The organism is Pantoea sp. Mb-10 (assembly GCF_021272205.1).
In the GTDB taxonomy this organism is placed as follows: domain Bacteria; phylum Pseudomonadota; class Gammaproteobacteria; order Enterobacterales; family Enterobacteriaceae; genus Pantoea.
Genome location: NZ_JAJSDX010000002.1, coordinates 1 through 115343 on the forward strand (window position 1 = coordinate 1; position 115343 = coordinate 115343).

At 56.1% G+C, this 115343-nt stretch carries 103 protein-coding genes, 1 rRNA gene, 1 other RNA gene and 2 pseudogenes; 62 read left to right on the top strand and 45 right to left on the bottom strand.

The features are described from left to right. The first annotated feature begins 5 nt into the window (after positions 1-5). Positions 6-121, top strand: a 5S ribosomal RNA gene (gene rrf, locus LU196_RS03330). 364 nt (positions 122-485) lie between these two features. Then, positions 486-1790: an MFS family transporter gene (locus tag LU196_RS03335; RefSeq protein WP_232760962.1), complete on the top strand. Its 1305-nt coding sequence runs from the start codon at positions 486-488 to the stop codon at positions 1788-1790. On the opposite strand, the gene LU196_RS03340 is transcribed toward LU196_RS03335, so the two are convergent. The 5 genes from LU196_RS03340 to trxC form a co-directional block, all read right to left on the bottom strand. Next, positions 1791-2111 (bottom strand): YfiM family lipoprotein, encoded by a 321-nt coding sequence (locus LU196_RS03340; protein ID WP_232760961.1) that lies wholly within the window; start codon positions 2109-2111, stop codon positions 1791-1793. Between the two features lie 3 nt (positions 2112-2114). Continuing rightward, positions 2115-3470, bottom strand: a complete 1356-nt coding sequence (pssA, locus tag LU196_RS03345; RefSeq protein WP_232760960.1) for a CDP-diacylglycerol--serine O-phosphatidyltransferase — start codon at positions 3468-3470, stop codon at positions 2115-2117. Between the two features lie 128 nt (positions 3471-3598). Then, positions 3599-6244 (bottom strand): bifunctional acetate--CoA ligase family protein/GNAT family N-acetyltransferase, encoded by a 2646-nt coding sequence (locus LU196_RS03350; protein WP_232760959.1) that lies wholly within the window; start codon positions 6242-6244, stop codon positions 3599-3601. An 86-nt stretch (positions 6245-6330) separates the two neighbouring features. Beyond that, positions 6331-7035 (bottom strand): tRNA-uridine aminocarboxypropyltransferase, encoded by a 705-nt coding sequence (locus LU196_RS03355; protein ID WP_232760958.1) that lies wholly within the window; start codon positions 7033-7035, stop codon positions 6331-6333. Positions 7036-7111: 76 nt separating this feature from the next. Next, positions 7112-7531, bottom strand: a complete 420-nt coding sequence (gene trxC, locus LU196_RS03360; RefSeq protein ID WP_232760957.1) for a thioredoxin TrxC — start codon at positions 7529-7531, stop codon at positions 7112-7114. A 155-nt stretch (positions 7532-7686) separates the two neighbouring features. Here trxC and LU196_RS03365 point away from each other — a divergent pair, with 155 nt between their 5' ends. Beyond that, the gene (locus LU196_RS03365) at positions 7687-8790 is read left to right on the top strand and encodes a tRNA/rRNA methyltransferase (RefSeq protein WP_232760956.1); all 1104 of its coding nucleotides are present in this window, start codon (positions 7687-7689) and stop codon (positions 8788-8790) included. 37 nt (positions 8791-8827) lie between these two features. On the opposite strand, the gene emrB is transcribed toward LU196_RS03365, so the two are convergent. The 9 genes from emrB to LU196_RS03410 form a co-directional block, all read right to left on the bottom strand. Then, complete coding sequence (gene emrB, locus LU196_RS03370) at positions 8828-10363, bottom strand: multidrug efflux MFS transporter permease subunit EmrB (protein ID WP_232760955.1); 1536 nt, start codon at positions 10361-10363, stop codon at positions 8828-8830. 17 nt (positions 10364-10380) lie between these two features. After that, positions 10381-11553, bottom strand: coding sequence for a multidrug efflux MFS transporter periplasmic adaptor subunit EmrA (emrA, locus tag LU196_RS03375; RefSeq protein WP_232760954.1), 1173 nt, complete (start codon positions 11551-11553; stop codon positions 10381-10383). Between the two features lie 149 nt (positions 11554-11702). Beyond that, positions 11703-12233 (bottom strand): transcriptional repressor MprA, encoded by a 531-nt coding sequence (gene mprA, locus LU196_RS03380; protein ID WP_232760953.1) that lies wholly within the window; start codon positions 12231-12233, stop codon positions 11703-11705. Positions 12234-12541: 308 nt separating this feature from the next. Then, positions 12542-13732, bottom strand: a complete 1191-nt coding sequence (locus LU196_RS03385) for an MFS transporter (protein ID WP_232760952.1) — start codon at positions 13730-13732, stop codon at positions 12542-12544. 177 nt (positions 13733-13909) lie between these two features. Next, positions 13910-14869 (bottom strand): class 1b ribonucleoside-diphosphate reductase subunit beta, encoded by a 960-nt coding sequence (gene nrdF / locus LU196_RS03390; protein ID WP_232760971.1) that lies wholly within the window; start codon positions 14867-14869, stop codon positions 13910-13912. Between the two features lie 11 nt (positions 14870-14880). Then, the gene (nrdE, locus tag LU196_RS03395) at positions 14881-17016 is read right to left on the bottom strand and encodes a class 1b ribonucleoside-diphosphate reductase subunit alpha (RefSeq protein ID WP_255697898.1); all 2136 of its coding nucleotides are present in this window, start codon (positions 17014-17016) and stop codon (positions 14881-14883) included. Continuing rightward, complete coding sequence (gene nrdI, locus LU196_RS03400; protein ID WP_232760951.1) at positions 16995-17399, bottom strand: class Ib ribonucleoside-diphosphate reductase assembly flavoprotein NrdI; 405 nt, start codon at positions 17397-17399, stop codon at positions 16995-16997. Before nrdI ends, nrdE begins: the two co-directional genes overlap by 22 nt. 3 nt (positions 17400-17402) lie before the next feature. Further along, positions 17403-17645 (bottom strand): glutaredoxin-like protein NrdH, encoded by a 243-nt coding sequence (gene nrdH, locus LU196_RS03405; RefSeq protein WP_232760950.1) that lies wholly within the window; start codon positions 17643-17645, stop codon positions 17403-17405. A 271-nt stretch (positions 17646-17916) separates the two neighbouring features. Further along, positions 17917-18234, bottom strand: a complete 318-nt coding sequence (locus LU196_RS03410) for a DUF883 family protein (protein ID WP_232760949.1) — start codon at positions 18232-18234, stop codon at positions 17917-17919. Positions 18235-18384: 150 nt separating this feature from the next. Between LU196_RS03410 and LU196_RS03415 the strand changes: the two genes are divergently transcribed. The 4 genes from LU196_RS03415 to LU196_RS03430 all read left to right on the top strand — a co-directional run bounded on the left by LU196_RS03415 (position 18385) and on the right by LU196_RS03430 (position 21714). Further along, the gene (locus tag LU196_RS03415; RefSeq protein ID WP_232760948.1) at positions 18385-18723 is read left to right on the top strand and encodes a DUF2002 family protein; all 339 of its coding nucleotides are present in this window, start codon (positions 18385-18387) and stop codon (positions 18721-18723) included. A gap of 134 nt (positions 18724-18857) precedes the next feature. Then, entirely contained in the window at positions 18858-20270 is a 1413-nt protein-coding gene (gene mmuP / locus LU196_RS03420; RefSeq protein ID WP_232760947.1) for an S-methylmethionine permease, read from the top strand. Continuing rightward, complete coding sequence (gene mmuM / locus LU196_RS03425; RefSeq protein ID WP_232760946.1) at positions 20260-21195, top strand: homocysteine S-methyltransferase; 936 nt, start codon at positions 20260-20262, stop codon at positions 21193-21195. Before mmuP ends, mmuM begins: the two co-directional genes overlap by 11 nt. Before the next feature lie 96 nt (positions 21196-21291). Further along, positions 21292-21714 (top strand): hypothetical protein, encoded by a 423-nt coding sequence (locus tag LU196_RS03430; protein WP_232760945.1) that lies wholly within the window; start codon positions 21292-21294, stop codon positions 21712-21714. A gap of 53 nt (positions 21715-21767) precedes the next feature. Here LU196_RS03430 and LU196_RS03435 read toward each other — a convergent pair whose 3' ends face one another. Genes LU196_RS03435 through LU196_RS03455 form a run of 5 tightly spaced genes read right to left on the bottom strand, consistent with a single transcriptional unit; the run spans position 21768 to position 26735 of the window. Further along, positions 21768-22445 (bottom strand): ABC transporter ATP-binding protein, encoded by a 678-nt coding sequence (locus tag LU196_RS03435; RefSeq protein ID WP_232760944.1) that lies wholly within the window; start codon positions 22443-22445, stop codon positions 21768-21770. Further along, on the bottom strand, positions 22438-23271 hold the full coding sequence (locus tag LU196_RS03440; RefSeq protein WP_232760943.1) for an ABC transporter ATP-binding protein: 834 nt from the start codon (positions 23269-23271) through the stop codon (positions 22438-22440). Before LU196_RS03440 ends, LU196_RS03435 begins: the two co-directional genes overlap by 8 nt. Continuing rightward, positions 23261-24118, bottom strand: coding sequence for an ABC transporter permease (locus LU196_RS03445; RefSeq protein ID WP_232760941.1), 858 nt, complete (start codon positions 24116-24118; stop codon positions 23261-23263). The genes LU196_RS03440 and LU196_RS03445 overlap by 11 nt, the downstream gene beginning before the upstream one ends. Further along, on the bottom strand, positions 24115-25167 hold the full coding sequence (locus tag LU196_RS03450; protein WP_232760939.1) for an ABC transporter permease: 1053 nt from the start codon (positions 25165-25167) through the stop codon (positions 24115-24117). Before LU196_RS03450 ends, LU196_RS03445 begins: the two co-directional genes overlap by 4 nt. Further along, the gene (locus LU196_RS03455; protein WP_232760938.1) at positions 25167-26735 is read right to left on the bottom strand and encodes an ABC transporter substrate-binding protein; all 1569 of its coding nucleotides are present in this window, start codon (positions 26733-26735) and stop codon (positions 25167-25169) included. Before LU196_RS03455 ends, LU196_RS03450 begins: the two co-directional genes overlap by 1 nt. An 805-nt stretch (positions 26736-27540) precedes the next feature. Here LU196_RS03455 and mgtA point away from each other — a divergent pair. Together mgtA and LU196_RS03465 are read left to right on the top strand one after the other, a co-directional pair. Next, positions 27541-30264 carry a magnesium-translocating P-type ATPase gene (gene mgtA / locus LU196_RS03460; protein ID WP_232760936.1) on the top strand — a complete coding sequence of 908 codons (2724 nt, stop codon included), beginning with the start codon at positions 27541-27543 and terminating at the stop codon, positions 30262-30264. Positions 30265-30404: 140 nt separating this feature from the next. After that, complete coding sequence (locus LU196_RS03465; RefSeq protein ID WP_232760935.1) at positions 30405-31082, top strand: SDR family oxidoreductase; 678 nt, start codon at positions 30405-30407, stop codon at positions 31080-31082. 4 nt (positions 31083-31086) lie between these two features. On the opposite strand, the gene LU196_RS03470 is transcribed toward LU196_RS03465, so the two are convergent. The 3 genes from LU196_RS03470 to LU196_RS03480 all read right to left on the bottom strand — a co-directional run bounded on the left by LU196_RS03470 (position 31087) and on the right by LU196_RS03480 (position 33252). Continuing rightward, positions 31087-31746: an epoxyqueuosine reductase QueH gene (locus LU196_RS03470; RefSeq protein WP_232760933.1), complete on the bottom strand. Its 660-nt coding sequence runs from the start codon at positions 31744-31746 to the stop codon at positions 31087-31089. Between the two features lie 124 nt (positions 31747-31870). Continuing rightward, a complete protein-coding gene (locus LU196_RS03475) occupies positions 31871-32227 on the bottom strand; it encodes a hypothetical protein (RefSeq protein WP_232760932.1) in 357 nt (118 codons plus the stop codon). A 170-nt stretch (positions 32228-32397) separates the two neighbouring features. Beyond that, positions 32398-33252: a PA4780 family RIO1-like protein kinase gene (locus LU196_RS03480; protein ID WP_232760930.1), complete on the bottom strand. Its 855-nt coding sequence runs from the start codon at positions 33250-33252 to the stop codon at positions 32398-32400. Between the two features lie 319 nt (positions 33253-33571). Here LU196_RS03480 and hemH point away from each other — a divergent pair, with 319 nt between their 5' ends. Continuing rightward, positions 33572-34534, top strand: a complete 963-nt coding sequence (gene hemH / locus LU196_RS03485) for a ferrochelatase (protein ID WP_232760928.1) — start codon at positions 33572-33574, stop codon at positions 34532-34534. Positions 34535-35021: 487 nt separating this feature from the next. Here hemH and LU196_RS03490 read toward each other — a convergent pair whose 3' ends face one another. Then, positions 35022-35240: a hypothetical protein gene (locus LU196_RS03490; protein WP_010434242.1), complete on the bottom strand. Its 219-nt coding sequence runs from the start codon at positions 35238-35240 to the stop codon at positions 35022-35024. Positions 35241-35540: 300 nt separating this feature from the next. Beyond that, positions 35541-36239, bottom strand: coding sequence for an arsenical resistance protein ArsH (gene arsH, locus LU196_RS03495; protein ID WP_232760927.1), 699 nt, complete (start codon positions 36237-36239; stop codon positions 35541-35543). A gap of 85 nt (positions 36240-36324) precedes the next feature. Here arsH and LU196_RS03500 point away from each other — a divergent pair, with 85 nt between their 5' ends. Genes LU196_RS03500 through arsC form a run of 3 tightly spaced genes read left to right on the top strand, consistent with a single transcriptional unit; the run spans position 36325 to position 38417 of the window. Then, positions 36325-36645 carry a transcriptional regulator gene (locus LU196_RS03500; protein ID WP_232760925.1) on the top strand — a complete coding sequence of 107 codons (321 nt, stop codon included), beginning with the start codon at positions 36325-36327 and terminating at the stop codon, positions 36643-36645. A 44-nt stretch (positions 36646-36689) separates the two neighbouring features. Next, entirely contained in the window at positions 36690-37979 is a 1290-nt protein-coding gene (locus LU196_RS03505) for an arsenic transporter (RefSeq protein WP_232760969.1), read from the top strand. Between the two features lie 12 nt (positions 37980-37991). Beyond that, positions 37992-38417, top strand: coding sequence for a glutaredoxin-dependent arsenate reductase (gene arsC / locus LU196_RS03510; protein WP_024274588.1), 426 nt, complete (start codon positions 37992-37994; stop codon positions 38415-38417). A 303-nt stretch (positions 38418-38720) separates the two neighbouring features. Here the strand turns inward: arsC and LU196_RS03515 are convergent, their stop codons facing one another. From LU196_RS03515 to LU196_RS03525, 3 genes are all read right to left on the bottom strand, one after another. Further along, positions 38721-39125, bottom strand: coding sequence for an H-NS family nucleoid-associated regulatory protein (locus LU196_RS03515; protein ID WP_024274587.1), 405 nt, complete (start codon positions 39123-39125; stop codon positions 38721-38723). A gap of 562 nt (positions 39126-39687) precedes the next feature. Next, entirely contained in the window at positions 39688-39915 is a 228-nt protein-coding gene (locus tag LU196_RS03520; protein ID WP_010434226.1) for a hypothetical protein, read from the bottom strand. Positions 39916-40183: 268 nt separating this feature from the next. Beyond that, entirely contained in the window at positions 40184-40402 is a 219-nt protein-coding gene (locus LU196_RS03525; RefSeq protein ID WP_142471944.1) for a cold shock domain-containing protein, read from the bottom strand. A 278-nt stretch (positions 40403-40680) separates the two neighbouring features. On the opposite strand from LU196_RS03525, the pseudogene cspF reads away from it, so the two are divergent. The 3 genes and pseudogenes from cspF (at position 40681) to LU196_RS03540 (ending at position 49877) form a co-directional block, all read left to right on the top strand. Then, a pseudogene (cspF, locus tag LU196_RS03530) lies at positions 40681-40893 on the top strand (cold shock-like protein CspF). An 81-nt stretch (positions 40894-40974) separates the two neighbouring features. Beyond that, entirely contained in the window at positions 40975-41139 is a 165-nt protein-coding gene (locus LU196_RS03535) for a YnfU family zinc-binding protein (RefSeq protein WP_255697897.1), read from the top strand. Positions 41140-41294: 155 nt separating this feature from the next. Next, positions 41295-49877 (top strand): GH36-type glycosyl hydrolase domain-containing protein, encoded by an 8583-nt coding sequence (locus LU196_RS03540; protein ID WP_232760923.1) that lies wholly within the window; start codon positions 41295-41297, stop codon positions 49875-49877. Positions 49878-49896: 19 nt separating this feature from the next. Here LU196_RS03540 and LU196_RS03545 read toward each other — a convergent pair whose 3' ends face one another. Beyond that, positions 49897-50130, bottom strand: a complete 234-nt coding sequence (locus tag LU196_RS03545) for a hypothetical protein (protein ID WP_004132711.1) — start codon at positions 50128-50130, stop codon at positions 49897-49899. A 153-nt stretch (positions 50131-50283) separates the two neighbouring features. Between LU196_RS03545 and LU196_RS20375 the strand changes: the two genes are divergently transcribed. From LU196_RS20375 to lpxP, 3 genes are all read left to right on the top strand, one after another. Then, positions 50284-50460, top strand: a complete 177-nt coding sequence (locus tag LU196_RS20375) for a YnfU family zinc-binding protein (protein ID WP_370640959.1) — start codon at positions 50284-50286, stop codon at positions 50458-50460. A 79-nt stretch (positions 50461-50539) separates the two neighbouring features. After that, a complete protein-coding gene (locus LU196_RS03550; RefSeq protein ID WP_016247220.1) occupies positions 50540-50812 on the top strand; it encodes a hypothetical protein in 273 nt (90 codons plus the stop codon). A 202-nt stretch (positions 50813-51014) separates the two neighbouring features. Beyond that, entirely contained in the window at positions 51015-51923 is a 909-nt protein-coding gene (gene lpxP, locus LU196_RS03555; protein WP_232760922.1) for a kdo(2)-lipid IV(A) palmitoleoyltransferase, read from the top strand. Between the two features lie 264 nt (positions 51924-52187). On the opposite strand, the pseudogene LU196_RS03560 reads toward lpxP, so the two are convergent. The 3 genes and pseudogenes from LU196_RS03560 to smpB all read right to left on the bottom strand — a co-directional run bounded on the left by LU196_RS03560 (position 52188) and on the right by smpB (position 54539). Next, positions 52188-53429: pseudogene (locus tag LU196_RS03560) on the bottom strand (integrase domain-containing protein). Between the two features lie 203 nt (positions 53430-53632). Continuing rightward, positions 53633-54013: a transfer-messenger RNA gene (gene ssrA / locus LU196_RS03565) on the bottom strand. A gap of 43 nt (positions 54014-54056) precedes the next feature. Continuing rightward, entirely contained in the window at positions 54057-54539 is a 483-nt protein-coding gene (smpB, locus tag LU196_RS03570; protein WP_232760921.1) for an SsrA-binding protein SmpB, read from the bottom strand. 158 nt (positions 54540-54697) lie between these two features. Between smpB and LU196_RS03575 the strand changes: the two genes are divergently transcribed. Continuing rightward, positions 54698-55132, top strand: coding sequence for a type II toxin-antitoxin system RatA family toxin (locus tag LU196_RS03575; RefSeq protein WP_232760919.1), 435 nt, complete (start codon positions 54698-54700; stop codon positions 55130-55132). Further along, on the top strand, positions 55125-55418 hold the full coding sequence (locus tag LU196_RS03580) for an RnfH family protein (RefSeq protein WP_232760917.1): 294 nt from the start codon (positions 55125-55127) through the stop codon (positions 55416-55418). Before LU196_RS03575 ends, LU196_RS03580 begins: the two co-directional genes overlap by 8 nt. Before the next feature lie 47 nt (positions 55419-55465). Here the strand turns inward: LU196_RS03580 and bamE are convergent, their stop codons facing one another. The 3 genes from bamE to nadK form a co-directional block, all read right to left on the bottom strand. Next, positions 55466-55813: an outer membrane protein assembly factor BamE gene (gene bamE / locus LU196_RS03585; protein WP_232760916.1), complete on the bottom strand. Its 348-nt coding sequence runs from the start codon at positions 55811-55813 to the stop codon at positions 55466-55468. A gap of 293 nt (positions 55814-56106) precedes the next feature. Next, the gene (gene recN, locus LU196_RS03590) at positions 56107-57768 is read right to left on the bottom strand and encodes a DNA repair protein RecN (RefSeq protein ID WP_232760915.1); all 1662 of its coding nucleotides are present in this window, start codon (positions 57766-57768) and stop codon (positions 56107-56109) included. Between the two features lie 84 nt (positions 57769-57852). After that, positions 57853-58731, bottom strand: a complete 879-nt coding sequence (nadK, locus tag LU196_RS03595) for an NAD(+) kinase (RefSeq protein ID WP_232760914.1) — start codon at positions 58729-58731, stop codon at positions 57853-57855. A gap of 122 nt (positions 58732-58853) precedes the next feature. Between nadK and grpE the strand changes: the two genes are divergently transcribed. Beyond that, complete coding sequence (gene grpE / locus LU196_RS03600) at positions 58854-59438, top strand: nucleotide exchange factor GrpE (RefSeq protein ID WP_232760913.1); 585 nt, start codon at positions 58854-58856, stop codon at positions 59436-59438. 49 nt (positions 59439-59487) lie between these two features. Here grpE and ung read toward each other — a convergent pair whose 3' ends face one another. Continuing rightward, on the bottom strand, positions 59488-60165 hold the full coding sequence (ung, locus tag LU196_RS03605) for a uracil-DNA glycosylase (protein ID WP_232760911.1): 678 nt from the start codon (positions 60163-60165) through the stop codon (positions 59488-59490). Positions 60166-60387: 222 nt separating this feature from the next. Here ung and grcA point away from each other — a divergent pair, with 222 nt between their 5' ends. Then, complete coding sequence (gene grcA, locus LU196_RS03610) at positions 60388-60771, top strand: autonomous glycyl radical cofactor GrcA (protein WP_232760909.1); 384 nt, start codon at positions 60388-60390, stop codon at positions 60769-60771. Between the two features lie 185 nt (positions 60772-60956). On the opposite strand, the gene srmB is transcribed toward grcA, so the two are convergent. Further along, on the bottom strand, positions 60957-62285 hold the full coding sequence (gene srmB / locus LU196_RS03615) for an ATP-dependent RNA helicase SrmB (RefSeq protein WP_232760908.1): 1329 nt from the start codon (positions 62283-62285) through the stop codon (positions 60957-60959). A 137-nt stretch (positions 62286-62422) separates the two neighbouring features. On the opposite strand from srmB, the gene LU196_RS03620 reads away from it, so the two are divergent. Next, complete coding sequence (locus LU196_RS03620; protein ID WP_232760906.1) at positions 62423-63172, top strand: tRNA(1)(Val) (adenine(37)-N(6))-methyltransferase TrmN; 750 nt, start codon at positions 62423-62425, stop codon at positions 63170-63172. On the opposite strand, the gene nadB is transcribed toward LU196_RS03620, so the two are convergent. Next, entirely contained in the window at positions 63157-64776 is a 1620-nt protein-coding gene (nadB, locus tag LU196_RS03625; RefSeq protein ID WP_232760905.1) for an L-aspartate oxidase, read from the bottom strand. The genes LU196_RS03620 and nadB overlap by 16 nt on opposite strands. 409 nt (positions 64777-65185) lie before the next feature. Here nadB and rpoE point away from each other — a divergent pair, with 409 nt between their 5' ends. The 11 genes from rpoE (at position 65186) to acpS (ending at position 74525) form a co-directional block, all read left to right on the top strand. Then, positions 65186-65764, top strand: a complete 579-nt coding sequence (gene rpoE, locus LU196_RS03630) for an RNA polymerase sigma factor RpoE (protein WP_010617748.1) — start codon at positions 65186-65188, stop codon at positions 65762-65764. A gap of 27 nt (positions 65765-65791) precedes the next feature. Then, positions 65792-66445 (top strand): anti-sigma-E factor RseA, encoded by a 654-nt coding sequence (rseA, locus tag LU196_RS03635; RefSeq protein WP_232760904.1) that lies wholly within the window; start codon positions 65792-65794, stop codon positions 66443-66445. Next, complete coding sequence (gene rseB, locus LU196_RS03640; protein ID WP_232760903.1) at positions 66445-67401, top strand: sigma-E factor regulatory protein RseB; 957 nt, start codon at positions 66445-66447, stop codon at positions 67399-67401. Before rseA ends, rseB begins: the two co-directional genes overlap by 1 nt. Continuing rightward, the gene (rseC, locus tag LU196_RS03645; protein WP_232760901.1) at positions 67398-67862 is read left to right on the top strand and encodes a SoxR-reducing system protein RseC; all 465 of its coding nucleotides are present in this window, start codon (positions 67398-67400) and stop codon (positions 67860-67862) included. Before rseB ends, rseC begins: the two co-directional genes overlap by 4 nt. Positions 67863-68081: 219 nt before the next feature. After that, a complete protein-coding gene (gene lepA / locus LU196_RS03650) occupies positions 68082-69881 on the top strand; it encodes a translation elongation factor 4 (RefSeq protein WP_232760900.1) in 1800 nt (599 codons plus the stop codon). 9 nt (positions 69882-69890) lie between these two features. Further along, the gene (lepB, locus tag LU196_RS03655) at positions 69891-70862 is read left to right on the top strand and encodes a signal peptidase I (RefSeq protein ID WP_232760898.1); all 972 of its coding nucleotides are present in this window, start codon (positions 69891-69893) and stop codon (positions 70860-70862) included. A gap of 113 nt (positions 70863-70975) precedes the next feature. Continuing rightward, entirely contained in the window at positions 70976-71656 is a 681-nt protein-coding gene (gene rnc / locus LU196_RS03660; protein ID WP_021506523.1) for a ribonuclease III, read from the top strand. A gap of 47 nt (positions 71657-71703) precedes the next feature. Continuing rightward, on the top strand, positions 71704-72609 hold the full coding sequence (era, locus tag LU196_RS03665; RefSeq protein ID WP_232760896.1) for a GTPase Era: 906 nt from the start codon (positions 71704-71706) through the stop codon (positions 72607-72609). A 4-nt stretch (positions 72610-72613) separates the two neighbouring features. Continuing rightward, a complete protein-coding gene (recO, locus tag LU196_RS03670) occupies positions 72614-73342 on the top strand; it encodes a DNA repair protein RecO (protein ID WP_232760895.1) in 729 nt (242 codons plus the stop codon). Between the two features lie 71 nt (positions 73343-73413). Next, positions 73414-74145, top strand: coding sequence for a pyridoxine 5'-phosphate synthase (pdxJ, locus tag LU196_RS03675; RefSeq protein ID WP_232760894.1), 732 nt, complete (start codon positions 73414-73416; stop codon positions 74143-74145). Beyond that, complete coding sequence (gene acpS, locus LU196_RS03680) at positions 74145-74525, top strand: holo-ACP synthase (RefSeq protein WP_232760892.1); 381 nt, start codon at positions 74145-74147, stop codon at positions 74523-74525. Before pdxJ ends, acpS begins: the two co-directional genes overlap by 1 nt. Here the strand turns inward: acpS and LU196_RS03685 are convergent. Together LU196_RS03685 and LU196_RS03690 are read right to left on the bottom strand one after the other, a co-directional pair. Next, positions 74522-74779: a YfhL family 4Fe-4S dicluster ferredoxin gene (locus tag LU196_RS03685; RefSeq protein ID WP_232760890.1), complete on the bottom strand. Its 258-nt coding sequence runs from the start codon at positions 74777-74779 to the stop codon at positions 74522-74524. The two genes, acpS and LU196_RS03685, sit on opposite strands and share 4 nt — an antisense overlap. Positions 74780-74924: 145 nt before the next feature. Further along, positions 74925-75764: a MurR/RpiR family transcriptional regulator gene (locus LU196_RS03690; RefSeq protein ID WP_232760889.1), complete on the bottom strand. Its 840-nt coding sequence runs from the start codon at positions 75762-75764 to the stop codon at positions 74925-74927. Between the two features lie 200 nt (positions 75765-75964). On the opposite strand from LU196_RS03690, the gene yfhb reads away from it, so the two are divergent. Then, positions 75965-76603, top strand: a complete 639-nt coding sequence (gene yfhb / locus LU196_RS03695) for a phosphatidylglycerophosphatase C (protein ID WP_232760888.1) — start codon at positions 75965-75967, stop codon at positions 76601-76603. Positions 76604-76626: 23 nt separating this feature from the next. Continuing rightward, positions 76627-77154, top strand: a complete 528-nt coding sequence (gene tadA / locus LU196_RS03700; RefSeq protein WP_370640960.1) for a tRNA adenosine(34) deaminase TadA — start codon at positions 76627-76629, stop codon at positions 77152-77154. Here tadA and mltF read toward each other — a convergent pair. Then, positions 77151-78608, bottom strand: a complete 1458-nt coding sequence (gene mltF, locus LU196_RS03705; RefSeq protein WP_232760886.1) for a membrane-bound lytic murein transglycosylase MltF — start codon at positions 78606-78608, stop codon at positions 77151-77153. The two genes, tadA and mltF, sit on opposite strands and share 4 nt — an antisense overlap. A 269-nt stretch (positions 78609-78877) precedes the next feature. Between mltF and purL the strand changes: the two genes are divergently transcribed. The 5 genes from purL to glnB all read left to right on the top strand — a co-directional run bounded on the left by purL (position 78878) and on the right by glnB (position 87196). Further along, positions 78878-82768 (top strand): phosphoribosylformylglycinamidine synthase, encoded by a 3891-nt coding sequence (gene purL / locus LU196_RS03710; RefSeq protein WP_232760883.1) that lies wholly within the window; start codon positions 78878-78880, stop codon positions 82766-82768. Positions 82769-83398: 630 nt separating this feature from the next. Beyond that, complete coding sequence (locus tag LU196_RS03715) at positions 83399-84784, top strand: HAMP domain-containing sensor histidine kinase (protein WP_232760967.1); 1386 nt, start codon at positions 83399-83401, stop codon at positions 84782-84784. Then, the gene (qseG, locus tag LU196_RS03720) at positions 84781-85449 is read left to right on the top strand and encodes a two-component system QseEF-associated lipoprotein QseG (RefSeq protein ID WP_232760882.1); all 669 of its coding nucleotides are present in this window, start codon (positions 84781-84783) and stop codon (positions 85447-85449) included. The genes LU196_RS03715 and qseG overlap by 4 nt, the downstream gene beginning before the upstream one ends. Position 85450: 1 nt before the next feature. Beyond that, positions 85451-86782 (top strand): two-component system response regulator GlrR, encoded by a 1332-nt coding sequence (gene glrR, locus LU196_RS03725; RefSeq protein ID WP_232760880.1) that lies wholly within the window; start codon positions 85451-85453, stop codon positions 86780-86782. A gap of 75 nt (positions 86783-86857) precedes the next feature. Next, a complete protein-coding gene (gene glnB / locus LU196_RS03730; protein ID WP_007886217.1) occupies positions 86858-87196 on the top strand; it encodes a nitrogen regulatory protein P-II in 339 nt (112 codons plus the stop codon). 50 nt (positions 87197-87246) lie between these two features. Here the strand turns inward: glnB and hmpA are convergent, their stop codons facing one another. After that, positions 87247-88431: an NO-inducible flavohemoprotein gene (gene hmpA / locus LU196_RS03735; protein WP_232760878.1), complete on the bottom strand. Its 1185-nt coding sequence runs from the start codon at positions 88429-88431 to the stop codon at positions 87247-87249. 323 nt (positions 88432-88754) lie between these two features. On the opposite strand from hmpA, the gene glyA reads away from it, so the two are divergent. Then, a complete protein-coding gene (gene glyA / locus LU196_RS03740) occupies positions 88755-90008 on the top strand; it encodes a serine hydroxymethyltransferase (RefSeq protein WP_232760877.1) in 1254 nt (417 codons plus the stop codon). A gap of 179 nt (positions 90009-90187) precedes the next feature. Then, a complete protein-coding gene (locus tag LU196_RS03745; RefSeq protein ID WP_232760875.1) occupies positions 90188-91324 on the top strand; it encodes a 3-phenylpropionate MFS transporter in 1137 nt (378 codons plus the stop codon). Here the strand turns inward: LU196_RS03745 and csiE are convergent. Then, on the bottom strand, positions 91321-92589 hold the full coding sequence (gene csiE / locus LU196_RS03750; protein ID WP_232760966.1) for a stationary phase inducible protein CsiE: 1269 nt from the start codon (positions 92587-92589) through the stop codon (positions 91321-91323). The two genes, LU196_RS03745 and csiE, sit on opposite strands and share 4 nt — an antisense overlap. Before the next feature lie 154 nt (positions 92590-92743). Here csiE and LU196_RS03755 point away from each other — a divergent pair, with 154 nt between their 5' ends. The 3 genes from LU196_RS03755 to LU196_RS03765 all read left to right on the top strand — a co-directional run bounded on the left by LU196_RS03755 (position 92744) and on the right by LU196_RS03765 (position 95536). Continuing rightward, a complete protein-coding gene (locus LU196_RS03755; protein WP_232760874.1) occupies positions 92744-93370 on the top strand; it encodes a DUF1007 family protein in 627 nt (208 codons plus the stop codon). Further along, the gene (locus tag LU196_RS03760) at positions 93361-94347 is read left to right on the top strand and encodes a nickel/cobalt transporter (RefSeq protein ID WP_232760873.1); all 987 of its coding nucleotides are present in this window, start codon (positions 93361-93363) and stop codon (positions 94345-94347) included. Before LU196_RS03755 ends, LU196_RS03760 begins: the two co-directional genes overlap by 10 nt. A 175-nt stretch (positions 94348-94522) precedes the next feature. Next, positions 94523-95536, top strand: a complete 1014-nt coding sequence (locus LU196_RS03765; protein WP_232760871.1) for a TIGR04086 family membrane protein — start codon at positions 94523-94525, stop codon at positions 95534-95536. Positions 95537-95587: 51 nt separating this feature from the next. On the opposite strand, the gene suhB is transcribed toward LU196_RS03765, so the two are convergent. Then, positions 95588-96391, bottom strand: a complete 804-nt coding sequence (suhB, locus tag LU196_RS03770) for an inositol-1-monophosphatase (RefSeq protein WP_232760870.1) — start codon at positions 96389-96391, stop codon at positions 95588-95590. 122 nt (positions 96392-96513) lie between these two features. Here suhB and trmJ point away from each other — a divergent pair, with 122 nt between their 5' ends. From trmJ to sseB, 5 genes are all read left to right on the top strand, one after another. After that, positions 96514-97257: a tRNA (cytosine(32)/uridine(32)-2'-O)-methyltransferase TrmJ gene (trmJ, locus tag LU196_RS03775; protein WP_232760869.1), complete on the top strand. Its 744-nt coding sequence runs from the start codon at positions 96514-96516 to the stop codon at positions 97255-97257. 133 nt (positions 97258-97390) lie between these two features. Continuing rightward, complete coding sequence (gene iscR, locus LU196_RS03780) at positions 97391-97888, top strand: Fe-S cluster assembly transcriptional regulator IscR (RefSeq protein ID WP_232760867.1); 498 nt, start codon at positions 97391-97393, stop codon at positions 97886-97888. Between the two features lie 89 nt (positions 97889-97977). Continuing rightward, entirely contained in the window at positions 97978-99147 is a 1170-nt protein-coding gene (locus LU196_RS03785) for an IscS subfamily cysteine desulfurase (RefSeq protein WP_232760866.1), read from the top strand. Between the two features lie 63 nt (positions 99148-99210). Further along, complete coding sequence (gene pepB, locus LU196_RS03790) at positions 99211-100497, top strand: aminopeptidase PepB (RefSeq protein ID WP_232760864.1); 1287 nt, start codon at positions 99211-99213, stop codon at positions 100495-100497. A gap of 111 nt (positions 100498-100608) precedes the next feature. Beyond that, positions 100609-101376, top strand: coding sequence for an enhanced serine sensitivity protein SseB (gene sseB, locus LU196_RS03795; protein WP_232760862.1), 768 nt, complete (start codon positions 100609-100611; stop codon positions 101374-101376). A 44-nt stretch (positions 101377-101420) separates the two neighbouring features. Here the strand turns inward: sseB and sseA are convergent, their stop codons facing one another. Next, on the bottom strand, positions 101421-102263 hold the full coding sequence (gene sseA / locus LU196_RS03800; RefSeq protein ID WP_232760861.1) for a 3-mercaptopyruvate sulfurtransferase: 843 nt from the start codon (positions 102261-102263) through the stop codon (positions 101421-101423). A gap of 290 nt (positions 102264-102553) precedes the next feature. Here sseA and ndk point away from each other — a divergent pair, with 290 nt between their 5' ends. From ndk to LU196_RS03850, 10 genes are all read left to right on the top strand, one after another. Next, on the top strand, positions 102554-102985 hold the full coding sequence (ndk, locus tag LU196_RS03805; RefSeq protein ID WP_021506555.1) for a nucleoside-diphosphate kinase: 432 nt from the start codon (positions 102554-102556) through the stop codon (positions 102983-102985). Positions 102986-103166: 181 nt separating this feature from the next. Further along, on the top strand, positions 103167-104336 hold the full coding sequence (locus LU196_RS03810) for a bifunctional tRNA (adenosine(37)-C2)-methyltransferase TrmG/ribosomal RNA large subunit methyltransferase RlmN (protein ID WP_232760860.1): 1170 nt from the start codon (positions 103167-103169) through the stop codon (positions 104334-104336). Between the two features lie 76 nt (positions 104337-104412). Beyond that, complete coding sequence (gene pilW / locus LU196_RS03815) at positions 104413-105141, top strand: type IV pilus biogenesis/stability protein PilW (protein ID WP_232760858.1); 729 nt, start codon at positions 104413-104415, stop codon at positions 105139-105141. Then, the gene (gene rodZ, locus LU196_RS03820; RefSeq protein ID WP_232760856.1) at positions 105131-106165 is read left to right on the top strand and encodes a cytoskeleton protein RodZ; all 1035 of its coding nucleotides are present in this window, start codon (positions 105131-105133) and stop codon (positions 106163-106165) included. Before pilW ends, rodZ begins: the two co-directional genes overlap by 11 nt. A 38-nt stretch (positions 106166-106203) precedes the next feature. Then, positions 106204-107325 (top strand): flavodoxin-dependent (E)-4-hydroxy-3-methylbut-2-enyl-diphosphate synthase, encoded by a 1122-nt coding sequence (ispG, locus tag LU196_RS03825; protein WP_232760854.1) that lies wholly within the window; start codon positions 106204-106206, stop codon positions 107323-107325. 106 nt (positions 107326-107431) lie between these two features. Further along, on the top strand, positions 107432-108706 hold the full coding sequence (gene hisS, locus LU196_RS03830; RefSeq protein ID WP_232760853.1) for a histidine--tRNA ligase: 1275 nt from the start codon (positions 107432-107434) through the stop codon (positions 108704-108706). Between the two features lie 31 nt (positions 108707-108737). Next, complete coding sequence (locus LU196_RS03835; protein ID WP_232760851.1) at positions 108738-109355, top strand: YfgM family protein; 618 nt, start codon at positions 108738-108740, stop codon at positions 109353-109355. Between the two features lie 19 nt (positions 109356-109374). Continuing rightward, entirely contained in the window at positions 109375-110556 is a 1182-nt protein-coding gene (gene bamB / locus LU196_RS03840; RefSeq protein ID WP_232760849.1) for an outer membrane protein assembly factor BamB, read from the top strand. 176 nt (positions 110557-110732) lie between these two features. Beyond that, entirely contained in the window at positions 110733-112226 is a 1494-nt protein-coding gene (der, locus tag LU196_RS03845; RefSeq protein WP_232760848.1) for a ribosome biogenesis GTPase Der, read from the top strand. Positions 112227-112552: 326 nt separating this feature from the next. Continuing rightward, positions 112553-114994 carry a glucose/quinate/shikimate family membrane-bound PQQ-dependent dehydrogenase gene (locus LU196_RS03850; protein ID WP_232760847.1) on the top strand — a complete coding sequence of 814 codons (2442 nt, stop codon included), beginning with the start codon at positions 112553-112555 and terminating at the stop codon, positions 114992-114994. A 101-nt stretch (positions 114995-115095) separates the two neighbouring features. On the opposite strand, the gene LU196_RS03855 is transcribed toward LU196_RS03850, so the two are convergent. After that, positions 115096-115278 (bottom strand): general stress protein, encoded by a 183-nt coding sequence (locus LU196_RS03855; protein WP_232760845.1) that lies wholly within the window; start codon positions 115276-115278, stop codon positions 115096-115098. Positions 115279-115343 lie beyond the last annotated feature (65 nt).

Sequence of the window (115343 nt, forward strand, 5' to 3'; positions counted from 1 at the left end):
ATTTGCCTGGCGGCTGTAGCGCGGTGGTCCCACCTGACCCCATGCCGAACTCAGAAGTGAAACGCCGTAGCGCCGATGGTAGTGTGGGGTCTCCCCATGCGAGAGTAGGGAACTGCCAGGCATCAAACAGAAGAGCCCTGAACGACCGTTCAGGGCTTTTTTACGTCTGCAGAACATGACGTGCATGCGAAAATCGCCCGCCTGCCCGGCCGATCCGATCGCTGCCGCGCCCGCACAGGCGAATGACTTCACCCGCTGTGATCTCTGCGACCGCTTAACGCCGTCTTTTCCTTCGCACAATCCTGCCGCTGTGCCTGTCCTCCTGCGCTTGTCCCAAGCTCGCTGACGTTGAGCGTGAGGTCCATACGCAGAAAGTCCTCATCAGTCACATTTTGCAAACTCAACGCAAAGAGAGGTAACGAAACTGGTCTACAACTGCTTTACTGAACCCTCACGCGTCTACTTTATCGCAAGGAATCAGTGAAATGGCATCTCCATTACCTCACAACGCTGCGTCAGCACATGCTGCAGTAAGCAATAAACAACGCATCTGGGCAATCGTAGGAGCTTCTTCAGGCAACCTGGTCGAATGGTTTGATTTCTACGTCTACTCGTTTTTCTCCCTCTATTTTGCACATGTGTTTTTCCCTAGCGGTGACACGACAACGCAGCTGCTGCAAACGGCAGGGGTTTTTGCCGCCGGATTTTTGATGCGGCCCATTGGCGGCTGGCTGTTTGGCTATATTGCCGATCGCTACGGACGCAAACGATCCATGTTGATATCGGTATGCATGATGTGCTTGGGATCTTTGGTGATCGCCTGCTTACCTGGCTATGCGACAATTGGCATTGCCGCACCCGTTATTCTGCTATTGGCGAGAATGTTCCAGGGATTGTCCGTGGGAGGGGAGTACGGCACCAGTGCCACTTATATGAGTGAAGTCGCGCTGGAAGGGCGTAAGGGTTTCTATGCCTCTTTCCAGTACGTCACGCTCATTGGTGGACAATTAATGGCGGTGCTCACCGTCGTGGTCTTGCAGCAGATCCTCAATGACGATGAACTGCGGAGTTGGGGATGGCGCATACCTTTTTTCATTGGCGCCGCGCTGGCCGTGGTTGCGCTGTGGTTACGCCGTTCACTGAATGAAACGTCCGACAAAAAGCACCGCGAGCATCGCGACGCCGGCAGCATCTTTGGATTGCTACGCAACCATTCTCGCGCTTTTTTAATGGTGCTGGGATTTACCGCTGGCGGCTCGCTGAGCTTTTATACCTTTACGACGTATATGCAAAAATATCTCGTGAATACCGCGGGTATGGATGCCCGCACAGCCAGTGCTGTGATGACCGGCGCGCTACTGGTGTTTATGGTTATTCAGCCCATCATTGGCGCCCTGTCAGATAAAATCGGCCGACGTGCCTCAATGATGATCTTTGGTGCCGGTGCGGCAATCTGTACCGTACCGGTGCTGATGCTGCTGCAAAACGTGCAAAGCAGCGGCTTAGCGTTTGTATTGGTGATGCTGTCGCTGATCATCACCAGTTTTTATACGGCCATCAGCGGCATTCTGAAAGCTGAGATGTTTCCGCCGGAAGTGCGTGCGCTCGGCGTGGGGCTGTCTTATGCGGTGGCCAACGCCATCTTCGGTGGATCGGCGGAATACGTGGCACTGTGGATGAAAAAAGAGGGCATGGAAAGCAGCTTCTTCTGGTACGTGTCGGCAATGGGCGCGTTAGCGTTTCTGGTGTCGCTCATGCTGCACCGTAAAGGGAAGGGTATTGCACTGTGATCAGTGACTCAGGTTCCATAAGGCGATTCCGCTGGCGGCACCTGCAATGTCCCAGCTAAGATCTTTCCAGCTCCAGCCGCTTCCTGCGGAGCGGCTGTCATACAACTCTTTTCCCGCGCCAAAACTCAGCGAAAAAAGAAAGCCAAAGCGCAGGTTCTGCGCGCGAGACTGATGCTGATGTTGAGATATTTCACTGCCCGCTGCGGCGAGCAGTGCGGAAGAGAAGTAGTGTTCGGCTTTGTCTCTGCCGGTCCAGTTATCCTGAGCCACATGCGCGCATCCGCTGCAGCACAAACACACGCAGAGGATGAGCGCACGCATGCACTAAAGCAGACGGCTGATCAGCCGATCGATGCGGATACGACGCAACCGGCGGATAAGTTTACGGATTTTGGCGGGATAGTCAGAAATGCTCTCCAGGTCATGGAAATGCGTGACAACGGTGGTGTGTTCACGAATTAACGCCAGCTCTTTTTCGCGCTGCTGTGCCAGTTCGTTATGAGGATCATGAATCAGCACCGCATTTTCGAGATCCAGCCGCCACGCGCGCGGATTCAAGTTATTGCCGGTGATCAACATCCACTCTTCATCCACCCACATGCCCTTGAGGTGATAGCTGTTCTCGCCATCCTTCCACAAGCGCACCGTAAGCTGGCCATTATCAACGTAATACTGCAGGCGACTCAGAAAACGGCGTAGGTTGATCTCATACAGATACGGCAGTGCCCCGATGATTTTAAACGGCTGCTCAGGTGGGATATAAAAGTCGTTAGCGGTTTTGTCGCCCACGATAATTTCCACCTCTTTGCCCTGACGCAACAGCTGAATAAGATTGCGCACCAGGATGGCAGGCAAATTGAAATAAGGCGTACACAGCACCAGCTTGCGTTCTGCACAGGGCATCAAATGAAAAATGGTCTTGTTCAGCAGGCTGCGTTTACCCAAGCCGACCAGCGGCGTGACCGCTAATGCGTCATTATCCGCATTGCCAGTGAACTGGTAATGAAAACTCCGCAGCTCCTGGCGGAACTGGCGCGTCTCATTTTTGATTTCAGGGCTGGAAGGGCGCTCTGTTTTGTCGAGGCGATTAACCGCATCGGACTGCTTGAGGTTTTCGCCTATCCAGTCGTACATGGTGTCCGCCAACTGCGGATTGCGAATCAGCTGATAGCGATCATAGCGATACTTATCATGTTGATGCAGGTAAACATCATTCAGACTTGCGCCGCTGTAGAGCAGCGTATCATCAATGATGAAACCTTTTAGATGCAGCACGCCCAGTGCTTCACGTGTGTTAACGGGAATACCGTAAACCGGGATCGCGATATCAGGATGGGCGGACGCCATTTCGCAATACCAGTCCGCATTTGTCACGCCACGCGCAGCGCCAATACGCCCACGCTGAGCGCGATGCCAGTCCACCAAAATGCTGATATCCAACTCAGGGCGTGCCTGCCGTGCGGCATACAACGCCTGCATAATCGTGCGACCGCCGTCATCATTCTCAAGATAAAGCGCGGTGATGCAGATGCGCTTTTCTGCGGCGGCGATTTTCGTTAACAGGGTTTCACGAAACTCAGCGGGCGAATAGAGCGTGGTCACATCCAGCGCGGACTGTGCCAGTTTAGGTAGCTGTGCGAGGTGTTGTTGGTGTTTATTACGTTTAAGTTTAGACAACATCACAGTGCACTTCTTCTCTGTTTGTTATGTGGCCTTTAGCCATCAAATCATGGCCCTAACGTTAAATAATAACATCAACCGGCCGTCTAAGGAGGATTTTTACTGTTCTCTACAGGCCAACATCAACGTCACGCCAAAGGCAAATGTAAACTGACAATGCCGTCGTCCAACTGTACATCCACATGGAAATGAAGCTTTCGCGCCAGGGTAATCATGCCAGTATTGTGTGGCATGGTAATGCCGTTGAGCTGTTGCAGCCCGTGATCGCGGGTGTAACGAATCATTTTTTCCAGTAGACGGCGGCCCATCCCCAGGCCTTTAAGGTCGGAGCGCACCAGCACCGAGAACTCCGCATCGGTGTTATCTGCATCGGAGATGGCCCGCGTGACGCCAATGATCTCCTCGTGGCCCTGCTGCTGGCGTACCGCCACGATGGCCATTTCGCGGTCGTAGTCAATCTGCGTCATGTTCGCCAGGTCATCATGGGTAAACTCGTTGATCTCACTAAAATAACGGTAGTAGAGATCTTCTTTAGTGACCCGGGCAATGAACGCCCGCAGCAGCGGTTCATCTTCCGGCAGAATCGGGCGGAACAAACAGTGCTGGCCATCTTTGAGCGTAACCTGCTCCTCAAGATGATGCGGATAAGGGCGAATAGCCAGCCGCGCCTCGCTGTCGCCTGAAAAAGGCGCCAGCTGCAGCGTAACATCCAGCAGCGTAAATTCGTTAGCCGAGGCCAGCAGAGGATGGATATCCAGACGCTGTATTTCCGGACAATCAATCACGAGATTAGAAACCTGCACCAGCAGCTGGCTCAATCCAGTAATATCTAAGGGATGGAGCGCGCTACGGCTGCGGATTTTGCCGCTTTTCATGGCCTGAATGACCAAATAGCGCGCCAGCGTCATGTTCAACGGCGGCAGTGCGACCGCCGCTTGTTTATCAGGCTGCCACTCCACACCGCCTTCACCCAGCATAATGATCGGGCCAAACAGCGGATCGATTTCAACCACCACGCGCAGCTCTTGCGCTCCAGCACGATTAGCCATGCTTTGCACCAGCAAGCCAGCAATATGCGCCTGAGGGTGCGTGTCGCGTACGCGCTCAAGCATCGCGTCGGCCGCTTGCGCCACTTCCGCAGCGCTGCGTAAATAGAGCATCACGCCCTGCACTTCGGATTTATGCGGGATGTCGGGCGAGCGCAGCTTAAGCGCCACCGGATAGCCGATACGGTCAGCGATAGCGACGGCTGTGCTGCTGTCGCTGGCAATCCAGGTCGGCAGCGTGGCTAACCCGTAAGCCTGCAATACCGGCTGCACTTCGTGCGTATCCAGCGTGGTCACGCCTTCATTCACGGCCTGTTGCAGGCGTTGATGCGCCTGCGCGCTATTTTGCGCAATATGCGGCGGCAACGAGGGCGTCTCACGCAGCTGCTTTTGGTTACGACGATACTCAACCTGGTGCATGAACGCGGTCACGGTGCCTTCCGGCGTGCGCCAGGTGGGAATGCCGGCTTGGGTAAAGGCCCGACGTGCAGCTTGGGAGGAATATTCCCCACACCAATTGGTCAGCAGCGTAACGTGTTTGCCGCGCGGGTGAGCGTGAAGGGCGGCGATAATGCGCTCGGCGGTTTCGCTCGGCGGCGACACCGCGCTGGGCGCATGAATGATCATCAGCGCATCCAGCGCGTGGCTATCAAGCAGAATATTGATGCAGGCGACATAGCGCTCAGGCGTAGCGTCATCTTTCAAATCAAGAGGATTACCGCGACCGATCCCTTCTGGCAGCTGTGACGCCAGCGCCTGCAGCGTGTCGTCATCCAATGTCGCCAGCTTGCCGCTGCGCGCGTAGAGCTCATCGAGCGCGAGCGCGGCGGGTGCCGCACCGTTACTGATAATCATCAGCCGTTCGCCGCGCAGTGGGCGCATGTGGCTGAGCGACTCTACAGCAGAAAACAGCTCGTGGGTATCCTGCACGCGCAGCAGGCCCGCGCGCTGGATGGCCGCATCCCACGCGGCATCAAGGCCGCTGTGGCTGCCGAGCATCGCCTGCGCTTGATGACTGCGTCCGCTTTTGATCACCAAAATCGGTTTATTGCGTGACGCGCTGCGCGAAGCGGAAACAAAGCGTCGCGCATCGCTGAGGTGTTCAAGGTAGAGCAGGATAGCGCTGGTTTTACCGTCGCGGGCGAGAAAATCCAGCAAATCGTCCACGTCGATATCCAGGCTATCTCCCAGCGCAATAAACCAAGAAAAGCCGAGATTGCGCTGCTGTGCCCAGTCAAGAATGGTATTAGAGACCGCGGCAGATTGCGAAATAAACGCAATGCGTCCCTTGGCGATCGGCACGGGTGAAAAGCTGGCATTTAAGCCCTGCCACGGTGCCAGTAAGCCTAAGCTGTTAGGGCCAAGGAGACGAATACCCCAGCGGCTGGCGCAGGTTTTAAGCGCCACCCACTGGCTGGAGGGCGCCGACAGGATAATACATGATTTACACCCCTTTTCGCCGAGCTGTTCAAGCAGGACGAGGTTGCGTTTGGCGTGTGTGCAGATAATGGCGAGATCGGGGGCAAAAGGCAGGCTGGCAATATCGGGCCAGGCGAGTACGCCGCTGACGGCTTTATACTTTGGCGTGACCGGCAGCACCGGTCCGCTGAATCCTCCCGCCAGCAGATTGCGCATCATAAAGTACCCGGCGCGCCCCTCTTTGATTGACGCCCCGATAACCGCAATCGATTTAGGCCGTAACAGCGCTTCCAGACCGCGTTGGCTCATTTTGCACTCCTGAAATCCAGACTGACGTGAGTGTAAACGGTTTTGCGTGCCTTGCCGATGCGTGGCCTTTAAGTTGCGATCCCGCTTCAGAAATCGTCAGGGCAGGGGGCGCCTTTGCGGTGGACAGCATGGTGAGGTTTACCGGCCAGGTAAGCCTGACGGAAGCGTTCAAAGTGCTGCTGCAAGGCACTGCCAGCAGCCTGGTCACCCGCCTGTTTCAGCAGCGCGGCCGCGACTTCGGCAGTACAGTGCTGGCCCTCGCCGTGTGCTTCTCGCAGGGTGTAACGCGACGGCGTAGCAACCGTCAGTGACATCACCGGGAACGTATCAAGCCACGGGCTTTTACGAAACATCTTGCGCGCTTCGGTCCAGGTGCCATCCAGCATGATAAACAGCGGCGGTTTTCCCTCCCGCGGCGGCGCAGTCATGATTTCGCGCCCGCTATCGGCATAAGAACCGGGGAAAACGACCAGCGGTTGAACCTCCTGAGATCGCACGGCTGCCAGCATGGCGGCATCCGGTTCGGTGCGCGACCAGCCAAAGGCAAGCGTGTCCGGCAAAATATCCGCGATAAGGCGGCCGGTGTTGCTGGGTTTCATCGGTTCGGTATCGAACATCACCAGACAGAAACGACTGCGTGCGGGGGTGGGCTGCAGCGAGGCGCAGAGGCAGTTTGTTTGCGGGAGCAGACAGCGCTGACAGCGTAAAACGCGATTGCCGCGCGCCAAAAACGGACGGGTAGCACGGGCTAAACGTTGCGCACGCAGGCGCAGAACGGCATTTTCTAACATAGCTTCACAGGTAGGAAAAACGCCAGTGTAATAGATGAAGGAAAGCAAGGCCAGCGGGGGGCTGGCCTGGATGGGATCACAGGGATTCGTCAAGCCATTCATTGAACGGCGCTTTGGGCATTGCGCCGTTAAGCATGTCGACGATTTCGCCGTTTTTGAACAGCATGATGGTTGGAATGCTGCGAATGCGAAACCGCGAGCTGAGCGCCGATTCGGCTTCTGTATTCACTTTTACAAAGCGCACTTGGCCACGGCGATCCTCGGCAACCTCTTTAAACACCGGCGCGAAGTTCACGCACGGGCCGCACCAGGGCGCCCAAAAATCCACTACCACCGGCAGATCATCCTGCAAAAGCTTGTCGAACGTTTCCGCTGTGGCGTTGACAATCTCGCCATCAAAGAGCGCGTCGCCGCAGCGTCCGCACTTGGCACCTTCGAGCACGCGCGCTTCAGGCACGCGGTTTGTTGCCTGACAGGAGGCACATACAGTATTCATCGTCACCTCAGACCGGACCTATAAAATTGTGATTACGGGCCATTATGAAAAGGTTGGCTGCTATCCTCAATTTGGATTACCCAATAGGTTCAATAGTTGATAGCTTAGCGCCGATACATCATGTAATCTTCGCGCTCTGAAAGCTGGAGGAACAGATGAACGACGAATTGAAAGGCAAAAGCGGCAAGGTAAAAGTGATGTATGTACGTGACGAGGAGACGGGTCAAAAAGCCAATCCTCGCACCGGCAAAGGCGGCCGTCCTGCTGCGCGCCAGGAAGAGAGTCGTCGTTCTGGTGGTTCCCGCAGCGCACGGAATAATGAAGAGAGCGGTCGCGGTCGCTCAGCGCGTGACGAGGCAGACCGTTCGCGCGGTTCACGTAATAATGAAGGGCGCGAACGCCGTCAGGACGATCGCGAATTCAGCGATAACCCCTGGCGCACCGTTTCTCGCCCGCCGGTTGTGAATGACGCGCCTGCCGAAGAAGGGACCACCGGCAAGCCGGTTATCGATCCTGAGCAGATCCGCCGTCAGCGACAGGAAGAGACGCGCGTTTATGGCGAAAATGCCTGTCAGGCGCTGTTCCTGAGCCGTCCAGAAAGTATTGTTCGCGCCTGGTTTGTGCAGAGCGTCACGCCACGCTTCCGCGAAACCCTGCGCTGGCTGGCGGCGAATCGCAAAGCCTATCACGTGGTTGACGATGCGGAACTGACAAAAGCTTCGGGTACTGAACACCACGGCGGCGTCTGCTTCATTATCAAAAAACGCATGGGTATGCCGGTATCAGCGTGGCTGAAACAGGCAAAAGCCAAAGATTGCGTACTGGCGCTGGAAGACGTCAGCAATCCGCACAATCTTGGTGGGATCATGCGCAGCTGCGCGCACTTTGGTGTGAAAGGTTTGCTGGTGAATGATGCGTCTCTGCTGGAGTCTGGCGCGGCCGTGCGCACTGCCGAAGGCGGTGCCGAGCACGTTCAGGCGATCAGCGGCGAAAGCTTCGCTGACGGGCTGGAAGCCTTCCGCAAAGCGGGCTACACCATTGTGACCACCTCCAGCCATGCGGGGACGCCGCTGGCGCAAGCCGAGCTGCCAGCAAAAATGGTGCTGGTGCTGGGCCAGGAGCGCGAAGGGCTGTCTGACAGCGCCTTCCAGCAGGGCGATATCAGCCTGTCGATTGGCGGCACGGGGCACGTTGAGAGCCTGAATGTCTCGGTGGCAACCGGGATCTTGCTTGCCGAGTGGTGGCGACAGAACGCATAAAAAAACGGGCCGAAAGGCCCGTTTTTTTTGCTCAGTATCAGTGCGCGCCACCGGCGCCACCCCCCGCGCCAAACGGCGGCCTGGCAAACCATACCAGCACCAGCAAAATCACAAATACTCCAGCGGACGCCCAGAAAATCTCGTTCGCCGAAATGATCAGACCTTGATTAGTGATCTGCTGCGCAATGTAGGCGGAAGCCTGCTGCTGACTCATTCCCAAACTCTGCAACTGATCGTACATCTGCTGTGAATTGGGATTGTAAGGATTCACTGACTCCGTCAAATAGCTGTGGTGCATGGATTCGCGATCGGTCCACAGGGTGGTGGTAATGGACGTCCCGATCGATCCGGCCAGCGTACGCACAAAGTTCGACAGGCTGGACGCCGCCGCCAGACGCTCCGGCGGCAGCCCCGAGAGTGTAATGGTGGTCAGCGGCATAAAGAAACACGCCACCGCGAAGCCCTGAATAAACTGCGGCCACGCGGAAGCACCAAAATCCATGCCCGGCTCAAAGGTGTAAGCACGCCAGTAGAAACAGACCGCATACATAATAAAGCTGAACGTCACCAGGCGACGCATATCCAGCTTGTGCGCGAAGCGGCCAATGATCGGCGACAGGATCACCGGAATAATCCCCACTGGCGCGGACGCCAGCCCGGCCCAGGTGGCCGTGTAGCCGTACACCTCCTGCAGCAGCTGAGGCAGCAGCACAATCGAACCGAAGTAGAGCATATAGGCGAGGCTGATTGACAGACAGCCGATGGTGAAGTTGCGCTTTTTAAACAGCGACAGATCCACAATCGGGTCATCGTCCGTCAGCTCCCACACCAGCAGCACGGTGAGCGCGATCACCGCCACCACGGCGAGCACGATAATCTCAGTGGAGCTGAACCAATCCAGCTCTTTACCGCGATCCAGCATCACCTGCAGCGCGCCCACGCCGACCACCAGCAAGACCAGACCGACAATGTCGATCGGACGGATGGCGGTAGGGGTTTCGCGTCCGCGCAGGGTTTGCAGCGTGAGCAGCACCACCACGGCACCAATCGGTACGTTGATAAAGAAGATCCAACCCCAGTGATAGTTATCGCTGATCCAGCCGCCCAAAATCGGGCCGCAGATCGGCGCCACAATCACCGTCATTGCCCACAGCGAGAGCGCGATGCTGCGCTTTGCCGGAGGGTAGTTGTTGAGCAGCAGGCTTTGCGACAGCGGGATCAGCGGCCCGGCCACCACGCCCTGAATGATGCGGAAGAAAATCAGCATCTCCAGGCTTTCGGACATGCCGCACGCCCAGGACGCCAGCACGAACAGCACCGTTGCCCAGGTAAACAGCTTTACTTCACCGATGCGCTTTGCCAGCCAGCCGGTAATCGGGATGGAGATGGCATTCGCCACCCCAAACGAGGTGATCACCCACGTGCCCTGTGAGTTCGACGCACCAAGATTACCGGCAATGGTGGGGATCGCCACGTTCGCGATGGTGGAGTCCAGGACCTGCATAAACGTCGCCAGTGACAGGGCGATGGTCATCAGGACTAACGGCGCACCTTCAAGCGGTTTTTGTGCCATTACACTCTCCCGCGCCGTCAATCGGCGTTAGCACGGACGATGTCAGCGATCAGTTGATTGACCGGCGCGAGATCGATAGCCAACGCGTTGCTTTCATAGGCGGCCTGCGTGCGCACACTGCTTGCCAGCGCGGCGCCGTCTTTATTTTGCGTGTCGATTTTCACCAGCGTGGAAAGACCAATACGCAGCGGATGCTCGGCCACCTCTTTTGGGTCCAGCTCAATACGCACCGGCAGACGCTGAACCACTTTGATCCAGTTGCCGGTGGCGTTCTGCGCAGGCAGCAGCGAGAAGGCGCTGCCGGTGCCCATATCCAGGCCGACGACCTTGCCGTGATACTCAATGTCATCGCCGTAGATATCGCTCACCACCGTGGCAGCCTGACCAATGCGCACGCCGGAGAGCTGCGTCTCTTTGAAATTGGCATCCACCCACAGATTGGTGGCGGGCACCACGGCCAGCAGCGGCGTGCTGGTGGAAATCTGTGACCCCACCTGGACGCTACGACGTGAAACATAGCCATCCATCGGGCTGCGAATATCGGTGCGCTGCAGCGCCAGCCAGGCGTCGCGCAGTTCGGCCGCGCTCTGTTTCACCGCCGGCTGGTTTTCCAGGGAGGTATTGAGGATCATCGCCTGGTTGGCGTTGTACTGTTGTACCGCCACATCCAGCTGCGCTTTGGCCGTGGCGACGGCGTCGCGCGCGTGCTGCAGCTCTTCGCGACCAATCAGATTAGAGGCGCCCAGCGGTTCACGCCGCTTGAGATCTGACTCCGCCTGATCGAGCGCGGTTTGCTGCAGTGTTATCGTGGCCTGATACTGCTTGCTGTTGATCATCATTTGATGCGTTTGACGTACGCTGGTGGCCAGCGCCGTTTGCGCTTTTTCAAACGCTTGTTCCGCATCGGTCTTATCCAGCGACACCAACACGTCGCCTTTCTTCACGCGATCGGTATCGTCAAACCACACTTTGTTCACGCTGCCGGACACCTGGGCCATCACCTGCACCTGGTTACCCGCCACGTAAGCATCATCCGTTTCCTGATAATGGCGCAGCACTAAATACCAGTAGGCCAACCAAGCCAGACCCGCGATGACAAACACCACCGCCAGCACGATCAGGATACCTTTGCGCTTTCTCTTTTTATTGCCTGGCTGTTGCGGGCTTTGCGCCTCTGCTGTCGCACTCATTTTGTTCTCCACGTTTGCCATTAAGTCAGGAGGAGTCGGTCCATCGACACGATTTCCCGAGCAGAAAAAACCAGCGCTTAAGGCGCTGGCTGGGTAAAGGTGGATTAAAATAGCGATTTCGAAAGGTGATTGTGTCGCACTTCTTGCTATTAACGCGACAGGGAGGCGATAACCTGATCTTCATCCATTTTATCAAGGCGGTTTAGCAATTTACGTGTGATGGCTTCCAGCTGATCCTGCTCGGTGCTGGTGAGTGACGACCACAGATACTGCAGGCTCTGATGCTGAGGTGGCAGCAGCTGACGTAAAAATTCATTACCTTTTTCTGTCAGGTGCAGATGCAGGCAGCGACGGTCATTGTGGCTTTCACGACGCTCAATCCAGCCGCGTTTTTCCAGCTCATCGGCAATGCGCGTGGCATTGGTGCGCGATGAACCTAGCGCAGAGCTGAGTTCGGAGGGCTGAATACTCTGGTTTTCCTGCGCGTCGAGCGTAATCAGCGCCATGAATAAGGTCTCGTTAATTCCCTGCGCCTTCAACATCTTGTTGCGATTGTCCAGCAGCTTTCCCTGCATATGCATGCAAAGACGAGTCAAAATAATTTCCTGCAGCGGAAAATCTTTATGGCGGTTAGCACGGATGTTTAGCATCTGTTCAATGGGAGTAAACGAACTTTCCATTCAAAAAAACCTCTTAGTTGCATCAAATATAATCATGATAGTAACAGATAAATCACGGTCATGTTTTCAGTGAGTGATTATTCATCAGTCATCCGCTAATCGTCAGACCAGACAGATTTATGTAACCTGTCCTACGCTGTGCCACGCCGCGCTTTCAGGTAAAGTTCGCGGCGGTATAAATCAGAAAAGCGAAACATTTTATAGAGAAATTATTTCGCTAGTTAAAATAACGATGGTTGATAAGTATACAGCTAACCTTATCAAACTCACGTCGTCTTGAACAGAGTGGAACGCAATTTGCGCGAAAATTAACTGTGTTTATGCACAGGCTCTGCGTGCGCGTTGCGCCACCATATCAGCAGATTAAGGCTGGTGGCCAACGCGCCTGCGGCGCAAACGCCGTACCAGCCAAAATGGTTGAAGGCATTCGCAGAGAGCAGTGACCCCAGCGCGCCGCCAATAAAGTAGCTGGTCATGTATCCCGCCGTCAGGCGATTACGCGCTTCGGGTTGATTGCGATAAATCACGCTCTGATTGGTGATGTGGACGCCTTGTACGGCGAGATCCAGCAGCAGAATGCCGGCAATCAGCGCCAGCAGATGCTGTGCGCCATACGCCGTTAATCCCCACGAACCAAGCATGATCAACAGGCCCAGGCTGGTGGTGAGCTTTGCTTTACCGCGATCGGCTAAGCCCCCGGCCTGACGCGCCGCCAGCGCACCGGCTGCCCCCACCAGACCGAGCAGGCCAATCTCACCCTCATTAAAGTTATACGGCGGCGCAGCCAGCAAAAACGCCATCGATGTCCAAAGCATGCTGAAGTTCGCGAAACTCAGGCAGCCGGTCAGCGCGCGCGTTTGCAATACGCGGTTGGCTGCGTACAGGCTGAAAATGGAGCGAAGCAGCTGCGGATAGTTCAGCGGCACCGCCTGCTTATAGCGGGGCAGATAGCGCCACAGCGCCAGCGCCATCAGGATCATCAGCGCACTGGCCGTCCAATACACCCTGCGCCAGCCGCCCAGCTGGGCCAGCGCTCCGGCGGCAGTTCGCGCCAGCAAAATCCCCAGCAGCAGACCGCTCATGACGGTGCCCACCACTTTGCCGCGCTTCTCTGGTGCGGCCAGCGTAGCCGCCAGCGGCACCAAAATCTGCGCCACCACGGAGAAGAGCCCGGTCACTACCGTCCCCAGTAGCATCAGCGGCAGCGAGGTGGAGAGGGCGGTGATTGCCAGGCCGCCGGCAGCCAGGAGACTCATCGAAACAATCAGGCCACGCCGCTCAAGCATGTCGCCCAGCGGCACCAGCAGGAGCAGCCCGCAGGCATACCCCAGCTGCGCCGTGGTGACAATAAATCCCGCCAGGCTAACGGAGAGGTGAAATTGCTGCGCGATGGTGTCCAGCAGTGGCTGAACGTAATAATTGCAGGCAACGGCCAGCCCGGTTGCCACGGACATCAGGGCAACCAGCGCAGGGCTCAATCCCTGTTGCGGTGTCGTCATAGCGAGAAGGGCACGGAAATAATCATATGTGGGTAATAGTAACCCAAAAAATTATTTCAATGGTGTGTTAATTAACAGGACGTACCAGTGCGCTATAGCGCACGTTCCGCTTATTGCGCAGGTGTCGTAAGCCGTGGAGAACAGCCGAACGACGAGAAACCCTCGCCGCTCGCGTGCTTAAAATTGCCAATCTTCGTCTTCGGTTTCCACCGCTTTTCCCATCACGTAGGACGAGCCTGAACCGGAAAAGAAATCGTGGTTTTCATCCGCATTAGGCGAAAGCGCGGCGAGAATCGCCGGATTAACGGCGGTCAGTTCCGCAGGAAACAGCGCCTCATAGCCGAGGTTCATTAATGCTTTATTGGCGTTGTAGTGCAGAAACGCCTTCACGTCTTCTGCCCAGCCGCTCCCGGCATACAGCGTGTCGGTATAGGCGACTTCGTTGTCATACAATGTCAGCAGCAGATCGCGGGCAAACTGCTTAAGCTCCTCGCGCCGCGCCGCATCCACGTGTTCCAGCGCTTTTTGATACTTATAACCAATGTAGTAACCGTGCACTGCTTCGTCGCGAATGATCAGGCGGATTAAATCTGCGGTGTTAGTAAGTTTACCCCGGCTTGACCAGTACATCGGCAGCCAGAAGCCGGAGTAAAACAGAAAGGACTCCAGAAAGACGCTGGCGATCTTCTTTTTAAACGGGTCGTCGGCGCGATAGTGATCCAGCACGATGCGCGCTTTGTTTTGCAGCGCGCGGTTCTCCTCGCTCCAGCGATACGCCGCGTCCACGTCAGCGCTGTTGCACAGCGTGGAGAAAATCGAGCTGTAGGAACGGGCGTGCACCGCTTCCATAAAGCTGATGTTGGAGAGCACCGCCTCTTCGTGTGGCGTGCTGGCATCAGCCATCAAACCCGGCGCGCCCACGGCGTTTTGCAGCGTGTCCAGCAGCGTCAAACCGGTAAATACCCGGATGGTCAGCTGCTGCTGCGCCGCATCCAGCGACTGCCACGCCGATAAGTCGTTTGAGAGCGGCACTTTTTCCGGTAGCCAGAAATTGCTGGTCAGGCGGTTCCACACCTCAAGATCTTTCTCATCGTGGAGGCGATTCCAGTTGATCGCCTGAATGGGTTTCGATTGCATCATTCTCATCCTTACAGGGCGCAGGAGACGCAGCCCTGAACCTCCGTGCCGTGCAGCGCCATCTGGCGCAGGCGAATGTAATAGAGCGTTTTAATGCCTTTTTTCCACGCGTAGATCTGCGCTTTATTGATGTCACGCGTCGTCACGTCGTCGCGGAAAAACAGCGTCAGCGACAGCCCTTGGTCAACGTGCTGCGTCGCTTCGGCGTAGGTATCAATGATCGCCTCGGGGCCAATCTGATAGGCATCCTGATACAGCGCCAGGTTGTCGTTGGTCATAAACGGGGCCGGGTAATAAACGCGCCCGGTTTTGCCCTCTTTACGGATCTCAATCGGCGACACGATCGGGTGAATGCTGGACGTCGCGTGATTGATATACGAGATCGATCCGGTTGGCGGGATCGCCTGCAGGTTTTGGTTGTATAAACCGTGCTCCATGACCGCTGCGCGCAGCGTACCCCAGTCCTCCTGAGTTGGCAGCGCGATGCCCGCGTCGGCGAACAGCTGGGCAGCCCGCGCGGTACGCGGTTGCCATTCACGCTCGATGTATTTATCAAAGTAGCGTCCGCTGGCGTAATCCGAGTCGGCAAAGCCGGCAAACCGCTGCTGACGCGTCTGCGCCAGCAAACAGGAGGTACGCACGGCATGATAGGTCACGCAGTAGAAGTAGAGATTGGTGAAGTCGAGCGCCTCTGGCGAACCGTAGGCGATACCTTCGCGTGCCAGATAGCCGTGCAGATTCATCTGGCCCAGGCCAATCGCATGCGAGCGACGATTGCCGGCCGCCACCGACGGCACCGACCCGATATCGCTCATGTCCGACACGGCCGTGAGCGCATATACCGCTCTTTCTACCGTTTGCGCCAGATTACCTGCGTCCATGGCGTGCGCGATGTTGAGCGATCCCAGGTTGCAGGAGATATCGTGGCCCACGTGGCGATAGCTGAGATCGTCCTCATAGGTGCTGGCGCTGTTGACCTGCAAAATTTCTGAGCAGAGGTTGCTCATATTGATGCGACCGGCAATTGGATTGCTGCGGTTCACGCTGTCCTCAAACAGAATGTAAGGATAGCCCGACTCAAACTGGATCTCCGCCAGCGTCTGAAACAGATGGCGTGGGTTAATCCAGGTTTTGCGAATGCCATCGTCGGCCACCATCTCCGCGTAGTGTTCGCTGATGCTGATATCACCAAACGCCTTGCCGTAGCGGCGCGCGACATCGTAGGGCGAGAACAGCGCCATCTCGCGGTTCTCTTTAGCCAGCTGGAACGTAATGTCCGGGATCACCACGCCAAGCGACAGGGTTTTGATGCGGATCTTTTCATCGGCGTTTTCGCGCTTGGTATCAAGAAAGCGCAGGATATCGGGGTGGTGCACGCTGAGCCAGACCGCGCCGGCGCCCTGGCGCGCGCCCAGCTGATTCGCGTAGGAGAAGGCATCTTCCAGCATTTTCATCACCGGAATCACGCCGGACGACTGATTTTCAATGCGCTTGATCGGCGCCCCGGCTTCGCGCAGGTTAGACAGCAAAAACGCCACGCCGCCGCCGCGCTTGGAGAGCTGCAGCGCGGAATTTACCGCGCGGCCAATCGACTCCATATTGTCTTCAATGCGCAGCAGGAAACAGGAGACCAACTCGCCGCGCTGCTGCTTGCCGCAGTTGAGGAACGTCGGCGTGGCGGGCTGAAAGCGGCCGCTTAACATTTCGGCCAGCAGATCGCGAGCCATCGCCTCGTCACCGGCGGCCAGCGTGAGCGCCACCATGCAGGCGCGCTGCTCGAAGGTCTCCAGATAACGTTTGCCGTCAAAGGTTTTCAGCGTATAGCTGGTGTAAAACTTCCATGCGCCGAGGAAGGTCTGGAAGCGAAAGCCCCAGGCTTGCGCCTCATCATGCAGCTGGCAGAGAAACGTAAAGTCATACTGGTTCAGCACGGCGGCGTCGTAGTAGCCCTCGTCAACCAGAAAGCGCAAGCGTTCGCCCGTCGAGGCAAAAGCGTGCGTATTCGGCAGCACGTGCTGCAGGAAAAACTGCCGCGTGGCCTCACGATCCTGGTCGAACTGAATGCGGCCCTGCGCATCGTAGAGGTTAAGCATCGCGTTCAATGCATGATAATCCGTGATGCTGCTTAAGGTGTCTGCTGTAGCCAAAATTGGGTTACTCCCGCTTTTACGTTTGCGATATCGTCCGGCGTGCCCATCAGCTCAAAACGGTAGAGATAGGGCACCTGGCATTTGCGCGCGATAATGTCGCCCGCCAGGCAAAAGCCGTCCCCGAAGTTGCGGTTACCGGCGGCGATCACGCCGCGTATGCCGTCTCGGTTAGCCTGATCGTTCAGAAAGTGCACCACCGGTTTGGGCACCGCACCGCGTGTGCCGCCGCCGCCGTAGCTCGGCACCACCAAAATATAAGGATGAGCAACGTGCAGAGGCTGCGCGGTATCCAGCGGAATGCGCCGCGCCGGCAACCCCAGCCGCTCGATAAAGCGGTGCGTGTTCTCCGACTGGCTGGAGAAGTAGACCAGCGGAAACATCGGTCAGGCGCCCGTCGATGCCGTGTGGCGCAGCGCGGCAATTTTATCCGGGCGAAAGCCGCTCCAGCTCTCGTCGCCTGCGCGCACCACCGGCAGCTGGCGATGGCCCAGCGCTTTCAGCGCAGCGATCTCCTCAGGATGAGCATCAAGGTTGATGAGCTGGTAAGCCAGCCCGTCGCGATCCATGGCGCTTTTTGTGGCATTGCACTGGACACAGTTATCTCGAGTGTAAATAATAATGCGCATGATTCGTATTTCCCTTTTATGAGTATGCAGCGGGCGCGCCGTGAAACGTATTACGACAAGAGCGCTGCGCCAGTAGATAAATACAGATACTATATGTGGTGTTATATTAGATCAATATCACTATATGTAGGGTTTTGGCGCAAAAACCAGGCGGGTGCCGGACGAGGGCGCGTGCCGCAAGGCGGCCGGGGAAATGTAAAGGGGTTGAGCGGGGCAAAAAAAAAGCCCCGCACAGGCGGGGCGATGATAAAGCTTAAGGCGCGAGGGCAGATCAGCGGCGTGACACCAGCAGCGCACCCAGTACCAAGCCGACAGCGGCACCTAAGCCCACGCCGTGCCACGGTTTTTCGTGCACATAGGCGTCAACCTGATAGCCCGCATCGCGTGCCGCCTGGGAAACGCGGTTGCCGCCACCGTTGAGTTTCGCGCGGGTTTGCTTGAGCAACGCCTGCGCATTGCTGCGCGCGCTCTCCACCTCATCTTTGGCTTCACTGCCGTAGGATTTCAGCAGCGCTTCCAGTGAATCAGCCAGTTCGTTTACATCCTGATTGACATCAATGTCATCGTTTTTACTCATTCGATTAAACATTTTTCACTCCCTTTGCGTTAAAAACGTAATACTCAGTGTAGACGATACGCGACTAAACGTAGCCGTATGCCAGGCTTTAGGGAAAATCCGAATGTCCTGAGCCGGTGGCCTGAGGTAAGGTTGCGGGGCTGTGAGAAGAGAGGAGCAAGCATGTATTTACGTCCGGATGAAGTTGCGCGCGTTCTGGAAAAAGAGGGGTTCGAAATGGATGCCCTGACGCCGAAAATTTATGGATACCGCCGCGGTGACAACTACGTCTATGTAAACCGTGAAGCCCGCATGGGGCGGACGGCATTGATCATTCACCCCACGTTGAAAGAGAAAAGTCAGCATTTTGCGGAACCGGCTTCTGAGATGAAAACCTGCGATCACTACACGCAGTTCCCGCTCTACCTGATGGGCGATTCGCAAGAGCATTACGGCATTCCGCACGGTTTTAGCTCGCGCATTGCGCTGGAGCGCTACCTGCAGGCGGTGTTTGGTTCCTGATGATGCGCCCCGCGCCACGCGGGGCGATCTCCCTTTCTGATAAATCGTCTTTACCGCCGCGTTGCATAATGGCGCGCAGACGCGTATAAATCTGTGTCCATATAGATGTTCAGACGTCCATACGGATAAAGATAATGCAAACGCAGGATTCCCCTTCGCAGGAAAATTTCAAACGCACCATGAAAGTGCGCCATCTGGTGATGCTGTCGCTGGGCGGCGTGATTGGCACCGGTCTGTTTTTTAATACTGGCTATATCATCTCCACCACCGGGGCAGCCGGTACGCTGCTGGCGTATCTGATTGGCGCGCTGGTGGTGTGGCTGGTGATGGTATGCCTGGGTGAATTGGCCGTTGCCATGCCCGAAACCGGTGCCTTTCACGTCTACGCGGCACGTTACCTGAGCCCGGCCACCGGCTACACGGTGGCGTGGCTGTACTGGCTCACCTGGACCGTGGCGCTGGGCTCCAGCCTCACGGCGGCGGGCTTCTGCATGCAGTACTGGTTTCCCACGGTGCCGGTCTGGCTCTGGTGTCTGGTGTTCTGCGTCACGATCTATTTGCTGAACATCGTCTCCACGCGCTTTTTTGCCGAAGGGGAGTTCTGGTTCTCGCTGATCAAAGTGGTCACCATTATTGCGTTTATTGTGTTGGGCGGCGCGGCGATGTTTGGCTGGATCCCGATGAAGGATGGCAGCCCCGCGCCGGGTCTGCATAATCTCACGGCGGGTGGCTTGCTGCCGCACGGGACGCTGCCGATTTTAATGACCATGGTGGCGGTCAACTTTGCCTTTTCCGGCACGGAACTGATCGGCATTGCCGCCGGTGAAACCGCGCAGCCGCAGAAAGCGCTGCCGCTGGCGATCCGCACCACCGTGGCGCGCCTGATCCTGTTCTTTATCGGCACGGTGTTTGTGCTGGCGGCGCTGATTCCCATGGATCAGGCGGGCATTGTCAAAAGTCCGTTTGTGCTGGTGTTTGAAAAAATCGGTATCCCCTATGCGGCGGATATCTTCAACTTCGTCATTCTGACGGCGATCCTCTCGGCGGCGAACTCCGGCCTGTACGCGTCGGGCCGCATGCTGTGGTCGCTGGCGAATGAACATACCCTGCCGCAGTGCTTTGCGCGCGTGAATCAACGCGGCATTCCGGTGCTGGCGATCACCTTGAGCATGCTGGGCGGCCTGCTGGCGCTGTTCTCCAGCGTGGTGGCCCCGGACACGGTATTTGTGGCGCTGTCGGCGATTTCCGGCTTTGCCGTGGTGGCGGTGTGGTTGAGTATCTGCGCCGCGCACTTTATGTTCCGCCGTCGCCATATTCAGGCGGGCGGCACCCTCGCGCAGCTAACCTATCGGGCGCCGCTGTATCCGCTGACGCCGCTGCTGGGTTTTCTGCTGTGCCTGCTGGCATGTATTGGTCTGGCGTTTGACCCCTCGCAGCGTATTGCGCTGTGGTGCGGCGTTCCGTTTGTGCTGTTCTGCTACGCCGCCTACCATGTGACGCAACGACGTAAATCTCACAAGGCTCAGGAGGCCAACGATGTCGCTTAACCCGATTGCTCAGGCGCTTAACCACGTCAACACGCTGATTCTCGACGGGGCGCTGGCCACCGAGCTTGAGGCGCGCGGGTGCAATCTCGCGGATGCGCTCTGGTCGGCAAAGGTGCTGATGGAGAATCCCGAGCTCATTTATCAGGTGCACTATGACTACTTTGCCGCCGGTGCGAACGTTGCCATCACCGCTAGCTACCAGGCCACGCCGCAGGGATTTGCCACGCGCGGGCTGAGTGCGGAGCAGGCGCACGCGCTGATCGGCCTGAGCGTGTCGTTGGCGCAGCGCGCACGGGATGATTACCGTGCGGCCTCGGGGTCCACTGCACCGCTGCTGGTGGCAGGGTCGGTGGGGCCTTACGGCGCGTATCTGGCCAATGGCGCAGAGTATCGCGGCGATTACGCGCTGCCGGAAGCGGAGATGAAAGCGTTCCATCGCCCGCGCGTGGCTGCGCTGTTGGACGCGGGCGTCGATCTGCTGGCCTGCGAAACGCTGCCTTCGTTTGCGGAGGCGCAGGCGCTGGTCAGTCTGCTCGCTGACTACCCGGATGCCAGCGCGTGGTTCTCGTTTACCCTGCGCGATGCGCAGCACATCAGTGACGGCACGCCGCTGCACGCGGTGGCGGCGCTGGTGAACAGCGCCAAGCAGGTGGCGGCGGTGGGGATCAACTGCGTGGCGCTCACCGACGTGACCGCGGCGCTGCATACGCTGCAGGCGGTAACCGACAAGCCGCTGCTGGTCTACCCGAACTCCGGCGAACAGTACGATGCGGTGAGCAAAACCTGGCACTCCGCGCCGTCGGGCTGCACGCTGCACGACCATTTTGCCGCCTGGCAGCAGGCTGGCGCGCGCCTGGTGGGCGGCTGCTGTCGCACCACGCCGCAGGACATCGCGGCCATTGCCGCCTGTTGTCAACCGCAATAAAGCGCAGAAAAGCGTCAGTGATAGCGCGATTGTCAGACGTGTAAAGGCGGAGAGGGCGGTTTAGACTGAGCGCTCTGATCTTAACGCGGACCTGCTATGAACCTGCGACCTCTTATTCCCGCCGCTGCGCTGCTGCTCAGCGGCTGTGCCACTATCGTCGGCACGGAAACGCAACCGGTTAACATTGACTCTGTGCCGCGCGGCGCGCGTTTCGTCGTGCAGGATGAAACCGGCCGCGCGGTGGCGCAGGGCTACACGCCGCAAACCGTGCAGCTGGCGAAATCCACCGGTAACTATTTCGGTAAGAAACACTATCAGGTGATGCTGGAAAGTCCCGGTTATGTGCCCGTGACCTTGCCCATCGAAGCGAATGCCAATCTGTGGTATTTGCTGGGCAACATCCCGCTGCTGGGCTTCCCCGGCTGGCTGCTGGTGGATCCCTTCTATGGCGGCATGTATGACCTGAAACCAGCGCATCCGCAGCCGCGTCTCAACGTGGTCGGCGCGCGCGGCGGCTAATTTCAGGAAGTGGTGCGGGGAGAAAACGGGCCGGCGTAACCGGCCCGGCGCGCTTATGCGCGACGCGCTTCCACGATGCGGCCCTGCGCCATGCGCACGGCGCGGTCGCACATGTGATCAATCACATCAGGATCGTGACTCACCAGCACCATGGTGAGGCCGCTGTTCTGCTTGAGATCGTTAAGCAGGTTGAGGATTTCCGCCTGTACCGACATATCCAGCGCGGAGGTGGGTTCATCCAGCAGCAAAATTTTCGGCTGTAGCAGCAATGCGCGCACAATGGCGACGCGCTGGCGCTGGCCGCCGGAAAGCTGATGCGGATAGCGATCCGCCAGCGCGCTATCCAAGCCGACGCGGCGGAATCCCTCGTTAATGCGATCGTCCACATTATCCTGCTTGAGCATCTTCAGTGGCTCGGCCAGCGTGCGGCGCAGGCGATGACGCGGGTGCAGCGACGCATAGGGATCCTGAAACACCATTTGCACGTCGCGGCGCAGTTGACCGGTAAAGGGTTTGCCTGGCGTCACCGAGACGCCCGCCAGCGCCATATGGCCCTGCCAGTGCGGGTTCAGGCCCGCCATCACCCACAGCAGTGAAGACTTACCGCAGCCCGACGGCCCCACCAAGCCAAAACACTCGCCCGGCGCCACCTGTAACGCGATGTCATGCACCACCGTGCGCAGCTCGTAGCCGTGCTTATGGGACACGCTGAGGTTATTGAGTTCAATCATGGTGTGCCTCCAGCGCGGCGCGATCCAGCACCGGCAGCGGCTTGCCGTGCGTGGCTTTGCTGGGACGACAGGCCCACAGCGTGCGCGTATAAGGATGGGTCGCGTGGGCGAGCTGCGCCGCAGGCAGCGTATCCAGCAGGCGGCCTTTGTACATCACCATCACCCGCTCGCAGTGTTCCGCGACCTGCTGCAAATCGTGGCTGATCAGCAGCAGGCCCATATTGCGCTGCTCCACCAGCTGGCGAATCAGCGCCAACACCTGATCGCGCATGGCGTGATCGAGCGCTGACGTGGGTTCATCGGCAATCAGCAGATCGGGATCGGTGATCAGCGCGATGGCCAGCATGACGCGCTGGCCCATGCCGCCAGACAGCTGATGCGGATAGCGCGTCATCAGCTGGCGCGGTTCAGGCAGGCCGACCGCGTTAAGCATCTCGCACACTTTCTCACGCCGCTCAGCGCGGCTGAGTTTGCGGTGCAGTACCAGCGGCTCTTCAACCTGCCAGCCGATGGTGCGCGTTGGGTTGAGCGCATATTTCGGATCTTGCATCACCATGGCGACGCGGCTGCCGCGCAGCGTGATCCAGTCGCGCTCCTGCAGCGTCAGCGCATTGTGGCCTGCCACCTCAAGGCGATCGGCGTGCAGGTGCAAAGCGGGGGAAAGCAGCCCCATCAGCGCGCGTGCGGTAAGCGATTTTCCCGAGCCGGATTCGCCCACCAGCGCCACGCGCTCGCGGCCGATTTGCACGTTAATGCCGTCCACCAGCAGCGCATCATCGCTGCGGATCGTAAGGCCTTGGGCATCAATTAACAGATTATTTGGCATGACGGGTATCCAGTCGGTCGCGCAGGCCGTCGCCTGTCAGGTTAAACGCCAGGCTGGCGAAAAGAATGGCGGCGCCAGGCGCGGCGGCGACCCACCACTGATCGAAAATCACTTTACTGCCCTCGGCCACCATCGACCCCCATTCTGCGGTCGGCGGCTGCACGCCCATGCCGAGGAAGCCCAGCCCGGCGGCAGAGAGAATAATCCCGCCGAGGCTCAGCGCGGCGCGCACTACGGCGGTGGGCAGGCAGAGCGGTAAAATATGGCCGAACATCAGGCGTAAGCCGCTGATGCCCTGCATCCGTGCGGCAGCGAGGTAGTCGCTGCGGCGCAGCGCCAGCGTTTCCGCGCGCGCTTGGCGGGCAAACGGCGGCCAGCTGGTTAACGCCAGCGCCAGCGCACCGTTCATCAGGCCGGGGCCGAGCATCGCCACCAGCGCCAGCGCAATCACCAGGTTCGGCAGCGACAGAAAGATATCGGTGATGCGCATCAACACGCGCTCTGTCCAACCGCCCACGTAGCCCGCGGTGATGCCCACCAGCAGGCCAACCGGAATGGTCAACACTAAAATCAGCGACACCAGCAGCAGGGTGGGGCGCGCGCCGTAAATCACGCGCGACAGCAGATCGCGACCAAAGCCGTCGGTGCCGAACCAGTGCAGAGACGAGGGCGGCATCAGGCGCTGGCCGATGGTCTGCACGTTGGGATCAAAAGGCGCCAGTACCGGCGCCAGCAGCGCCATCGCCACCAGAATCACCACCAGCGTCAGGCCAATGGTCAGGGAGGTGACGCGCGCCCGGCGACGACGCGGGCGCAGCGTTTCAAGTTCTTGCAGTTGTTGAGTCATCGGGTTCTCGGATCGGTTAGCCAGGTCAGCGCATCGGCCACGGCGTTAAGCAGAATAAAGCAGCTGCCGATCAACAGCGTGGCGCCGAGGATCGCCGGCACATCTGAGGAGAACAGCGCGTTGGTCATGTAACGACCCACGCCCGGCCAGGCGAACACGGTTTCGGTCAGTACCGAACCTTCCAGCAGGGTGGCATAAGAGAGGGCGATCACCGTGATCAGCGTGCCCAGCACGTTAGGGAAAATGTGACGCAGCAGGATACGCGTACGGCCGGCGCCTTTGGCGCGCGCCAGAACCACGTACTCTTTGCTGCTCTCTTCCAGCAGCGCGGCGCGCAGCAGGCGCGTGATGCCGGCCATCGCCAGCAGGCCGAGGATCACCACTGGCAGCCACAGATGGGCCAGCGCGTTGCGAAACATCTCCGGGTCGCCGGACAGCCAGCTGTCGATCAGGACGAAACCGGTTTTGGGTTCCAGCGTGTAGACCCAGATATCATCCAACTGCCCCGGTCCAGCAGACCAGTGCAGCACGGCATAAAACAGCAGCAGGCCCAGCAGCCCCAGCCAGAACACCGGCACCGAGTAGCCCAGCAGCGAAATAAAGCGCGCCACGTTATCCATCACGCTACCCGGTTTCCAGGCAGCCAGCAGCGCCAGCGTCACGCCAAACACCGCAGCGAAGATCATGGCGCAGGTGGCCAGCTCCAGCGTGGCGGGGAAGGTGCGCATCAGATCGGCACTCACCGGCTGGTTGGTGAGGTGGGAAAGCCCCAAGTCGCCGCGCGCCAAGTGGCTGATATAGCGCCAGAACTGCACCAGCACCGGCTGATCAAGGCCGAGATCGTGGCGCACCTGCGCGTAGGTCGCCTCACTGGCGTGGTCGCCCGCGATCTGCTGCACCGGATCCACCGGCGACAGGTGCGACAGCATAAAGGTAAACGCCAGCAGCCCCACCAGCGTCACCACCAGCGACAGCAGGCTGGTGATGAGGCGGCTTAGGCGCTGCCAGAGTGGCCGGGCGAACCCGGCCTGTGATGCAGATACCGCCATTACTTCGTAACCTGCGCGTAGTAAACCATGTCCGGGTTGATGCCCTGCACGTACCCTTTCAGATTGTCGCGCATCGCCACCAGGTTACGCGCCTGCAGGCCGATGACATACGGCGAGTTTTTCAGCACGTCGCGCTGCATCGCCTGATAGAGTTCAACGCGTTTCTTCGGATCGGCTTCCGCCGTGGCGGCCAGCGTTTGTTTGCTCAGCTCGGGAATGTGCCAGTCTGAGCGGTAGGCGATGGTTTTGCTGCCATCTTCCGGGTTGTAGGCAAAGGAGGCGGCGTTGGTATTGGGATCGAAATAGTCGGCGCCCCAGGCATTCAGGGTCGCTTCGTACTGGTGCGCTTTCACGCGCGTCGACACTTCCGAACTCAGCCCCGGCTGCACCTCCACCTTCACGCCCCCTTTGGCGAAGCTGCCCTGCAGCGCCTGCGCGATATCCAGGTACGGCGGCTGGTTGCTGGTGGAGAGTTTAAAGCTGACATTGGTCAGACCCGCTTTTTTCAGAATCGCTTTGGCCTTTTCCGGATCGTAGCTGTACGGGTTTTCGTTGAGCGCACCGAGGAAACCTTTAGGCAGGAAGGTCTGATGCACCTCGAACTGGCCTTTCAACAGATCGTTGGCAATGCCTTTGTAGTCAAACAGATAGCGTGCCGCTTCCCACAGGGCCGGATTCTTGAGCACCGGGTTTTCGCCAACGTTGAACTGAATGTAGTACAGCGAGGCCATGGGGATCGCGTCGGTTTTCACGCCAGGTTTGCCTTTCAACGAGGCAATCTGGTCGGCGCCGAGGTTACGCGCAATGTCCACGTCGCCCTGTTCCAGCAGCAGACGGCGCGCCGCTGGCTCGGGTACGTTCTTAATCAGGATATTTTTCAGCTTTGGCGCGCCCGCAGGCGAAGTCGGGTTGGCGCTGAGCAGCACCGCTTCATGCAGCACCACTTTACGGATCTGGAACGGGCCGCTGCCAGCGGAGTGCGTGCCTAACCAGGCGTGGCCGAAATCGCCGTTTTTGGCGTTGGCCTGCGCGGTTTTCTCATCGATGATCGATGACACGGGCGCCGAGAGCAGGCTCAGAACATAGGTTGGGCTGACGTTGGCGTTCCAGCTGATTTGTACGTGGTTGTCATCGACCTTTTTCAGGAAGCTATCCACATTGTCTTTGTTCCAGCCGAGTTGGGTAAGAATAAAGGAAGGATCAAGGTTGAGCTTGACCACGCGGCTCAGCGAAAAGATGACATCTTCCGGACGCAGCGGATTACCGCTGGCAAATTTCGCGTCTTTTTTCAGGGTAAAGGTCAGGCTGCGGTTGTCGCTGCCGGCTTGCCATTCGCTAGCCAGCGTGGGCTGCAAGTCCGTGGGGTTTTGCGGATTAGATTGCACCAGGCGCTGATAGATGTTGGTGAAAGCCTGCACGGTGGTGAGTTCAAAACCCTGCGCCGGATCGAAGCTGTCCGCGTCGTCCGTAGACTGCGCGATCACCAGCGTATCTTTGGGGGTCGCAGCCTGAGCAGAGAAGGCGGCTGCCAGCGACAGCGCCAGCAGGGAGGGAATAATTTTTTTCATGTTGTTTCCTTGCCTTAAAAAAGTAACGCGAGTGTACGAGAGCGCCGTAATGAAGAATAGTCAATTTAAGGCTATGCATATGCCTTCTGGTTCTAAGGGTGCCGTTATCGTTATAAGCGTGCGGGCGCAGCGTTCTGTAAAGCGTAGTCGCCGCGGCTTTATTTGTTTTCAGACGCGCGCTGAATTAATCGATACGCCACGGAAACATATTGTCATTTATCAACGAAATTACAACGGAAATTAAACTCGCCCGAACGGCAAGATAATTACCTTTACTTCACTTTACCCGGGAATATAATGGCGGCAATTTCAAAGCAGGAGAATTCAGTTGGACAGTCACCCTTTAACGATACAATTTAAGGCAAGCTGACGCGCGAATTTTTTTGCCGCTGCTTGCCGACCGGCGGGCAGCAATCCTCTCTTTCTGATGATTGTTCCCACAACAGATGCGTTAGCGGGCGTTGAGTCCGCAGGGATATCATCATGCACATGATTTTACACGCCCTTTTTCCTCCGCCTCGATGCGCACGCTGAACGTCAGCGTGCTGAAAATCTTCCTGTTTGCCTGATGCGGGCAAGGCCGCGTTTGCTGGCTTTTTTCCCACAGGTTGACGCGGAAATAACATTAATATTCTTTATCCGTTAATTAAATAATGGACGATGCACGCCGTTCTCATTTTCGTTAAGTCCGCCGACTTATTCCGAAATAAGAGTGAGGCGCCGCTGACATGCATTATTGATTGTCTTGCGTGTGCGCTGCACGCAGGAATATCTACTGCTGTAAAAATAAAAGAGGAGTGTCATCATGACTGACATGAAACTCAGCCAGGATAAAAAAGCCTGGCAAACGCTGCGCCAGCCGCAGGGGAAAACTGCGCGCTATGTGATTGAGGCTGAGGCAGGGTGCACGCCGGACGCCACGCTGGCGCGTCTGCGCAGCGACGCGCAGGGGCTGACCGACCAGGAGGCCGCGGCCCGCCTGCTGGCCTGTGGTCCGAATGAAGTCGCACACGATAACGCGCCGCCCGCGCTGATTCAGCTGCTGCAGGCGTTTAATAATCCGTTTATTTTTGTGCTGATGGCGCTGGCGCTGGTGAGTTTTATCACCGACTACTGGATGCCGCTGCGCCGCGGCCAGGAGACCGATCTGACCGGTGTCATCATCATTATGACGATGGTAACGCTCAGCGGTTTGCTGCGCTTCTGGCAGGAGTTTCGCACCAACAAAGCCGCGCAGGCGCTGAAGTCCATGGTGCGCACCACCGCCACGGTGCTGCGCCGCACCGCGCCGCACGGCGTGCCGCAGAAAGCGGAAGTGGACATCCGCACGCTGGTGCCAGGGGATATCATCTGGCTTTCTGCCGGGGATTTGGTGCCTGCCGACGTGCGCCTGCTCGACTCGCGCGACCTGTTTATCAGCCAGGCGATCCTTACCGGCGAGTCGCTACCCGTGGAAAAATATGACGTCACCGGTCACGTGGCCAGCAAAGGGGCGCATGGCCAGGGTGCGGGCGCGTCCTTGCTGGAGCTGGGGAGCATCTGTCTGATGGGCACCAATGTCTCCAGCGGCAGCGCCAAAGCGGTGGTGGTCGCCACCGGCAGCGACACCTATTTTGGCAGCCTGGCGACGTCCATCGTGGGCGATCGCCCGCAAACCGCCTTCGATCGCGGCGTCAACAGCGTTAGCTGGCTGCTGATCCGCTTTATGCTGGTGATGGTGCCGGTGGTGCTGCTGATTAACGGCTTCACCAAAGGCGACTGGCTGGATGCCACGCTGTTTGCGCTGGCGGTGGCGGTCGGCCTGACGCCGGAGATGCTGCCGATGATTGTCAGCTCCAATCTCGCCAAAGGCGCTATCGCCATGTCGCGCCGCAAAGTGATTGTGAAACGGCTCAACGCGATTCAGAACCTCGGCGCCATGGATGTGCTGTGCACGGACAAAACCGGCACGCTGACGCAGGACAACATCATCCTCGAACACCATCTTGACTGCGCCGGGGAGGAGAATGCACGCGTGCTGATGCTGAGCTGGCTCAACAGCCACTATCAGAGCGGCACGCCAAACCTGATGGATCGCGCCATCCTGCGCTACGGCGAAGATCGCGTCAGCACTGCGGTGGGCGACAGCTATCAAAAAGTGGACGAACTGCCGTTTGATTTTGTGCGCCGTCGCGTGTCGGTGGTGGTGCGCGATCGCCGCCTGAACCAGCAGATGCTGATCTGTAAAGGCGCGGTCGAAGAGATGCTCAGCATCGCCTGCGGCGAGCGCATCGGCAAAGCGATCCAACCGCTGACGGCGGCGCGGCGTGATGAGCTGCTTGCGCTGGCGCACACGTATAACGATCAAGGGTTCCGCGTGCTGCTGGTGGCTACCCGCGTGCTGGAGGCGCCTGGATTAACGCAGGCGCTGAGCGTGGCGGATGAGCAGGAACTGATCGTGGAAGGGCTGCTGACGTTTCTCGATCCGCCCAAAGAGAGCGCGGCGAAAGCCATTGCGGCATTGCGCGAGAATGGCGTGCGCGTGAAAGTGCTGACCGGCGATAATCCGGTGGTCACCGCGCGCATCTGCCAGCAGGTGGGCATTGACAGCCGCGACATTCTGACTGGCGATCGCATTGCGGCGATGAGCGACGCGCAGTTGGCCGACGCCAGCGTGCAATGTGCGGTGTTTGCCAAGCTCACGCCGCTGCAGAAATCGCGTATTCTGCGTGCGCTGCAGCAGCAGGGACACACCGTGGGCTTCCTCGGCGACGGCATTAATGACGCGCCCGCGCTACGCGATGCCGATGTGGGCATCTCGGTGGACAGCGCCGCCGATATTGCCAAAGAGTCATCGGACATCATTTTGCTAGAGAAAGACCTGATGGTGCTGGAAGAAGGGGTGATCGCCGGACGCGAGACCTTCGGCAATATCATCAAATACCTGAACATGACCGCCAGTTCGAACTTTGGCAACGTGTTCTCGGTGTTGGTGGCCAGCGCCTTCATTCCGTTTTTGCCGATGCTGGCTATCCAGCTGCTGATCCAGAACCTGATGTACGACGTGTCGCAGTTAGCGCTGCCGTGGGACAAAATGGACCGTGAGTTCCTGCGCACGCCGCGTAAATGGGACGCGCGCAACATCAAACGCTTTATGCTGTGGATGGGCCCGACGTCGTCGCTGTTTGATATCACCACCTTTGCCCTGATGTGGTACGTGTTTGCCGCCAACAGCGCGACGATGCAGTCGCTGTTCCAGTCGGGCTGGTTCGTGGAAGGGCTGTTGTCGCAGACGCTGGTGGTGCATATGCTGCGCACGCAGAAAATTCCGTTTATCCAGAGCCGCGCCGCGCTGCCGGTGCTGCTGACCACCGCAGGCATCATGCTGGCCGGCCTGCTGCTGCCGTTCTCGCCGCTGGGCGGACTGGTGGGACTGGTGCCGCTGCCCTGGGCCTATTTCCCTTGGCTGGTGGCGACGCTGCTGGGATATTGTCTGGTGGCGCAGGGCATGAAAACGCTCTACATCAAACGCTTTGGTCAGTGGTTCTGATGCGCCGGGGCGGGATGGATAAGGCGGTGTGCCACCTGCTGATCATGGTCGTGGCGTTTGTCGTGCTAACGTTAGTGATTCGATAACCCTACGGGCAGGGCGATCCTGCCCGTTGCGATTGCATCCAACGGAGAGAAATCATGAGCCAACGTAAACACGCACTGGTGGTGGGCGCTTCAAAAGGCATTGGTCTGGCGGTGGTACAGCGCCTGGTGCAGGACGGCTGGACGGTGGTGGCGACCTACCGCAGCACCGCCGTCTCTTTTCAGCATCCGCAGCTGCGCTGGCTAAAACTCGACATCACCGACGCGGCAGAGCGGGCGGCGCTGATGACGCAACTGGGCGAGGCGATCTTTGGCGCAGTGCTGATCAACGCCGGCATCTACGGGCCGCAGGTGCAAGCGCTCGCGCAGGCAGACGACCGTGCGCTGACGGAACTGTTCCTCACCAACGCGATAGCGCCGGTGCGCATGGCCGAGGCGCTGCTGCCACGGGTGCAAGCGCAGCATGGCGTGGTGGGTATCACCACCTCACAGCTGGCGAGCCTGAGTGAAAACCCGCACGCCGAGATCCCACTGTATGCCGCCAGCAAGGCGGCGCTGAATATGCTAAGCCGGGCGCTGAGCACCACCCTCGACGAGACAAAAACGGCGCTGCTGTCGCTGCATCCCGGCTGGGTGCAAACCGATATGGGCGGGGAGAACGCGGCGATCGCGCCTGACGTCAGCGCCGCAGGGCTGGTTGCCCAGCTGCAGCGCTTTAGCGGCCAGGGCGGCCATCACTACGTGGATTACCGGGGCGAAACGCTTCGCTGGTAAGGCGTTATTCTTCATCCGGCGTGTAATACTGCACGCCGATCTCAATGCGCTCGCGGCCGCTTGCCACGCGGTGACGGTTGGTGTCGCGCAGCGAGTAGATGCAGCCGCAGTATTCTTGCTGATAGAAGCGTTCGCGCTTGCTGATCTCAATCATGCGTGACGAGCCACCGCCTTTGCGCCAGTTAAACTCCCAGTAGAGCATATCCGGGTAGCGCGCGGCGGCGCGCACGCCGCAGTCGTTGATCTGCTGCATATTCTTCCAGCGGGAGATGCCAAGCGAGCTGGTGATCACCGGGAAGCCGTGCTCGTGCGCATAAAGGGCGGTACGCTCAAAGCGCATATCGAAGCACATGGTGCAGCGCACGCCGCGCTCCGGTTCCCACTCCATGCCGCGCGCGCGTTCGAACCAGTTATCTTTGTCGTAATCGGCATCCACAAAAGGCACGCCAAACTGCTCGGCAAAGCGGATGTTCTCCTCTTTACGCAGCTCGTACTCTCTCAGCGGATGGATGTTCGGGTTATAAAAGAAAATGGTGTAATCGATGCCGGAGGCCAACATCGCCTCCATCACTTCGCCCGAACAGGGCGCGCAGCAGGAGTGCAGCAGCACTTTGTTGTGGCCGTTGGGCAGCGGCAGGGGTTGACGCGTGAAGGTGTCAGACATAGGGAAAGCCAGTTAATCAAGGGTTGAGCGAAGTGTAAAAAGATTTACCGCTGAGCGCAAAGTTTGTGGCGGAAAAAGGCGAAAGGCCGCGAGGGCGGCCTTTCTGATAACGCTATCGTCAACCTTACTCGGTGACTTTTTTCTTCACGTCGCTGGCACCCTCTTTGGTTTTGTTCCAGCCTTTGGTCGCGCCTTCTTTGGTGGCATCCCACCCTTTTTCGGTGCCTTCTTTGGTTTTGTTCCAGCCTTTCTGAGCGCCTTCGCTCACTTTGCTGGAGGTGCTGTCACGCTCGCCCTGGGCCGCGTGTTTGGCTTTCAGCTTCTGCTCTTCGCCCTGATGCTGGGCCTGATGCAGTTTCTCTTTCGCCGTGTTGGCACCCGCCTGCGCGTTCGCCACGGTATCGTCAGTTGCATGTGTAGTGGCGGCAAATGCCGAAGAAGCCAGCAGCAGGGCAGATACAGCAATAATTGTCTTTTTCATGAATATTCCCTCATTAATCGCTCAAGTGAGATATGAGCATAGTTAACAATGGCACGCTCAGCCAGGATCCGCTCCAGGAATAAACTTAATTAGATTAATGGCTTTTGCCGCAGAAAGGTGGCGACTTTTCGCGCCAGGATCGGCTGGCGCGAAAAACGTGCGGGGAAAGGTTACTCGTCGTCGCGCGCCTGGGCTGCGCGCTGGCGCGCATAGAAGTCGTCTTCGGCGGCGATGATTTCATCCAGCAGCGCGCCCATATCGACCTCGTGCGTTTCTTCCACCACCTGGCCGCTCAGCGGCGTTTCCGGGGTGAGCTTACCGTCTTCATACAGCGCCCAGATCTCTTTGCCGTAGCGCGTTTGCCGCAGAGACGGGGCGAACTGCGCGTAATACTCGGTGATGTTGGTGACGTCGCGCATGAACATCGCTTGCGCGTGGTTGTTGGCGGCGGCATCGACCGCCTGAGGCAGGTCAATGATCACCGGACCTTGCGCATCGAGCAGCACGTTAAATTCTGAGAGATCCCCGTGAACGAGGCCGGCGCACAGCATGCGCACGATATTGCGCAGCATCAGGTGAAAGTGCGCCACCGCCGTCTCTTCCGACAGCGTAACGTCGCTCAGACGCGGCGCCACTGCGCCCTCGGCGTCGGTGATCAACTCCATGATCAGCACGCCATCCAGGCAGATAGAGGGCTGCGGCACGCGCACGCCAGCGTGCGCCAGGCGAAACAGCGCGTCCACTTCCGCGGTGTGCCACACCTCTTCCTGCTGTTTGCGGCCAAATTTCGAGCCTTTTTGCATGGCGCGCGCATCGCGTGAGTTGCGCACCTTGCGCCCCTCCTGGTACTGCACGGCCTGGCGAAAGCTGCGCTGCGAAGCTTCTTTATAGACTTTGGCGCAGTGGATAGCGTCACCGCAGCGCACGGTGTATACGTCGGCTTCTTTACCGCTTTTCAGGCGCTGAAGCACGTCGTCTATCAGGCCGTCATCGATCAGTGGTTGGAGTCTGTTTGGCGTTTTCATCTCGGCTTTATACCGTATTTAAGCGCTTTTTCGAATGAAAAAAGCGCGCATTTCACGCGCAAGGCGAAGTTGACCCAAGGGTGCGTAGGATCGCGAAGCGCGCAGAGCATGATGCCAGCCCGTGCCTATCGAACAAATTCGTCAGCATGGCGAGCAATCCAGGCGCCTCACGGTATAAACTAGGCGCAACGTTAGCACTAACGTGTTCATTTTGCTGGCGGTTCAGGGCAAGGCGCGCCTTATCGCCAGCGCCTGACGCATGTGGCTATGCTACAGTATCGTGGCGCTATTTTTCATGGTTTTTCAAAGGTACCGAATAATGACGACGAAACCGGGTGTGTTACTTGTTAACCTTGGAACACCAACCGAACCAACCCCGCAGGCCGTAAAAAAATTCCTGTCCAAGTTTTTGCACGATTACCGGGTCGTGGATCTCCCGCGCATCATTTGGTGCCCAATTCTGCACGGCGCAATCATTCCTCTGCGCGCCAAACGCGTGGCCAAAGCCTACGCCTCGATCTGGATGGACGAAGGCTCCCCGCTGATGGTTTACAGCGTGCGGCAGGCGCGCATGCTGGCGCAAGAGACCGGATTGCCGGTGGCGCTTGGCATGAGCTACGGCGAACCCTCGATTGGCGGTGCGATCGACGAGCTGTTGGCGAAAGGCGTGGATCGCATCATCGTGATCCCGCTCTATCCACAGTTCTCTTCTTCTACGGTGTCTTCGGTGTGGGACAGCGTAAGCCGCCACCTGCAAACCATGAAAAATCGCTACACCCCAGCGATCAGCTTTATTAACGACTACGCCGATCATCCGGCGTATATCGAAGGGTTGCGCGCCTCGGTGGAAGCCTCATTTGCGGCGAACGGCGTGCCGGATGCGCTGCTGGTTTCCTATCACGGTATTCCGGTGCGCTTCGAGAAAGAGGGCGATAACTACCGCGAGCGCTGCGAGTTAACTACCAAGCTGCTGATTGAAGCGCTGAATATGCCGTCGGTGAAGATCATGATGACCTTCCAGTCACGCTTTGGCCGCGAGCCGTGGCTGACGCCGTTCACCGACGAAACCATTCAAGGCCTGCCCGCCCAGGGAATTAAGCGCCTGCAGGTGATCAGCCCCGGTTTCGCCGCCGACTGCCTGGAAACCCTCGAGGAGCTGGACGAGCAGAACCGCGAGTTCTTTATGCACGCGGGCGGAACCTCGTTCCACTATATTCCCGCGCTGAACGACACCCCTGCGCATATTGAACTGCTGCGGCAGCTGGCGGAAGGGGTGAGGTGAGGGGATGTGATGTGATAGCCAATTAAAAGAAGGATGGGTTGAGTCGTCCTGAATAATTGGCTGATGCAGTGTGCGCTGTATAGAGTTAAAACGCCTGCCTGAGAGATCGGGGGGGCGTTTTTTTGTTTTTATTAGTGAGTCGTTTATGAGCTGGCGGAGCCTGAATTGGTTGTGTAATTCATTGAATTAATTTGAATAACTGCTAGTTCAACTTTTCTTAGGGGCCTATTTGGGTGCCTAAAAGTTTTTTCTCCCTTTGATGAGAAAGAGGACGAGATAGGGACTGTGCGTGGTGATATCTAGTTGAGTCGTCACACTGAAAAACAGATTTGACCTGGTAACCATTTCTTGCGCAGCAAACGCGCCGCGCATATACGGTTTGGGCTTACCTTTTATCAAACGCTTAGACTACTATTCGCCTGCGAAATTTTTTGGATAAAAGCCATCATCACCAATGCAGCATCGAAAAATGCTTAATTAAAAATGCTCACGCCTGCATCCCCTTACCCCGTGCCAGGTTAATTCTTTCAACGCATTCCTTAAACGCTTTAAGTTGCTCCGTAGAGAGTTCAGATTCATCAATTTTGACCAGAAGAGCGTTGAGAGAGCGTTCAATATCATTTTTAATTAACCGTAAGCAGATAACCTTAACCCAACGTGGAGAGAGCTTACTGAGGCCAATTGCTCTTGTGATTTGTAATTTCATGCGATGCCTCTCAACCGCCAGTGTGCCGGTTTTCAACCTCGGTTATAACACGCAATGGACAGGACTTCTGTTATTCCTTCGCCTAAAATTTAGCATGAAGCGCTTAGCTTGGGTGCAACCAGGATTTCATTAAACATCAAAATTAGTTTTGCATCATGACGCGCAAGCGCCACGTCATAACCAGAGTGACTAGTTCACCTCAAGGTAGTTTTTCATATTCTGACACAGGATGGGATATCTCCTTTGTGCCATAGTGGATGTTATTAATCTCATGCAGTATGGATTCACGAAAAATATACGTTAAATTTTGTCCTGATTGACACGGGATGAAAGCTCCTGATAGCTCTCTTTTCTCTCGCTGTAACGATCTGCAAGATAACCAGTTTGTCCCTTAAGCAGCACCGTGATTTTAAACAGCTCCTCGGCTACATCGACGATACGGTCATACCATGACGAAGGTTTCATTCGGCCGTTTTCGTCGAACTCTTGCCATGCCTTAGCAATGGAGGACTGGTTGGGGATAGTGAACATCCGCATCCATCGGCCCAGAATGCGCATTTGGTTCACCGCATTAAAGGACTGCGAACCACCGCAGACCTGCATCACTGCAAGTGTCTTGCCCTGCGAAGGACGAACCGCGCCTTCACTTAAGGGTATCCAGTCTATTTGCGCCTTCATCACCGCGCTCATCGTCCCATGCCGCTCAGGGGAACTCCACACCATCCCGTCACACCATCTGACCAGGCCGCGTAGTTCGGTGACCTTAGGGTGCGTGTCTGGCGCATCATCAGGCAGGGGTAAACCAGAGGGGTTAAAGAATTCCACCTCCGCGCCCATTGCAGTCAGAAGACGACCGGCTTCCTCCGCGGCAAAGCGGCTGTAGGAGCGCTCTCTTACTGAGCCATACAGGATAAGAATCCGTGGCGGCTCCTCCAGGTGCAGGCGTTCAGCGATGTGTTGATCAAAGCATTCAGTATTCAGGGCAGGAAATTGTTCCATTATTCTTCTCCGGAGAGAGCAGGTGATTTCAAAGTTAACATATATGATTTATCATATGTATATTCTAAAGGGAACGGAGTGAAAAATGCTACAACCTGTTCAGCTTTTCAAAATCCTGTCGGATGAAACTCGGCTCGCCATCGTCATGCTTCTCCGGGAGTCAGGAGAACTGTGTGTCTGCGATATCTGCGCGGCCATTTCCGAATCTCAGCCCAAAATCTCGCGACATATGGCTATCCTTCGCGAGGCCGGGCTGGTTCTGGACCGTCGTGAAGGCAAATGGATCCACTATCGTCTGTCACCCCACATACCAGCATGGGCCGCTGAAACAATCACGACGTCCTGGCAGTGTATGCGGGAGGATGTGCGTGGATGGCTGGATAAATCAGCCTGCACCTCCTGCTAAGAAAGAAAAACACATTCGAATAATCATATGTAATGGAGTCTGAGATGCTTTTGGCGGGGAGTATTTTTTTACTGACGCTGGTACTGGTGATTTGGCAACCCAGAGGCCTGAGTATTGGCTGGAGCGCGAGTATCGGGGCTGTGCTGGCGCTGGTAACCGGTGTCATCCATATCGCTGATATTCCCGTCGTTTGGAATATCGTCTGGAACGCGACAGCGGCTTTTATTGCGGTCATCATCATCAGCCTGCTGCTCGATGAGTCGGGCTTCTTTGAATGGGCCGCACTGCACGTCTCCCGCTGGGGTAACGGACGTGGCCGCCTTTTGTTTAGCTGGATAGTCTTGCTTGGGGCTGCTGTTGCTACACTGTTTGCCAATGACGGAGCCGCACTGATCCTGACGCCGATCGTAATTGCGATGCTGCTCGCACTGGGATTCAGTCAGGGCACGACACTGGCCTTTGTCATGGCCGCAGGATTTATTGCAGATACGGCCAGCCTGCCTCTCATTGTTTCTAACCTGGTGAATATCGTCTCGGCGGACTTTTTCAGTCTGGGGTTTACGCAGTATGCCTCCGTTATGATCCCCGTAGATGTGGCAGCGATTGCGGCCACGCTGGTCATGCTGCATCTCTTCTTCCGCAGGGACATTCCGGCCACGTATGACGTTTCGCTGCTGAAGACGCCTGCCAGTGTGATAAAGGATCCAGCAACGTTCAGGGCGGGCTGGATTGTCCTGTTATTGCTGCTTGTCGGCTTCTTTATTCTGGAGCCTCTGGGGATCCCGGTCAGTGCGATAGCCGCTACTGGCGCAGCAGTACTGTTTATAGTGGCGAAAAGAGGTCACGCCATCAACACCGGAAAAGTCCTGCGCGGTGCGCCATGGCAGATAGTTATTTTTTCACTGGGCATGTACCTGGTGGTCTATGGTCTGCGCAATGCAGGGCTCACGCAGTATTTGTCAGGCGTGCTAAACCTGCTGGCAGAAAAGGGGTTATGGGCAGCAACGGTCGGCACTGGCTTCCTGACCGCGTTCCTGTCGTCGGTAATGAATAATATGCCGACGGTGCTGATTGGCGCGCTGTCGATTGACGGAAGTACGGCGACTGGTGTCGTCAAAGAGGCAATGATTTATGCCAACGTGATTGGCTGCGATTTAGGCCCGAAAATCACTCCGATTGGCAGTCTGGCAACCCTGCTGTGGCTACATGTGCTGGCACAGAAAAACATGACCATCACCTGGGGATATTACTTCCGCACCGGCATAATCATCACCCTGCCCGTGCTTTTCGTCACTCTGGCTGTGCTGGCGTGGCGGCTCTCTGTCACCTTGTAGCGAGATATTGATATGAGCAATATTACCATCTATCACAACCCGGCCTGTGGCACGTCACGTAACACGCTGGAGATGATCCGCAACAGCGGCAACGAACCGACAATAATTTATTATCTCGATACTCCCCCGACCCGTGATGAGCTTATTAAACTTATTTCAGATATGGGGATTACAGTGCGCGCCTTGCTGCGTAAAAACGCTGAACCTTATGAACGCCTGGGTCTTGATGAAGAGAAATTTAGTGATGAGCAGTTGATTGATTTCATGCTTCAAGATCCAATCCTGATTAATCGGCCGGTAGTCGTTACGCCGCTCGGTACTCGTCTTTGCCGCCCTTCGGAAATAGTGCTGGATATTCTTCCGGAAGGTCAGAAAGGAGCGTTTACCAAAGAGGATGGCGAGAAGGTCATTGACGAAACGGGAAAGCGGGTTAGGTAATCTGTCCACTTCAAGATATCGGACGCCTGTTTAATCTACGAGGGCGTCCGCTTGCCGTTCACTAAAGACCTCCAGCCTACTAACCCCGTCCGCATTATGCTATGAGAGGAAAAACTGTGGTGTTGGCTGCATTACAACTGCGTAATGTCACCATTAATACCTTCTTTACCCAGTTTATAGCGCAACATAATCTCTTCATGAAACACCTTGTTGAAGCCGGTTACGAACCAGATGCTTCTCGACGATCCTCTAAGGATGGTTGTGGGCTATCCGTAAAAAGAGCCGGGTATGCCCGGCTCTTTTTTAGCTGATTTCGAAATCTTTTAATTCTCCACCTTCAGCAATCAGATTTGAGATCCGCTTCGGCATTCGCCCCTGACCTGACCATGTTTTTGACTCTCCAGTTTCGTCAGTATATCGATACTTCGCGGGGCGGGGGGAGCGCGTCCTTTTAGCCTTACCCGGAGAGCCAATAGCAGCTAAAAGTTCGGAGGGGTCGATACCCTCATCAAGCATCATCTGACGAAGTGTTTCCAGTTTATCGCGGCGCTGACTTTCATTTGCAAGACGTAATGTCTCTTCTTCTCGTCGTTCTATAAGAATAATTTTAAATTTTTCCAGAACATCTTCCAGTACATCTAATGACATTTCACGAGTCTGAGAACGTAAGGTACGGATATTGTTTAACTGTGTAAGAGCATCTGACATAAAGAGACCTTTTAAAGTTTTTTCGTTATTCAGCAAATACCAATGTCGACGCTTGCTCATCAACCCGATTTTTCTTACTGAGCATTTTAATCCGATTGGTACATATTGTTATTAACGAGGTTTAGACTACTTATATAAATCTCTTATCTCAAGACAAAATTAAGAAGAATGTGCAAGAACTAAATTACAACTCCTACGAAATGTCCATGCATTTTTGAAGGTACTTAAAACTATGATGCCAGGAGTCATCCGGAGAGCCTTTTTATACCCTCATAACTTATTGCTTTAGTCACACCTGATAAGATTTAAAATGAGGAGAGACAGCGCCGCCACTTAGCAAGGTTTTCACAAATGGCAAGATGGCACGCAGGGGGGAGACACCTGCATTTTGTCAGAGGGTAGCGAATTACTCTCTCTTTATAGAGACGTTTCTAAAAAAGTGTAATGTAAAAAAAAGCCTGCTGTTAGCAGGCCATAAATGCTTTTAACTCATTTTTTGTTCGATTCTGATAAATAGGGTAAGCATGCAATTAAACGTGGAGCAGAGAGCATGACAAAAATTCTATAAATATTTCCTGGCCGCATCAAGTATCTCCTGTGACGTTAACTCCCTGTCAGTAGCCACGTAAACAATACCATGATCGCCAGTTAAGGAAGGAAAACCTGCAGACATAATCCGAAGATGTGTTTCTTCACCGTTTGGATATTCCTGCCTGATAGAGGATATACCTTCCAGAACGGTCATGACTTTACAGGATTCAGCATTAAAGAAAACAAGGACTTTAATCATATTCTATTACCCTGTTCTCTCGTGGATATTAACTGGCAGATGCCATTAAGGTCAAAGCCATTACGCACTTCTTATTTAACATGTGGTTAGCTTGTGCTTTTAGACTTTTTATGCAGTAGTACTGCACTTCATCACATCGCTTAGCATACTCATAATTTTGAAAAATATGCTGATCAGATATTAAGAATAAACGACTTTCATCTGATTTAAGTTATGGATCTGTCTACTCAGGAATAATCCTTCATCGTTATCGCAGACCCACAATGATTTATTTATCGCAAAGTGTTACATTTGCAGCAGCAGGACCCTTGTCTCCGCGGTGAATGGCGAATTCAACTTTCTGACCTTCAAATAAAGTTTTAAAGTTGTCGCCATTAAGTGCAGATAAATGGACAAAGATATCTTTGCTGCCATCAAGAGGAGAGATGAAGCCAAAACCTTTGTCTTCGTTAAACCATTTAATCAGGCCCATAATTCTCGAGGTCATACTGACTCCGTTATACATGATTGTATTGATAGTAAACGTATAAGATTAAACGTATGGACTCAAAAGAGGGGATGTCAACGATAGCGCCTGGTAATGAGAACTGCCCGGAAAATTTCTAACTTTCATTAGTACATCGAACTGATGGGATTCATTAAGACACAGGGAATCGATATAAGCAAATTATCTTTTAGCCGTCCAGAGGTCCTGTAGGGAAAATAAAAGTGGCTGAATGCCATTTTCAATGTATAGTCTTTAAGTGTTTTCAATAAGGAATTGACTTGTCCCATAAAATGACAGGAATTGTCAAAAGCTTTGATATTCTTAGTGGTAAAGGCCTCATCATCCCATCTGATGGACGAAAAGACGTTCTGCTTCACATTTCAGCCGTTAACTCTCGCTAATCAGAATTACTCATCCCTGGAAGCCGCATAGAGTCTTGCCGGATAAACGGTCTCAGGGGGCCTGTGGCTGCGAACATTTATCTTTCCTGATTTTCAGTATGTCAAAATAGATAGATTAAAACTTAACCACATGTGGTACGGTGAAGCTCATTCATTGAAAGGTTAATGGTTATGTCTGTTATCAATTACGCAATGAAATTCTTCAGCAGTGCGTCTACTGCCACTGCTGCCTGTCCTGTTTGTGGCTTAAAATCAGTACAACCGTTGTCAAAAATCCGGCTCAACCAAACCATGCTTTGCCCCGGATGTAAGGCTCTGTTTATCTCCCGAGGCTAGTTCGACCAAAATCGCAGAACAGAGCTCATGTCCTATACTTATGTTAGATTCCGGCAGCTGTTAAATCCCTGATGCCTGACGCCCATCCTGAGAGAACGTTTCTGAACTGATTTCGCAACTGCTCCTGCGCGCTAACGTCGCATCAGAGCAATGCTATGAAAATGATCCCCAGAGCGTGGTTTAACCGCTCCCGTATTCTGATGAATGCTGCCGAAAACATAACGTTTTCGGCGAACGATCCTGCCGGTGAAAGCTCGCCGCGGTCAGAACTCTTTTCGACCGTCCAGATGGAACGCTACGGCCAGAAGCTGGCGCGGACTCATAAAGTATCACCGGATAGGCATCCTTATTATCTTCTGAAACGGCTTGGCGACAATGAGGCCGTCATTACCCAAAACTGCTATGAGCTTAACGCGGGTAAAAAGACCAGTATCATGCCCGCCGGTGAATGGCTGCTGGACAATTATTATCTGATTGAGGAACAAATCCGCACTGTCCGCCAGCATCTGCCGAAAAGCTTTGGCAAAGGTCTTCCGTCGCTGGTATCGCCGTTGAATTGCCCACGAATTTATCATATTGCATCAGAGGCCATTGCTCACGGCGATGGCCGCTGGGATGCCGCCAGCCTGACCAGCTATCTCACTGCCTATCAACAGGTGACGCCGCTGACGCTGGGTGAAGTCTGGGCGTTACCGGGAATGCTGCGCCTTGCGCTGATTGAAAATCTTCGTCGTATCAGTATGGAAGTGATAAAAGCGCAGCAGAACAGAAACCTTGCTGATACGTGGATAACAAGGATTGTCGAATGTGCAGAGAGTGCGCCTGGTGATTTAATCATGGTGGTTGCCGATATGGCGCGCTCCCGACCTCCGTTAACCAGTGCGTTTGTCGCAGAGCTGGTGCGGCGCCTGCAGGGGCATGGCAACGCGCTGTCGTTACCTCTGACCTGGGTTGATCAGTGCCTTCGGGAACAGGGGATCACCACTGACGTTCTCATACATAGTTTCAATCAGCAGCTTGCCGCCAGCCAGCTGTCCGTCAGTAACAGCATCGCGGGCCTGCGTTTATTGAGTGAAACGGACTGGGCTGATTTCGCCGAAACGATAAGCGTTGTCGAACAGGCATTACGCAATGATCCTGCCGGCATCTATCCCCGGATGCATTTCAATACCCGGGATCATTACCGGCACGTAGTTGAGGTTCTGGCCAGAGACAGCGGTCTCAGCGAGCCTGAGGTTGCTGAGAAGGCGCTGGCGTTTTCAGAGGAAAAAGCGCCTGATACACCGGAACATCATGTTGGTTATTATCTTGCGGGCGAAGGTCGACAGGCGCTGGATATTCATCTCCTGGCAGACGCCTCAAGGCTCATACGCTTGCGGCACAGTTTCAACAGAATAACCCTGCTGTCATGGCTTGGAAGCCTGGCGTTGCTGACAACCGCAGCGACCGCAGCAATATTGCACGAAACCGCCATGCAGGGCGCAGACTGGCTATTGATCGCGGTGATATTACCTCTGATTATCGCATTAACTCAGTTAATGAGCGATTTGCTCAGTGATGCAACCACCCGTTTTCGCGTTCCTCGACCCTTGCCGGGGATGGATTTTTCAGCCGGTATTCCCGCTGACAGTGCCACCATGTTAGTCATTCCCTGCATGTTGACCAGCCACGAAAGTTTCAGCCAGCTCCTCACCAGTCTTGAAGTCTGCTGGTTGGGGAATGAAAACGAAAATCTCAGGTTCGCGCTGCTCACTGATTTTGCTGATTCTGAAAATGAACCCTCGCCGGAAAGTCACGCACTGCTCAGACAGGCTATCGCCGATACGCAGGCGCTTAATCGCCGCTACCCCTCCGGCCGACCACGTTTTTATCTGTTACATCGCCAGCCTGAATGGAACCCCTCGGAAGGCGCGTGGATGGGCTATGAACGCAAGCGGGGAAAACTGGCGTTACTGAACAGCTGGTTGCGCCATCCCGGAACGCAATTCGTCAGCGTTGCAGAGATGCCTGCCCACCTTTTACCGGGTCACATAAAATACGTCATTACCCTGGACAGCGATACGGTGCTCCCGCGCGATACGGCACACAAACTCGTCGCGACGATGGCGCATCCGCTGAATACGCCTGAGTATGATCCGGTACGCCAGAGGGTTGTCAAAGGATTCGGTATTTTACAGCCCGGTCTTGCGGAGGAGATACCACGCAACGGTCAGGGGCGTTACGCAGCCCTGCGCAGCAGCGTACCGGGCAATAACCCTTATTCGATGATGTCTTCGGATATTTATCAGGATCTCTTTGGGGAAGGCTCGTTTGTGGGCAAAGGGATTTACGATGTTGATATTTTTATGCAGGCCACTACGAACATCTGCCCGGAAAATCTGGTACTCAGCCACGATCTGCTTGAAGGATGCTATGCACGTTCGGGTCTGCTGAGCGAGGTGTTACTGTACGAACAGTACCCTAATAATTATCTGTCGGATGTTGCACGACGTTCACGCTGGATCCGGGGTGACTGGCAACTGCTTAACTGGCTAAAACCACGCGTCAGAAAAGCCGATGGAACCCGGGTCAGGAATCCGCTGACCGCGCTTTCTTACTGGAAATTACTCGATAATCTACGTCGCAGTCTGGTCGCCCCCTCCTTACTGATATTGCTGTTCTTCACTCTGCTTTGGGTACCCAATCCGGTTTACTGGCTGGGCATACTGTTGCTGATATGGTTGTTGCCAGCCATCCTCTGCATTAGCCACGACCTTCTGCATAAACCTCTGCGTCGCCGCGTGAAGTCGCATCTGTTACTGGTGGGGGCGGGCGCGCTAAAGCGTCTGTCAGGTATCAGCCTTAATTTTGCGATACTGCCGCACGAAGCCGGATATTCGCTGAAAGCGATCGCCGTGACGCTATGGCGACTGGGGATAAGCAGGCGTCACCTCAGCCAGTGGGTCAGCCACAGCCAGGACAGCAGTCAGGCCAGACCCACTGTTGCACGTTTTTATCAGGCGATGTGGCTGAACGCTGCCGGTGGCGTGGCGCTGACAATACTGACCGGACAATTTGCCCCACAGCTGCTGGGGATTGCGTTACCGATCGGTTTGGTATGGTGTGTGGCACCGCTGCTGATGAGCTGGCTGAGTCGCCAGCCCGTGCGAAAGGTTTTTTCGCCTAATCAGGAACAAAAACAGCTGTTACGCCAGACAAGCCGTGAAATCTGGGCTTTTTTTGAAACATTTGCCACAGCAAAAGAGAACTGGCTTCCGCCTGATAATTATCAGGAAATACCACAACCGACGGTGGCACACCGAACTTCTCCTACCAATATTGGTCTTTCACTTATGGCTAACCTGACGGCATGGGACTTTGGCTACCTGCCTGGCGGAGAGGTGCTCCGGCGCGTGTCGCTCACGCTCGACACGATGGATAAAATGGAGCACTACCGGGGCCATCTCTACAACTGGTATGACACCCGTACGCTGGTCCCCCTCAGTCCACGCTATATCTCCAGCGTCGACAGCGGCAATATGGCCGGGCATTTATTGACCCTGCGTGCAGGCCTGTCCGCCATGCGTCATCAGCCTGTTTTAAGCAACCAACAGATACTGGCAGGACTGAACGATACGCTGGATATTCTGGAAAAACAGTGGGGTAAGAACCCACCTGACAGCCTGAGACTGCTGCACAAGCATTGCCTGAACGCGGTGTCGCTCTCTCCGCAGGCGCTTTTCAGCGAACTGAAAAGCATGCGCACCCAGTGCAACCATCTGACCAGCGCATGTCATCAGGGATCTCCTCTTCAGATGCGCTGGGCTGGACATCTGGAGCATCAACTGGTTCAGCTTTGCCATGAGTGGTCTCTGTTGCTTGGCTGGTTGCCTGCATCCTGGAATGAACAGACGCTGCCGACGCTGAGCGAGCTTGCCCGTCCGACATTAACCGGTACAGGAACGCCTCCGGCGTCAGTGGCGGAGCAGGCCCGAATGCGACTCAATATTATCACCGAGCTGGAACAGCGGCTGGATGAGCATGCCCGGATGGATTTCGCCTTTCTGTACAGTGAAGCAACCAGTCTGCTCAGCGTCGGTTATAACTGTGACACCAATATGCCTGACAAGAGCCACTACGATCTCCTGCCGTCTGAAATCCGCCTGACCAGTTTTCTTGCCATTGCGACTAATCAGCTGCCTCTTAAAAGCTGGTACGCGCTGGGTCGATTGTTTACCACGATTGATAATGAAACTGCCCTGATGTCATGGAGCGGATCCATGTTTGAATATCTGATGCCGAATCTGGTGATGCCCACCTGGCCCGGCAGCCTGCTCGATGAAATGAGTCAGTCGGCGGTTATGCGCCAGATTCACTGGGGGAAAGAACGCGGGGTACCATGGGGTGTTTCAGAATCTGGCTATCATGCTTTTGATGTTCAGCATAATTATCAGTATCAGGCATTTGGCGTACCGGGGCTCGGTCTACGCAGGGGACTTGCCGATGACATGGTTGTCGCTCCTTACGCCACGCTGCTGGGGCTGATGGTTTCACCGCAGAAAGCTTGTGAGAACCTGTTCAGGCTGCAAAAAAATGGTGCATGCGGAGAATACGGTTTTTATGAAGCGCTGGACTATACCCCCTCACGTCTTGCAACCGGTCAGCTCTATGCGGTGGTACAGTCCTGGATGGCGCATCACCAGGGTATGGCATTTCAGGCGCTGGCTCATGTGCTGCTTGATGCCCCCATGACTGAACGCTTTATGTCCAGTACGGTATTCCGGTCAGCGAGTCTGCTGTTACAGGAGCGCGTGCCGGATGCGGTCGATCTGTACAGTCCGCGCCGTCATTTTGAATCTCATGAGGGCATGGTCAAACCCGTTCGCTATGAACCCCGTATTTTCTATAGCGTGGATACCCCCGCCCCGGATATTCAACTCCTGTCCAACGGCCATTATCATCTGATGTTGACCGCGGGCGGCGGCGGTTACAGTCGCTGGAATGATATTGCACTAACGCGCTGGCGCAGTGATACCACCCGTGATAACTGGGGAGCATTCTGCTACATCCGCGATACCCAGACGGGAGATGTGTGGAGCAATACCTGGCAACCAACAGGCTACACCAGCGGACAAGACGAGGAAGTGTTGTTCACCGATGCGGGGGCAGAATTCAGACGCAGCTTAGGGGGACTCAGCGTCAAAACTCAGGTGGTGATCTCTCCGGAGGATGATGTTGAATTGCGACGGCTCACACTGATTCATCGTGGTCGCAAGCCTCGCTCTCTGGAGCTGACAACCTATGCTGAAGTGGTACTGGCACCTGATGCCAGCGATCTGGCACACCCGGCATTCAGCAATTTGTTTATTCAGACTGAGCTGGCTCCTGAGCGTGACGCTATTCTTTGCCACCGGCGGCCGCGCTCACCGGATGAACCGGGCCCTTGCCTGTTTCACATGATGGTGGTGCACGGCGATAACCGACATAACGTGTCGTTTGAAACGGACAGGGCAAGGTTTATTGGACGTGGCAGAAACCCTGCGAATGCACAGGCAATAGAGACGGGAGGGATGCTAGGCAACACGTCGGGCTCGGTGCTGGATCCGATACTGGCAATTCGCAACGCCATTATTCTGCAGCCGGGGCAGCCGGTTACGATTGATATCATTTATGGCATCAGCGAGACCCGTCAGCAGAGCTTGGCGTTGCTGGAGAAATATCGCGATTACCCTATCGCCGATCGCGTCTTTGAACTGGCCTGGTCTCACAGTCTGGTGGTATTGCGCCAGATGAACGCCAGTGAAGATGATGCCACGTTGTTCAATAGTCTCGCCAGCGCTGTGCTTTACCCTGTCCAGGAGCTGCGCGCCGAAGGCCAGGCGATCGGCCGCAACCGGCGTGGCCAGTCCGGACTGTGGGGCTGGGCAATTTCAGGGGATCTGCCGATAGTGCTGCTGAGTATAACCAGCGAGGAAAGTATCACCTCAGTGACCACACTGATTCAGGCACACCGTTACTGGAGACAGAAAGGGCTGGATGTTGATTTAGTTATCCTGAATAACAGCCCCGGCGGCTACCAGCAGGGATTACAAAATCAGATTATGGAGTTAATTTATGCCGGGTCTGAAGCCAGTCTGCTGGATAAAAAGGGCGGGCTTTTTGTCCGCAACGGTGAGCATCTCTCCGCTGAGGATAAGTTGCTTTTGATGAGCGTGGCCTGTCTTTATCTTGATGACCGCGCAGGGGGGATTAATGAGCAGCTTAACCAGCGTATTCATACCCTGAAATCGCCGGCAAGGGCATTCATTCCGCGTGCTGTGCGCGAGCGTAATCAACATACGGACTGGAGCCCTGATACCAGTCAGTTATGCCATTTCAATGGGTACGGTGGATTTTCTCAGGATGGGCGGGAGTATCAGATCGTCCTTCGGGAAAATGCGCTTACACCGGCTCCCTGGTCGAACATACTGGCAAATTCTCGTTTTGGCAGTGTGATCTCAGAGGCAGGGCAGGCCTATACCTGGTATGAGAATGCCCATGAATACCGGTTGACGCCGTGGGAGAACGATCCGGTGAGCGATCGCAGCGGCGAGGCATTTTACCTGCGCGATGAAGAGAGCGGGGAGTGCTGGTCGCCGACGGCTTTACCTGTTCGCGGACACGGTGATTACCTGACCCGCCATGGTTTTGGCTACAGCGTTTTTGCCCATCGTGAGAGTGGTATAGACAGCGAGTTGACGGTCCTGGTTGCTGAAGAAGATCCGGTTAAACTGGTGCTCCTGACGCTCAGTAACTCTTCGGGACGGACACGTCAACTTTCCGTCACAGGCTATGTAGAGTGGACGCTCGGAGAAACACGAACGCGCTCAGCCCCTCACATTGTGACACATGTGGCCAGAACGCCCGGCGGCTGCGGGATACTTGCGAATAACTTTTATGGTGATAATGGTGGCGGCCGAACTGCATTTTTTGCCGTCAGCGGTAATGACTGTTCTCTGACAGGGGACCGCCGGGAGTTTATTGGCCGTAATGGTTCCCTTCACGCCCCTTCGGCTATGAAACTGCAAAAGCTTTCTGGTAAGACGGGGGCCGGTCTGGATCCCTGCGGAGCGGTGCAATCGGCGGTTACATTAATTGACGGGGACCAGAGGACGTTTATTTTTATCCTCGGCGCAGAGGAGAATGATGTTTGTGCTCAGGAGACGCTGGCCCGCTACATGAACGAGGATACGGTCCGCCAGGAGCTGAACCGGATTCATAATCACTGGCACAATGTTCTCGATAAAATCGTAGTTAACACCCCCGACACGTCCGTAAATTTACTGGTTAATGGCTGGCTGTTGTATCAGACGGTCGCCTGCCGTCTTATGGCCCGGAGTGGCTACTATCAGTCTGGCGGTGCATTTGGTTTTCGCGATCAGCTGCAGGATACGCTGGCTCTGAGCCACGCTGCTCCGGACCGGATGCGTGAACAGATAATACTCTGTGCATCACGGCAGTTTATCGAGGGGGATGTGCAGCACTGGTGGCACCCGCCACACGGCAACGGTGTGCGTACCCGCTGTTCCGATGACTATCTTTGGCTGCCGCTTGCTGTTTGCCACTATGTTGAAACGACGGGGGATATGGATGCACTGGAAATATGTATTCCTTATCTGGAGGGACGCTCGCTTCAGCCTGGTGAAGAGTCTGTCTATGACACGCCGGTCATCAGCGGCACCGAAGAGACACTCTGGTTACACTGCGTCAAAGCTATTCACTATGGACTTCGCTTCGGGGAGCATGGCCTGCCGCTGATGGGGGCTGGTGACTGGAATGACGGGATGAACCGGGTGGGTATCGAAGGCAAAGGTGAAAGCGTCTGGCTGGGCTTCTTCCTGTACGACATTTTGCAGCGGTTTGCAGCGCTGGCGGAGCGCAGGCTGGATGAAAGCGTCGCCGCGATGTGCCGTTCACAGGCTCTGCGCCTGCAAAGTAATCTCGAAGCCCACGCCTGGGATGGGGAATGGTACCGGCGCGGGTATTTTGACGATGGTACTCCCCTGGGATCGAAAACCTCACAGGACTGCCGGATTGATGCGATTGCGCAGAGCTGGTCTGTATTGTCCGGCGCCGCGAGCCCGGGACGGTGCGCAAAGGCCATGCAGGCGCTGGATAAGCACCTTGTGGATAACGAAGGAGGGCTGATCAAACTGTTAACGCCTCCTTTCGACGGACACGGTCCAAATCCGGGCTACATACAGGGGTACCTGCCCGGCGTGCGGGAAAACGGAGGGCAGTATACGCATGGCGCCATCTGGGCAGTGATGGCCTTTGCCCGAATGGGGAATGCCGAACGAGCCTGGCAACTCTGGTCAATGCTCAGTCCTATAAATCATACCCTGAATGCGGACTCTGTCGGGATTTATAAAGCTGAGCCTTATGTCATGAGTGCTGATGTCTACAGCGTCGCTCCCCATACCGGACGTGCAGGGTGGAGCTGGTATACCGGTTCCGCAGGCTGGGCCTGGCGTTTACTTACCGAGGAATTACTGGGGATAAAACGTTCCGGCACTGACTTTAGTGTTCATGCCAGGTTACCGGATGAGTGGTCGTCTTTTTCTATGGCATATCAATATGGTGAAAGCCATTATCAGATTAGTGTTTCACGCGGCGATGCAGAATATTGCGTGACGCTGGATGGCGTTCTCCTCCCTGATGACAGAATACCGCTGAAGGATGATGGACAAAACCATACGGTTGAGATCATTCAGAACTGACACTGATCCCGGAGGTGCATTAACGTCTGCCGTTAATGCGCTGATTATCCCTGAGAACATCAATCGCAGTCTGCATGGCGATTTTGTCATCCCGCCTTTTTTGTTTGTCCTGCATGACCTGAAGGTATTCCAGCAAGGTGCGGGTATTAATCGGTCGGCCCTGTTTACCCACAGCCAGCACGGCTTCGCCAAGAATAATTTTCACAGGCGGTAGTTGTGCCGGATACCAGTCAAGGGTGTCTTCTGATTTCATCTTAAATTTCTCACGGAAGGGTAGTGTATCATAAATAAGACGTTCAATTTTCAATATCTGATATCCTGATTCAGACACAACTTAACATAACTTATGCCAGTTATTTTTATATTAAAGCGTATAATAATTACTGTATTCCTCAGGGAATTATTTATGCCTTATACAAATAGGCTCAGGTATTTTAAAGAAAGACCGGTTCATGTTGCCTGCTCGGTATGTGCACACAGAGCCGATCAGAAAGCAGGTAAACTAAGAAAAGATGCGGTTCTTGAGTGCCTTGCCTGCCGACTGTTGTTCAGACCTTCAGAATGCTGGTGTATCGGCGGCTGATCAACTTCTGCCACTTAACGTCAGTGATGTCGGAAAATGACAACATTCCTCCTGTACTGCTGTTGTCGAGGGTATGATAATGAAATCTAAAAAATCTGTTTTTATTGAAGGGCATATCATGTCGAACAGCTGTCACGGACAGCCTGGCCAACCTTTCTGTATTCACCGGGTCAGGTTTAGTAATGGTAAATATGCGATTATTCGGGTGGCATCCGGGATATGTTTCAAACCAGGCGAAATTATTCAACGAAACGATTGTGAGTGGTTTTATAAACTTACCAAAATTCGGCTTCTTTCTTTTGAGTACCTTGATGATGATGAATCAAGAAGACAATTCCTTGAGTATCAATGATAAAACCATGGATTTATAACAGAATAAATTTGCTGGCTTACAATTCACCCCTGGCTCTTTAAATTATTCACCAGTCATTGGAAAATATTTTTTCCTGAATTTAGATGGATTTAAATTATCTAAAACAAAATGTATCGCTAAAGACGAATTGCCTCATTGTTTTCCTTTTGCGTTATAACCTTCATTAGCATTAAGGAAATTTATGGCACAGACTTTTACTCATAATTTACTTCATCCTCGCCACTGGCTTACCTGGTCTGGTTTGGGTCTGCTGTGGCTTCTCGTTCAACTTCCTTACCCGTTTTTACATACTCTGGGCTCTGGCCTTGGAAAAATATCCAGACCCTTTCTGAAACGCCGGGAACGGATTGCGATTAGAAATATCGAACTGTGCTTTCCCGAGATGACACCGTTTGCCCGGAGCCAGATGGTCAATAAAAACTTTGTTTCTCTCGGGCTGGGACTGATGGAAACAGGAATGGCCTGGTTCTGGAGCGATGCGAGAGTCAAAAAATGGTTTGATGTCGAAGGGCTTGAAAACCTGACCGGTGCGACGAGAGGAGTAATGGTTGTCGGGATTCATTTTATGTCCCTTGAGTTGTGTGGAAGAGTTATGGGGTTATGCCATCCTATGATGGCAACATATCGCCCACACAATGATCCATTGATGGAATGGGTACAGACAAAAGGGCGTATGCGTTCAAATAAGGCTATGATTAATCGACGTAATTTATCAGGTTTTGTTCATGCGCTAAAAGCAGGTGAAGCCGTTTGGTTTGCACCAGACCAGGATTATGGGTCTAAAGGAAGCGTTTTTGCACCTTTTTTCTCGGTAAAAAAAGCAGCCACGACGAACGGAACGTATGCTCTGTCAAAACTCGCTGGTGCACACTTGATCACACTTAGCATGATTCGACGTAGCGATAAAAAAGGTTATCACATGTATATCAGCAATCCGTTGTCAGGCTATCCAGGGGAAGACAAGATCGCCGCAGCGGCTTATATGAACAAGATCATCGAGCGTGAAATTCTCCGTGCCCCTGAGCAATACCTGTGGATGCATCGCAGGTTCAAAACGCGTCCTGAAGGCGAAGTCTCTTTATACAAATGAACCACTCTACTTGTCATGAGCCAGAATCTGTCTTTCTTGCCACTGCGTATTTGTAAAAATACGATAAGGAATTTTCGATCGGATTCATGTTAACGATGGCTTGACTGACAGCCAAGGTTAATCAATTGAACTGGTTCGGATTTGAAGGTCCGTTTTTCGCTAAAAGCAGACTGTCAGATTTGATAGTCTGCTGCCAAATAAAACTGTCAGGTCAAGTCTGAGCTAATACAGATAAAGCACCTATGGCTGGCGCTTTTAACTATGTCATCCGACAAGCCTTATACCTCGAATACCATCTCCAAGCATATTTCCACGATCCGCAGCCATTACAAAATCAGCCCACCACTTCATCATCGGGCGGCGCTGCTCAAGGTAATCGCTTCGGTTATAGGCTCGACGTACTTCATTCTTGTCAACATGGGCAAGCGCAGCCTCAATCACATCGGGTGGAAAGCCTTGCTCATTAAGAGCAGTGCTTGCGATAGATCGCAGACCATGTGACACGAGGATACCGCCGAACCCCACCCTCTTAAGCGAAGCATTTACCGTTTGGCTGTTCATTGGCTGAGTGGGCTTCAAACGACTTGGAAAAATGAATTCCCGGTTGCCACTTAACGGTTTCATCATCTCTAATACAGCAATTGCTTCATCTGACAATGGGACGGTATGGTCACGGTTCATTTTCATACGTGATGCAGGGATCTTCCACTCTCGCGAATCCATGTCTATCTCTTCCCAACGAGCCTCTGCCGCTTCGGCAGGGCGGGTTATGGTAAGAAGTTGCCACATGAACAGGCAGCGTGTGGAAAGGCTAATGCTGGCCGTTCGCATCGTCTGCATTAACTGAGGCAGCTGATCCGGACGAATACTGGGCATGTTTTTCTTCTGCGGCTTCTCGAATGCCTTGCCAATATTGACACTGGGAACAGCATCAATCAGGCCCGTGTTTTGGGCATAGATCATGACCTCATTGATGCGTTGGCAAAGGCGACGAACAGTTTCCAGTGCACCTCTGGCCTGTACCGGTTGCACGGCCTGAACCAGCATATGAGCTTTGATATCTGTAACGCTGACGTCACCAATCGCAGGAAAAACATCTCTTTCCAGAGATCGCCAAATGTCCGCTGCATAGTCCTCGGTCACGCTGGCTTTCTTCACATTCCACCAACGTTCTGCCACGAGTTGGAAAGTATTAGTTTTGGCTTCAAGCAAACTACGCAGTTGTTCTTGCTGATGTTCCTGGGGATCGATTTGTTTCACAAGGAGAGAACGGGATTCTGCCCGATAGCTTCGAGCATCGGCAAGCGTAACTGACGGGTAGGGGCCAATGCTCTTTTTCGCTCACTTCTTGGTCACGGGGCGAATGTAGCGAAATTGCCAGATTTTACTCCCGCTGGATTTGATCAGTAGCTCAAGGCCATCGCCATCATAGAGCACATAGTCCGCTTCCTTGGGTTTGGCAGATTCGATTTCCTTAACGGAGAGAGGTTTGGTTTGTCTTGCCATTGCCAGATTTCCATAGTTTTAGGCACCTCAAAACAATATAGCTTTATGAGGTGCCTAACAAGGTGCCTAAAAGGTTCGGATTTAATTAGTTCTCTTCGGACTTCGCGGGACAAATTGAGGGCACAAAAAAGCCCGCAGGGCTTGCGCCGTGCGGGCTCTTAGGACTTCATCGGATGACTCTGGTAATCACCGATGGAGAATTTTGGTGGAGCTGGCGGGAGTTGAACCCGCGTCCGAAATTCCTACATCCTCGGCACTACATGCTTAGTCGGTCTTTACATTCGCCTGGCAGCTGCGGACAGACACGCCACTGACAGACTAGCCTGATTGGATTTAACGCTTCAGCCCCAGGCTAGGCATCCACGCGATCTCTTTTGGGTTTGACCTCTCTTGATCCCCGTCCTAAGAGCGGAGGCTAGGGAGAGAGGACACCTTCAGTTTCTTAGGCTGATTAAGCTGCGATTGCAGCAGGTGCGTAGTTTTCGTCGTTTGCGACTATTTTTTTGCGGCTTTTTTACGAGGCCAACCGCACCTCGGCATGCACCTTGGGTTTCGCGAATCCCGTCGAGTCCAGAATCAGCCCCAAGACTTCTAATACTAGCTAAAAATCAGCTGAGAATCCAGTGCTTAACGCTTGGAATTCTTCATAATACGCGCTTTATCCATCTGCCATTCGCGATCTTTGATGTCTGCGCGCTTGTCGTGCTCTTTCTTACCGCGCGCCACGCCAATTTTGAGTTTGGCCCAGGCGTTCTTCCAATAAATGGAGAGTGCGATAATGGTGTAGCCTTCGCGGTTCACGCGCCCGTAAAGCGAATCCAGCTCGCGCTGATTCAAGAGCAGTTTACGGTTGCGCGTTGGGTCGCACACCACGTGGGTGGAGGCGACAGCGAGCGGCTGAAAGGTCGCGCCAAACAGGTAAGCTTCGCCGTCACGCAGTAAGATATAGCTGTCACTGATGTTGGCTTTGCCGGCGCGGAGAGATTTGACTTCCCATCCTTGTAACGACAGCCCCGCTTCAAACTCTTCTTCAATGAAGTATTCGTGGCGTGCGCGTTTATTGAGGGCAATCGTGGCTGAACCGGGTTTGTGGGCTTTTTTCTTCGTCATAGTGCGGCGTAGTCTACATCACTCTGTCTGTGGGCGCATCCGCTGTCCTGCGGGGCGATAAAAACAGCCTATTTTAGCACAGCTGGCAACACCGTGAATTTTTGTTTGCGGGCCAAAAATGCTATTATTGAACGGTTTTTTGATGAACAGGAACCATTATGGCCCAGATTAGCCGTTCGGCGTTGGTCCCCTATAGCGCCGAGCAGATGTACCGGCTCGTGAATGACGTGGATGCTTATCCTGAATTTCTTCCGGGCTGCACCGGCAGTCGCGTGTTGGATAACAGCGGAAACCAAATGACGGCGGCGGTAGATGTCTCTAAAGCAGGCATCAGTAAAACCTTCACTACGCGCAATACCTTGACCGATAATCAGAGCATTCATATGCAGCTGGTTGATGGACCATTTCGCAAGCTGACCGGTGGCTGGCAGTTTACCTCGCTGGGTGACGATGCCTGCAAAGTGGAGCTGAGCCTCGACTTTGAATTTACCAATATGCTGGTCGAAATGGCGTTTGGTCGCGTGTTTAAAGAGCTGGCTAACAGCATGGTTCAGGCGTTCAGCCAGCGGGCAAAAGAGGTCTACCGTGGCTAAAGTCCACGTTGAAGTCGTCTATGCGCTGCCGGAGAAGCAATACCTTCATCCGGTGACGTTGGAAGAGGGCGCCACGGTGCAGCAGGCGATTGAGGCATCCGGCGTGCTCTCGCTGCGCAAGGACATCGATCTGGCAGTCAACAAGGTGGGCATTTATAGCCGACCGGTCAAGCTGGGTGATGTGGTGCAGGAGGGCGATCGCGTAGAGATTTATCGCCCTCTGATTGCCGATCCGAAAGAGCTACGACGGCAGCGCGCCGAGCGATCAGCGGAAAAAAAAGCGTAAACGCAGACCATGAAAAAGGCGCCTCAGGCGCCTTTTTTGCATCAAACTCAGTTTTGGTTGCCGGTCAGGGCGGGCTTGTTATCAATGTTGACCAGCGTGCCGTTAGCATCGAAGGTCAGCGTCAATGTCTGCTGTTTCACGCGCTCATGCCCTGGCTCCTGGCGGAAAACGTAATACCATACGTTGCTGCCAAACGGATCGTGCATCATCGGTGTACCGAGCGTGTAGGCAACCTGCTGCTGTGTCATGCCGGTATGAATTTTTGACACATCGTTGGCGACCAGGTAGTTACCCTGGTTGATATCCGGACGATATACAACACGTTCCAACGTTGAGCATCCGGCGGTCGTCATCAATATTACCACTGCCGCGGCAGTCAGCATTTTACAGCGCATCTATACATTCCTTTTTTGGGCCAAACACCTTTAGCAGGCTGTTTTATTGCCATCAAATTCTGAACTCTGTTACGGCAGGTTTATTACGTGGCCACGTTTCCTGGCCTCATCAAGCTCAGCACACTGCGTATCGTCTCTGATTTTCGGGCACATGAGCATCGAAACGGACACGCTGCGCCTGGCTGTTTTCAAGACTTCAGGTAAAACTGAACGCCGATGATAATAAACCTTTTCCTCGTTGGGAACCTCTACAGAGCAAGCATATGACCACCAAGCCGGAAAAAAGTGCGATGTTACGCCGCTAAAAGTTCCTTGGCGTTCGCCAGCGTATTGCGCGTCACCTCGCTGCCGCCAAGCAGGCGAGCAAGTTCTTGCAGGCGCGCCCGCTTATCAAGCGGCTGCATGTGGGTTTCCGTCATGGCGCCGTCTGTCTCTTTGCTCACAAAGAAGTGATGATGCCCACAGCCTGCCACCTGCGGCAGGTGGGTAACGCACATCACCTGCGTGGATTCGCCCAGCTGGCGCAGCATCTTGCCCACCACGGCGGCGGTCGGGCCGCTGATGCCCACATCCACTTCATCGAAAATCATCGCCGGCGTTTCCATTTTCTGCGCGGTGATGACCTGAATCGCCAAAGCAATACGCGAGAGCTCACCGCCCGACGCCACTTTGCCCAGCGGCTGCAACGGTTGACCGGGGTTGGTGGTCACGCGGAAATCGATGCGCGTTGCGCCTTCCGCCGTAAGCTGATCCGCGTTGAAATCCAACACAATGGCGAACTGGCCGTGCGGCATTGCCAGCGTGCGCATGCTTTCGGTGATCAGCTGGGTTAACTCCTGCGCTGCGCGTTCACGGCGCTGGTGCAGCTGTTCCGCACTGGCAACGGCGGCGTTGTAGTGCGTGGTGACGTCAGCTTGCAGGCTCTCTTGATCGCTCTCTTGCTGGTTAAGCTGCTCGGCTTCATCCAACAGCTGCTGGTGCAGGGCGGGCAGCGCTTCAGGCGCCACATGGTGCTTGCGCGCCAGCGAGATTTGCCGTGACAGGCGCTGCTCAAGTTCATACAGGCGATTGGGATCGAGATCGAGACGCTCGCAGTAGTGACGCAGCTCATCGCTGGCCTCGCTCAGTTGAATCGCGGCGTCTTCCAGCATGGATGCGATGCCGCTGACTTTGTCATCGAGCGAGGCCAGCTCTCCCAGCAGGTTGCGCGCGCTGTAAAGCAAGCTCTGCAGATTGGTGTCGTCGCTGTCGGCCAGCATCTGCAGCGCTTGCTGACTGGTAGAGAGCAGTTGGCCGCTGTTGGCAAGGCGCTTGTACTCTTCATCAATCTGTTCAAATTCGCCCGCCTGCGGGGCAAATTCATTGAGTTCTTTCAGCTGGTACTGCAGCAGCTCACGACGCGCTTCGCGTTCCTGAGAGAGCTGCTGGTGCTGCGCCAGCGCGCGGCAGCTCTGGTGCCAGCGTTGGTAACGCTGACGCATGTCGCTGAGCAGGTCATCGTGCGCGGCATAGGCGTCGAGCAGGTGCTTCTGGTGATCGGGCTTCAGCAGCAGCTGATGCGCATGCTGGCCGTGAATTTGAATCAGCAGTTGGCCCAACTCGCGCAACTGCGACAGCGGCACCGAGGTGCCGTTAATGAAACCACGTGAGCGGCCGTCGGCGCTCACCACGCGGCGCAGCAGGCACTCATTGCCGTCATCAAGTTGATTTTCTACCAGCCAGCGCTGGGCGGAAGGGGAGGATTTAAGCTGGAACCGGGCGCAAAGATCGGCGCGGTTAGCCCCCTGACGCACCATATCTGCTTCGGCACGACCGCCAAGGCACAGGCCCAGCGCATCGATGGCAATGGATTTTCCCGCGCCGGTTTCGCCCGTGATCGCGGTCATACCCCGTTGGAAGTCGATCTCGAGTTCACGGACGATAGCAAAGTTACTGATGGTCAGTTGTGCCAGCATAAGTCACCTGTATGTAAAAACAGATATGGTTTTTCATACAGTATAAACTGGTTTTTTATCCAGTAAAGTGGCGAAGCGGGGTTTTCAAAACAATTTTTTTGACCAGCCGAGTTTTGAGCTTAAGGTATTAAAATAGTTATAATTTTTAGGGTGGATCAGATTAAGGTGATGGCTACTACGACGAATCAACACCTCTTCTCCCTCCTGAATGGGTAACGCAATCTGGCTGTCACAGCTGATTTCAAGATCGCTGCGCAGCGAAGAGAAACGCAAACGGATGGTGCTGCTGCTATTGATCACCAGCGGGCGGGCTGAGAGCGTATGCGGGAACATCGGCACCAGCGTAATCGCCTCCAGTGACGGCGTGAGAATGGGGCCGCCCGCAGAGAGCGAATAGGCGGTTGAACCGGTTGGCGTAGAGATAATCAGGCCGTCAGAGCGCTGTGAAAACGCGAACACCTCATCGATATACACCTCAAATTCAATCATGTGAGCCACTTTACCGGGGTGCAGCACCACTTCATTGATCGCGCTGCCAATGCGCGGGGAGCAGGCATCTTTACAGACCTGCGCCTCCAGTAAAAAACGGCTTTCCACGAAATAGTCGCCCTGCAGGACATCATCCAGCTGCTGCTGGGCATTATCAGGATCGAGATCGGTCAAAAAGCCCAAATTGCCGCGGTTAATGCCAATCACCTTGATGTCATAGCGCGCCAGCACGCGCGCCGCGCCGAGCATATTGCCATCGCCTCCGACAACAACGGCGAGATCCGCACGCTGTCCGATGTCGGCAAGCGTGCCGGTTTCGACATCCTTAAGATTCAGCTCCCGCGCGATTTGCTGTTCGACAATCACCCGATAACCTTTGCCGGTCAGCCAGCGCCAAAGCATTTCGTGCGTGGTCAGTGCCGTGGGATGACGCGGGTGGCCAACAATCCCAATGCAATTAAAATGTGTATTCATTTAGCGGGCGTTCCTCGTAAGCCAAAACGGCCAGGCAATGTGATGGGTTCACTTGAAACCGTCAAACTGATCCCCATAATAAGCCAACCAGCGAGATGAATGTGCAAAACGCGGAGAAATTCATGAGTAGTAAAGAACAGAACACCCCAAATGAGCAAGTCTCTGAAGAGATGGAACAGCAGCAAGCGCAGCAGCACGAGGACGCCGAGACAACATCGGAGGTGGATCCGCGTGATGAGCGTATCGCACAGCTTGAAGCTGAATTAGCCCAGTCGCAAACCGGCGTGCGCGAAGCACAGCTGCGTGCTCAGGCTGAGATCGAAAATATCCGCCGTCGCGCCGAAATGGACGTTGAGAAAGCGCACAAATTTGCGCTGGAAAAATTTGCCAACGAATTGCTTCCGGTCATCGATAGCCTGGAGCGCGCGCTTGAAGTGGCAGACAAAGAGAACGCAGAGCTCGCCTCCATGGTTGAAGGCATTGAGCTGACGCTGAAATCCCTGCTGGGCGCGGTACGTAAGTTCGGCGTTGAAGTGGTCGGTGAAACCCATGTGCCTTTCAATCCGGATGTGCACCAGGCCATGTCGATGATTGAGTCTGACGAAATGGCCCCTAACCACGTATTGATGGTGATGCAGCGCGGCTACACCCTTAACGGGCGTCTGTTGCGTCCCGCCATGGTTGCTGTGACCAAAGCCAAAGGCTAAACGCCTGTGAATACATCAACAACGGCCGCCCTGTGCGGCCGTTGTTGTTTTAGGGCAAGACCGGCGTCCAGTCGATGGGGCGTTGACCCGCCTGCGTCAGTAGGGCGTTCGCCTGCGAAAAATGCTTACAGCCAAAAAAGCCCCGATGCGCAGAAAGCGGCGACGGGTGCGGCGCTTTCAGTACATGATGGCGCTTCGCATCAATGATGCTGCCTTTTTTTTGCGCATGAGAGCCCCACAGCAGGAAAATCACGCCTTCACGGTGCGTATTAATGGCGCTAATCACATTGTCCGTGAAGGTTTCCCAGCCGAGGCGCGCATGGGAATGGGCTTTGCCCGCTTCAACGGTGAGCACGGTGTTCAGCAGCAGCACCCCTTGTTTGGCCCAGCTTTCCAGAAAACCGTGCTGCGGGCGCGTGAAGCCGGGGATATCCTGTTCCAGCTCCTTATACATATTCAGCAACGACGGCGGGATGGCCACGCCAGGCAGCACTGAGAAGGCCAGTCCGTGAGCCTGGTTTGGGCCGTGATAGGGATCCTGGCCGAGAATCACCACCTTGATCTCCCCTAATTCTGTCAGGCGAAACGCGTTAAACACATCTTTCTGTGGCGGATAGACCGTAATGCCCGCCGCGCGCGCCTCGGCTACCGCATGTAACGTTTCCTTGAAGTAAGGTTTCTCTTTCTCTTCTGCCAGCACGTCATGCCAGGTGAGCGTTTCAGCCATGGTTTCCCCCCTCTGTTTTGGTGCACGTAGCTTAACGGTTCGCCCCGCAGAGCAGAAGGGAAAATAGGGCAGGGCCGTTAGAACGCCTCCGTCATCGCCGGCATAACCCTCTGATTGATGCAGGTCAACGCATGCATCTACCCACGATGCTATACCGGAAGCGCGTAGATGTTACGTGCCTTGCGGCCCCTTTCGCGCCGCGCATCGCTTCAGGAGGTTTTCATGATTACCGGCATTCAAATTACTCAAAGCAGCAACCCTGCGCTGCTGCACTCGTTCTGGTTACTGGATGAGGAAAGCGAAGAGGCTCGCTGCCTGTGTGCAAAAGGGGAGTTCAGCGCGGATCAGGTTGTGGCGCTCCGCCAGCTGGGTGAGATAACCTATCGCACGCTTCCCCTGGAGATCACACCCGGCGCGCGCGTTGAGGGCGGTCAGCATCTTAATGTCAATGTGCTGAGACGTGAAACCCTCGAGGATGCCATCCAGCACCCGGAAAAGTACCCTCAGTTGACGATTCGCGTCTCGGGTTACGCGGTGCGCTTTAACGCGCTCACGCCTGAGCAGCAGCGGGATGTGATCACCCGGACTTTTACCGAAAGCCTGTAACTGCGCGGTTGAATAAAAGCTGCGCAGCGTAGAACGGCCTGTTTATGCGCACGGATAACCGCAGCGCGTTGAAAACGGCCAAAAATCACCGTGTCAGCCCGTAATGCGTTCGTTCACGCGCTTTTCATGATGAAAAGGCAAAAAAAATCGCCTCAGAAGAGGCGATTAGGTGAGCGGATGCTGTTTTATTCTGCACCGGACTCTGGCGCGGTGCTACCGCTTGGTTTGCGGCGCTTACCGACATTTTTGGTGTCGCGATGGCGCTTCTTCACCCGCGGTTTTTCCTCTTCCTTCGCTTTGCTCTCTTTACGCTTGGCGAGAGCCTTTTTCGACGGTTTTCCCGTCACTTTGGCGCTCGGCGCACGCGTTTCCGGGCGCAGCTCTTCAATGATGCGCGGTTTCAACGGTTCGTTGATGTAGCGCGCAATTTTGCCCAGCAGCACATGATCATGGGCTTCAACCAGCGAAATGGCGATCCCTTTACGGCCAGCACGCGCGGTGCGGCCAATGCGGTGCAGGTACGTGTCTGCGGTGCGGGGCATATCGAAGTTAATGACGTGAGTCACATCGTCAATATCGATGCCGCGTGCGGCCACGTCGGTGGCTACCAGCACGTTGACGCGACCGTCGTTGATGCGCTTGATGGCCTCATTGCGGTTGGCCTGCACCATGTCGCCTTCCAGATAGCTGCTGCGAATACCCGCTTCGTGCATCCAGGTCACCAGCTCATGAAGACGCTCGCGCTTACGCACAAACACCACGACGCGCTTCGCTTCGGGCTGCTTTAGCAGATGCACCAGCAGCTTGGTTTTGTGTTCGAGGTTGTCAGCGCGGTAGTACCACTGCTGAATTTTCTTGCGCTCGCTCTTGCTGGGATCGGCCTCAATGGCAACGGGCTCGTTCAGCAGACGCTCAGCGAAGCTTTTGATGTTCTCGCCTTCCAGCGTGGCGGAAAACAGCAGGGTCTGTTTACGCCAGCGGGTTTCGCCCGCGATGGTTTCGATATCCTGCGCGAAGCCCATATCCAGCATGCGGTCGGCTTCATCAAGAATTAAGGTTTCGACGGCGCGGCAGTCGAAGTTCTCTTCTTTGATGTATTGCAGCAGACGACCGGTGGTGGCGACCACGATGTCCTGATTTTCGCTGAAGACTTCAGCATGGTTCATATACGCCACGCCGCCGGTGATGGTGGCGATATCAAGGTGTGTGTGCTTGGCCAGCTCACGCGCCTGATCGGCAACCTGCATCGCCAGCTCGCGCGTGGGCGTTAAGATCAAAATACGTGGCGGGCCGGATTTTTTGCGTGGGAAATCGAGCAGATGCTGCAAAGCTGGCAGCAAAAACGCGGCGGTTTTCCCCGTTCCGGTGGGAGCCGAACCCAGAACGTCACGGCCTTCCAGCGCGGCAGGAATGGTCTCAGCCTGGATGGCAGTAGGGCGCGTAAAGCCTTTTTCCTGCAGTGCTTGCAGCAGGCTTTCGTCGAGTTCGAGTTCGGAGAATGTGGTTACGGTCATGGTCTACCTCAGTTTGGGGCGCTGATTATAGACAGAACAAATAGAATCTTCATCTGTTTGTGTCGCGTCAGGACGGATGAATTCAACGCACGCCCACGTTACACTTTTGACAGAGAGAAATTCAATGGTAGTGAGATATGCATCAGGATCAGCCGCCAGCGCGGTCAACGCTGAGAAAAGACGGGTTTACGTTTAAGCAATTTTTTGTGGCACACGATCGCTGTGCGATGAAAGTCGGCACCGATGGCGTGTTACTGGGCGCATGGGCGCCCGTGGCAGGTGTGGAACGCATCCTCGACGTGGGGTGCGGCAGCGGATTGATTGCGCTGATGCTGGCGCAGCGTACACCCGACAGCGTGACTATCGATGCCGTCGAGCTGGAAGCCAGCGCCGCCGAACAGGCGCAAGAGAACATCGCGGCATCGCCGTGGCCGAGGCGCATCGCCGTGCATCATCAGGATTTTGTTCGCTGGAGCGCGCAGTGCGAAAAGCGCTATTCGCTGATTGTCAGTAACCCGCCTTTTTTTGTGCCGGGAATGGCATCACGCAGCGCTGAGCGCGACGCTGCGCGCAGTACTGCGACGCTGGATCACGCCGCGCTATTGCGTGGTGCCGCACAGTTAATTGAAGAGGACGGTCTGTTCTGCGCGATATTGCCCGTGGACGCGGGCGAGGCGCTGTTGCAGAAAGCGCGAGAGGACGGTTGGCACCTGCGCTTTCGCGTTGACGTGGCACCTTATGCGCATCGTCCACCTAATCGCCTGGTGTTGGGGCTTTCGCCTACCGCCGAGGAGACGCTGTTCGAACGTCTCGCCATTCGCGATGAAGATAAAAGTTACTCGGCCGATTGGTTAAGCCTGGTGAAGGACTTTTATCTTTTCCGATAGGTATCCGGTTGCAGCACCGTCGGCTGCGCCTCCGGCAGCCTGTCGGGATAGTCGCGGGTAAAATGCAGGCCGCGGCTCTCTTTGCGCGCCAGGGCGCAGCGCACCATCAGCTCGGCAACTTGCACCAGGTTACGCAGTTCCAGCAGAGGGTTTGACAGTCGGAAATGGGCGTAATACTCCTCAATTTCCTGCTGCAACAGCGTGATGCGCCGCAGCGCACGATTCAACCTTTTGGTGGTGCGCACAATGCCCATGTAGTCCCACATACACAGACGAAGTTCGTGCCAGTTATGTTGAATGACCACGCGCTCGTCGGCGTCATCAACGCGGCTCTCGTCCCAGGCTGGCAGGACATCCGGCGCGGTAACCTCCGGAAGGTGGCGCAGAATGTCCTCGGCCGCGGCCCATCCATACACCAGGCACTCAAGCAAGGAGTTAGACGCCATACGGTTAGCGCCATGCAGACCGGTACAACTCACTTCGCCTATTGCATACAGTCCTGCGACATCCGTTCTTCCCTGCCGATCCACCTGCACCCCGCCGCAGGTGTAATGGGCGGCAGGCACAATCGGAATGGGTTGTTTCGTCAGGTCGAAGCCAAACGTCAGCAGCTTTTCGTAGATCGTTGGGAAGTGCGCGCGCACGAAATCGGCGGGCTGGTGGCTGATATCCAGATACAGGCAGTCCACGCCCAATCGCTTCATTTCGTGATCGATGGCGCGCGCCACAATGTCGCGCGGGGCCAGCTCGGCGCGGGCATCAAAGTCGGGCATAAAGCGGGTGCCGTCGGGACGTAACAGGTGGGCGCCTTCACCGCGCAGGGCCTCGCTCAGCAAAAAGGTTTGCGCCTGCGGATGGAAAAGGCAAGTGGGGTGAAACTGGTTAAACTCCAGATTGGCGACGCGGCAGCCCGCTCGCCAGGCCATAGCGATGCCATCGCCGGACGCCACGTCCGGGTTGGTGGTGTACTGATAGACTTTCGCGGCACCGCCGGTCGCCAGCACCACCGCACGTGCGCGACAGGTTTCAACGTGTTCGCGATTACGGTTCCAGATCCACGCGCCGACCACGCGCCGCTCGCCGGGCAAGCCGATTTTGTCAGAGAGGATGAGATCCACCGCATTGGCGCGCTCAATGATGCGGATATTCGGGTGGTTCATGGCTTTAGTGACCAGGGTGGTTTCCACCGCCCGTCCGGTGGCATCGGCGCTGTGCAGGATACGGCGGTGGCTGTGGCCGCCCTCGCGCGTGAGGTGGTAGCGCGCTTCGCCGTCAGAGGGTGTTTCACGATCGAACGCGACGCCGTTTTCAATCAGCCACTGCACGCAGTGGCGCGCATTGCTGGCGATAAAATTCACGGTGTCACGGTCACACAGGCCCGCACCCGCATCCAGCGTATCTTCCACATGGGAGGCGATACTGTCCCGTTCATCAAATACCGCAGCGATGCCGCCTTGGGCATACAGCGTGGCGCCTTCATTGACCTGCGCTTTGCTCAGCACGGTGACCTGAAAATGGGGCGCAAGCCGCAGCGCGAGTGACAGGCCTGCGGCGCCGCTGCCAATCACCAGAACATCGCAATGATAATCGGGGAGTGAGGTCATTTTGTTTAATTTACTAAACTAGGATAGCCAGAGAATAAGCCTGAGAATGTTTTTTGTGAAGTATTTTAAACATGCAGGCGTGTCTCGATGCCGGGACACGCACATTTCGTTGCGTAACGCGTATGGCGTGAAAGCGCGCGGGCGAGGTTTTAGCGCCTATAACTTGATGTTTCAGGGAATATAGATGAAAAAGGCAGTGCCATAGGGTACTCTGCCAGCGATTATCCGCGCCGCGCGGCTACACTTACGATGACCAACAACCAAGTTGTCGCGCAGCCGATACGTAAAACATTTGGTCGTAATGAACTTTAGGCCAACCTATGACTCTAAGCGCATGCTTGCTCACAACCATGAGATGTGCTGGCAGTTCACTTACGCATACAAGAGATTTGGGGAGACATTACCTCGGATGAGCGAGCAGTTAACGGATCAGGTTCTCGTTGAGCGGGTGCAAAAAGGAGATCAGAAGTCATTCAATTTACTGGTTATTCGATACCAGCATAAAGTGGCGAGCCTGGTTTCACGCTATGTACCCTCCGGCGATGTCCCTGATGTAGTTCAGGAATCTTTTATTAAAGCCTATCGCGCACTGGAATCGTTCCGTGGCGACAGCGCTTTTTATACGTGGCTCTACCGCATTGCGGTCAATACGGCGAAAAACTACTTAGTGGCGCAGGGGCGTCGTCCACCCTCCAGCGATGTGGATGCGATTGACGCAGAAAACTTCGAAAGTGCGGGTGCGCTAAAAGAAATTTCGAACCCTGAGAACTTAATGTTGTCAGACGAACTGAAACAAATTGTTTTCAGAACAATTGAGGCGCTGCCTGAAGATCTGCGTATGGCCATCACGCTGCGTGAGCTGGATGGTTTGAGTTACGAAGAAATCGCCGCCATCATGGATTGCCCGGTCGGCACGGTACGTTCGCGTATTTTCCGCGCCCGAGAAGCTATCGATAACAAAGTTCAACCGCTTATCCAACGTCAGTGATAACGGCTACTGGAAGGGTACCAAAGCATGCAGAAAGAAAAACTTTCCGCTTTTATGGATGGTGAAACTTTTGATAACGAGCTGGTTGGCACGTTATCCAAGGACAAGGAACTGCAAAAAAGCTGGGAAAGCTACCATCTGATCCGTGACGCCTTACGAGGTGACACCGGTGAAGTGCTGCATTTTGATATCTCCGCGCGTGTTGCAGCGGCGCTCGAAAACGAGCCGCAGCGCAGCGTGGCAACGTTGATTCCTGAAGCACAGCCCGAACCTTCTCGCTGGCAGAAAATGCCTTTCTGGCGCCGTGGCGGTGCCTGGACGGCGCAGCTGGCGCAGATTGGCGTGGCCGCGTGTGTATCGCTGGCGGTGATCGTGGGCGTACAGCACTACAATGGCTCCACCAGTAGCGCAACGGAAACCTCTGACGCACCCGCGTTTAATACCCTTCCGATGATGGGCAAAGCCTCACCGGTGAGTTTGGGTGTGCCGTCGGACGCTTTCGACACCAACAGTTCGAATCAGCAGGTGCAGGAGCAGCGCAGACGCGTGAATGCCATGCTGCAAGACTACGAGCTGCAGCGTCGTCTGCATGCCGATCAGGTGCAGTTTGAGAAGAATGATCCTCAGCAGGCTCAGGCCAATGTCCCTGGAAACCAGTCGTTAGGAACGCAACAGCAGTAATGAAGCCGTTTTGGTGTGCCATTAGCCTGCTGGCAGGCAGCCTGTTTTGGTCCTCCATCGCCCCGGCGCAGACCACTGCGTCCGGGGCGTTGTTGCAGCAGATGGAGCAGGCAAGTCAGAACCTCAATTACGAATTCGCTTACATCAATGTTTCTCGCTTGGGCATTGAATCCCTCCGCTATCGCCATGCTGTGATTGATAACCGCATTTTTGCCCAGTTGTTGCAAATGGACGGTCCCCGGCGTGAAGTCATTCAGCGTGGAAGCGATATCAGCTATTTTGAACCCGGCCTCGATCCTTTTTCGCTGCCTGGCAATCACATCATCGATGGGCTGCCGGCGCTGATGTTTGCCGACTTCTCCCGCCTTGAAAGTGCGTATGACTTTATTCCGGTGGGGCGCTCACGCATTGCCGACCAGATGTGTGAAGTGGTGCGCATCGTTTCACGCGACGGGACGCGCTACGGCTACGTGGTCTGGTTGGACGTCGATACCAAATTACCGCTGCGCATGGATCTGCTCGATCGCGATGGCGAAACGCTTGAGCAATTCCGCGTGATCAGTTTCGCCGTGGACGAAGGCGTGCGTAATCTGATGCAAGGATTGGAAAAAGCCAATCTGCCGCCAACGCTCTCATTGCCGGTGGGCGATAAGGTTTCGCTGAGCTGGCAGCCAGGTTGGTTGCCCGTGGGCATGAATTTGATCTCGCAAAGTCGCCGCGATATGCCTGCTATGAACAAAACCGTGGAGTCCCGCCTTTACAGTGACGGTTTGTTCAGCTTTGCTATTAACGTCACCGCAGCCGACAAAAGCAGTGCACCGCAAACATTGCGCACGGGACGCCGCACGGTGCAAACCGAAGTACGCGATAATCGTGAAATCACCGTGGTGGGCGAGTTACCCCCCGCCACGGCCAAACGTATCGCAGACAGTATTAATTCAGGTGCACAAAAATGATGAGAGAGTGGGCCACCGTGGTGGCATGGCATGAGGGCGTTGCGACGCTGCACTCCGAAGCCAAAACATCCTGCAATAGCTGCTCAGCGCGAAAAGGCTGCGGCAGCCACGCGTTGAACCAGCTCGGGCCTAAAAATGCCCATGTTATGACTATCGCCAGCCCGCAGCCGCTGCAACCGGGCCAGCGCATTGAACTGGGGATCCGCGAAAGCAGTCTGCTGGGATCGGCGCTGCTGGTCTACATGACGCCGCTGTTCGGCCTGTTTCTGGTCGCTGGCCTGTTTCAAATGCTGTTTCACAGCGATTTGGCTGCCGCGTGTGGCGCGCTGCTGGGCGGCATCGGCGGCTTCATTGTGGCGAAGGGCGTCTCCAGCCTGTTCGGCGATCGTGAAGCCTTCCAGCCGGTTATTTTAAGCGTGGCCTTACCGCCAGACGCGTTGCGCGTGGAAAACGACGCCTGATCTCCTGCTGAAGCCGCGCCTGGTGCGGCTTTTCTCGTTTAGCCTGACGGCTGAAATCTGTTGCGATTCCCGACAGTTCCATTCTTTAACGCGCGGCGTTAACAGTGTAATATGCGTCGTCATTAATGAGGCTGACAGGGTTCCGGGTAAAGCTCACTTTCCTGAATGTGTCTGTGCTCACGTTTCCCACTGATTTTTTACGTGAAGATATTCTTATAAATGAAGCACATACGAAATTTCTCTATTATCGCTCACATTGACCACGGTAAATCAACGCTCTCTGACCGGTTGATTCAGATTTGTGGTGGCCTCAGCGATCGTGAGATGGCGGCGCAGGTTCTTGATTCAATGGATCTGGAACGCGAACGCGGCATCACCATCAAAGCGCAGAGCGTGACGCTCGATTATCACGCCCCTGACGGTGAAACTTACCAGCTCAATTTTATCGATACTCCCGGTCACGTTGACTTCTCCTATGAAGTGTCACGCTCATTGGCGGCCTGTGAAGGGGCATTGCTGGTGGTGGATGCGGGGCAGGGCGTTGAAGCTCAGACCCTGGCAAACTGCTACACCGCGATGGAAATGGATCTGGAAGTGGTACCGGTTTTAAACAAAATCGATTTACCTGCTGCCGATCCTGAGCGCGTGGCAGAAGAGATTGAAGATATCGTCGGTATTGATGCGGCGGACGCGGTGCGCTGCTCGGCTAAAACCGGCGTCGGCGTACCGGATGTGCTTGAGCGTTTGGTGCGCGATATTCCCCCGCCGGAAGGCGATCCGGAAGGTCCATTACAAGCGCTGATCATCGACTCCTGGTTTGATAACTATCTGGGCGTGGTCTCCCTGATCCGTATTAAGAACGGTACGCTGCGCAAAGGTGACAAAGTCAAAGTGATGAGCACCGGCCAGGTGTATAACGCCGATCGCCTCGGTATCTTCACGCCAAAACAGGTTGATCGCACCGAGCTCAAGTGCGGTGAAGTTGGCTGGCTGGTTTGCGCCATCAAAGACATCCTCGGGGCGCCCGTGGGCGATACCCTGACGCTGCAGCGCAATCCGGCGGATAAAGCCCTGCCAGGCTTCAAAAAAGTGAAGCCGCAGGTGTATGCCGGCCTCTTCCCTATCAGCTCTGATGATTACGAAGCGTTCCGTGATGCGCTGGGTAAACTCAGCCTGAACGATGCGTCGCTGTTCTATGAGCCAGAGAGCTCAACCGCGCTGGGCTTTGGTTTCCGCTGTGGCTTCCTGGGCCTGCTGCACATGGAGATCATTCAGGAGCGTCTGGAGCGTGAGTACGATCTCGACCTGATCACCACCGCCCCGACCGTGGTGTATGAAGTGGAAACCACCAGCGGTGAGATCGTGTACGTGGACAGCCCGTCCAAGCTGCCGCCGCTGAATAATATTGAAGAACTGCGAGAGCCTATCGCAGAGTGCCATATGCTGCTGCCGCAGGAGTTCCTTGGCAACGTGATTACGCTGTGTATCGAAAAGCGCGGCGTGCAGACCAATATGGTGTACCACGGCAACCAGGTTGCACTGACGTATGACATCCCGATGGCAGAAGTGGTACTCGACTTCTTCGACCGTCTGAAGTCAACATCGCGCGGCTATGCCTCATTGGATTATAACTTTAAACGCTTCCAGGCCTCTGACATGGTGCGCGTCGACGTGATGATTAACTCAGAACGTGTGGACGCGCTGGCGCTGATTACCCACCGAGATAACTCTCAATATCGTGGCCGCGAGCTGGTGGAGAAGATGAAAGATCTGATCCCGCGTCAGCAGTTTGATATTGCGATTCAGGCGGCAATCGGCAACCACATTATCGCTCGCTCAACGGTAAAACAGCTGCGTAAAAACGTCCTGGCGAAATGCTATGGCGGTGACGTCAGCCGTAAGAAAAAACTGTTGCAGAAGCAGAAGGACGGTAAGAAGCGAATGAAGCAGGTCGGCAACGTTGAGCTGCCGCAGGAAGCATTCCTTGCCATTCTGCATGTCGGTAAAGACAGCAAATAAGGAACTTTAATGGCTAACATGTTCGCGCTGATCCTGGTGATTGCCACGTTGGTAACCGGGGTTATTTGGTGCATTGATCGCTTTAAATGGGCACCTGCGCGTCGGGCTAAACAAGCCGCTGCGCAGGCGCAGACCGGCCACACGCTGGATGACAAAACGCTGGCCAAAGTGGCGGCGCAGCCGGGCTGGGTAGAAACCACCGCGTCGGTGTTCCCGGTGCTGGCGGTGGTATTGATTGTACGCTCGTTCATTTTTGAGCCCTTCCAGATTCCGTCTGGCTCGATGATGCCGACGCTGCTTATCGGCGACTTTATCCTGGTAGAGAAGTTTGCTTACGGGCTCAAAGATCCCATTACGCAAACCACGCTTATCCCCACGGGCCACCCGCAGCGCGGTGACGTGGCGGTGTTCAAATACCCGAAAGATCCCAGCGTTGATTACATCAAGCGTGTGATCGGTCTGCCGGGGGACAAAGTGGTGTTTGATCCGGCCAGCAAAACGCTGACCATCAATCCGGGCTGCGGCACCGGCAAGTGCGACTCCGCGCTGCCGGTAACCTATACCCATATTGAACCCAGCGACTTTATTCAGACCTTTAGCGGCTTTGATGGCAACGAGACCGGCAACGGTTTCTTCCAGGTACCGCAGGGTGAGACCATGCGCGGCGGGTTGCGCTTGGGCACCCGTAAAGAGACGCTGGGCGATGTGACACACAATATATTGCTGGTTAACGAAGCGCAGAGTCAGGCGAACATGTATTATCAGCAGCCGGGTCAGCCGCAATCCACGTGGGTTGTACCGCAGGGGCAATACTTCATGATGGGCGATAACCGTGATAACAGCGCTGACAGCCGTTATTGGGGCTTTGTACCAGAGAAAAATCTGGTCGGAAAAGCCGTCGCCATCTGGATGAGCTTTGAGAAACAAGAAGGTCAGTGGCCTACGGGCGTACGCCTGAGTCGCATTGGCGGCATTCACTGACAATAAATACGGTTGGCCCCCTTTGGGGGCCACTGCAAACGAAACAGAACGTGTTGGATCTTCAGCCCTGTTTCGTATGCAGAGTCACAGACGCACAGAACAACTGGAATCGCATGAACCCCATCCTCATTAACAAGCTTCAGCGCAAACTGGGCTACACTTTTACTCATCCGGAATTACTGCAGCAGGCACTGACGCACCGTAGCGCCAGCAGTAAACACAACGAGCGTCTCGAATTTCTTGGCGATTCAATCCTCAGCTACGTGATCGCCAATGCGCTCTATCACCGCTTCCCGCGCGTGGACGAGGGCGACATGAGCCGCATGCGCGCCACGCTGGTGCGCGGCAATACGCTGGCTGAGATGGCGCGTGAATTTGAGCTGGGCGAATGCTTACGCCTTGGTCCAGGCGAGCTGAAAAGCGGGGGATTCCGCCGTGAGTCTATTCTCGCCGACACCGTGGAAGCGCTGATTGGCGGTATTTTCCTCGACAGCAATATTCAAACGGTTGAGAAACTGATTCTCGACTGGTATCAAAATCGCCTGGAGCAGATAAGCCCCGGCGACAAACAAAAAGATCCGAAGACGCGTCTGCAGGAGTATCTGCAAGGGCGTCACCTGCCGCTGCCCTCTTATCTGGTGGTGCAGGTCCGTGGCGAAGCCCACGATCAGGAATTTACTATTCACTGTCAGGTGAGTGGTATGGCCGAACCGGTAGTGGGCGTAGGCTCCAGCCGGCGTAAAGCCGAGCAAGCTGCCGCCGAACAGGCGCTGATTAAGCTTGGCCTCGAATAAATGTTATATCGCAGCGCCCACCGGGCGCTGATCACGTCAGGACTCGAATGAGCGAACAAGAAACTTATTGCGGCTTTGTCGCGATTGTCGGTCGACCCAACGTCGGCAAATCCACCTTATTGAACCAGCTGCTAGGGCAAAAGGTGTCGATCACGTCACGCAAAGCGCAAACCACCCGTCACCGCATCATGGGCATTCACACGGAAGGCGCTTACCAGGCGATTTACGTGGATACCCCCGGGCTGCACATGGAAGAAAAACGCGCCATCAACCGGTTGATGAACCGCGCGGCCAGCAGCTCAATGGGCGATGTTGAACTGGTGATCTTTGTGGTGGAAGGCACGCGCTGGACGCCAGATGATGAGATGGTGCTGAATAAACTGCGCGCTGGCAAAGCGCCCGTGGTACTGGCCATCAACAAAGTGGATAACATTCAGGATAAAAGTATTCTGCTGCCGCATTTGCAATTCCTTAGCCAGCAGATGGACTTCCTGGATATCGTGCCGATCTCCGCTGAACACGGCAATAACGTTGATACCCTGGCGCAAATCGCCCGTAAACGCCTGCCCAAAGCCGATCACCATTTCCCGGAAGATTACATCACCGATCGCTCGCAGCGCTTTATGGCGTCTGAGATCATCCGCGAAAAACTGATGCGCTTCTTGGGTGCAGAATTGCCCTATTCCGTCACGGTGGAAATTGAGCAGTTTGTGGCTAACGAACGCGGCGGGTACGACATCAATGGTCTGATTCTGGTTGAGCGCGAAGGCCAGAAGAAAATGGTGATTGGCAACAAAGGCACCAAGATCAAAACCATTGGTATTGAAGCGCGCAAAGACATGGAAGAGATGTTTGAAGCGAAAGTGCATCTTGAGCTGTGGGTGAAAGTGAAATCTGGCTGGGCTGACGACGAACGTGCGTTGCGCAGCCTGGGTTACACAGACGACCTCTGATTAGATGGAAGGCTGGCAACGCGCCTTTGTGCTCCACAGTCGCCCTTATAGCGAAACCAGCCTGCTGCTCGATCTGTTCAGCGAAAGCGAAGGGCGCGTGCGCGTGCTGGCTAAAGGGGCGCGTTCTCGGCGCTCCCAGCTCAAAGGCGCGCTGCAGCCTTTTACCCCGCTGCTGGTGCGTTGGAGCGGGCGGGGCGATGTCAAAACGCTGCGCAATGCGGAAGCCGTCTCGCTGGCGCTGCCGCTGAGCGGCATCACGCTCTATTGCGGGCTGTACGTGAACGAGCTGCTGTCGCGCGTGCTTGAGCAACAAATTCCCTTCTCCGATCTCTTCTTTGATTACCTGAATTGCATTCAGACGCTGGCGGCCGATAACGGTTCTCCCGAACCCGCGCTGCGGCGTTTTGAGCTGGCGCTGCTAGGGCATCTCGGCTACGGCGTGGACTTTCTGCACTGTGCCGGAAGCGGTGAAGAGATCGCCGACGACATGACCTACAGCTATCGCGAAGAGCGTGGTTTTATTGCCAGTCTCGTCGTGAATCAGCGCAGCTTTAGCGGTCGCCAGCTGCGTGCGCTGTGGGCGCGAGAGTTCCCGGATGCCGACACGCTGCGCGCCGCCAAGCGTTTTACGCGCATTGCGCTCAAGCCCTATCTCGGGGGTAAACCGTTAAAAAGCCAGGAGCTGTTTCGCCAGTTCGTGCCCAAAAAGCGGCCTGACGCGTCAAGCGGCTAGCGCGCGGGTCTCGTCAGTTATGTCCAAGCCGCGGTACACTGCATTCATATTGAACATCGTTGAGGATTATCATGGCTGAGTTGCTGTTGGGCGTTAATATCGATCACATCGCCACCGTGCGTAATGCGCGCGGTACGCATTATCCCGATCCGGTTCAGGCCGCGTTTGTCTCTGAACAGGCTGGCGCAGACGGTATTACCGTGCATTTGCGCGAAGATCGCCGCCACATTACCGATCGCGATGTGCGTATCCTGCGCGACACTATCCAGACGCGCATGAACCTTGAAATGGCCGTGACCGACGAGATGATCGCCATCGCCTGCGACATCAAACCGCACTTTGTTTGCCTGGTGCCGGAGAAGCGTCAGGAAGTCACCACTGAAGGCGGGCTCGATGTGGCTGGCCAGCAGGATAAGCTGGATCGCGCGGTGAAGCAGCTCAGCGACGCCGGTATTCTGGTCTCGCTGTTCATTGATGCCGATCGGCGCCAAATCGAAGCGGCGGTCGCAAGCGGCGCGCCCTATATCGAAATTCACACCGGAGCCTACGCTGAGGCGCCGGAAGGTCCGGTGCGCGAGGCGGAATTTGCGCGCATTCGCGATGCCGCGACTTTTGCTGCAGGCTTAGGGCTAAAGGTCAATGCCGGGCATGGCTTAACGTACCACAACGTGCAACCCATCGCCGCGCTGCCGGAAATGCATGAGTTAAATATTGGCCATGCCATTATTGGCCGCGCCCTGTTCAGCGGCCTGGCGGATGCCGTCAGGGAGATGAAACAGCTGATGCGGGAAGCGCGCCGCTAATGGCCATTCTGGGACTCGGCAGTGACATCGTGGAAATCGAACGCATCGCGGGCGTGATCGCGCGCTCCGGCGATCGCCTGGCGCGGCGGGTATTGAGCGAGGCCGAATGGCAGCAATATCAGGCGCATCAGCAGCCGGTGCGCTTCCTGGCGAAGCGTTTTGCGGTCAAAGAGGCGGCAGCCAAGGCGTTTGGCACCGGCATTCGTGGCGGGCTCGCGTTCAACCAGTTCGAAGTTTACAACGATGCGCTGGGAAAACCAGGGCTGCGTTTTTTTGAGCAGGCGGAAGTGATTGCCAGGCAGCTTGGCGTTAACCACGTGCACGTGACGCTAGCCGACGAACGGCATTATGCGTGTGCCACGGTGATTATTGAACGCTAATTGACGTTCGAATGTAGCGTGACAAACTTGTCCCACAGCGCATCCCGGCTCTCGGTGTGCTGTGGGTCCGTCACGATGGTGTTATCAATCGGACAAACTTGCTGGCAGGTGGGCGCGTCATAATGGCCGATGCACTCGGTGCAGCGCGCCACGTCAATTTCATAGATTGCCTCGCCCAGGGTAATTGCCTGATTGGGGCACTCCGGTTCGCACATATCGCAGTTAATGCATTTTGAGGTGATCAGTAACGCCATCGCGGTCACACGCCTGTTTGGGGGAGGCGCGCACCTTATCACAAAGCTGCGGCCGCGTCCGGCGGCTTTGTTGCGCACCGTCAAACCTCAGGTGACTTTTCGCGTAATGGCACGCTTCGTGCGCCTCGGCACAGCGCGTTCCGCGCTAAACCAACTTTTTGACCAGCGCTTCGCTGTGGCGAATATGACTCGATGCGCGTTCAGGATCGTGCTGCACCAGCGCCATAAACAGCAGATCGGTCAGCGCCAATTGGGCGCTGGTGGAGGAGATCGCTGCGCTGCGCGTGCTCTGCTCTTCCGCCACCGTATACAGGCAGATGGAGGCAATTTGCTGCAGCGAATTAGGCGTAAAGCCGGTAAAAGCCAGCACATCGACACCCAACTGCGCCGCTTCCTGCGCGGCCAGATTAATTTCGCGGCGTTCACCGGTGTAAGAGAGCGCCAGCAGCACATCGCCGGGTGCCATGCCCTGCAAGCTGGCCAGCAGGGCATGCATATCTTGCTCCGCCACCGCGTTGATGCCGATCTTCATCAGTTTCCACGAAAAGTCTTTGGCTACCAGACCGGACGCGCCAATGCCCACCAGCAAAATACGGTTGGCATTTTTCAACAGCTGCAGCGTCTCCAGCAGCTTCTCTTCGCTATTGATATCCAGCGTGGCGCGGATTGCCGAAATTTTTTCCGTCAGTAGCTTTTCGCCCACCACTTTCAGCGGGTCATCGCTGAGAATATGATTATGCACCGTAATGGCGTCGCGTTCAGCCAGTGACTCACTCAAGGCCAGCTTGAGCGCGGGAAAGCCTTTGTAGCCCAGCTTCTGTGCGAACTTCACTACGCTGGACTGACTGACACCCGCTTCTTCCGCCAGCTTTTGTGAACTCAAATGCCGTGCCCGGTCAGGCTGCGACAGCAAGAAATCTGCCAGCCGCCGCTCGTTGAGCGCCAGTCGAGGGTAGAGCTGGCGAATACGCAGTAAAGAACTCATGTTCTATCCTTAATTCCCCGTTAGCGTGGAGCTTACTTACATGGCGTACTGTCGCGTAAAGGGACAACCGCGTGACAAAGAGAATAAACTATTCTGCGCTCAATGTGGTCATTGGAATTAAAAATGAGCGTTTTCGATCTCGCGCACGAAGCTGGCTACACTGTAGGCAAGCCGTAACGTGCATTAATAAGGAGTGGAGTTTGACAACAGGTACGCAACGCCGTGTGGTTTTCTTCGATCTGGATGGTACGCTCCATCAACAGGATATGTTTGGCACCTTTATGCGCTATTTACTGCGTCGCCAGCCGCTGAATCTGCTGCTGGTGATACCGCTGTTGCCGGTGATTGGTGCCGGGCTGTTGTTTAAAGGACGCGCCACGCGCTGGCCAATGAGCCTGCTGCTCTGGGCGATCACCTTTGGCCACAGCGAAGAGACGCTGCGTCAGCATGAAGCGGAGTTTGCCGCCTGGTTTCGGACGCGCGTCACGGCGTTTCCGGTGGTACAGCAGCGGCTGAGCGACTATCTCAGCAGCGGCGATGCGGACGTTTGGTTGATCACCGGCTCGCCGCAGAACCTCGTGGAGCAGGTCTATTTCGACTCGGCGTTTTTACCCCTCGTCAAGCTGATTGCCAGCCAGATGGCACGCGGCTATGGCGGACGTGTACTTGCCATGCGCTGCCTCGGCCATGAAAAGGTCGCCCAGCTGGAAGAAAAAATTGGCACACCGCTGCAGCTTTACAGCGGCTACAGTGACAGCAAGCAGGACAATCCGCTGCTCTATTTTTGCCAGCACCGCTGGCGCGTTACGCCGCGCGGCGAGTTACAACAGCTGGAGTGAATCACGCCGCGATTCCGTCTATAATGCGCGGCCTTTCCACCCGCAGGAGTAACGCGTTGAACCCACAAACTGACGAATACTGGATGCGCCACGCGCTGGAGCTGGCAAAACGGGCGTGGGAGCAGGGCGAAGTGCCGGTAGGTGCGGTGCTGGTGCAGGGCGATCGCGTGCTGGGTGAAGGCTGGAACCGACCGATTGGTCAATGCGATCCCACGGCGCATGCTGAAATCATGGCGCTGCGTCAGGGCGGCAAAATCCTGGAAAACTATCGCCTGCTCGATACCACGCTGTATGTCACCCTGGAGCCGTGCGTGATGTGCGCCGGGGCGATGGTTCACAGCCGCATTACGCGGCTGGTGTACGGGGCAAACGATGAGAAAACCGGGGCGGCAGGTTCACTGCTGGATGTGATCGGTCACCCGGGCATGAACCACCGTATTGCGATCCAGTCTGGCGTGTTGGCCGACGAATGTGCGGCGATGCTGAGTGATTTTTTCCGCATGCGCCGCGAACAAAAACGTGCTCTGCGTCAGTCGCACCGCACGAATTAATTCATCGCAATTTTAGGTGCCACGGCGGGATAGCCGGCGCCTAATTCCGCTTCCAGCGCCGAGCGCTGCGCCAGCCGCTTCTCCTGCTCCTGCAAATACCCCTCCAGGCTGAGCTGATATTTACGGATGTTCTCAACGTAGGTGTAGGCTTCGTGACCGCGCGCATAGCCGTAAGTGGTTTGCGTGTAATAACGCTTCTGGCTCAGCATGGGCAAGCGCAGTTTAACGTCGGCCCAGCTGTCTGGATTACCGCCCTGTTTTGCCGTGAGTTTGCGCGCGTCCAGCATATGCGCATAGCCCATATTGTAAGCGGCGAGCGCGAACCAGATGCGTTCATCGTCCGGGATGGTGGTGGGCACTTTCTCCATCATGCGCTGTAAATACTCGCTGCCGCCGCGAATGCTCTGCTCAGGATCGAGGCGATCGCCGACGTTAAGGCTGTCAGCGGTGTTGCGCGTTAGCATCATCATGCCGCGCACCCCGGTGGGCGAGGTGGCCTGCGGGTTCCAGTGCGACTCCTGATAAGAGACCGCGGCCAGCAGCCGCCAGTCGATGGCGGCGGCGTATTTCTCAAACAGCGGTTTGATACCCGGCAGCGTGTTGTCAATGGCCCGCAGAAACGTGCGGGTATCGACATAATCAAAGGTGCCAACGTGGCCGAGGTATTTTTCCTCAAGTCGCGCCATGGTGCCTTCTTCGCCCATTTGGCTGTAGAAATCCAGCATCGCGGCATTCAGGCTGTCGTCGTCGTTGCGCGGCAGATACCAGGTGACCGGCTCTTCATCGGTGATATCAAAAGCCACCGCCAGCTGCGGATGAATACGCTGTAACAGGCCAATCGTCACCGAGTCGCCCACGGTGTAATCCAATTTGCCGTCAGCCACCGCCTCAAGCAGCGCCTTCTGACCCTGATCGGTGGCTATCGCCCAGTCGAGATCGGGATAGCTGTCAGCTTTGGCGGCGCGCAAAGTTGAAAGGTATGCCGAACCGGACTGCACCAGCAGACGGCCTTTTAGATCGCCCAGATTGCGCGGGCGCGGTTTGTCGATGCGATACACCAGCTGCTGTGACACGGAGTAGTAACTCGGGCCACTTTGATAGCGCGCCAGGCGCTCGCTGTTGTAGATCAGTCCCGCGGCCAGCAGATCCGCTTTGCCGTCATCCAGATCGTCGAACAGATCGCCGAGATTAGGACGCACGGTGACCTCGAGCTTGACGCCCAGATAATCGGCAAAGCGTTTCGCCAGCTCGTAATCCATACCGGCCGGGGCATTATTGATGGTGTAGTAAGTCAGCGGAGAATTCACGGTACTGATGCGCAGCACTCCGCGTGATTTGATCTGTGATAACGCGTCTGTTCCACCGCCATACCACGGGATGGATGGCCACAGCGCCAGCGCAAGCAGCACGGTGATCAGACCGATAAACAGATAGTTTAATTTTAGGCGTTTCAAATAGTTGTCTCGTAATGGCTCACAGGCCTCTGTCTTTTAAAGGCAGTATTTATGTTGTTTCACTTCCCAGAGCGAGGGGCATTTTGCGCAACAAAGCGGGGCAGGGCAACTCATATAGCAAGTTTTGTGCAAAATTCAGTCAAATCCTGTACCCGATAAATTCTGCGCAAACGGTTTCGTAACCGGTGCTGTTTCTCTATAATACCGCCCGTTTTCCCTGTTGCGCCCAAAGAAGCGTCGCCCGGCGCTTCGAAGACGAGAGATCTTTAATGATGGAAATTCTGCGTGGTTCGCCCGCTCTGTCGGCATTTCGTGTAAACAAACTGCTGACCCGTTTTCAGGACGCTCACCTGCCAGTGAGTGATATTTACGCCGAGTACGTCCATTTTGCCGATGTCAGCGCACCGCTTAATGCCGATGAACATGCCCGTTTGCAACGCCTGCTGAAATACGGTCCCTCTCTCGCCGAACACGCGCCACAAGGGCGTCTGTTGCTGGTTACGCCGCGCCCCGGCACGCTTTCACCCTGGTCATCCAAAGCCACCGATATCGCCCACAACTGTGGTCTGCCGCAGGTGATTCGCCTGGAGCGCGGCATCGCCTTTTATGTGCAGGCACCCGCGTTAACCGACGCGCAGTGGGCGCAGCTGGCGAGCCTGCTGCACGACCGCATGATGGAAACGGTGTTTAGCGACCTCAATGACGCAGCGCAGCTGTTTGCTCAACACCAACCGCAGCCGCTGAAGAGTGTAGATGTGCTCAACGGCGGCCGCCAGGCGCTGGCGCAGGCCAACACCTCGCTGGGACTGGCGCTGGCGGATGACGAAATTGACTATCTGCTTGAGGCCTTTACCCGCCTCGGTCGTAATCCCAACGACATTGAACTCTATATGTTCGCGCAGGCTAACTCTGAGCACTGCCGCCACAAAATTTTCAACGCCGAATGGATTATTGACGGCGAAAAACAGCCTAAATCGCTGTTTAAAATGATCAAAAACACCTTTGAGCAGCATCCCGATCACGTGTTGTCTGCTTATAAAGACAATGCCGCGGTGATGGAAGGTTCTGAGGTAGGTCGCTTCTACGCCGACGCGCAGAAGGGCGAATATGCGTTCCATCAGGAAGCCGCACACATTCTGATGAAAGTGGAAACCCACAACCATCCCACCGCGATCTCCCCATGGCCGGGCGCTGCGACCGGTTCGGGCGGGGAAATTCGCGATGAAGGTGCCACCGGGCGCGGTGCCAAACCCAAAGCGGGCCTTGTGGGCTTCTCCGTCTCTAACCTGCGTATTCCAGGCTTTGAGCAGCCGTGGGAAGAGGATTTCGGTAAGCCCGATCGCATCGTCACCGCGCTGGATATCATGACCGACGGCCCGCTGGGCGGCGCGGCGTTTAACAATGAGTTTGGCCGTCCCGCCCTGAATGGCTACTTCCGCACTTATGAAGCGCGAGTTAATAGCCACAACGGTGAAGAGCTGCGCGGCTACCACAAGCCGATCATGCTGGCGGGCGGCATTGGCAACATCCGCGCCGATCACGTGCAGAAAGGTGAGATCGTGGTCGGTGCGAAGCTGGTCGTGCTGGGCGGCCCGGCTATGAACATCGGCCTTGGCGGCGGCGCGGCGTCGTCCATGGCGTCTGGTCAGTCGGATGCCGATTTAGATTTCGCCTCGGTGCAGCGCGACAACCCTGAAATGGAGCGGCGCTGTCAGGAAGTGATTGACCGCTGCTGGCAGCTGGGCGAAGACAACCCGATTCTGTTTATTCACGATGTGGGCGCTGGCGGCCTCTCGAACGCCATGCCTGAACTGGTGAGCGACGGCGGTCGCGGCGGACGCTTCAACCTGCGCGATATCCTCAGCGATGAGCCGGGCATGAGCCCGCTTGAGGTGTGGTGTAATGAATCGCAGGAGCGCTATGTGCTCGCGGTGGCGCCAGAGAAGCTGGCGCTGTTTGACACGCTGTGTCAGCGCGAGCGTGCTCCCTATGCGGTGATTGGCGAGGCCATGGAAGAGCAGCACCTAACCCTGACCGACAGCCACTTCGGCAATGATCCGATTGATATGCCGCTGGATGTTCTGCTGGGTAAAACGCCAAAAATGACCCGCGACGTGACGCGCCAGCAGGCCAACGGCACGGCGCTGCAGCGCGACGGCATTACCGTGGCCGATGCGGTGCATCGCGTCCTCCATCTGCCTGGCGTGGCAGAGAAAACCTTCCTGATCACCATCGGTGACCGTAGCGTAACCGGCATGGTCGCGCGCGATCAGATGGTCGGACCGTGGCAGATCCCGGTGGCGAACTGCGCGGTGACCACCGCCAGCCTCGACAGCTATCACGGTGAAGCCTTTGCCTTAGGCGAACGTGCACCGGTGGCGCTGCTGGACTTCGCGGCCTCGGGGCGTCTGGCCGTGGGGGAAGCGCTGACGAACCTGGCGGCGACCGCCATTGGCTCGCTCAAGCGCGTTAAATTGTCCGCAAACTGGATGGCTGCCGCCGGCCATCCAGGCGAAGATGCCGGTTTGTACGAAGCAGTGAAAGCGGTCGGGGAAGAGTTGTGCCCTGCGCTGGGCATCACTATTCCGGTGGGCAAAGACTCCATGTCCATGAAAACCCGCTGGCAGCAGGGCGACGAGCAGCGCGAGATGACGTCACCGCTGTCGCTGGTGATCACCGCTTTTGCCCGCGTTGAAGACGTGCGCCAGACGGTAACGCCGCAGCTGCAGGCCGAGTGCGATAACCTGCTGCTGCTGGTGGATCTCGGCAACGGCGCGAACACGCTAGGCGCAACCGCGCTGTCGCAGGTTTATAGTCAACTGGGCGACAAGCCGGCTGACGTGCGGGATGCCGCTCAACTGGCTGGCTTCTTTAATGCCATTCAGGCGCTGGTTACCCAACAGAAACTGCTGGCCTATCACGACCGCTCAGACGGCGGCTTGCTGGTGACGCTGGCAGAGATGGCCTTTGCCGGTCACTGCGGCGTTGATGTTGATATCGCCGCGCTGGGCAGCGATGCGCTGGCGGCGCTGTTTACCGAAGAGTTGGGCGCTGTGCTGCAAATCAACGCGGCCGATCGCGCGGTGGTTGAGCAGATCCTCGCGGAGCACGGCCTGCGCGACAATGTGCATGTGCTGGGGCAGGCGCAGCCGGGGGATCGCTTCTCGATCCGCGCGGGTGAGCAGACGATTTATGGTGAAAGCCGTAACACGCTGCGCACCTGGTGGGCTGAAACGACCTGGCAGATGCAACGCCTGCGTGACAATCCGGCTTGCGCCGATCAAGAGCATGCCGCCAAGCAGGATGACAACGATCCGGGCCTGAACGTCAAATTGAGCTTCAACCCAGCAGAAGACGTGGCGGCGCCAATGATTGCTACCGGTGCCCGCCCGCGTGTGGCGGTGCTGCGCGAGCAGGGCGTTAACTCGCATGTCGAAATGGCGGCCGCCTTCCACCGCGCAGGCTTTACAGCGGTAGATGTGCATATGAGCGATCTGCTGGCAGGGCGCCACGACTTAGAGGGATTCAACGCGCTGGTCGCGTGTGGCGGCTTCTCCTACGGCGACGTGCTGGGCGCGGGCGAAGGCTGGGCAAAATCTATCCTGTTCAACGATCGGGTACGCGAGACGTTTGAAGCCTTCTTCCATCGTCCGCAAACGCTGGCGCTGGGCGTGTGCAACGGCTGCCAGATGATGTCTAATCTGCGTGAGCTGATCCCTGGCAGCGAACTGTGGCCGCGCTTTGTGCGTAACCAGTCCGAGCGTTTTGAAGCGCGTTTCAGCCTGGTGGAAGTGACAAACAGCGGTTCACTGCTGCTTGACGGCATGGCGGGGTCACGTATGCCGATTGCCGTATCGCACGGAGAAGGCTACGTCGAGGTGCGCGATGCCGCCCATCTGGCCGCGCTAGAGACGGCAGGTTTGGTGGCGCTGCGCTTTGTGGATAACTACGGCAACGCCACGGAAAACTATCCGGCAAACCCGAACGGTTCACCGAATGGCATCACGGCCGTCACCAATGAAAGCGGCCGCGTGACCATCATGATGCCGCACCCTGAACGCGTGTTCCGCACCGTCAGCAACTCCTGGCATCCGGCTGAGTGGGGCGAAGACGGGCCGTGGATGCGGATTTTCCGCAACGCGCGCAAGCAGCTGGGCTGATCGTAAATCGCGCTTGTAACCTCTAAGGCCGCCGCGTGCGGCCTTTTTTATTGCATGTAGCGTGAGGGGGCTGTCGGAAATCAGCGACAGGGTAGGTTTGGCGATGTCGCTAGATGGCGACATATAATTACTTGATAAATATAGAATGCGTAGGTGGCCGCGCTGCGGTGTTGCTTTATTGCGACATTTTTTACCGCGCCCGCCTGGTTTTCGCGGCGCTTCACCCCGGCTAACACGGGAAATGACTGAAAATATAAGATATTTATTTTTTGGCACGGTTGTTGCTATAATTAGCCTGCTGCTCATTCACCTGTTTATGATTGCCCCGTTCTGCGGTTGAGCTCATAAAAATAGAATGACGCACAAAACGGAGCCTGCCGTCCACTTGACCGATAATCGCGTGCTTTGCAACGTTATCAAACACCGGACGTCACGTTGAGTAAGGCTCCACCTCATTCCCCGGTGATGCTGCGGCGTCATCTCAACGGCAGGCCCTTCGGCCTGCCGTTTTTGTTTCCTGCTTTCTTCGCCGGGCAGACTTCGCTAGCATGCCAGCAGCGCATTTTTTAAGGACGCACGGCTGTGATCACATGGCGTTTTTTTCCTCGTTCTCTTCGGCAACTGGTACTGATGGCGTTTTTGTTGGTGCTGCTGCCGCTGCTGGTGCTGGCGTGGCAGGCGTGGGAGAGCCTGTCGGCGCTCAGCGATCAGGCCGCCGACACCAATCGCAATACGTTTACCGATGTGCGCCGCAGTGAGGCGATGGCGCGGACCGCGCTTGAGCTGGAGCGGAGCTATCGACAATATTGCGTCCTGGACGATCCTTCGCTGCTGAAACTCTACCAAACGCAATGGACACGTTACGGTCAGATGCTGGCCAGCCATGCAGCCAGCCTGCCCGATTTGCCCTCTTTTACCCTGCTGCAACAGGCGCTGCCGCCGCTGCAAAACGTGCAGTGTCAGAACGGCGCGCCTTCGACGCAGGCAGGCGATGCGCTTGAGCATTTCTCCGCGGCGAATGCGCAAATGGTGCAGGCGACGCGCGAAGCGGTGTTTGCACGCGGCTTACAGCTGCAGCGGGAAATTGCCGAACGCGGTCAATTTTTTGGCTGGCAGGCGCTGATTCTGTTCTTGATCAGCCTGGCGCTAGTGCTGCTGTTTACTGGCATGATCATCGGTCCAGTGAAACGGGTTGAGCGCATGATAAATCGGTTGGGTGAGGGAAAAACGTTAGGCAGCAGCCTGCGTTTTCGCGGCCCGCGTGAAATTCGTTCGCTGGGCCAGCGCATCGTCTGGCTGAGCGAGCGCCTGAGCTGGCTGGAAGCGCAGCGTCACGAATTTTTGCGCCACCTCTCTCATGAGTTAAAAACCCCGCTTGCCAGCTTGCGCGAAGGCACGGAGCTGCTGGCCGATCACGTTGCCGGGCCGCTGAATGCCGATCAGCAAGAGGTGGTGGCGATACTGGACACCAGCAGTCGTCACCTGCAGCGATTGATTGAACAGCTGCTTGACTACAATCGCCAGCTGGCGGATGAGCCTTCAGCGCTGACGCCGGTCGCGCTAGAAGCGATTGTGGCCTCTGTGGTCGCCGTCCATTCGCTGCCCGCCAGCGCGCGCGGCATGAAAACGCACCTCGATCTGCGCGTGGTCCAGTGTTTGGCGGAGCCCACGCTGTTGCAGCGGGTGATCGACAACCTCTATTCGAACGCCGTGAACTACGGCAGTGAATCCGGTAATATCTGGCTGCACAGCCAACAGAAGGGTGGCGAAGTGTGGATTGAGGTGGCTAATACCGGCACGCCCATTCCGCTTGACGAGCAGACGATGATTTTTGAACCGTTTTACCAGGGCAGCCAGCAGCGGCAGGGGCCGGTAAAAGGCAGTGGTCTCGGGTTGAGTATCGCCAAAGATTGCCTGCGCCGTATGCAGGGCGACTTACAGCTGGTGACGCACAAAAACGCTGATGTCTGTTTTCGTATTATTTTACCAGCCGCGCCGGGAACACCTGACCAATGAAACGATTTGCTACCTGCGTGTTTGCAGCCCTGATGATACTGGGGCTGAGCGCCTGCCAACTTTCTGCACCGCACTCACCGTCTCGTGACGGTATGGCGATCCCTGAGCCGGACGTTCGCCTGGCGGACTATCTGACCGTTGCCTGTGCCAACGTCTGGAAAACCGACAGCCCTGCGGCAATGAATAATCCGCTCTACTGGCAGCGTGCCATGGACTGCGGTGAGCAGCTCTCGGCGGCGGAAGCTCGCGCTGAGGCACGACGCTGGCCGGTGCAAGGCTGGGCGCGCGCGTTCAAGCAAGGGATTTTACTGTCCAATGGCAATGTGACGCCGCTGGAGCGCCGCCAGATGCTCAGTACGCTGGACAGCTACAGCAGCGACTGGCCTGTCAGCGTGCGCCCTTTGCTAACGCTGTGGCAGCGTCATCAAACCGCGCTATTGGCGCTGAGTGCGGAGCGAAGCCGCTATGCCGCCCTGCAGCAGGCCAGCGACGCACAGTTGGATAGCCTGCGCCAGCAGCAAACTCAGCTGCGTCAGTCGCTGGACGACACGCAGCGCAAACTCGAACGCCTGACCGATATTGAACGCCAGCTCTCCTCGCGCAAGACGCCAGATAGCAGTGACACATCGCACGGCAATAGCGATGACCAACGTGAGGATCCGTAACATGAACCAACGCGCGCACTTATTGCTGGTGGACGACGATCCCGGTCTGCTCAAACTGTTGGGTATGCGGCTGAGCAGCGAAGGCTATCTGGTGACCACAGCCGCCAGCGGGCCTGAAGCGCTGCGCCAGCTGCAAAAAGAGCGCGTGGATCTGGTGATAAGCGATCTGCGTATGGATGAGATGGACGGCCTGGCGCTGTTTGCCGAAATACAAAAGCGCCATGCGGGACTGCCGGTGATCATTCTCACCGCGCACGGATCCATTCCCGAGGCCGTGTCAGCCACCCAGCAAGGTGTGTTTAGCTTTCTTACCAAACCGGTAGATCGCGATGCGCTTTATAAGGCCATCAACGAAGCCTTGGCCCAGCGCGCGCCCGCCAGCGATGACCGCTGGCGCGAAGCGATTGTGACCCGCAATCCGCAGATGCTGCGCCTGCTTGAGCAGGCGCACATGGTGGCGCAATCCGATGTGAGCGTGTTAATTATTGGGCAGAGCGGCACCGGCAAAGAGGTGCTGGCGCAGGCGATTCATACTGCCAGCCCGCGAGCCGCCCACCCGTTTATCGCCATTAACTGCGGGGCACTGCCGGAACAGTTGCTGGAGTCAGAGTTATTTGGCCACGCCAGGGGCGCCTTCACCGGCGCGGTGAGCGCGCGCGAAGGGCTGTTCCAGGCGGCAGAAGGCGGCACGCTGTTTCTCGACGAGATTGGCGATATGCCGCAGGCGCTGCAGGTGAAACTGCTGCGCGTGCTGCAAGAGCGTAAGGTGCGTCCGTTAGGCAGTAACCGCGATCTCGACATTAACGTACGAATCCTCTCTGCGACGCACCGCGATCTACCGAAGGCCATGGAAAAAAAGAGCTTCAGGGAAGATCTTTACTATCGTCTGAACGTAATGAATCTCAAACTTCCGGCGCTGCACGAGCGAGCAGAAGACATTCCTCTGCTGGCGAATCATCTGCTGCGGGAGGCGGCGCACCGGCATAAACCGTTTGTGCGCAGCTTCTCGGCGGATGCGATGAAGCGCCTGGTCAGCGCTGCCTGGCCTGGCAACGTGCGCCAGCTGGTGAATGTCATTGAGCAGTGCGTTGCGCTGACAACATCGCCGGTGATCGGTGAGGCGCTAGTTGAGCAGGCGCTGGCGGGCGAGAATACCGCGCTACCCACGTTTGTTGAGGCGCGTAATCAGTTTGAACTGAACTACTTACGGAAGTTGCTGCAAATGACCAAAGGAAATGTCACGAACGCCGCACGTCTGGCTGGACGCAACCGCACGGAGTTTTATAAGCTGCTGTCGCGCCATGAACTGGACGCCAGCGATTTTAAAGAGTAGCGTGCGGCAGCGTCAGGAACACTTATACTATTTGTTATCCGTCCGGCCACGGAGGGAGTGAAAAAGGGATCTGTGATGAAAAAGATCGATGCAATTATCAAACCATTCAAACTCGATGATGTGCGTGAAGCGCTGGCAGAAGTGGGTATCACCGGCATGACGGTGAGTGAGGTCAAGGGGTTTGGGCGCCAGAAAGGCCACACGGAACTGTACCGCGGCGCAGAGTATATGGTGGATTTTCTGCCGAAAGTGAAAATCGAAATGGTTGTCGGTGATGATATCGTCGATACCTGCGTTGAAACCATCATGAAAACCGCGCAGACCGGCAAAATCGGCGATGGTAAAATTTTCGTCTTTGACGTGGCCCGCGTGGTGCGTATCCGTACCGGTGAAGAGGACGAAGAGGCCATCTGATTTGCCTCTCCCGTCCTGTACGAAGAGCCTGCTTGCGCAGGCTTTTTTCGTTATAGCACTTTGTGCGGACCAAACACTTCGTAATGAATACGATCGCCTGACACGCCGGCGTCCAGCAGTTGACGCGCAACAAACTGCATAAACGGCAGCGGGCCGCAGAGCCAGAACGTGCGGTCTGGCTGCGTCAACTCCTCGGCGACAACCGACAGTTCCATCAATCCCGTGCGTTCATAGCATCCCGCATCGCTTTCATCCGGCGTCCGATACCAAACGTGGCGACTAAACCGGGGCAGTTGCACGCCGAGCGTTTCCACCTCCGTGGCAAAGGCGTGCTGTGCCCCGGTTTCCGTCGCGTGTAGCCACGTCACCGCGCCCGCGTGATGCTGATGCGCCAGAGACGCGAGCATAGCGAGGAGCGGCGTCTGGCCGACGCCAGCGGAAATAAACGTGACGGGCGTGTTGGGCTCTACCTTGAGGGTAAAGTCACCTGCCGGTACGGCACACTGAACGACATCACCCGCTTTGGCGCAAACGTGTAGCCAGTTTGAAACGCTGCCCAGCATGTCGCGTTTGACCGCAATACGGTAAGAGATGCCGTTGGGCAGCCGGGTAAGTGAGTATTGACGATGCTGCAGGTATTCGCTGCCTGTTGGCCGCAGCGTCAGGGTTAAATACTGACCGGGAAGATAATCCGCGATCGGCAGGCCGTCGCAGGGAATCAGCTCAATGCTTTTGATCACGCTGCTTTCCTGACGAATGGTGTGGATGCGGAAATCACGCAGGCCGCGCCAGCCGCCGGCTTTATCTTCGGAGCTCTGGTAGATCGCCGCTTCGCGCTGAATAAACACCTCCGCCAGAACCGCATAGGCTTTTCCCCACGCCTGGAGCACGTCGTCGCCGGGATCCAGCATCTCTTCCAGGGTGGCAAGCAGGGTTGAACCCACAATGGCGTACTGGTCGGGTTGAATATTCAAGCTGGCATGCTTTTGGGCGATCTTTTCAACGGCGGGCAGCAGCGCTGACAGGTTATCAAGGTTGCTTGCATAAGCGGCAATCGCATTGAACAGCGCTTCGCGCTGGCTGCCGCTGCGCTGGTTATTCATGTTGAACACGTTCTTTAGCGCCGGATTTTCCTGCAGCAGGCGCTGGTAAAAGCAGCCGGTAAGCTGGGGTCCAAGTGCGGCAACGGCAGGCAGGCTGGCTTTCACCGTCGCGATAGTCTGGGCATCTAACATGGCATTATCCTTTGGGTGTTTAAGGTGTATTTTAAATGCATGTTATGCCTGTTGGGAGGGACTGTAAATCACGTTGAAGACCTGTGAGCGAAAAATGCAAGCCGAAGGCTGTGATAGCCTTTCTTTCGATGGAGGAGGGAGGAAAGGGGCTTTACACGTGCAAGTGAAAGCGTAAAAAACCTGTTCCAGCGCGTTGCCAATCGTTTGCGTAAAAAGAGGGGATTGGCGCTACCGTCACCCAAAAAAACCGTTTACACTGTTGCCCTTCGCCCCCAACGGGGGCCAAACTGCTGTTAAAAGTTAGCTGAGTCAGGAGATGCCGGATGTTAAAGCGTGAAATGAACATTGCCGATTACGATGCCGAGTTGTGGCAGGCGATGGAGCAAGAGAAGGTGCGTCAGGAAGAGCACATTGAACTGATTGCTTCTGAGAACTACACCAGCCCACGCGTTATGCAGGCGCAAGGTTCACAGCTCACCAACAAATATGCGGAAGGGTATCCGGGCAAGCGCTATTACGGCGGATGTGAATATGTTGATATCGTCGAGCAGCTGGCGATTGATCGCGCCAAAGCGCTGTTCGGCGCTGACTATGCCAACGTGCAGCCGCACTCCGGTTCGCAGGCCAACTTTGCCGTGTACACCGCGCTGCTGCAGCCTGGCGATACCATTCTCGGTATGAATCTGGCACACGGCGGTCACCTGACCCACGGCTCTCCGGTTAACCTGTCTGGCAAGCTGTACAATGTTATCCCTTACGGCATCGATGAAACCGGCAAAATCAACTATGACGAGCTGGCCGAACTGGCGAAAGCGCATCAGCCAAAAATGATTGTTGGCGGCTTCTCCGCTTACTCTGGCGTCTGCGACTGGGCCAAAATGCGTGAAATCGCGGATAGCGTTGGCGCATATCTGTTTGTGGATATGGCGCACGTTGCCGGTCTGATTGCTGCGGATGTTTACCCGACGCCCATTCCGCATGCCCACGTTGTCACCTCCACCACCCATAAAACGCTGGCGGGTCCGCGCGGCGGGATCATCCTGGCGAAAAACGGTGATGAAGAGTTCTATAAGAAGTTGAACTCGGCCGTGTTCCCGGGCGGACAGGGCGGTCCTTTGATGCACGTGATTGCCGGTAAAGCCGTGGCGTTCAAAGAAGCGATGGAGCCTGAGTTTAAAACGTATCAGCAGCAGGTGGCAAAGAATGCCAAAGCGATGGTCGAGGTGCTGATTGCGCGCGGCTATAACATCGTGTCAGGCGGTACGTATAATCATCTGTTCCTGATCGATCTGGTTGAGAAAAACCTGACGGGCAAAGAAGCGGACGCCGCCTTGGGTCGCGCGAATATCACCGTCAACAAAAACAGCGTGCCTAACGATCCCAAGAGCCCGTTTGTGACTTCAGGTATTCGTATCGGTACGCCAGCCGTCACCCGTCGTGGTTTCAAAGAAGACGACGTGCGTGAACTGGCGGGCTGGATTGCTGACGTGCTGGACAACATCAACGACGAAGCCACGATTGAGCGCACCAAAAAGAAAGTGCTGGATATCTGCGCGCGTCTGCCTGTTTACGCGTAATCGCGCTGGCAACACCCGATCCAAAGGATGGCGAAAGCCATCCTTTTTCATTTTTATCCTCATCGCACCCTACGATTTTGTCTTAACCTCAACGCCTTACGCTTTTATTTTGCCTCCGGCTCTGACAAAGTTGCGCCTCCACGCTATCCGTTGTTGTTTGAACACCTGCGAGAAACATTATGAACATCACATCAGCCCGCTGGCTGGGTCTGAGCTACTTTACCTATTTCTTTTGCTACGGCATTTATCTGCCTTTTTGGGGCGTATGGCTAAAAGGCGCAGGCCTCGATGCGGAGAAAATTGGCTTGCTGCTGGGATGTGGCATGGTGGCGCGGTTTGTGGGCAGCTTGCTCATCGCTTCGCAGGTGCGTAATCCCTCACAGCTGATCCTTGCCCTGCGCCTGCTGGCATTGATGACATGCCTGTTCGCGCTGGGATTCTGGCTGGGAAGTCAGTGGCTATGGCTGCTGCTGGTGATGATTGGCTTTAACCTGTTCTTTTCGCCGCTGGTGCCGCTTAGCGATGCGCTGGCCGCGACCTGGACGCGGCAAATCGGTCTGGCTTACGGCCCGGTAAGGCTATGGGGATCGCTGGCGTTTGTGATCAGCTCGGCATTAACTGGGCAGCTGGTGAGCGCCTGGTCAGAACACGCGATTTTGCTACTGCTCACTCTCGGGACGCTGGCGATGTGCGCCGGTATGCTGCTACCGCCGCGCACGATGCCGCAGGGAGAAGCGCGGCAGGTTAAACGTGGCGGCTGGGCGGCGTGGCGCGATCTGCTGCGGGAAAACGCCGTGTGGCGCTTTATGGTGTGTGTCACCTTATTGCAAGGGGCGCATGCGGCGTATTACGGCTTCAGCGCCATCTGGTGGCAGGAGGCTGGCTATTCTGCTGGCCTGGTGGGCTATCTCTGGTCGCTGGGCGTCGTGGCTGAAATTGTGGTTTTCGCACTCAGTCACCGTCTCTTCAGCCGTTGGGGGGCGCGCGATTTGCTGCTGCTCTCCGGGGTGTGCGCCGTGATCCGCTGGGGAATGCTGGGCGCCACGACGGCGCTGCCGTGGCTGGTGGTGGCGCAAATTCTTCACTGCGGCAGTTTTACCGTATGTCATTTGGCCGCGATGCGCTTTATTGCCGCGCGTCAGGGGGCAGAGGTGATTCGTTTGCAATCTCTTTATTCCGCCCTGGCAATGGGCGGCGGCATTGCGGTGATGACGATGCTATGCGGTGTGCTATTTGCACATCTGCATGGCCATCTGTTCTGGGTTATGGCGCTGGTGGCGCTGCCTGCGCTGTTCCTGCGCCCGCGCGCAGCTTAGGACTCCAGCAGTAACCGGATTCGCCGCTGCTGCTGCTCGTTTAACGGCAGCTCTGCATGGATCAGCGGCGGCGAAAACAGCGGCAGGGCGGTCGCGTAAGGGGTGATCACCAGCGCCACGTCGCGCGGTGCGCCTTCACGCTGGAAATGCAGGATATCCTGGTGGGTGATGTTCACTGGTAACAGCATCATTTCGCGGATCTGCTGCTCCAGCAGCTGCTCCAGCGCAGCGTCTGCGCCGGTGAGCAGCAGCACCTGTTTCTCCTGCAGCGCGCTCTCTTGCATCAGCCAGGCGCCAAACAGCACCGCGACCAGGCTCACTTCCTCTGCGCTAAACGTAGTGGAAAAGGCGAGGCCAAAGGGCTGGAGCGCGCGCTCAGTCATGCGCAGCAGGCGGGGGTAAAGCTGGGCGACGTCCAGCGCGACGCTGTTGTCGATGCCAATCGCAAAGTGGCTGCGGTCTAACGCCTGCGCCAGATGCGTATACAGCTGCAGCTTGAGTTGATGCTGATTTTTAAAGCGCGTCTGCGCCAGCTGTTCAAAGCGCAGCACCAGCGCATCCACCGCCGCCATTAACCTCTGTGCGGACGCGTCGGCGAGGTCCTGACCGTTTGGCGCGTGAATCAAGCTAAACAGCAGCGTCCAAAAATCGGTCTCACTGACATCGGGGGCAATATGACAGCGCTTTTGCCAGTGGTGAATCACGTCGTCGGCGGCGGCGCGCTCACTTTTTTCAGCCAGCCAGGCGCGCTGCTGCGCGTTAAATAGCGCGCATTGGCGCTGGCAGAGCGCATATTTCATGTAAATTTGCAGAAAGAGGCGATCGCGGGGAGTAAAATCTCGGTTAAGCCGCATGCTGCAGTGTTGAATCAGAGCCTGTAAATTGGTTTCATCCCACAGCGCTTTTTCGATTTTTAAAATTTTGAGACGCTGGCGCAGCACCGGGGCAAACTGTTCGCAGACAAAGTCCTGCGACACGCGCAGCGCGCGTCGCAGCCAGTGCAGCAGGCAAAGCCGCCGGTCCAGTTCCGTGCCATGAATGCGAAAGCTGCCGTCAACCATCTGATGGAGTTCAAGTTGATGGTAGCGCTGTATCTCATCGCCAACAGCCGCGATATCCTGACGGGCTACCGCAGCCTCGACGCCGTTTATCTGGCAGAGCTTTTCCAGCGTTAGCGCTGGCGCGGGCAAAAACAGCAGCAGCAAAAGATGGCAACGGCGCTGGGCGCGGCTGAAGAGTGGTGCTGTGACAGGCGCAGAACTCATCATTAACGTTATCCACAGGTCCGTTTGAGCTAAGAATAGCGAATTTCGCATGCGCGCCTGCTATTTGTAGCGACTTTTGCTCAGAGCTTCGTGGCAGGTCACAGTTTTACCTGGCACCTGTTATCTTCCCTGTTAAATTGTTACTTTATAACACATGAAAATTGCGCTCACTGCTCTTATGCTGGTTATCAGTACCAGCGCCTGGTCACACCCGCACAGCTTTATTGCGATGAAAACCGAATTTATCGGCGATAACGATCGCCTGACAGGAATGAAAATGGTGTGGACCATGGATGAAATCACCTCGGCAGACTTGTTGTACGACGCGGGGCATGCCAAACCCGGTGACGTAGTCTGGAAAAAATTAGCCGCGCAGGTCATGGCTAACGTGCTGGGTCAGCACTATTTCACCGAAGTTTGGCAGGGCCAGAATCGCATCAAATTCCTCAACCTGCCCAAAGAGTACAATTTGTCCCGCAGTGGCAATAAAGCGGTACTGGAGTTTATTGTGCCTTTTGGCGAACCGCCGACTTTAAGCCAGCGGGCGTATCGTATCCAGACGTTCGATCCCAGCTACTTTGTGGATATGTCATATGAAAATGCGCAGAACCTGAGTATGGATGAGACGGTAAAAGCCCACTGCCAAATGACGTTACATACCCCGAAACCCGCAGATTCCCTGAAGCAATATGCCCTGTCGCTGGATAAGGCCGACGCGCCGCCCGAGCAGATGGATCTTGGTCAGCAGTTTGCCCAAACGGTGACGCTGGCATGTCACTGAACGCGCTTTCTACTCGCACCGGACGTCTCTGGCCGTTATGGCTGATGGGCGGACTCATGCTGCTGGCGGGCTTCACGCTGTGGCAATACTGGCCGACCCTATTGCTACAGAGCGTGATGTGGCAAAAAACGCTGAATCGTGAAATGTCGCAGCTGTTGCAGCAGGTCGCCGCGCAGCCCGATCGCGCTGGGGCGATGCTGTTACTGTTCAGCGTGGCCTACGGTGTGCTGCACGCGTTAGGGCCTGGCCACGGAAAAATGGTAATCACCACTTTTTTAGCTACGCATCCGGCAAAACTTAGAACCAGCATTAAATTAACGCTGCTGGCGGCACTGCTGCAGGGCGGCGTTGCCATTGCATTGGTGACGGTGATGCTGGTAGTGCTGCAAACGTCGTCGCGCCAGCTGCATCTTGGCAGTTACTGGCTGGAGAAAGGCAGCTACTTGCTGGTGATCGCCTTGGGCATCTGGGTAAGCGGACGTGCGCTGCACGCGCTGCGCCAGCGGTGGCAGGCAAAACCCGCGTTAAGGTTTCAGCCCTTCCGGCCTGCACATCATCAGCATGACGCACACTGCGGCTGTGGCCATGCGCATCTCCCCAGCGCTGCACAGCTGCAGCGGGCGGTAAGCGGTAAAACGCAAGCGCTGGTGGTGCTATCGATGGGGCTGCGCCCCTGTTCTGGCGCGATCATGATGCTCCTTTTCGCCCGCGTGATCGATGTCTACAGATGGGGCGTGGCGTCTGCGGTGGCGATGGCGATGGGCACTGCGCTGACCGTGACGCTGATTGGCGTGGTGGTGGCACGCTGCCGTGCATTTGCCCAGCGCCTGAGCAGAGCGAGCGCGCAGCCGCGCACGTTGCAGTGGGCTATGCCGCTGCTGGCCCTGCTGGGCGGCGTGATATTGATGGTTACTGGCCTATTACTTTGGCAGAGCGCAGCCGAAATAGTCGGCGGAATTGCTAGGCCATTTCTCTAACTTTGCAAGCTAAGCGCAGCCGAGGATTGATTATTCTCGCTGCGTTTAACGCCTTTCTCGCGAAATAGTTTTTTCTCTCTTCTCCTCACTGGTTAAAACACTTTTCTCTGTCTACGCTGAATATCTCTGGTTGGACTTAATTATTGCACCATTTTATTTTTATGAGGAGTGACACATGCCTGAAACCTGGACTAATAATGGCACTAAGGAAATCATTACGGAAACGCATTCGGCGCTGCCGTTAAAACGTATTTCCTGGAGTGCGGTATTCGCTGGCGTTATTGCGGCGCTTATCGTGCATATTTTACTGGGACTGCTGGGCACGGCGATCGGCGCCACCACCATTGATCCTCAGCAGGAGCAAAATCCGCTGCAACACCTTGGCACCGGTGCGCTGATTTGGAGCGGCGTCAGTATGCTGATTGCGATGGCCGTCGGCAGTTACGTTGCTGGACGTCTGGCACAGCGCGAAGGTGCGCTGCATGGTTTGCTGATGTTTGGCGTCAGTACGGTTATTACGCTGTGGCTGGCCATTTCACTGGCGAGCGGTATTATTGGCGGTGCATTTAATATACTGGGATCCGGCATGAACGCCTTGGGTAGCGGTATTTCCGCTGTGGCACCGTCAGTGACAAATATGGCAAAGGAAAAGCTGCAGGAAAATAATATTAATCTGGATGACTTAAAAGGCGAGTTGGAAACAACGCTGCGTCAAACCGGGAAACCTGAACTGCAGCCAGAAAATTTAAAGCAGGATGCTAATAGCGAAGCAAATAACGCCGAGAATCAGGCGAAAAATACCGCGCAGAATCCGCAAAATGCTGATACCGATATTGCCAACTGGCTGAAGGGCGTAATTAACCGTCACAGTGATACGCTGCAGGCAGCCGATCGCGATGCGCTGAAAAACATCATCAAAGCGCGCACCGGTAAAAGCGACGCTGAGGCAGAACAGATTGTTAATCAGACCGAACAGAGCTATCAAAAAGCGGTACAGCAGTACCAGCAGTTGAAGCAGGAAGCGGAGCAGAAAGCCCGTGAAGCCGCCGAGAAAGCGGCAGCGGCCACGGCCAAAGCGAGCTGGTTTGCCTTCTTTATGCTGTTGATTGAAGCGGTGCTGGCGGCGGTGGTAGGACGCATTGGCCGTCGCACTCAGCCGCGCGAAGTGCTGACGCACGAACGTCACTAGCCGACAACCAGGCAATAAAAAAGGCGGCTATATAAGCCGCCTTTTTTTCGCTTAGCGCTTCAGCGCTTCGCTCAGTTCGTCACGCATTGTGGCCAGCATCGCTTTCACCACGCGCGGGTTACCCGCAACGAGGTTGCCTGACAGCAGGTAGCCGTGGTTCCCGGTAAAGTCCGTCACCAGACCGCCCGCTTCACGTACCAGCAGTTCGCCCGCGGCGAAATCCCACGGCTTCAGGCCAATCTCGAAGAAACCATCCACGCGACCCGCTGCCACATAGGCCAGATCCAGCGCGGCAGAGCCGGTGCGGCGGAAATCAGCGCACTGCGTAAACAGTTTGCCCACGATATTGATGAACGGCGTCGCGTGCTGCTTGAGTTTGAACGGGAAGCCGGTCGCCAGCACGGTGCCGTCGAGGTCGCGCGCATTGCTGCCGCGTAAGCGATAGCCATTCAGCTGCGCGCCCTGACCGCGCACCGCGGTGAAGAGCTCATTGCGCATCGGATCGTAAACCACCGCCACTTCGGTGCGGCCTTTAATGCGCACGGCGATAGAAACAGAGAAATGGGGGAGGCGTTTAATGAAGTTGGTGGTGCCATCCAGCGGATCGATTACCCATTGCACGTCCTGATCTTCGCCCGCCAGTTCACCGCTTTCTTCGGTGATGATGGTGTGTTGCGGGTAGGATTTACGAATCACTTCGATAATCAGACGTTCTGCGTCACGGTCAACATTGGTAACGAAGTCGTTGCTGCCTTTTTGGCTGGCTTCGACGGCGTCCGGGGTTTCATAATTCTTGGCAATTAAATTTCCGGCCTTGCGCGCTGCGCGCACGGCGATGTTGAGCATCGGATGCATCGGTATCTCTCGCTGGATGTTAAAGAACGGTTTAAAACGGCGCGGAGTATATCAGGGTGTTCAGCAAATGTCCTGCATTTATGTTAGAATGCGCGCCATCATTTTTCTGACTGTGCCTGATTATGCTGCAAAATATTCGAATCGTACTGGTAGAAACCTCTCACACCGGCAATATGGGCTCGGTGGCGCGCGCCATGAAAACCATGGGATTAAGCAACCTGTATCTGGTGAATCCGCTGGTAAAACCGGACTCGCAGGCCATCTCACTGGCAGCCGGTGCCAGCGATGTTATCGGTGACGCCCGCATCGTCGACACGCTGGATGACGCCATCGCGGGCTGCAGCCTGGTGGTGGGCACCAGCGCACGCTCGCGTTCACTGCCCTGGCCTATGCTGGACGCGCGCGAGTGCGGCGTCAAAAGCGTAGAAGAGGGACAGCAGGCGCCGGTGGCGCTGGTGTTCGGCCGCGAACGCGTGGGATTGACCAACGACGAGTTGCAGAAATGTCACTATCACGTTGCCATTCAAGCTAACCCAGAATACAGCTCGCTGAATTTGGCGATGGCCGTACAAATCATCGCTTATGAAGTTCGCATGGCGTGGCTTGCTGCTCAGGAACTCGCTGCGCCGCAACCTGAGGCAGCAGTCACACCGTATCCGCTGGTGGACGATCTGGAACGCTTCTACCAACACATCGAACAAATGATGCTCGACAGCGGGTTTATTCGCGAAGGCACGCCGAGCCAGGTCATGAGCAAGCTGCGCCGCCTGTATACGCGCGCGCGCCCCGAGCGTGACGAGCTGAATATCCTGCGCGGCATGCTCTCCTCTTTCCAGAAACCCAAGAGCGACAAGCGGGATAGTTGAGTAAAATACCAGGGTAAATAGTTGAGTGTTTTACTTGGTTAAATAGTTGACCAAAATACTCGGGAATGTCAGACTGGCCTCCATTCATCAGATAACCCGCCTGTCACGGCGGACGCTTACGAGGTTGTACGCTATGAGACTGACATCCAAAGGACGTTATGCCGTTACCGCTATGCTGGACGTTGCGCTGCATTCCCACGAGGGGCCGGTGCCGTTAGCCGATATTTCTGAGCGGCAGGGCATTTCGCTCTCTTATCTGGAGCAGCTCTTCTCGCGCCTGCGTAAACACGGTCTGGTTGCCAGCGTACGCGGCCCGGGCGGCGGTTATCTGCTAGGTAAAGAAGCCGCTGCCATCGCGGTAGGTGAAGTTATCACCGCCGTTGATGAGTCGGTCGATGCCACCAAATGCCAGGGCAAAGAAGGCTGCCAGGGCGGCGAGCGCTGCCTGACGCACGTTCTGTGGCGTGACCTGAGCGAGCGCATCAGCGAGTTCCTGAACAACATCACGCTGGCAGAGTTGGTCAATAATCAGGAGATCCTTGACGTGGCCGACCGCCAGAACACCCTCGACAACCGTCGCTTCCAGCAGCATCGCGTGCAGGAAACCATCAACGTGAATCTGCGTGCCTGATCCTCGTCTTCACGGCCTTTCCTGTTAACGCGGGCAAGGCCGAATCGTGCTATAAAGACGTATGATTTTTTATACGGAGCTTTAGCGCAATGAAATTACCGATTTACCTGGATTATGCAGCCACCACGCCTGCAGATCCGCGTGTTGCCACGAAGATGATGCAGTTCCTTACATCGGATGGCACGTTCGGTAACCCCGCTTCCCGCTCACACCGTTTTGGCTGGCAGGCTGAAGAAGCTGTTGATGTCGCCCGTAATGACGTCGCGGCGCTGATCAACGCCGATCCCCGTGAAATCATTTTTACCTCTGGTGCCACCGAAGCCGACAACCTTGCCATTAAAGGTGCGGCGCACAGTCATCAGGCGCGCGGTAAACACATTATTACCAGCCAGACCGAGCACAAAGCGGTGCTGGACAGCTGCCTGCAGCTGGAGCGCGAAGGCTTTACTGTTACTTTCATGCAGCCTGGGCCCGATGGCATCGTCACGCCCGAGCAGCTGGCGTCCGCGCTGCGCGACGACACGGTGCTGGTGTCGCTCATGCACGTAAATAATGAAACGGGCGTCGTGCAGGATATTGCCGCGCTGGGCGCACTGTGCCGCGCGCGCGACATTGTGTTCCACGTGGATGCCACCCAGAGCGTCGGCAAATTACCGATTGACGTTAGCCACTTGCCGGTGGATTTACTCTCCTTCTCCGCCCATAAACTCTATGGCCCCAAAGGCATTGGCGCGCTATGGGTGCGCCGTAAACCCAAACTCGATATTGAGGCGCAAATGCACGGCGGCGGGCACGAGCGCGGCATGCGTTCCGGTACGCTGCCGGTTCATCAGATTGTGGGGATGGGGGAGGCTTACCGCCTTGCACGCGACGAGATGGAGACGGACGTGCCGCGCCTGAGCGCGCTGCGTTTACGGCTGTGGAATGGCATTCGCCCGCTCCAGGGCGTGACGCTCAACGGCTCGCTGGCGCACGGTGCGCCGCATATTCTCAACCTGAGCTTTGCTGATGTAGACGGCGAATCGCTGATTATGGCGCTGAAAGAGCTCGCGCTGTCTTCTGGCTCTGCCTGTACCTCTGCCACCCTTGAACCTTCCTATGTACTCCGCGCAATGGGCGTCGAACAAACGCTGGCGTACAGTTCGCTGCGTTTCTCACTCGGCCGTTTTACCACCGAAGCAGAGATCGATCGTGCGATTGACGTAGTGATCAACGGCGTAACGCGCCTGCGCGCCCTCACGCCAAACGCACCTCGCTAAACATTTGCCGTCTTGCGCTGATACGGGCGCAGGCCGGACACCTTACGTAAATGGAGCTACGCGATGACAACACAACCCATGATGATTACGCTCAGTTCGCAAGCCGCGGATGCGCGTTGGGGAGAAAAGGCCCTGTTGAGCAGCACTGAACAGGGCATGACGATCCACCTTACCGGCAATGATGCGCTGATGAGCATTCAGCGCGCCGGGCGCAAGCTGGATGCGCAAGGTATCCGCCACGTTGCGTTGAGCGGCGACGGCTGGGATATGGAAAAATGCTGGGCATTCTGGCAGGGCTACCGCAGCCCCAAAGCGCAGCGTCAGGTCGTTTGGCCCGCGTTCAGCGAGCAGGATCAGGCGGAATTTGATCGCCGGTTGAAAATCGTTGATTGGGTACGCGACACCATTAACCTGCCGGCGGAAGATCTGAGCCCGGAACAGCTGGCGCACAGCGCGATCGATCTGATCGCGGGAGTGGGCGGGGACGCGGTAAGTTACCGCATCACCAAAGGCGACGATCTGCGCGAGCAGGGCTACGCCGGTCTCCACACCGTTGGGCGCGGCTCGACGCGCGTGCCGGTGCTGCTGGCGCTTGATTTTAATCCCGGCGGCGACGAGAACACACCGGTTTACGCCTGTTTGGTAGGGAAAGGCATCACGTTCGATACCGGCGGTTACAGCCTGAAGCCGAGCGCCGGCATGGACTCCATGAAATCCGACATGGGCGGTGCGGCGACGGTCACTGGCGCGCTTGCGCTGGCTATTGCCCGCGGTCTCACTAAACGCGTCAAGCTGTTCCTGTGCTGCGCCGATAACATGGTGAGCGGCAATGCATTCCGCTTGGGCGATATTATTCGCTATCGCAATGGCAAATCCGTTGAGGTGATGAACACCGACGCCGAAGGACGGCTGGTGTTAGCCGACGGTTTGATCGATGCCAGCGAACAGAAGCCCGAGCTGCTGATTGACGCTGCGACGCTGACCGGCGCGGCGAAAACCGCACTCGGCAACGACTATCACGCCCTGTTTACGTTTGACGATGTGCTGGCGGAATCGCTGCTCGGCAGTGCCACCAGTGAAAACGAAGCCTTCTGGCGTCTGCCGCTGGCGGAATTCCACCGTCAGCATTTGCCGTCGAACTTTGCCGACCTTAACAACATTGCCAGCGCGGCGCACACTGCGGGCGCCAGCAGCGCGGCAGCGTTCCTCTCCTGGTTTGTCAGCAACTATCAGCAGGGCTGGTTGCACGTTGACTGCTCGGCGACCTACCGCAAGAGCGCGGTGGATCAGTGGTCGGCGGGCGCCACCGGGCTCGGCGTGCGTACGTTAGCGAATCTGCTGCTGAAATAAGCCACTGCCCTTGACGTCGCAGCAGGCAGAGAACGAGCGCGGGCACGCGCAAAACGCGCTGCTTGCGGTGGCGTACCGGGAACATCGACGGTTTTTTAAAAGTGAATATGCATGAGTAATCGTCTCGAAGAAGTGTTGAAACAGGCTGCAACCGAACCCGCGCATCGCCCGGAATTCTTTCAGCTGCTGCTTGATGCCGACGTTTGGGTGCCGGGCGTCAGCGAAAACGCGCAGTTTGATGCCAATTCGCCGGTAGAACTTCAGCACTGGGAAAAAGAGGGGGGCGGCAGCGTCATTCCGTTTTTTACCTCTGAAGCTGCGATGAGCGAAGCTATCAGCGAAACGCAGCCCTGGCTGCGCTTGCCCGCCAGAACGCTGTTCGAAATGACGCTGGGAAAAAGCCTGTTTCTCAATCCAAAACTCCCGGTCGGCAAAGAGTTTTCGCCGGGAGAAATCGCGCATTTGATTGGTGAAGAGGGCAGTGCGCTCAGCCAGCAGACCGTGTTAGAAGGGGAACAGGCGCTGCTGCTCTCTGAAGTGGCAGAGCCGCCGGCACAGATGGTGGACTCCTTAACCCAGCTGTTTGCCAAATACAAGCAGGTAAGGCGCGCCTGGATTGCCAGTCTGCGTGAAGGTGCTGACCAGCCGGCGAATTTGCTGATTGGGATTGAAGCCGAGAGCCACATTGATGAGATTATCCAGGCGGCGGGCAGCGTCGCCACGGATACGCTCACCGATGACGCGCCGATTGATATCTGCGAGGTGGTAGCCGAAGAAAAAGGTGTCAGCCACTTTTTTATCGCCCACCTCACCCCGTTCTACGAACGTCGCTGGGGCAGTTTCCTGCGCGATTTCAAAGGCAGTCAGCGCATTATTTAACGCAGGGTGCGCGCATGCGCACCCGCTTTCAGCGTTGAATAACGTTACTTTTCAATGGGCAGATCGTCGCGGCTGCCCCATTCGCTCCACGAGCCGTCGTACAAGAAGAGATCGCGCTTGCCAAGCGCGGTGAGCGCCAGCAGCACTACCGTTGCGGTCACGCCTGAACCGCAGCTCGCCACTACCGGTTGATCGAGCTTGAGGCCCGCCCTGGCAAACTGCTCGCGCAGCGCCGGTTCAGGCTTCAGGGTGCCGTTTTCCACCAGGGCATTCCACGGCACGTTTAGGCTGTGTGGAATGTGGCCGCGCAGCAAGCCCGGACGCGGCTCATCGACTTCGGCATTAAAGCGGTTGGCCGCCCGCGCATCGACGATCTGCGCGCCACCCTCATGGCTGATCAGCAGCACATCGTTGAGACGTTTTACCTGCGTGCTGTCGTAAGTTGCCTCAAATTCGCCTTCAGACAGCGTAACCGGACCGCTTTCCAACGCCAGACCCGCAGCTTTCCAGCCCTGAAGTCCTCCTGCCAGAATGGATACGTTGGCGCAGCCAAAGGCGCGCAGCATCCACCACGCACGCGGGGCAGAAAACAGGTTCCCTTCGTCATACACCACCAGATGCTTGTGCTGGCACACACCCAGCTCGCGCATGGCAACCGCGAAGGTTTCTGCGCGCGGCATCATATGTGGGTAAGGGCTGGTGTGATCGGATAGCGCTTCGATATTAAAGAAAGGGGCGTTGGGCAAGTGCGCGGCCAGATATTCTGCCTCAACATCGCGCACCGCGTCCTGGCCCGGTGGTACCATGCGGGCATCCAATACCTGCAGGGTGTCCTCGTTATAATGCTCTTTTACCCAATCGGCAGAGACAAATAGCGGAGCTGACATCGCAACAACCTCGTTGTAATCGGAGAAGGCGTTCAGTGTCAGCGAATGTTCCCGCTATCTCAAGGGGGGCGTGATAAAAGTGCGCGGCGCGAGAGGTGTGGGTCAGCGGCGTAAACGCACGAGGCAGCAGATCACGCCGCCTTGAACCGCGGTCAGGCACAATAAAAATCACTTATTTTCAATAATTCGTGCATTCGCTAATAGGCAACGCGCAATGATATCCCTATAATCGGCGCGTTTTCTTACCGGGAGCGTTCCCGGTTTCTTCAGGATGCTAAACAGAGGTTAACATGGCAATCGAACGTACTTTCTCCATCATCAAACCTAATGCCGTTGCTAAGAACGTCATCGGTGCTATCTACAACCGTTTCGAAAGCGCAGGCTTCAAAATCGTTGGCGCGAAAATGCTGCACCTGACCAAAGAGCAAGCTGAAGGCTTCTACGCAGAACACAAAGGCCGTCCTTTCTTTGACGGTCTGGTTGAGTTCATGACCTCTGGTCCGGTTGTGGTGTCTGTTCTGGAAGGTGAAAACGCCATTCAGCGTCACCGTGATCTGATGGGTGCAACTAACCCAGACAACGCGCTGGCTGGCACGCTGCGTGCTGATTACGCAGACAGCTTCACGGAGAACGCGACTCACGGTTCCGACTCTGCTGAGTCTGCAGCACGCGAGATCGCGTACTTCTTCGCAGAAAACGAAGTCTGCCCGCGCACCCGCTAAGCACGTTGAGGTCGGCGGGTACGCTTCGCGCTTTTTAGCCCGAGTAAAGTCGTTCCCCTGGCATCGTGCGACAGATGTAGTACAATAATGCGCCCTTGTTGAGCCAGCCTCAGCAAGGGCGCTGTTTTATTTCATTTCTTAACCAGAGCCGTAACGTGTAACAACGAGGCCAGAGAGCATTATGTCCGAACAGATTGTGACGCCATCGTCCGCTTCCCCCGTGGTTGTTTCCCCCAAAAGTGAAAAAATTAACCTGCTGGATTTAAACCGTCAGCAGATGCGCGAGTTCTTCGTGGAGATGGGCGAAAAACCGTTCCGCGCCGATCAGGTCATGAAGTGGATGTATCACTACTGCTGCGATGATTTCGAGCAGATGACCGATATCAACAAAGTGCTGCGCGGTAAATTGATGCAGCGAGCGGAGATCCGTGCGCCGGAAGTGGCGGAAGAGATGCGCTCCAGCGATGGCACCATCAAGTGGGCGATTCGCGTAGGCGATCAGCTGGTCGAAACCGTGTATATCCCGGAAGCCGACCGCGCAACGCTGTGTGTATCCTCGCAGGTTGGCTGCGCGCTGGAGTGCAAGTTCTGTTCGACCGCGCAGCAGGGCTTCAACCGTAACCTGCGCGTATCAGAGATTATTGGACAGGTATGGCGTGCCGCAAAAATCATTGGCGCAGCTAAAGTCACGGGCCAGCGTCCGATCACCAACGTGGTCATGATGGGCATGGGCGAGCCGCTGCTCAACCTCAACAACGTGGTGCCGGCCATGGACATCATGCTGGACGATTTCGGGTTTGGGTTATCAAAACGCCGCGTTACGCTCTCGACTTCGGGCGTGGTGCCGGCGCTGGATAAGCTGGGTGATATGATCGATGTCGCCTTGGCTATTTCGCTGCATGCACCAAACGACACCATCCGCGATGAGATTGTGCCAATTAACAAGAAGTACAACATTGAGGCGTTTCTCGGCGCGGTGAAGCGTTATATCGGCAAGTCCAACGCTAATCAGGGACGCGTGACCATCGAGTACGTGATGCTGGACCATGTGAATGACAGCACCGATAACGCCCACGAGTTGGCTGCGCTGCTGAAAGAGACGCCGTGCAAAATCAACCTGATTCCGTGGAACCCCTTCCCGGGCGCGCCGTATGGCCGCAGCTCGAACAGCCGCATCGATCGTTTCTCGAAAGTGCTGATGGATTACGGTTTTACTACCATTGTGCGTAAAACCCGCGGCGATGACATTGATGCGGCCTGCGGGCAGTTGGCCGGGGATGTGATTGACCGTACCAAGCGCACGCTGCGCAAAAAAATGGCCGGTGAAACGATCTCTGTGAAGGCGATCTGAAACCTCTCCTGAGCGCATTTTCGCACAGCCTCTGGCGTGTCAGTCTCTCGTGACGTTGAATCACGGAGAGATGAAAATGCATAAGGGATGGTTAACGCTTGCTGCTTTTGTTGTAACCGGTTGTGTCAATCAGCCTGCACATCACCGTGCTGCTGATATCCGCTTGCAGCTGGGCCTGCACTATTTGGCCGCCAAAGAGTACGCCGCTGCGCAGCGCAATCTGTTGCGCGCGCAGCAGGCTGCGCCGCAGGATTACCGTGTGCCGCTGGCGCTTGCTCGTTTGTCAGAGGCGCAGCAGAATAGTGCGCAGACGCGTCACCATTACCAGCGTGCGCAACAGCTGGCCCCGCACAATGGGCTGGTAGCGAACAATTACGGTGCGTTTCTTTGCGGTTTAAGGCAGTATGACGATGCGCATCAACAGTTTAAGCTGGCAGCGCAGTCGCAGGCTTTCGATGCCCGGCAAGATGCTTTATTGTTTTCGGGCTATTGTTACCTGCAGGCGGGGGAGCACGCCGCAGCGCGAACCGCGTTGGCAAGCGCACTCGCGGCTGCTCCCGAGCAAGGGCACCTGCTGCTGACAGAAGTAGAAAAGCAGCTGAAAAAGGGCGAGCTTACAGCGGCCCAGCTGCTGTTAGAGATTTACCATCAGCATTTGCCCGCGACGGCAAACAGCTTGTGGTTACACATACGTTTCGCCGCGCAACAGGGAAACGCTGCTGACGTTACACGTTATGGCGACCGGTTGGCGCGACGTTTTCCGCAATCGATACAGTACCAGCGTTATTTAGCTAATGAATACTGAAGCCACTCAAGAAAAATCCGCAGTACACTCCACAGGTGAACGCCTGCGTCTGGCCCGTGAGCAAATGGGGCTGACGCAGCAAAACGTTGCAGAGCGTTTATGCCTGAAACTCACTACCGTACGTGACATCGAAGAGGATAAATCCCCGGCGGATTTAGCCTCCACGTTCCTGCGTGGCTATATCCGCTCTTATGCGCGTTTGGTGCATGTGCCGGAGGACGATCTGCTGCCCATGATGGCCAAGCAGGCGCCCGTTCGCGCAGCAAAAATTGAGCCAATGCAGAGCTTTTCGCTGGGCAAGCGCCGCAAAAAGCGCGATGGCTGGCTGATGATTTTCACCTGGCTGGTGATTTTCGTTGTGGTCGGACTCACAGGCGCCTGGTGGTGGCAGAATCACAAGGCATCACAGGCCGATCTGGTCTCGATGGCCGATCAAAACGGCAGCAGCAACGATAGCGGCCAGTCAATTCCGCTGGGTGATAACAGCGCGGAAAGCAGCAGCGATAACGATGCCAGCGCGGCGGGAACGCCAATTGATACCGGCGCGGGCGCGGCAGCGACACCTGCTACTGGCAGCGCTAACAACAGTGCTTCATCGGCGCAAACGCCTTCTACGTCCTCTGCACCTGCGGCGACGAGCGATAACGCGGTGGTTTCACCGAGCCAGGCACCGGTTGACACCAATCCGCCAGCGGCGACCTCTCCGGCACCGGCTAACAGCGTTCCGGCCGCATCCATGCCAACGGCCAACGCGGCAGTTAGCCAGACTGCGGCCGATCCCAATGCGGTAGTGATGCACTTCAAAGCGGATTGCTGGCTGGAAGTCACTGATGCCACCGGTAAGAAGTTGTTCAGTGGTATTCAACGCAGCGGTGGTAACCTCAGCTTGTCCGGTACCGCTCCGTATCGTCTGAAAATTGGGGCTCCGGGCGCGGTTGACGTGCAATATCAGAATCAGCCCGTTGATTTAAGTCGTTTTATCCGTAATAACCAGGTTGCCCGATTGACGCTGGGTGCGCAATAACGCGCAGCGCGCTTTCCGGGTAATTGTGGAGAGAGAATATGCATAACGAAGCACCCATTATCCGTCGCAAATCAACGCGAATTTACGTCGGCAAGGTGCCAGTCGGCGATGGCGCGCCCATTGCCGTTCAGTCAATGACCAACACCCGCACCACGGATGTTGAAGCCACAGTGAATCAGATCCGCGCGCTGGAGCGCGTGGGTGTGGATATCGTGCGCGTCTCTGTGCCTACGATGGATGCTGCTGAGGCGTTCAAACTGATTAAACAACAGGTCAATGTGCCGCTGGTGGCGGATATTCACTTTGATTACCGTATCGCGCTCAAAGTTGCCGAATACGGCGTTGATTGTCTGCGCATTAACCCAGGCAATATCGGCAACAACGAGCGTATCCGCCAGGTGGTTGACTGCGCACGCGATCACAATATCCCGATTCGCATTGGCGTCAATGCCGGTTCGCTGGAAAAAGATCTGCAAGAAAAGTATGGCGAGCCTACGCCGCAGGCGCTGCTGGAATCGGCGATGCGCCATGTCGATCATCTTGATCGCCTGAACTTTGATCAATTTAAAGTCAGTGTAAAAGCCTCCGATGTGTTTCTGGCCGTGGAGTCCTATCGACTGCTGGCAAAAGCCATCGATCAGCCGCTGCACCTCGGTATTACCGAAGCGGGCGGCGCAAGAGCGGGCGCGGTGAAGTCGGCCATCGGTTTGGGGCTGCTGCTCGCCGAAGGCATTGGCGACACGCTGCGTATCTCGCTGGCCGCCGATCCGGTTGAAGAAGTCAAAGTGGGATATGACATCCTTAAGTCGCTGCGCATTCGTTCACGCGGCATTAACTTCATCGCGTGCCCGACCTGCTCGCGTCAGGAGTTTGATGTGATCGGGACCGTTAACGCGCTTGAAGAGCGGCTGGAAGACATCATTACCCCAATGGACGTCTCCATCATCGGCTGCGTGGTAAACGGGCCGGGCGAAGCGACCGTGTCGACGCTTGGCGTTACCGGCGGCAACAAAAAGAGCGGGTTCTACGAAGATGGTGTGCGCCAGCGGGATCGTCTTGATAACAATGACATGATCGATCAGCTGGAAGCGCGTATTCGTGCCAAGGCCGCCATGCTGGATGAGAGTCGCCGGATCAGCGTGCAGCAGCTAGAAAAATAAGGGAAGGTGCGCGGCAAACGCGCGCCAGTTTGTGATTGAACCTGTGCGGTTTCATCCTCATAAGGTATGATGCCGGACAGGTTTTTTTGTATTAAGAGATTCTAACGTGGCGAAGAATATTCAAGCGATCCGTGGGATGAACGACTACCTGCCCGTGGATACCGCGGTCTGGCAGCGCATTGAAGGCACCCTCAAACAGGTTCTGGCCAGCTATGGCTACAGTGAAATCCGTCTACCGATCGTTGAGCATACGCCCTTATTCAGCCGCGCTATTGGTGAAGTGACCGACGTGGTTGAGAAAGAGATGTACACCTTTGAAGACCGCAACGGCGAAAGCCTGACCCTGCGCCCGGAAGGGACCGCGGGCTGCGTGCGCGCCGGTATCGAACACGGTCTGCTCTACAATCAGGAGCAGCGCCTGTGGTACGTCGGTCCAATGTTCCGCTATGAGCGTCCGCAAAAAGGCCGCTATCGCCAGTTCCACCAAATGGGCGTGGAAGTGTTTGGCCTGCAAGGGCCAGACGTGGATGCAGAACTGATTATGATGACAGCGCGCTGGTGGAAAGCGCTGGGTATCGCCGATCACGTTGAGCTGGAGCTGAACTCCATTGGCTCACTGGCAGCACGCGCCGACTACCGTAACGCGCTGGTTGCCTTCCTTGAGCAGCACCAAGACGTGCTGGATGAAGACTGTAAGCGCCGCATGTACACTAACCCGCTGCGCGTGCTCGACAGCAAAAACCCGGATATTCAGGCGCTGCTGAACGATGCGCCAACGCTGGGCGAGTTCCTTGACGCAGAATCGCGGGAACACTTCAGCGGCCTGTGCGCGCTGCTGGACGATGCCGGCATCAAATACCGTATCAATCAGCGTCTGGTACGCGGCCTTGATTACTATAACCGCACCGTCTTTGAATGGGTCACCAGCAGCCTTGGCTCGCAAGGCACCGTATGCGGCGGCGGGCGCTATGATGGTTTGGTTGAGCAACTGGGCGGGCGCGCTACCCCGGCGGTTGGCTTCGCCATGGGCCTGGAGCGTTTGGTGCTGCTGGTACAGGCGGTTAATCCTGAATTTGAACCGACGCGCATTGTTGATGTCTATGTTATCGCTTCGGGGCAGGGCGTGCAGTCCGCCGCGATGCAGCTGGCGGAAACACTGCGCGATGCAGACCCGACGCTGAAGCTGATGACCAACTTTGGCGGCGGTAATTTCAAGAAGCAGTTTGCTCGTGCAGACAAGTGGGGCGCACGTATTGCGCTGGTGCTGGGCGAAGATGAAATGAAAGCGGGACAGGTGGTGATTAAAGATCTGCGCACTGGCGAACAGCAAACGCTGGCGCAGAGCGAGGCTGCTGTCACGTTGCGCACGCTGCTGCAGTAAGCGCTATAGCCATTTTAAAGAGAGGGATTGCGTGGAAGTTTACAGCAACGAGAACGAACAGGTTGACGCACTGCGTCAGTTTTTCGCCAATAACGGTAAAGCGCTGGCAGTTGGCGTGATCATCGGTATCGCCGCGCTGGGCGGCTGGCGTTTCTGGACCAGCCATCAGGAAGGTTCGGATAAAGCCGCATCGGCACAGTATCAGCAGCTCACCACGGCGATGCGTGCTGACCAGCCACAGACGCTGGACGCGGTAGCGGAATTTGCGCACGATAATCAAAATACCTACGGTGCGCTGGCGTCGCTGGATTTGGCGAAACAGTATGTCACCGCAAATCACCTGGATAAAGCGATTGCACTGCTGCAAAACGGCTTAAAAGACACGAAAGATGCCAATCTGCAGGCGGTGATTAATCTTCGCCTGGCGCGCATTCAGCTACAGCAAAATCAGGCGGATGCCGCGCTCAGCACGCTGAATAACGTGAAGGGCGAAGGTTGGACGGCGATCATTGCGGATATTCGCGGCGAAGCGCTGTTGAGTAAAGGCGACAAGCAGGGCGCACGCGATGCATGGAGCAAGGGAGCAGAATCGCAGACGTCTCCCGCGCTGAAGCAGATGCTGCAAATGAAAATGAATAACTTAAGTTAAGCCAGTCAAGAGAGCGCACATGGAATTACGTAAATACCTGCTGCCAGGGCTGATTTCGGTCACTCTGCTCAGTGGTTGCTCGCTGTTCAGCGGCGAAGAAGATGTCGTGAAAATGGCCCCGCTGCCCAAAGTGGAAAATCAGTTTACTCCGCAAACGGCATGGAGTACGTCAGTGGGTGATGGCGTAGGTGACTTCTACTCTAATCTGCATCCAGCATGGCAAGATGGCACCGTGTACGCCGCCGATCGCTTTGGCGTCGTCAAAGCGCTCGATGCCAGCAACGGCAAAGAGAAGTGGAAAGTCGACCTCTCGCAAAAAACCGGCTTCTTCTCCAGCAACATTTCAGCCCTGCTCTCAGGTGGCATCACTGCGACCGGCGATCGCATCTATATTGGCAGCGAGCGCGGCCAGGTCTTTGCCTTGAATACCAGCGACGGCAGCGTCGCCTGGCAAACCAAGGTGGCCGGCGAGGCGATGTCTCGCCCAGTGGTCAGCGATGGTCTGGTGCTGGTGCATACCAGCAACGGCATGTTGCAGGGCTTGGATCAGACCAGCGGTGCGGTGAAGTGGAGCGTTAACCTTGATATGCCTGCGCTGTCGCTGCGCGGCGAATCTGCCCCAGTGGTCGCTTTTGGCGGTGCCATTGTCGGCGGTGACAACGGTCGCGTAAGCGCGGTGATCCTGAATCAAGGCCAGCTGATCTGGCAGCAGCGTATTTCGCAGCCCAGCGGCGCAACGGAAATCGATCGCCTTAACGATGTCGATACTACCCCCGTTGTCGTCAACGGCGTGGTTTACGCGCTGGCGTACAATGGCAATCTCACGGCGCTGGATTTGCGTTCCGGTCAAATCCTGTGGAAGCGTGAAATTGGTGGCGTCAAAGACATGGTGGTGGAGGCGGGCCGCATCTATCTGGTCGATCAGGACGATCGCGTGATTGCCCTGAACGCAGACGGCGGCGTGGCGATCTGGCGCCAGAGCGATCTGCTGCACCGCAATCTTACCTCGCCGGTGCTGTTCAACGGTTATCTGGTGGTGGGCGATAGCGAAGGCTACCTGCACTGGATCAATACCGTGGATGGCCGCTTTGTTGCGCAGCAGAAACTGGATAGCGATGGCTTCCAGACCGAGCCTGTTGTGGCCGGTGACAAACTGCTGATTCAGGCAAAAGGCGGTGAGGTTTACGCCATTACGCGCTAAGGCGCGACTCTGCCGGGAAGCAGTATCCCGCAGTATAAACGGCTCCTGATTCGTCAGGGGCCGTTCTGTTTTTAATCAGGCGTGGTATTCTTAGCGCCTTCTGCCTGAACCTGACGGTAAATGTCGTTATAATCCCGCCATTCGGGCGATTCATTTTTAAAACTGAGGCAAGTGTTATGGTACCTGTGGTCGCGCTGGTTGGGCGTCCCAATGTGGGAAAATCTACGCTATTTAACCGCTTAACGCGCACTCGTGATGCGCTGGTAGCGGATTTTCCTGGACTGACTCGCGATCGCAAATATGGTCGCGCCGAAGTGGAAGGGCGCGAATTTATTGTTATTGATACCGGCGGTATCGATGGCACCGAGGAAGGTGTAGAAAACCGTATGGCCGAGCAGTCGCTGCTGGCTATCGAAGAGGCGGACGTCGTGCTGTTTTTGGTGGATGCGCGCGCGGGCGTGATGCCAGCAGATCAGCAAATCGCTAATCATCTGCGTTCGCGTGAAAAGCCCACGTTCCTGGTTGCCAACAAAACCGATGGCCTGGATCCGGATGCCGCCGTACTCGATTTCTACGCGCTGGCGTTAGGCGAGATTCATCCCATTGCCGCCTCGCACGGTCGTGGCGTCACGAATTTGCTGGAAACCGCGCTGCTGCCGTGGATGGACGAAGTGTCACCGCAGCCGCTGAGCGAAGAAGACGAAAACGAGGCTTACTGGGCCGCGCTCGCCGCCGAGCAGAACGGTGAAACGCTGGAGGATGAAGAGGAAGAGGAAGACTTCGATCCCACCACGCTGCCGATTAAGCTGGCCATTGTGGGCCGTCCTAACGTGGGTAAGTCAACGCTAACTAACCGCATTCTGGGCGAAGACCGCGTAGTGGTGTATGACATGCCGGGCACCACGCGCGACAGCATCTATATCCCGATGGAACGCGATGGCAGAGAGTATATCCTCATCGACACCGCTGGCGTGCGCAAGCGCGGCAAGATTACCGACACGGTAGAAAAATTCTCGGTGATTAAAACGCTGCAGGCGATCGAAGACGCTAACGTGGTGATGTTGGTGATTGACGCACGCGCCGGTATCTCCGATCAGGATCTCTCGCTGCTGGGCTTTATTCTTAACAGCGGCCGTTCCCTGGTGATCGTGGTTAACAAGTGGGATGGCCTGTCGCAGGAAGTCAAAGATGAAGTGAAAGAGACGCTGGACTTCCGTCTTGGCTTTATCGACTTCGCCCGCGTGCATTTTATTTCTGCTCTGCACGGCAGCGGCGTTGGCAACCTGTTTGAGTCGGTTACCGAAGCATACGACTGCTCGACCAAGCGCGTTAATACCTCAATGCTGACCCGCATCATGACCATGGCGGCAGACGATCATCAGCCGCCGCTGGTGCGTGGGCGTCGCGTTAAGCTTAAGTATGCGCACGCAGGCGGCTATAACCCGCCGATCGTGGTCATTCACGGCAATCAGGTCAAGGATCTGCCGGATTCCTACAAGCGCTATCTGATGAACTATTTCCGCCGTTCACTGGACGTAATGGGAACGCCCATCCGCATTCAGTTTAAAGAAGGGGATAACCCTTACGCGGGCAAGCGCAACCTGCTGACGCCAACGCAGCAGCGTAAGCGTAAGCGCCTGATGGCGCACCTTAAAAAGAACAAAAAGTAAACCAGAAGGCCCCGTTAGGGGCCTTTTTTATGCTTGATGCCCAAGCGCTGCCGCGCTTGTAGCAAAAATGCTATTGCCTGATAACTTCCCTGTAACAGTTGTTCACTTTTAAATGTACCAGGTGGTACAATCCTGCCGCCTTATGGGCAACGTAGCCGCCATCCGCGTTACGTGCCCGCGCATAAGCGTTACTTCACGGGCCATCCACCCGTATTTACAGAGTTAAAATAAAGCGTAACGGAGACGTGAGCGATCGCTGTGCTTGCACATAACGGGCCGGTCATCATCTGACTCCGGCCCGCGCGCGTTATTTTCAGGAGAATGTTATGGCAGAAAATTCTGCTCGTCCCGGCAAGGGATTGAGCGTCTGGTCCGCGCTGTTCGGACTGGTTATGTTGGCTATCGGCCTGTTCTTCGCCATCGGCGGTGGCAAGCTGGTGGCGCTGGGCGGCAGCCGCTACTTCCTTGTGGCAGGCATTGTGATGGTGCTGTCGGCGGTGCAATTTTTCCGCCGTAAATCCTCGGCGGTCACGCTGTTTATGCTGGTGTTTGCCGGTACGCTGATCTGGTCATTCTACGACGCAGGCTTCGTATTCTGGCCGCTAGTGTCACGTTTGATGGTGCCCGCTGGCCTGATGATGCTGGCTTTCCTCACTTGGCCTGCGCTGCGTAAACGCGAAGGTAAAGCGTCGCTGGCGAAGGTGTCCTATGCGCTGTCAGCCCTGATTGCCGTAGGCATGGTAGTGACGCTGGTGCAGATGTTCCAGCCGCATCCGACCGTGGCGTTCACGGGGAAACCGCTACCGTTGATTCCGGTGGATAAATCCAAACCGCAGCAGGACTGGAGCAGCTACGGCCGCACGCCGGAAGGCGACCGCTTTGCCGCGATCGACCAGATTACCCGCGATAACGTGAAAGAGCTGCAGGTTGCATGGACGTTCCGCACCGGCGATACGCCAATCAGCCCAACCGGTAACGGCGCGGAAGATCAGCAAACTCCGCTGCAGGTTGGTAACACACTTTTTCTCTGTACGCCGCACAACAACGTGATTGCCGTGGAAGCGAACAGCGGTAAGCAGATCTGGAAGCGCGAAATCAATGCGCAGGCGGAAGTGTGGAACCGCTGCCGCGGTCTGGCCTACTTCGATGCCACACAGCCGATTAAGCAGCCGACGCAGCCGGGCTCAACGCCGGTGCCCGCGCCGGTATTGGCCGCAGGCGACAGCTGCCAGCGTCGTATTCTGATGAACACCATCGATGCGCGTCTGATCGCTATCAACGCCGACAACGGTGAGTTCTGCGAACACTTCGGCGATCGCGGCACTGTGGATCTGAAACAGGGACTGGGTAACGCGCCCGATCCGCAGTATCAGCTGACCTCCGCGCCGCAGGTGGCAGGTACGACCGTGGTGGTGGGCGGTCGCGTGGCGGATAACGTTCAGACCGACATGCCAGGCGGCGTGCTGCGCGGTTTTGATGTGATCACCGGCCAGATGCGCTGGGCATTTGACCCGGGCAATGACGACCCGAACGCGGTGTTGATGCCGGGTAAAAACTACACCCGCAGCACCCCAAACTCCTGGGCACCGCTCTCCTACGATCCGGCCATGAACACGGTATTCCTGCCAATGGGCAGCTCGTCGGTGGATCTGTGGGGCGCTAACCGCACTAAACTGGATCACACCTACGGTGCGTCCATTTTGGCGCTGGACGCCACCACCGGTAAGCAAAAATGGGTTTACCAGACGGTGCATAACGACCTGTGGGATTTTGACCTGCCGATGCAGCCAAGTCTGGTCGACTTCCCCATGAAAGATGGCAGCACCAAGCCCGCCGTGGTGATTGGCGCGAAAACCGGCATGATCTGGGTACTGGATCGCTTGACCGGCAAGCCGTTAACCAAAGTCGAAGAGCAGCCGATGCCGCAGGGCCATATCCCGAACGAGCAGTACACGGCAACCCAGCCGCACTCGGTGGAAATGCCGAGCATCGGTAATCAAACGCTGACTGAATCCGATATGTGGGGCGCGACGCCGTTTGACCAGCTGGCTTGCCGCATCGCTTTCAAAGGCATGCGTTACAACGGCCTGTTCACCGTACCGGACACCGATAAGTCACTCAGCTTCCCCGGCTCGCTGGGCGGCATGAACTGGGGCAGCATCTCCTTTGATCCGAACAATCAGTACATGTTCGTCAACGACATGCGCCTGGGCCTGTGGGTGCAGATGATCCCGCAGGACACCAGCAAAGTGGCCCGCGGCAGCAACGGTGGTGAAGCGATCAATACCGGCATGGGCGCGGTACCGCTGAAAGGCACGCCGTATGCGGTGAACAAAAACCGCTTTATGTCACCGCTGGGTATCCCTTGCCAGGCTCCGCCGTTTGGTACGCTTTCAGCTATCGACATGAAAACCCGTCAGATCGTTTGGCAGGTGCCGGTGGGTACCGTGCAGGATACTGGCCCGTTCGGCATCAAAATGCACGCGCAGATGCCAATTGGCATGCCGACGCTGGGCGGTACGCTTGCCACCCAAGGCGGCTTAGTGTTTATCGCCGGGACGCAGGATTACTATCTGCGCGCCTTTGACAGCGCAACCGGCAAGGAAGTGTGGAAAGCACGTCTGCCGGTGGGCAGTCAGGGCGGTCCAATGAGCTACGTTTCGCCGAAAGATGGCAAGCAGTACATTGTGATTTCCGCCGGTGGCGCGCGTCAGTCACCGGATCGCGGCGATTACGTGATTGCTTTTGCGCTGCCTGAGAACAAGTAACGGTTAGCGACACACGCCACGAAAAGAAAGGCCGGCATCATGATGCCGGCCTTTTTTATGCCTTCCGTGGCGCGACACATCCTTAAAGGTACGTACCTGGTTTACTGCTGCTTAGAGGGGCGACGGCTTTTTTGACCGCCTTTTCTTCCAGCTTCCCTGGCTCTTTCAGGATCGTTTCTGAAATTGCCTCCGCTGACTTTGCCGCCCGCGCGACCTGCTTCCTTGGCGCGCTCCGGGTCCTCTGCAAAGTTCCCGGCACCGCCTCGTTGCTTTTGTTGTGTCATAGCAGAGACCTCATCTAAGGGTGTTTTCTTTGATGTGGACTAGCTAGCCACGTACACCAGTATAG

What these genes read in the sequence shown, in the direction of transcription:
- rpoE (WP_010617748.1), top strand. Translation starts at nt 65,186, where the DNA reads ATGAGCGAGCAGTTAACGGATCAGGTTCTCGTTGAGCGGGTGCAAAAA.
- emrB (WP_232760955.1), bottom strand. Translation starts at nt 10,363, where the DNA reads ATGGCACAAAAACCGCTTGAAGGTGCGCCGTTAGTCCTGATGACCATC.
- arsH (WP_232760927.1), bottom strand. Translation starts at nt 36,239, where the DNA reads ATGGAACAATTTCCTGCCCTGAATACTGAATGCTTTGATCAACACATC.
- LU196_RS03410 (WP_232760949.1), bottom strand. Translation starts at nt 18,234, where the DNA reads ATGTTTAATCGAATGAGTAAAAACGATGACATTGATGTCAATCAGGAT.
- nrdI (WP_232760951.1), bottom strand. Translation starts at nt 17,399, where the DNA reads ATGTTTCCGCTGGTCTACTTCTCCAGCCAGTCGGAGAACACGCACCGC.
- LU196_RS20375 (WP_370640959.1), top strand. Translation starts at nt 50,284, where the DNA reads ATGCCTTATACAAATAGGCTCAGGTATTTTAAAGAAAGACCGGTTCAT.
- glyA (WP_232760877.1), top strand. Translation starts at nt 88,755, where the DNA reads ATGTTAAAGCGTGAAATGAACATTGCCGATTACGATGCCGAGTTGTGG.
- rseC (WP_232760901.1), top strand. Translation starts at nt 67,398, where the DNA reads ATGATGAGAGAGTGGGCCACCGTGGTGGCATGGCATGAGGGCGTTGCG.
- LU196_RS03855 (WP_232760845.1), bottom strand. Translation starts at nt 115,278, where the DNA reads ATGACACAACAAAAGCAACGAGGCGGTGCCGGGAACTTTGCAGAGGAC.
- LU196_RS03480 (WP_232760930.1), bottom strand. Translation starts at nt 33,252, where the DNA reads ATGAAAACGCCAAACAGACTCCAACCACTGATCGATGACGGCCTGATA.
- LU196_RS03475 (WP_232760932.1), bottom strand. Translation starts at nt 32,227, where the DNA reads ATGAAAAAGACAATTATTGCTGTATCTGCCCTGCTGCTGGCTTCTTCG.
- smpB (WP_232760921.1), bottom strand. Translation starts at nt 54,539, where the DNA reads ATGACGAAGAAAAAAGCCCACAAACCCGGTTCAGCCACGATTGCCCTC.
- LU196_RS03810 (WP_232760860.1), top strand. Translation starts at nt 103,167, where the DNA reads ATGTCCGAACAGATTGTGACGCCATCGTCCGCTTCCCCCGTGGTTGTT.
- LU196_RS03785 (WP_232760866.1), top strand. Translation starts at nt 97,978, where the DNA reads ATGAAATTACCGATTTACCTGGATTATGCAGCCACCACGCCTGCAGAT.
- tadA (WP_370640960.1), top strand. Translation starts at nt 76,627, where the DNA reads ATGCGCGGCCTTTCCACCCGCAGGAGTAACGCGTTGAACCCACAAACT.
- qseG (WP_232760882.1), top strand. Translation starts at nt 84,781, where the DNA reads ATGAAACGATTTGCTACCTGCGTGTTTGCAGCCCTGATGATACTGGGG.
- LU196_RS03685 (WP_232760890.1), bottom strand. Translation starts at nt 74,779, where the DNA reads ATGGCGTTACTGATCACCTCAAAATGCATTAACTGCGATATGTGCGAA.
- LU196_RS03505 (WP_232760969.1), top strand. Translation starts at nt 36,690, where the DNA reads ATGCTTTTGGCGGGGAGTATTTTTTTACTGACGCTGGTACTGGTGATT.
- suhB (WP_232760870.1), bottom strand. Translation starts at nt 96,391, where the DNA reads ATGCATCCGATGCTCAACATCGCCGTGCGCGCAGCGCGCAAGGCCGGA.
- LU196_RS03540 (WP_232760923.1), top strand. Translation starts at nt 41,295, where the DNA reads ATGAAAATGATCCCCAGAGCGTGGTTTAACCGCTCCCGTATTCTGATG.
- mmuM (WP_232760946.1), top strand. Translation starts at nt 20,260, where the DNA reads ATGTCGCTTAACCCGATTGCTCAGGCGCTTAACCACGTCAACACGCTG.
- LU196_RS03490 (WP_010434242.1), bottom strand. Translation starts at nt 35,240, where the DNA reads ATGAAATTACAAATCACAAGAGCAATTGGCCTCAGTAAGCTCTCTCCA.
- LU196_RS03765 (WP_232760871.1), top strand. Translation starts at nt 94,523, where the DNA reads ATGCCTGAAACCTGGACTAATAATGGCACTAAGGAAATCATTACGGAA.
- bamB (WP_232760849.1), top strand. Translation starts at nt 109,375, where the DNA reads ATGGAATTACGTAAATACCTGCTGCCAGGGCTGATTTCGGTCACTCTG.
- LU196_RS03435 (WP_232760944.1), bottom strand. Translation starts at nt 22,445, where the DNA reads ATGATTGAACTCAATAACCTCAGCGTGTCCCATAAGCACGGCTACGAG.
- trmJ (WP_232760869.1), top strand. Translation starts at nt 96,514, where the DNA reads ATGCTGCAAAATATTCGAATCGTACTGGTAGAAACCTCTCACACCGGC.
- lpxP (WP_232760922.1), top strand. Translation starts at nt 51,015, where the DNA reads ATGGCACAGACTTTTACTCATAATTTACTTCATCCTCGCCACTGGCTT.
- LU196_RS03620 (WP_232760906.1), top strand. Translation starts at nt 62,423, where the DNA reads ATGCATCAGGATCAGCCGCCAGCGCGGTCAACGCTGAGAAAAGACGGG.
- recN (WP_232760915.1), bottom strand. Translation starts at nt 57,768, where the DNA reads ATGCTGGCACAACTGACCATCAGTAACTTTGCTATCGTCCGTGAACTC.
- grcA (WP_232760909.1), top strand. Translation starts at nt 60,388, where the DNA reads ATGATTACCGGCATTCAAATTACTCAAAGCAGCAACCCTGCGCTGCTG.
- LU196_RS03690 (WP_232760889.1), bottom strand. Translation starts at nt 75,764, where the DNA reads ATGAGTTCTTTACTGCGTATTCGCCAGCTCTACCCTCGACTGGCGCTC.
- ndk (WP_021506555.1), top strand. Translation starts at nt 102,554, where the DNA reads ATGGCAATCGAACGTACTTTCTCCATCATCAAACCTAATGCCGTTGCT.
- emrA (WP_232760954.1), bottom strand. Translation starts at nt 11,553, where the DNA reads ATGAGTGCGACAGCAGAGGCGCAAAGCCCGCAACAGCCAGGCAATAAA.
- LU196_RS03535 (WP_255697897.1), top strand. Translation starts at nt 40,975, where the DNA reads ATGTCTGTTATCAATTACGCAATGAAATTCTTCAGCAGTGCGTCTACT.
- LU196_RS03575 (WP_232760919.1), top strand. Translation starts at nt 54,698, where the DNA reads ATGGCCCAGATTAGCCGTTCGGCGTTGGTCCCCTATAGCGCCGAGCAG.
- bamE (WP_232760916.1), bottom strand. Translation starts at nt 55,813, where the DNA reads ATGCGCTGTAAAATGCTGACTGCCGCGGCAGTGGTAATATTGATGACG.
- trxC (WP_232760957.1), bottom strand. Translation starts at nt 7,531, where the DNA reads ATGAATACTGTATGTGCCTCCTGTCAGGCAACAAACCGCGTGCCTGAA.
- LU196_RS03335 (WP_232760962.1), top strand. Translation starts at nt 486, where the DNA reads ATGGCATCTCCATTACCTCACAACGCTGCGTCAGCACATGCTGCAGTA.
- mprA (WP_232760953.1), bottom strand. Translation starts at nt 12,233, where the DNA reads ATGGAAAGTTCGTTTACTCCCATTGAACAGATGCTAAACATCCGTGCT.
- mgtA (WP_232760936.1), top strand. Translation starts at nt 27,541, where the DNA reads ATGACTGACATGAAACTCAGCCAGGATAAAAAAGCCTGGCAAACGCTG.
- mmuP (WP_232760947.1), top strand. Translation starts at nt 18,858, where the DNA reads ATGCAAACGCAGGATTCCCCTTCGCAGGAAAATTTCAAACGCACCATG.
- LU196_RS03350 (WP_232760959.1), bottom strand. Translation starts at nt 6,244, where the DNA reads ATGAGCCAACGCGGTCTGGAAGCGCTGTTACGGCCTAAATCGATTGCG.
- LU196_RS03760 (WP_232760873.1), top strand. Translation starts at nt 93,361, where the DNA reads ATGTCACTGAACGCGCTTTCTACTCGCACCGGACGTCTCTGGCCGTTA.
- LU196_RS03465 (WP_232760935.1), top strand. Translation starts at nt 30,405, where the DNA reads ATGAGCCAACGTAAACACGCACTGGTGGTGGGCGCTTCAAAAGGCATT.
- LU196_RS03440 (WP_232760943.1), bottom strand. Translation starts at nt 23,271, where the DNA reads ATGCCAAATAATCTGTTAATTGATGCCCAAGGCCTTACGATCCGCAGC.
- rnc (WP_021506523.1), top strand. Translation starts at nt 70,976, where the DNA reads ATGAACCCCATCCTCATTAACAAGCTTCAGCGCAAACTGGGCTACACT.
- csiE (WP_232760966.1), bottom strand. Translation starts at nt 92,589, where the DNA reads ATGAGTTCTGCGCCTGTCACAGCACCACTCTTCAGCCGCGCCCAGCGC.
- ispG (WP_232760854.1), top strand. Translation starts at nt 106,204, where the DNA reads ATGCATAACGAAGCACCCATTATCCGTCGCAAATCAACGCGAATTTAC.
- LU196_RS03515 (WP_024274587.1), bottom strand. Translation starts at nt 39,125, where the DNA reads ATGTCAGATGCTCTTACACAGTTAAACAATATCCGTACCTTACGTTCT.
- purL (WP_232760883.1), top strand. Translation starts at nt 78,878, where the DNA reads ATGATGGAAATTCTGCGTGGTTCGCCCGCTCTGTCGGCATTTCGTGTA.
- pssA (WP_232760960.1), bottom strand. Translation starts at nt 3,470, where the DNA reads ATGTTGTCTAAACTTAAACGTAATAAACACCAACAACACCTCGCACAG.
- LU196_RS03430 (WP_232760945.1), top strand. Translation starts at nt 21,292, where the DNA reads ATGAACCTGCGACCTCTTATTCCCGCCGCTGCGCTGCTGCTCAGCGGC.
- rseA (WP_232760904.1), top strand. Translation starts at nt 65,792, where the DNA reads ATGCAGAAAGAAAAACTTTCCGCTTTTATGGATGGTGAAACTTTTGAT.
- LU196_RS03450 (WP_232760939.1), bottom strand. Translation starts at nt 25,167, where the DNA reads ATGGCGGTATCTGCATCACAGGCCGGGTTCGCCCGGCCACTCTGGCAG.
- der (WP_232760848.1), top strand. Translation starts at nt 110,733, where the DNA reads ATGGTACCTGTGGTCGCGCTGGTTGGGCGTCCCAATGTGGGAAAATCT.
- lepA (WP_232760900.1), top strand. Translation starts at nt 68,082, where the DNA reads ATGAAGCACATACGAAATTTCTCTATTATCGCTCACATTGACCACGGT.
- acpS (WP_232760892.1), top strand. Translation starts at nt 74,145, where the DNA reads ATGGCCATTCTGGGACTCGGCAGTGACATCGTGGAAATCGAACGCATC.
- nadK (WP_232760914.1), bottom strand. Translation starts at nt 58,731, where the DNA reads ATGAATACACATTTTAATTGCATTGGGATTGTTGGCCACCCGCGTCAT.
- nadB (WP_232760905.1), bottom strand. Translation starts at nt 64,776, where the DNA reads ATGACCTCACTCCCCGATTATCATTGCGATGTTCTGGTGATTGGCAGC.
- nrdH (WP_232760950.1), bottom strand. Translation starts at nt 17,645, where the DNA reads ATGCGCATTATTATTTACACTCGAGATAACTGTGTCCAGTGCAATGCC.
- arsC (WP_024274588.1), top strand. Translation starts at nt 37,992, where the DNA reads ATGAGCAATATTACCATCTATCACAACCCGGCCTGTGGCACGTCACGT.
- sseB (WP_232760862.1), top strand. Translation starts at nt 100,609, where the DNA reads ATGAGTAATCGTCTCGAAGAAGTGTTGAAACAGGCTGCAACCGAACCC.
- LU196_RS03850 (WP_232760847.1), top strand. Translation starts at nt 112,553, where the DNA reads ATGGCAGAAAATTCTGCTCGTCCCGGCAAGGGATTGAGCGTCTGGTCC.
- hemH (WP_232760928.1), top strand. Translation starts at nt 33,572, where the DNA reads ATGACGACGAAACCGGGTGTGTTACTTGTTAACCTTGGAACACCAACC.
- iscR (WP_232760867.1), top strand. Translation starts at nt 97,391, where the DNA reads ATGAGACTGACATCCAAAGGACGTTATGCCGTTACCGCTATGCTGGAC.
- pdxJ (WP_232760894.1), top strand. Translation starts at nt 73,414, where the DNA reads ATGGCTGAGTTGCTGTTGGGCGTTAATATCGATCACATCGCCACCGTG.
- LU196_RS03745 (WP_232760875.1), top strand. Translation starts at nt 90,188, where the DNA reads ATGAACATCACATCAGCCCGCTGGCTGGGTCTGAGCTACTTTACCTAT.
- LU196_RS03470 (WP_232760933.1), bottom strand. Translation starts at nt 31,746, where the DNA reads ATGTCTGACACCTTCACGCGTCAACCCCTGCCGCTGCCCAACGGCCAC.
- recO (WP_232760895.1), top strand. Translation starts at nt 72,614, where the DNA reads ATGGAAGGCTGGCAACGCGCCTTTGTGCTCCACAGTCGCCCTTATAGC.
- glnB (WP_007886217.1), top strand. Translation starts at nt 86,858, where the DNA reads ATGAAAAAGATCGATGCAATTATCAAACCATTCAAACTCGATGATGTG.
- LU196_RS03340 (WP_232760961.1), bottom strand. Translation starts at nt 2,111, where the DNA reads ATGCGTGCGCTCATCCTCTGCGTGTGTTTGTGCTGCAGCGGATGCGCG.
- LU196_RS03385 (WP_232760952.1), bottom strand. Translation starts at nt 13,732, where the DNA reads ATGACGACACCGCAACAGGGATTGAGCCCTGCGCTGGTTGCCCTGATG.
- LU196_RS03545 (WP_004132711.1), bottom strand. Translation starts at nt 50,130, where the DNA reads ATGAAATCAGAAGACACCCTTGACTGGTATCCGGCACAACTACCGCCT.
- rseB (WP_232760903.1), top strand. Translation starts at nt 66,445, where the DNA reads ATGAAGCCGTTTTGGTGTGCCATTAGCCTGCTGGCAGGCAGCCTGTTT.
- grpE (WP_232760913.1), top strand. Translation starts at nt 58,854, where the DNA reads ATGAGTAGTAAAGAACAGAACACCCCAAATGAGCAAGTCTCTGAAGAG.
- era (WP_232760896.1), top strand. Translation starts at nt 71,704, where the DNA reads ATGAGCGAACAAGAAACTTATTGCGGCTTTGTCGCGATTGTCGGTCGA.
- pilW (WP_232760858.1), top strand. Translation starts at nt 104,413, where the DNA reads ATGCATAAGGGATGGTTAACGCTTGCTGCTTTTGTTGTAACCGGTTGT.
- LU196_RS03715 (WP_232760967.1), top strand. Translation starts at nt 83,399, where the DNA reads ATGGCGTTTTTGTTGGTGCTGCTGCCGCTGCTGGTGCTGGCGTGGCAG.
- LU196_RS03415 (WP_232760948.1), top strand. Translation starts at nt 18,385, where the DNA reads ATGTATTTACGTCCGGATGAAGTTGCGCGCGTTCTGGAAAAAGAGGGG.
- LU196_RS03355 (WP_232760958.1), bottom strand. Translation starts at nt 7,035, where the DNA reads ATGTTAGAAAATGCCGTTCTGCGCCTGCGTGCGCAACGTTTAGCCCGT.
- LU196_RS03500 (WP_232760925.1), top strand. Translation starts at nt 36,325, where the DNA reads ATGCTACAACCTGTTCAGCTTTTCAAAATCCTGTCGGATGAAACTCGG.
- glrR (WP_232760880.1), top strand. Translation starts at nt 85,451, where the DNA reads ATGAACCAACGCGCGCACTTATTGCTGGTGGACGACGATCCCGGTCTG.
- LU196_RS03550 (WP_016247220.1), top strand. Translation starts at nt 50,540, where the DNA reads ATGAAATCTAAAAAATCTGTTTTTATTGAAGGGCATATCATGTCGAAC.
- pepB (WP_232760864.1), top strand. Translation starts at nt 99,211, where the DNA reads ATGACAACACAACCCATGATGATTACGCTCAGTTCGCAAGCCGCGGAT.
- LU196_RS03365 (WP_232760956.1), top strand. Translation starts at nt 7,687, where the DNA reads ATGAACGACGAATTGAAAGGCAAAAGCGGCAAGGTAAAAGTGATGTAT.
- nrdF (WP_232760971.1), bottom strand. Translation starts at nt 14,869, where the DNA reads ATGCAATCGAAACCCATTCAGGCGATCAACTGGAATCGCCTCCACGAT.
- hmpA (WP_232760878.1), bottom strand. Translation starts at nt 88,431, where the DNA reads ATGTTAGATGCCCAGACTATCGCGACGGTGAAAGCCAGCCTGCCTGCC.
- LU196_RS03520 (WP_010434226.1), bottom strand. Translation starts at nt 39,915, where the DNA reads ATGATTAAAGTCCTTGTTTTCTTTAATGCTGAATCCTGTAAAGTCATG.
- LU196_RS03525 (WP_142471944.1), bottom strand. Translation starts at nt 40,402, where the DNA reads ATGACCTCGAGAATTATGGGCCTGATTAAATGGTTTAACGAAGACAAA.
- srmB (WP_232760908.1), bottom strand. Translation starts at nt 62,285, where the DNA reads ATGACCGTAACCACATTCTCCGAACTCGAACTCGACGAAAGCCTGCTG.
- LU196_RS03455 (WP_232760938.1), bottom strand. Translation starts at nt 26,735, where the DNA reads ATGAAAAAAATTATTCCCTCCCTGCTGGCGCTGTCGCTGGCAGCCGCC.
- lepB (WP_232760898.1), top strand. Translation starts at nt 69,891, where the DNA reads ATGGCTAACATGTTCGCGCTGATCCTGGTGATTGCCACGTTGGTAACC.
- LU196_RS03445 (WP_232760941.1), bottom strand. Translation starts at nt 24,118, where the DNA reads ATGACTCAACAACTGCAAGAACTTGAAACGCTGCGCCCGCGTCGTCGC.
- rodZ (WP_232760856.1), top strand. Translation starts at nt 105,131, where the DNA reads ATGAATACTGAAGCCACTCAAGAAAAATCCGCAGTACACTCCACAGGT.
- sseA (WP_232760861.1), bottom strand. Translation starts at nt 102,263, where the DNA reads ATGTCAGCTCCGCTATTTGTCTCTGCCGATTGGGTAAAAGAGCATTAT.
- ung (WP_232760911.1), bottom strand. Translation starts at nt 60,165, where the DNA reads ATGGCTGAAACGCTCACCTGGCATGACGTGCTGGCAGAAGAGAAAGAG.
- LU196_RS03755 (WP_232760874.1), top strand. Translation starts at nt 92,744, where the DNA reads ATGAAAATTGCGCTCACTGCTCTTATGCTGGTTATCAGTACCAGCGCC.